Raw genomic sequence first — 115343 nt, forward strand, 5'->3', positions numbered from 1 at the left:
ACTTTGGTGTCAAACGAGACTTCCGACCTTTTTGCTTAGCCCTGTGGTCGTACTGTTCCTGTGCTAAGGCTGCGGAATAACCATTTTGGCATCGTCTTAACTCTCTTGAAATAGTAGACTTATGGACGCCAAGTTTATTTGCAATTTGGCAAGGTTTCAAACCTAATTCTAAGTAGGTTTCTATCTTTATTCGGTCGGTTATGGTAAGATGGGAGTAGCTCATAGTTTTTCCTCGGGTTCTGTTTGTGTGGTTACTTACAGTTTACACCAATGAAACGCTATGAGTTTTTTTGTTGCACTATATTTTACAATTTATCTTATAAATCTATCTCCAAAACAATCGGTCCGTGGTCCTGGCGGCTACCAGAGTCAATCATATCGGACTTGCTGATTTTATCAGCGATGCGGTTGCTGGTCAGCCAGTAGTCAATCCGCCAGCCGGTGTTGTTAATCTTGCTGGTCTTGCTGCGTTGAGCCCACCAGGAGTAAACATCAGGAATGTCGCCGTGCATGTAGCGGAAGGTATCGGTGAAGCCCTTGTCTAGCAGGTTAGTAAAGCCTTGGCGTTCTTCGTCGGTAAAGCCAGGAGAGCGCCGGTTGCTAGAGGGATTGGCTAGGTCAATTTCCTTGTGGGCAACATTGTAGTCACCACTAGCTAGGACAGGTTTTTGCTGATCTAAGCCTACTAGGTAGTCGGCATATTTTTGGTCCCATATTTGTCTTTCCTCCAAACGGCGGAGACCATCTCCAGCATTGGGGGTATAGACTTGGGTGACGAAGAACTTATCAAACTCTAGGGTAATAATTCGACCTTCGTCATCCATGGTTGAAGGAGCATCAATTTCTGGATAGGTAATGCTTGGCTCTGGCAGGTTGGACTTGTAGAGGAACATGGTGCCAGCGTAGCCTTTACGGGCCGGTTCTACTGAGGACCGCCAGGCAATTTGATAGTCTGGGAAATAGTCCTCTAGGAGGGCCAGGTGCTTTTTGGTTGGCCCCTTGGCAGAGAGTTTAGTTTCCTGAATGGCAATAATGTCGGCATCTTGGTCAACTAAGCTGGCAATAACCTGACGCGAAAGGAGGGCTCTGGCTGAATCACTAGTCAGAGCGGTGTTGAGCGAATCTATGTTCCAAGAAATAAGTTTCATAATGATATCCTTCAATTCAAATTTCTCCCATTATTATAGCAGATTAATCAGTAAGCTGTGATTCTCACGATTAGATTAGGAAAAGGAATTTTGAAAATGATCAGAAAGTTTGAAAATAGGCTTGCTAGTTGATTGATAGACTTTATCATTTTGGTTTTTTATCTGAGAGCGATTAAAACAATAGTCACAATATAAAAGATAGCGGTTAGCAGATAACCCATGCGCCAAAAGAGCTTGAAGAAACGTTTGTAGGAGAAGATCCTAATCTTCCCGGCCTTGCGCAAGATGAAGAGGCAGGTGGCGATAGCTAGCATGCACATCATCAGGAGGTACTGCGGGAAAAAATTATGGGTGAAGTAGCGCCCCGAGATATAAATGATGGCTACTGCTAAGAAGGGTAGGGAGAGGTCAGGAAATTTGATGCTAAAGCGTTTGAGATCAAAATAGCGGACCAGGGATTGGGCCAAAAAGGGGATGATAAAGAAGTAGAGAACTGCGAAAATGTATATCATAAGACTATTTTATCCTGATTAGAGAATAAAGTAAACTTATTCTGAGGAAAAAGTGAAAAATCCTTGCAAAATCAGCCTATTCCTGTATAATATTAAGGGTGTGTCTGGTACCCTAGGCATGCCTGTGGGAGGTAACTACTCTTTATAAAATAAACAGATACTTCGTTAATGCGTTTTGCTGGACTCGAGTCCTATCTGTAGCGCCTTGACTGGTCTCTCCCTTGTTTTCTCTTGAGTAAAATCTATTCTTACCGCCAAAACCACAAAGGAGGAAATTACAAATGGCTAAAAAAGTCGAAAATGTCGTAAAACTTCAAATTCCTGCTGGTAAAGCGACTCCAGCTCCACCGGTTGGACCTGCTCTTGGTCAAGCCGGAATCAACATCATGGGATTCACCAAAGAGTTTAACGCTCGTACTGCTGACCAAGCAGGTATGCTGATCCCAGTTGTTATCTCTGTGTATGAAGATAAATCATTTGATTTCATCACAAAAACTCCACCAGCTGCTGTTCTTTTGAAAAAGGCTGCCGGTGTCGACAAGGGTTCAGGTGAACCAAACAAAACTAAGGTTGCTAGCGTTACTCGTGCACAAGTACAAGAAATCGCTCAAACCAAGATGCCTGACCTGAACGCTGCAAACATTGAATCTGCTATGCGCATGATCGAAGGTACTGCTCGTTCAATGGGATTCACTGTTACTGACTAATAGGAATTCTAAGACACCCGCATTCATCGCTTGCCGGTGAAGGTGTGGAAGATGAAAGTCGATAGGACCACATTACACAAGGAGAAAGAATAACATGGCTAAAAAAAGCAAACAAATGCGTGCTGCTCTTGAGAAGGTAGATACTTCTAAAGCATACAGCGTTGAAGAAGCTGTTGCACTCGCAAAAGAAACAAACTTCGCAAAATTTGATGCAACTGTAGAAGTTGCCTACAACCTTAACATTGATGTTAAGAAGGCTGACCAACAAATCCGTGGGGCAATGGTCTTGCCAAACGGTACTGGCAAAACTCAACGAGTTCTTGTTTTCGCTCGTGGTGCTAAAGCTGAAGAAGCTAAGGCTGCTGGTGCAGACTTCGTTGGGGAAGATGACCTCGTTGCTAAAATCAACGATGGTTGGTTGGACTTCGATGTTGTTATCGCAACACCTGATATGATGGCAATCGTTGGTCGTCTTGGACGTGTCCTCGGCCCACGTAACCTTATGCCAAACCCTAAGACTGGTACAGTAACTATGGATGTTGCCAAGGCTGTTGAAGAATCTAAGGGTGGTAAAATCACTTACCGTGCTGACAAGGCTGGTAACGTGCAAGCTATCATTGGTAAAGTATCTTTTGATGCTGACAAGTTGGTAGAAAACTTCAAAGCTTTCAACGATGTTATCGCTAAGGCTAAACCAGCAACTGTTAAAGGTGCTTACATCACTAACCTTGCAATCTCAACCACTCAAGGTGTTGGTATCAAGGTAGATAGCAACTCACTTTAATCTATTAACTAAATTAGAAAAAGGATCGGCTGGGCCGGCCTTTTTTCATGTTCTCGATAAAATAGGTCCACCCCAGTTTCACTTCAGACAGCTTCCTCTATTTTCAATGGCCTTTTCGGCTTGGAAATTTATTTTTTAAACTGCTAGGAGAAAGGCTTCATTTATGATAAAATAATTAGGATGAGTTCGAATTGAAGAGGAGATAGATTGATGGTAGAACCAAAGTACAAACGTGTCTTGATTAAGCTCTCTGGTGAAGCCTTGGCGGGTGCTAAGGGAGTCGGGATTGACTTGCCAACTGTTCAAACTATAGCCAAGGAGATTGCTGAGGTTCATGAGCTGGGCGTGCAAATTGCCTTGGTTATCGGTGGTGGTAACCTCTGGCGGGGAGAGCCAGCTGCTCAGGCTGGTATGGACCGTGTTCAGGCCGACTACACCGGCATGTTGGGGACCGTCATGAATGCCTTGGTTATGGCAGACAGCCTCAAGCAGGTTGGTGTTGACACCCGGGTGCAGACAGCCATTGCCATGCAATCTGTTGCCGAGCCTTACATTCGTGGTCGGGCCCTGCGTCACCTTGAAAAGGGTCGGATTGTTATCTTTGGTGCTGGTATTGGCTCTCCTTACTTCTCAACGGACACAACAGCGGCTCTGCGGGCAGCCGAAGTTGAAGCTGATGCTATTCTCATGGCCAAGAACGGTGTCGATGGTGTCTATAATGATGACCCTCGTAAGAATGCCGATGCTGTTAAGTTTGATGAATTGACCCATGTGGAAGTTATCAAACGTGGCCTTAAGATTATGGATGCAACGGCTGCGACTATGTCTATGGATAATGATATTGACCTGGTTGTCTTCAACATGAATGAGCCTGGTAATATCAGACGGGTCGTCTTCGGTGAACCAATCGGAACAACTGTTTCAAACAAATCTTCTCACTAAAAAGAAAAGGAATTGATTATGGCAAATCCAATTATTGATAAAGCAAACGAACGTTTTAAACATTCCCACGAAGCCTTGGGACGTGAATTTTCTGCTATCCGTGCTGGCCGTGCAAATGCCAGCCTTTTGGACCGAATTGAAGTAGACTATTACGGAGCTCCAACTCCCCTTAATCAATTGGCTTCTATCACCGTTCCGGAAGCTCGAGTTCTCTTAATTTCCCCATTTGATAAAAGCTCTATCAAGGAAATTGAGCGGGCTATCAACGAGTCAGACTTAGGTATTAATCCAGCCAACGATGGTTCTGTTATTCGCTTAGTTATCCCAGCCTTGACCGAAGAAACGCGTAGGGAATTGGCTAAGGAAGTGAAAAAACTTGGAGAAAATGCCAAGGTTGCCATCCGCAATATCCGTCGGGATGCTATGGATGATGCTAAAAAGCAAGAAAAAAATAAGGAAATCACTGAAGATGAACTCAAGTCTTTGGAAAAAGATATCCAAAAAGCTACGGATGATGCTGTCAAGAAGATTGATAGCATGACCAACGAAAAAGAAAAAGAATTGCTAACCGTTTAAAAGCAAGCAGAGAGGGTCTGGGACTGGAGCGTCTCAGACCTTTCCTGTTCAATGAGGAAATCCAATGAATAATATACTAGCAAAAACCATTACAGCTATGGTGACTGACCAAAATGAGCACTATTATTTTGTGCAAAAGGATGGAGTGACCCTGGCCTTGGATAAGACGGAGGGTGACCACCAGCTGGGTCAGATGGTCCAGGGCTTTGCCTATAGCGACCTCCATCAAAAGCTTCGCCTGACCACCCTGCCAATTTCAGCTACTCGCGACAGCTATGGCTGGGGTGTAGTGACCGAGGTCCGTCGGGACCTGGGAGTCTTTCTGGATACAGGCCTTCCTGATAAGCAAGTCGTCGTTTCTCTGGACGTTCTGCCAGAGATTAAGGAGCTTTGGCCTAAGAAGGGTGATAAGCTCTACGTGTCCTTGGAGGTTGACAAGAAAGACCGTATCTGGGCCCTTCCTGCTCCAGCAGAGGTCTTTCAAAAGCTAGCTAGTCCCGCCTACGATAATATGCAAAATGAGAAGCTGCGGGCCATCGTCTACCGTCTCAAATTATCAGGTACTTTTGTCTATTTGCCTGATAATAATATGTTGGGCTTCATTCATCCCAGCGAGCGTTACACAGAACCTCGTTTAGGACAGGAGCTGGAAGCCCGTGTCATTGGTTACCGACAGGTTGACCGCACTCTCAATCTCTCGCTCAAGCCCCGTTCTTTTGAAATGTTGGAAGCTGATGCCCAGATGATTTTGACCTATTTAGAAGGCCAGGGCGGGTTTATGACCCTCAATGATAAGTCATCGCCAGCAGAAATCAAGGCTACCTTTGGTATCTCTAAGGGCCAATTCAAAAAGGCCCTAGGTGGTCTCATGAAGGCCGGCAAGATTAAGCAGGATGCCAGCGGGACATGGGGTCTCCTATGACGAAATCGCTTGAAGAAATGAGCTTGGAAGAGCTCTGGCAGCTTTTTCCGATTTTTCTGGTGGAACATAAAACGCAGTGGCAGAATTGGTATGTGTCAGAAAAAGCTGACTTGGAGAAAGTGTTAGGCCCTGACTTAATAAAAAACATTGAGCACATTGGTAGCACAGCCATTCCAAATATCTGGGCTAAGAATATAGTTGATATCTTGATAGAAGTAGCATCACCTGCGGATATGGTTCAATCTAGGAAATTGTTAGTCGCAAATGGTTGGCGGGTGATGTCAGAAGAGCCCGAGCGAATTTCTCTTAATAAGGGATACACTCAAAATGGCTTTGCGGACAAGGTCTTTCATCTGCATTTGCGTCTGATGGGGGATTGTGATGAGATTTATTTCAGGGACTATCTGCGTTTGCATCCAGATATAGCTCAGGCTTACCAGAAAATTAAGCTAAGCTTGTGGAAGGAATTTGAGCATGATCGAAATGGCTATACAGAGGCTAAGAGTGACTTTATCAAGAAATATACCAAAGAGGCCGGAAAAGGCCAGATTGATTTCTAGGGCTAGCTTGAAAACGGGATGGTGCTTGATTGAGACAGTGATTTTTGTTTTATTGTGTCCTTTTTTATAAAGTCAGATTTACAAAGAGGGAAAAGGCCCAAGGGAAAAATTTTAAAGCGGTTTGAGACCTGTTAAGTAGGCCCAGCCTTGTGAGTGCAAGGTAGGCCTTTTTTTGATAGGAAAAGATAAAAGGGTGATAAAAAATGCCTATCGCTTGATTAGTTTTAAATATTTGTTTGCCCTGTCTAAAGATGGTAAAATGAAACTATACTTAAATTGTGAGGAGTTTTTTCATGAAACTTAAAAATATTGTGAAGTTTGGAGCTGTGGCAGTAGCTTCTGTGGCCATACTAGCAGCCTGTGGTTCCAAGTCTTCTAGTAAAGAGACCGTTAACTTTGCGACGGTTGGAACTACTAATCCATTCTCTTATGAAGACAAGAGCGGTAATCTGACAGGTTATGATATTGAAGTGGCCAAGGCCGTTTTCAAGGGCTCTGATAAATACAAGGTTAATTTCAAAAAGACCGAGTGGTCTTCTGTTTTTGACGGTCTCGGTTCTAGTAAATACCAAATGGCCGGAAACAATATCTCTTATGATAAGGATCGGGCAAAACGCTACCTCTATTCTGAGCCTACCGGAACAACACCGACGGTCTTGACTGTAGGTAAAGACAGTGATATTAAGTCCTTCGATGATATTGGCGGTTACTCAACTCAAGTCGTTCAGGGGACAACAACGGCCAAGCAATTGGAGGACTATAATAAGAAGCATCCCGATAATCAGGTTAAAATCAACTATACAGAAGAAGATATTCCGCAAATCTTGCGGAGCTTGAATGATGGTAAATATGATTTCAAACTCTTTGATGCCCCAACTGTCAATGCGGTCATTAAGAGCCAAAATCTGTCAAATTTGAAGACTATTGATGTGCCTTCTGACCAAAAACCATTTATCTACTTTGTCTTCTCTAGCGACCAAAAGGATTTGCAAAAGTTTGTCAATAAACGTTTGGAAGCCTTACAGAAAGATGGTACCCTATCTAAGTTAGCTGAGAAATATCTGGGCAACAAGGATTATGTTCCTACAGCTAAGGAAATGAAAGTGCCTTCAAATAAATAAGCAAAGGAGACTGTGACAAAAGTTTTCACCTCGTTACTTTTTCAACGTCAAACACCTTGACGCAGTGGTTGATTTGTGATGAGTGGCTTGACGCTTTAACGTTTAGTCACTCACATGCCAGTGAAACGGCGGTAAAGTACTTATCCCTTTCGGGACAGGTCAAACAGTCTGGGAGACTGTTTGAGGAAACCAGACCAGTTCAACTTTGCGGGGGTGAGAAAGAAATAGTCTGGGGATAGACTATTTCTTCCCGAACCTTAAAATTGGAGAGTGAGGCAAATCGATTTCTTCGAAATCATGATTTTGGTCTCACTCCTTTTTTTGTTGGCAGTCTCCATGCTATAGTTATTAGTTATAAGTCTATACAATAATAAACAATTTGAAAGCTGTCTTTCCTTGTGGGATAATAGGCACATGATAAATTAGAAAAGAGGTTCTCTTATGAAGTGGAAAAAGATAATTGGAATTATTACAGTGGCCATTGCAGCCACCTTATTCTTGACAGCTTGTGGTTCCAAGTCAAGCAGTAAAAATGAGCTTAAGGTTGGTATCATGACCTTGGATGATACAACAAAACCTGTCTGGGACCAAGTTAAAAAGGATGCTGCTAAAAAAGGAATAACTATCAAATACGTTCAATTTACAGACTATAACCAACCTAATAAGGCCCTGTCAACAGGACAAGTTGATGTCAATGCTTTCCAGCACTATTATTTTCTTAATAACTGGAACAAGGAAAACAAGGGGAATCTAGTGGCGGTTGGAGATACGCTTATCAGCCCAATCCGCCTCTTCTCACAAACAAACTCATCTGGTAAGGCAGAATATTCGAGTGTCAAGGATCTTCCGGAGGGAGCTAAAATCGCTATCCCTAACGATGCTTCCAATGAGAGCCGTGCTCTCTTCTTGTTGCAGGCAGCTGGTTTGATTAAGCTCTCAACCAAGAATGGTGCTCTAGCAACTTTGAAGGATATTACTGAAAATTCTAAGGATATTAAAATTACAGAGGTTAGTGCTGAACAATTAGTGAGCAACTTGAAGAATAAATCTTTAGATGCTGCTGTTATCAATAATGCCTATGCCCAAGAAGGAAAGATTGATTATAAGACAACACTTTATACAGAAGCTATCGATGCGACTTCAAAGGATTGGGTCAATGTGATTGCAGCGAAGAAGAACTGGAAAAAATCTAACAAGGCTGATGCTATTAAGACTTTAGTCAAGATTTACCAATCAGATAAGATTGCAAAATTGATTAATAAGTCAACTAATGGTGTTGACAAAGCTGCTTGGAAGGGTGCTCCCAAGCTAGCGTCATCCAGTAAGTAATAAAAGACTAGATGAAGATAAGAGGAGCTGAGTCATTTGTGTTTTCAGCCCTCTTTTATTATTAGGAGGACGTCTTAATGACTAATTCAAGAGAGCAAGAACAAATTAATAAGTTTAACCACGATCAGCTGACTCAAGAATATTTTGCTATTCTAAAAGAATTAATTGCTAAAAAATCCATCTTTGCTCAAGAGATTGGTTTGGCAGAAGTGGCGGACTATCTGGGGAAAATTTTCAGTCAGGCTGGAGCTGAAGTCTTCATTGATGATAGCTATAAGGCTCCCTTTTTCATTGCCAAGTTCAAGAGTCCCAATCCCCAAGCTAAGACCATCATTTTTTATAACCATTATGATACGGTTCCAGCTGATGCAGATCAGGTTTGGACTGGAGATCCATTTAGTTTAACGACAAGAGATGGTTATATCTACGGCCGTGGTGTTGATGATGATAAGGGTCATATCATTGCACGGTTGACAGCTGTGCGTAAGTACTTGGAAGAAGAGGGAGACCTACCCCTTAATCTTACCTTTATGATAGAAGGAGCTGAAGAGTCTGCTTCAACAGATTTAGAAAAGTACTTAGAAAAGCATGCCGAAAAGCTTTTGCCAGCTGATTTTTTAATCTGGGAACAGGGAATTAAAAATGTTAAGGGGCAGTTGGAAATTACGGGTGGCAATAAGGGGATTATTACCTTTGACTTATCCGTTAAAAGTGCCAGTGTAGATATCCATTCAAAATTTGGTGGTGTGATTGAATCTGCAACCTGGTATCTCCTTAAAGCTATTAATAGTATGCGAGATGACAAGGGACGCATTCTGATTGATGATATTTACGAGCAGGTCCAAAGGCCTTCACCAAGAGAATTGGAGCTGGTTGAACAATATGCTATCGAGAACGGGGATAATTTAAGTCAGTTGTATGACTTAAAGCTACCGGTGATGCTTGAGGATAGGCGAGACTTTCTAAGGAGATACTTCTTTGAGCCTGCTTTAACTATAGAGGGAATTAGTTCCGGTTATCTGGGGCAAGGCGTCAAAACTATTATTCCTTCAACGGCTACTGCTAAGATGGAAATGCGATTGGTGCCGGGATTGACACCGCTTGATGTTATTGATAAAATTAAGCGTCATCTGCTCAGGCATGGCTTTGACCAGGTTGAGGTAATTTATACTCTCGGCGAGGAAAGTTATCGATCTGATATGTCGGCTGGACCCATTCTTCGAGTCAGTAATTTGGCCAAAGACTTGTATCCAGCAGGAATTGCCCTCTTGCCAACAGCTGCTGGGACAGGTCCTATGCAACTGATTCATCAAGCCCTGCAGGTCCCTATGGCGGCCTTCGGTCTTGGAAATGCTAATAGTCGAGATCATGCAGGCGACGAAAATATTTCAATTGCAGATTATTATACTCACATTGAATTAGTTAAGGAGTTAATAAAGTCCTATGAGTGAAGCGATTATTCAATTAGACCATATTGATATTACTTTCCACCAAAAGAAAAAGGTGATTGAGGCTGTCAAAGATGTGACTGTCCATATCAATCAAGGTGATATATACGGTATTGTTGGTTATTCTGGTGCTGGTAAATCTACCTTAGTGAGGGCTATCAATCTACTCCAAATTCCTACGGCAGGTAGGGTTAAAGTAGCTGGTGATACCTTGTTCGATAAGGAAAAGGTGACTTTAGATTCTGGTAAATTACGATATAAACGTCGAGAAATCGGCATGATTTTCCAACATTTTAACCTGATGGCTCAAAAAACGGCAAGGCAAAATATCGCCTTTGCCCTCCGCCATTCGGACCTATCAAAGGAAGCGAAGGCTAAGAAGGTTGAAGAACTCTTAGACTTGGTAGGTTTGGCTGATAGAGCCGAGAATTATCCGGCCCAGTTGTCTGGTGGTCAAAAGCAACGGGTTGCAATTGCTCGGGCTCTGGCAAATGATCCTAAGATTCTGATTTCGGATGAATCTACCTCGGCCCTCGATCCCAAGACTACTAAACAAATTCTTGCTCTCCTGCAAGATTTGAATAAGAAATTGGGCTTAACAGTCGTTATGATTACCCATGAGATGCAGATTGTTAAGGAGATCTGTAATCGTGTGGCGGTCATGCAAAACGGCTCCCTAATTGAAGAAGGCTCCACCTTGGAAATCTTCTCCAATCCTAAGCAGCCCCTAACTCAGGATTTTATTAAGACAGCAACTGGGATAGATGAGGCCTTGGTTAAAATTAACCGTCAAGAGGTGGTTGAACATTTAGGAGTAAATGATCGTCTGGTCTTACTTCGGTATGCTGGAGCAGCAACAGATGAACCTTTGTTGAATAGCTTATACAAAAATTATGAGGTTTCAGCCAATATTCTTTATGCCAATATTGAAATTTTAGAGGATACGCCTGTGGGTGAGATGGTTGTCGTCTTATCTGGTCAACAGGTTGATACTGCCTTACAAGTTATTGAAAAGGCTGAAGTTTCCGTCACAATTTTGAAGGGAGGTAGCAAATAATGGAACTAATTGAAAAGTATTTACCTAATGCTTACCAGCTTGGTTGGACTGGCGATTTGGGTTGGTGGTCTGCGATTTTAGCGACCCTCTACATGACCTTTTGGAGCTTTTTGATTGGAGGCTCTTTGGGGCTGATTGCCGGGCTCTTTCTTGTTTTGACAGGTCCTGGTGGTGTCATTGAAAATCGACTGGTTTTCTGGATTCTAGATAAAATTGTTTCCATCTTCCGTGCCATTCCATTTATTATTTTGTTGGCCATTTTGTCTGGACTAACTCTCTTGCTGGCGGGAACAACTCTGGGGGCAACAGCTGCTTTGGTACCTTTATCAGCAGCGACCTTTCCCTTCTTTGCCCGCCAAGTTCAGGTGGTCTTCTCAGAAATGGATAGAGGGGTGATTGAAGCGGGTCAGGCTAGTGGGGCGACCCTCTGGGATATCATCAAAATCTATCTCAGTGAAGGCCTTCCGGAACTTATCCGTGTTTCTACGGTTACCTTGATTTCATTGGTTGGTGAGACTGCTATGGCGGGTGCCATTGGTGCTGGTGGTTTAGGGAATGTTGCTATTGCCTATGGTTACCAACGTTTTCAAGGCGATATCACCCTAGTAGCGACTATCTTTATCCTACTCCTAATTTTCATCATTCAGTTCACAGGAGATTTCTTAACACATAAGCTCAGTCATAAATAAATTTAGAGCCGAAATCAGCTTGATTTCGGCTCTATCGTTTGCAAGGAAGGCTTGAGATAACTCTGTCGAAGCAGTGGATAATACTACTTTACTAGAGTTGGTCTGGACAAAGAAATCTGCTATAGCAGATTTTATAGTCGCTATAAGAGAGGGCATAACCAAATAGAACGACAATGCCCTTTCCCCTGGCGATACAAAAATGAACTGGCTGACCATGATGGTTCGTTTAAGGCCTTCGGGAAGGTAGACAGTCCATCTCTAGTTGCTGTAGTGTGAGATTAAGTTCTTCACTATCTAGGTTGAGCTTCTCAATCATCGCCTGTGTTGACGGAAGTTGGCTTTTGTATTAAGATGTTTTTATATATCATACTAAACGAACTGTTAGATAAAGAGGTAAAATTTTGAAACGCATACTGTTAACTTGGAATCGGACCAGTCTCTTAAAACGAATTGCCATCGGCGTTGTCATCGGTGTTATTTTGGGCTTAGTTATTCCTAAAGTTTCAATCATCGGGCTCTTAGGGAAATTATTTGTTGGGGCTCTCAAAGCTATTGCTCCGCTTTTAGTTTTTGCCCTGGTGGCCAATGCCCTATCGCAGACACGTGAAGGTCAGAAATCCAACATGACTACAGTTATTGGTCTTTACATGTTTGGGACTTTTGCAGCGGCCTTGACGGCGGTAATCTCCCACTACCTCTTTCCGATTAAATTGACCTTATCTAGTGCGGCGACGAAGGCAGCAGCTAATGTCTCACAATCACCTCAGGGAGTTGGGGATGTTTTCCAATCCCTGCTTCTTAAGATGGTCGATAATCCCATCCACGCCCTTGTAGAGGCTAATTATATTGGCGTTTTGGTCTGGGCAGTAGTTTTTGGTTTTGCCATGCGGACAGCTAGCCAACATACTAAGGAGCTATTGACGACTATTGCTGAAGTGACTTCGCAGATTGTTCGTTGGATTATTAACCTAGCTCCTTTTGGAATTCTGGGTCTGGTTTTTACAACAATCTCGGAAAATGGGATTAGTGTTCTCTCTAGATATGGAATTCTCATTCTGGTTTTAGTAGGAACCATGCTTTTTGTTGCCTTAGTCGTTAATCCTATTATTTCATTTATCATGATGCAGCGTAATCCTTATCCATTGGTTTTGCGGTGCCTGCGAGAATCTGGGATTACTGCCTTCTTTACGCGGTCATCAGCCGCAAATATTCCAGTCAATATGAAATTGTGTGCGGATTTAGGTTTGGATCCTGATACTTATTCGGTTTCGATTCCTTTAGGGTCAACCATCAACATGGCTGGGGCTGCTGTTACCATCAATGTCTTAACCCTGGCGGCCACTTCCACCTTGGGCATTCATGTCGATTTTGCGACCGCTCTGATTTTAAGTGTGGTTGCAGCTATCTCTGCCTGCGGGGCCTCTGGGGTTGCCGGTGGTTCCCTGCTATTGATACCGGTGGCTTGTAGTCTCTTTGGAATTGATAATGACACAGCCATGCAGGTGGTCGGTGCCGGTTTCATCGTCGGTGTGGTCCAAGACTCCTGTGAAACGGCCCTTAACTCCTCCACCGATGTACTCTTTACCGCTGTTGCCGAATTCTCAACCTGGGGTAAGAAGAAAGCCCTGGGGAAATAAGTATAGATTCATAATGGATACAAAGCTCTGGTCAGAAAAAGTGGTCAGGGCTTTTGGCATTTGTAGGGTCATTCCTGGCTAAAAACTTTTCCCAATAGTTAGCCCACAGTGAGTTAGCGAAGAGACTTGAGAAAGGGAAAACCGATGATGCTTTCCTTTTGAAGCTAGTGGGAGGCATAGGTGGGCCTCAGTAGGGGCTGCTGTTGCAAATTAAGATTTTCAAATCTTAATTTGCTTTGCTGACTAATCTTTTGCTTTTCCAATAGTATCAGTATAACTGGTTATAGAAAATAGCTAAGTTTATGACCTTCTTGGGTGTGCTATAATGAAAACTAATATCACTAAAAAGGAAGGCTTCTATGGCAAATAATTTATTAGTTTTACAGTCGGATTTCGGTCTCGTTGATGGAGCTGTTTCGGCCATGGTTGGGGTTGCCTTGCAGGAAGATGGTGATTTAAAAATTCATCATCTGACTCATGATATCACTCCCTATAATATTTTTGAAGGCTCCTATCGCCTCTTTCAAACTGTTGAATACTGGCCAGGGGGGACAACTTTTATCTCTGTCGTTGACCCGGGTGTCGGGTCTGACCGCAAAAGTGTGGTCGCTCTGACACAAAAAAATCAATATATTGTCACTCCTGATAATGGGACCCTGTCTTATATCAAGGAACATATTGGTATTAAGGCTGTTCGCGAAATTTCCGAGCTCAAGAATCGCCGTGAAAATACTGAACTTTCCTATACCTTTCACGGTCGAGATGTCTACGCCTATACGGGTGCTAAATTAGCTTCGGGTCACCTTGCTTTTGAGGATGTGGGTCCAGAGCTCTCGGTTGAGCGAATCATTGAACTGCCAGTAGTTGAGACATTAGTAGAGGAAAATCTGGTTCGCGGAGCGGTTGATATTTTAGATGTCAGGTTTGGTTCGCTCTGGACTTCCATCAAGAATGATGAGTTCAATGCTCTAAAACCTAAGTTTGGCGACCGCTTTGAAGTGACGATTTTCAATAACGATATGCTGGTCTATCAAAATCAGGTCACCTACGGCAAGTCCTTTGCCGATGTCCGGATTGGCCAACCGATTATTTATATTAATTCGCTCTATCGTGTCGGGTTGGCCATTAATCAAGGGTCCTTTGCCAAGGCCTACAATGTTGGTCCCCAGTGTCGGATTGAAATCAAAAAGATTTAAGTTGAGGAGGTCATTATGACAAAAAATAATTCTATTAAAACCGTTGTAGCAACTGGGATTGGTGCAGCTCTGTTCGTGATTATCGGGATGTTCATCAATATTCCCATCTTTGGCAATACCAGTATTCAATTACAATATGCCGTTCAGGCTCTCTTTTCGGTTATCTTTGGTCCAGTAGCTGGCTTTTTTATCGGCTTTATCGGCCATGCCTTAAAGGACGGAATTCAATACGGGAGTATTTCTTGGGCTTGGGTTTTAGCCAGTGGTCTGATTGGCTTAGGACTTGGCCTCTTTCGACGATTTTACGATGTCAGTAAAGGGAAATTTGCTCTTAAGGAATTGATTTACTTCAATCTGGTTCAGGTTATTACGGTTTATATCGCTTATGGTCTAATCTGTCCTCTTGGTGATCGTCTGATGTATAAACAAGCTTGGTCCTATCTCTTTGCTCAGGGCCTAATTGCAGGAACGGCTAATGTCCTAACTATTGCCGTTGGGGGTACCATTTTATTGAGTATCTACGCTAAGACCCGAGTTCAGTCAGGCAGCCTTACTAAAGATTGATTATGAAACCATTTATAGAATTTAAGGATTTTTCCTTTAAGTACGATGCCCAAAAAGAGCCAACTCTAAAGTCTCTTAATCTTAAGATTGAAAAAGGGCAGAAGGTTTTGATTATTGGGCCGTCCGGTTGTGGAAAATCGACCCTAGCCCAGATTATCAATGGAATTATTCCCAATACCTATCAGGGTGAAAGTAAGGGGAGCTTTTTGATAGATGGTCAGCCTGCTTTTGACCGGTCTATTTACGAGAAATCTCACTTGGTCAGCACAGTTTTACAGGATACTGATGGTCAATTTATTGGTTTATCAGTTGCGGAAGATTTGGCTTTTGCTCTGGAAAATGACTGCTGTCCTCGCCCAGAGATGGTTGAAACTGTTCATAAGTGGGCAGATAAACTGGATCTCTTGGAACTGCTGGACCAGCGACCGCAGGATTTATCTGGCGGTCAGAAACAGCGGGTCAGTTTGGCAGGGGTCTTGATTGATGAGAGCCCAATTTTACTGTTTGATGAGCCCTTGGCCAATTTGGATCCTAAATCTGGCCAGGACACCATCACCCTTATTGACCAGCTTCATCGGGAGACTGGTGCTACTACCTTGATTATTGAACACCGCTTGGAAGATGTTCTCTATCACCCAGTAGATAAGATTATTTTGATCAATGAGGGGCAGATACTTTTTGATGGGAGTCCCGATCAGCTTTTGGCCACAAAGCTTTTGGCTGAGAATGGAATCCGTGAGCCGCTTTACATCTCAGTTTTACGTCAGTTAGGTTTGGATTTAGCAAGTCAGTCCCACCTTTCAGATTTGTCAAGTCTGAATCTATCCCAACTGGACTTTGCTGAGCAGTTTATTAGTCAGACTCCTAAGTCTAAGGAGTCTCTCCTGAGAGTCGAGCAACTGAGTTTTGCTTATAGATTCGACCATCCTATTTTAAAAGATATTACTTTGGATTTAGCCAAGGGAGAACGCCTGGCCCTTGTCGGTAAAAATGGGGCTGGCAAGTCTACCTTGGCTAAGGCCTTGACCAAGTTTGTTGAGGCAGAAGGTCGGTTTCTCTGGCAGGGACAAGATATTTCTGGGGATTCAATCAAGGAGCGTGCTAGCCGGATTGGCTATGTCCTACAAAATCCTAACCAGATGATTAGTCAGCCCATGGTTTTTGACGAAGTTGCCAAGGGCTTGCGTCTACGAGGCTTGGAAGAAGAAGAGGTCAAGGAGAAAGTATTTGCCAGTTTAAAGACTTGCGGTCTCTATGAGTTTCGTCAGTGGCCAATTTCGGCTCTATCCTATGGTCAGAAGAAACGTGTTACCATTGCATCAATCCTCGTCTTAGAGCCAGAAATCATCCTGTTAGACGAGCCGACGGCTGGCCAAGATATGCAGCATTATACAGAATTTATGGACTTTTTAGATGAGCTTAATCAAGCGGGACAGACCATTGTCATGATTACCCACGATATGCAGTTGATGCTGGACTATTCGGATCGCTGTTTAGTAATAGCAGATGGCAAAATTTTAGCTGATAAATCTCCAATGGAAGTTTTGTCAGATCGGAACTTACTAGAGATGGCTAACTTGAAAGAAACCAGTATCTTCCAATTGGCTGAGAAAATGGGGGTAAATCCTCTAGCTTTGAGTCAATTTTACCGTCAGAAGAAGGAGGAGCTTGCTAATGACAAATAAGTTTATTGGTTACCGTCATGGTCAGGGTTTCCTCTATCAACTATCCGGTAGTAGCAAGATGATTTTCTTCATTCTGGTTTCCATTGCCGCTATGGCTACCTATGATACTCGCTTTATTTTGGCTCTTGGTCTTTGTTCTGTTATTCTCTTTCGCTGGGCTAAGATTAAGTGGGCTGATATTTCTTTTGCAATGACAGTAGTCTTTCTGATTGCCCTTTTTAATCTGCTTATGGTCTATCTCTTCTCACCTTCTTATGGAGAAGAGATTTACGGGGCTAAAACACTGTTATTTGCTGGCTGGGGGCGATTCTATATTACTAGTCAGGAAGTCTTTTATCTCTTTAATCTGATTCTCAAATACTTCTGCACAGTTCCCCTAGCTATACTCTTTTTGATGACCACCCACCCCAGCCAGTTTGCTGCCAGTCTCAATCGGATTGGCCTTCCCTATAAATTAGCCTACTCGGTTAGTCTGACCCTACGTTATATTCCTGATGTTCAGGAGGAATTTAACATGATTAAGTTGTCACAAGAGGCATGCGGTCTGGAATTATCTAAGAAAGCTAATTTGATTAGTCGAATCAAGGGGAATTTGCAGATTGTCATTCCTTTAATTTTGGGTTCTCTTGAGCGGATTGACACGATAGCAACTGCAATGGAATTGCGTCGTTTTGGCAAGTTCAAGAAACGGACCTGGTATCAGGCCCAGCCTGCAACTGCTAAAGATTGGCTGGTTCTAGCTTTAGCTCTGCTAATTTTGCTTATCAGCATTGGTTTAATTTTTTTGAATCAAGGTCGCTTTTATAATCCTTGGGCCTAGCAACAGGTTGGGCTGGCTTAATCATACTCTTGCTTGTCTGGAGTCGCCCAGCTCCTGTTGGTCTAGAAACTTAGTGGATGATAGAATCCATTGAAATTGTAAAAAAGCTCTGACCATTCTGGGTCAGAGCTCTTTGTCTGATTTATTTTAAATAATTGAGATAATCATACTTTTCAAAAGTATCTGAACTGGCGACAGCGACAATCGTTGCTTGCTCAGGAAAGATAGTGCTAGAGCTAATGTCCGTTTGTAGGCTGGCATTCTTTCTAAGTCGATAGCCAATGACATTAAGGTCGTACTTATCGCGAAGATTTAGTTTGTTCAACTCTTTTTTCTGCCAGCTGTCTGGCAGTTCGAATTCGATAATGGACACTCCTTCTTCCAAATAGAAAATATTGTGAATGCGATGTCGCATCAGAGTTGAAGCTAGGCTGCGTCCTGATTCACGTTCAGGAGAGATAACGCGATTGGCTCCGATTTCATAGAGCACTTCCTCAAAAGTTGCATTTTTAGCCTTGGCTGCGATATAGGGAACACCAAGTTTTTTACAGTGCATGATAGCCAGAACAGAACTCTCCAAATTGTTACCTGTAGCAATGATAACTTGTTGGCACTGATCAATACCGGCCTCTTTCAAGGTTTCGATATTGGTAATATCTCCAAGAATAGCTTTGCTGACAGAATCTGCAATATCTTGCACGTGGTTTGGTTTATTATCGATAGCGATAACTTCTTCCCCAAATTTGGCTAACTTTTCAGCCAGGGTAGCTCCGAAAATTCCCAGTCCCAGGACAGCGATAATTTTTTCTGACATGTTTTTCCTTTCTGTTTAACCTAGAGTTAGGTCTGTTCTTGCGTAATCAATTGTTTTCTTAGAGCGTTGCCGGAGGCTGAGTAGGACCGTTATAGGGCCAACCCGGCCAAAGAACATGAGAGCCATGATAACGATTCTACCACCGGCAGTCAGATGAGTGGTGACATCCATGGAAACTCCTACCGTCGCTAGAGCACTGCAGGCTTCAAAGAGGAGCCGAAAGGGTGAGATATTAGGTTCTAACTCTAGTAGGGCAACATAGCCAACAAGTAGGATGATGAAAAAGAAGACCAGAATGGTAAAGGTTCGTTTGACCAGCTGTGTCGGAATTATCCGATTGTAGACACTGACCCGTCTTTCTCCGAGGAATTCAGCTTTGAAGATGAGAAAGGTAATAGCAGTGACAATCAGCTTAAGCCCACCGGCTGTACCGCCAGGAGCCCCACCGATTAACATCTGAATCATAAAGATAAAGTTAGCGGAATTTCCAGCTTTGGTATAATCAATCGTAGCAAACCCAGCTGTCCGCATGGTGACGGTCTGGAAGAAGCTGACGAGGCCCTGATGGAAAATCCCCAAATTTCCAATGGTTTTGGGATTGTTGAATTCTAGAATCCAAGCGCTAAGGGTCCCAGCTATCAGGATAATAGCAGTAGTAGTGAGCACTAGGCGTGTTTGAATCGTTAAGTTCTTCTTAATTAGCCCAAACTTATGGGGACGTTCTTTAATCCAGCATTTGACGAGGTCAATGATAGCCATTAGGTTTCTAAAACCGAGGCCGCCAGAGATGATGGAGAAGGCAACGGCTAGGTTGACCGTCCAATTGAGTTTGTAGTTGATGAGACTATTGTTTCCCAGATTATCAAAGCCCGCATTACAAAAAGCTGAGACGGCTAGGAAAAGGCTGTTGAAGATGCCATTTTGCCAACCAAATCTGGGAATAAAGTCTGTCATTAGAATGAGGGCAACGATACATTCAATGGCAAAAGTAATTTTGTAAATCCTGAAGAGATAATGTTTCAAGTCGGCAATGGAATTATTGCCGATTGATGACTGCAGAATTTCTTGCTGTCTGAGTGACATTCGTCGATTGATACTGTAGTAACTGATGGAAATCAGACTGACCAGACCTAAACCACCGATTTGCATGAGGCACATGACAACGAATTGACCTAGGCCATTGTAGACAGCGCCAACAGAAAAAACCGATAGACCTGTCACACAGACCATGGATACCGTATTGAACAGGTGGTCAAAGTAACTAGTTGCTGGTGCATTGGCATAATGCATGATGGGAAGGGATAAAAGGATGCTTCCAATCAAGATGACAGAGATAAAGCTCCCGCTAATGCGCTGAGCTATGGATAGATGTTTAACAAAGGATAGCATTACTGGTGAATCTCCGATTAAAGTGGTTTCTTGTTAGGAAGCCCAGCCCGACGCGGATATTTATTTGGGGTCTCTTTTTTCTTCTCAACAATCGTGATAGTGCGTTGATCCCCATTTGGAAGCTGATAGGTCCTGTTTTCTGTGACTTTAGCGAATAAAAGCTTCAAGGCACCTTGGGCTTGGATCAATTCTTGGTCTGCAGCCGCTGCCTTGAGGGCTAAAAGTTGGCCATTAACTTTGAGAAAGGGGATTGTCAACTCAGACAGAACCTGCATTCTGGCTACGGCTCTAGCTGTAACAATATCGTAGCTGGCACGAAAGGATTTGTCTTGGCCAAAGTCCTCAGCTCGACCATGGTAGAAGTGAACGCCTGTCAGTTCCAATTCTTCCGCCAGCAGGTTAAGAAAATTAATACGTTTGTTGAGGGAATCAATGATGGTGATATCAAGCTGGGGACACAAAATTTTCATGGGAAGGCTGGGAAAACCAGCACCCGCACCGATATCTAAAAGTTTGATTGGGCTATCCGTAATGAGCCCCTGCAAGACAGGTGCAAGGGAGTCGTAGAAGTGCTTGAGGTAGACATCATTTTTATCAGTAATGGCTGTCAGATTAATCTTTTGATTCCATTCTACCAAGAGGTTGAAATAGCTTTCAAATTGGTGTTTTTGTTTGTCAGATAAATGAAAGCCCTCCTGGGCCAGTAAATCATAGAATTCTTGGGGTGTCATGTTCATTCCTCAAATTTTTAATAGCTCTATTCTATCACGTTTTTGTCTAGAGGTACAAAAAGTTTTATTTCGCTTCAGCAGTGATTATTTGCAAACTTTAGGGTGACCGTGAGGAGAGTCAGGAATATAGTTTTTGGAGGGAGAAAGTTGACCAAATAACTTGATTTAATGGGGTAAAAACCTTTGCAGACTTGACCCTCCCTACCAGTTCTGAAGTAGAAAATGTCAGGAGCTGTTATTTCTATAATCTAAGTCAGATGAGTAACTTTCAGTGATTCGGTTAATTTTCTTACCTATAAATTCTGGCTTCAGTTGCCTACGTTCATTTCACCTGCGAATTTGTAGATCTGGGAAGTCTCGTCTTCTGTGTCCGCTTTTTTTCTAATTTTCAGGTAAGGGCAAAATCGATTACCGGATGATTTTTTCTTACTTTCTGTTATAATAGAATAAACTAGAAAACTTTTTGCTTTGGGGAAGCTTGTCCTAAGCTTTTCCTAACGAATTTTTTATTGGGAGGACAATTTATGATATGGATTATTCTTGCCATTGTGGCAATCTTAGTACTTTTGATTATTGTTAGCTACAATGGTTTGGTGCGTTTGCGGATGCAAACTCAGGAGGCTTGGAGTCAAATTGATGTGCAGCTCAAGCGTCGGAATGACTTGATTCCAAACTTAATCGAGACGGTCAAGGGCTATGCTGCTTATGAAGAAAAGACTCTGACTAAGATTTCCGAGCTGCGAGCTCAAGTGGCACAAGCTAAGTCACCTGCTGAAACCATGCAGGCCAGTGATGCACTGACCAAACAGGTTTCAGGTATCTTTGCTGTGGCAGAAAACTATCCTGACTTGAAAGCCAATGCCAGCTTTGTTAAATTACAGGAAGAATTGGCTAATACTGAAAATAAGATTTCTTATTCTCGGCAACTCTACAACAGCACAACTGGGAATTACAATGCTAAATTGCAAGTTTTCCCGACTAATCTGATTGCTGGTGTCTTTAGCTTTAAACCTGTACAATTCTTGGAAACAGCTGAAAGTGAAAAGGCAGTTCCAAAGGTTGATTTTAATTTTTAAGGATCGCCTATGTTATATCAACAGATTGCTTCAAACAAGCGTCGGACCTATGTGCTCTTGCTTCTCTTTTTCACACTCCTAGGGGTGATTGGAGCGGCAGTTGGCTACCTTTGGCTGGATAGTCTACTAGGTGGTGTTGTCATTGCTCTGATTATCGGAACCATTTATGCGGTCTCTATGATTTTTCAATCAACCAATGTGGTTATGTCCATGAATAATGCTCGTGAGGTCACAGAGCAGGACTATCCAGATTACTACCACATCGTAGAAGATATGGCCATGGTTGCCCAAGTCCCTATGCCTCGGGTCTTTGTAGTTGATGATCCTTCCCTCAATGCTTTTGCGACAGGATCGTCTCCAGAAAATGCAGCAGTTGCTGCCACCTCTGGGATTTTAGCGGTTATGAATCGCGAGGAATTAGAAGGGGTTATCGGTCATGAAATCAGTCACATTCGTAACTACGACATTCGAATTTCGACTATCGCTGTTGCCTTGGCTTCTGCCATTACCTTGATTTCTAGTATCGGTGGTCGCATGATGTGGTGGGGTGGCGGTCGTAGTCGTCGGTCTAATGATCGTGATAGTGGTGGCCTAGGTGTCATTCTGCTGATTTTTTCTCTGGTGGCCCTGATTTTAGCTCCTCTAGCTGCTAGTCTGGTTCAATTGGCCATTTCTCGCCAGCGGGAATACTTGGCGGATGCCAGCTCGGTAGAGTTGACTAGAAATCCTCAAGGCCTAATCAATGCTCTCAGAAAGTTGGATCAATCGCAACCTATGCAACAGCATGTGGATGATGCTAGTGCTGCTCTTTATATCAATGATCCTCAGAAAAAAGGAGGGATGAAGGCTCTTTTCTTTACCCATCCGCCGATTGAAGACCGGATAGCTCGCCTGGAAGCAGCCTAGTGGTTGCGGCTAGACAAGCTTTTAAAAAATATAACAAAGTAGAATCGCCCCTGTTGGGCGATTTTTGTTTGATTGTAAAGAGAATGAAAACTATTTCTGTTATATTAAAAACAATCGATTCTAGAGAAATAGCGCAATTCAACCTATTTGTAAGAAGTAGGTTGCTAATTTCTCTAAAGATTAAGAAAAATAAGACGGATTGATCTTTAAAATCAGAATAACTTAACATGGAAAACTGTAGTGTCAACTGAGACTTGGCGGCTATTGTCCAAACAGACAGATGTTTAGTTTTCCTATAAGGAGATGGGATCCCGCTTTTTAACGACTAAGGAGACCTATGTTTAATATTGCAGACTTAAAAAAGAATCCGGAAGGGCTGCATTTTGACCGAGAGCTTGATATTAAAGAGCTACTCATGAGTCGGAATCCGGAAATTTTAGATATCAAAAATGTAAGGGCTAAAGGGCTTGTAGGCTATGATGAGGGACTCTTCCTGCTTAACTATGAATTGTCTTACCTTCTGACCTTGCCATCTAGTCGCTCTATGGAGCCAGTTGACCTTGCACAAGAGACCTTGGTGTCAGAGGTATTTATTGAAGCCGGTCAGGTTGAAGCTAAAAAGGAATTGGTGGATGAAGAGCTGGTTCTGGTTCTGACAGATGACTTTATTGATCTAGAAGAAAGTGTGATTGATAATATTTTACTCAATATACCGCTTCAAGTTTTGACGCAAGCAGAAGCAACTGATGCCAGCTTGCCATCTGGTGATAATTGGTCGGTTATGACGGAATCGCAGTATCAGGATTTGCAGGAGGAAAAGAAGTCAGCCAACAATCCCTTTACCAGACTCGAGGGAATGTTTGACGAGGAATAGAGAAGATTTGGACGATGCTAGGAAAAGTAGAAGGAAATTTTGCTTTTTCTGGAGAAAAATGGAGGTAATGAAATGGCAAAACGCATTCTATTGATTGAAGGCGAAAAAAGTTTATCACGTTTGGTATCCTTAAAACTACAGGAAAGGGGCTATCAAACAGTTGTCAGTCAAGATGGGAAATCAGGCTTAAAAACAGCCATGGAAAAGGATTTTGAACTGATTTTTATTGATTTAAAACTCCCAGACCAAGATGGTTTGGAACTGATGCAGGAACTCAGGGGACATAAATCTGTACCAGTTGTCCTGATGGTTGGTCGGGAAGATGTAGCAACCCTTCTCCCTAAAACTGACAACTTGGCCGATGATTATTTGATTAAGCCCTTTGCGGTGGAAGAATTACTTGATAAGGTTGATGAAACCTTTCAGCGAAAAGATTTTAAACGCCGGAAGCAATCAACCAGCCAGACAACAGCTTATCAAGATTTGATTTTGGATGAGGCTAACCGCTCAGTTATTCGCAAAGGGGAGTCCATTGCTCTGACTAAAAGAGAGTTTGCTTTGCTATCAACTCTTTTACGGCATATCAATATGGTGATGACCCGTGAGGAGTTGTTAGATTATGTCTGGAGTTATAGTGATGGGACAATTGAGACCAATGTTGTTGATGTTTACGTACGCTATCTTCGAGGTAAGATTGATATCCCTGGCCAAGAATCTTATATTCAAACCGTGCGAGGTCTGGGTTATGTGATTCGTGAGCGTTGAGATAAACAATAGGTGAGATAAACTAAAATAGAGCTAAGTGTTGGGAAAGACTAGGTTTGACGGGGAGAGTCAATCCTTTTTTTATGTCTAATACTTGATTGAAATTAAAGTCAGCGCTTTTGGTACTTTATTAGAAGTGGTGGTGAAGCTAGGCAATAAGTTTGCTAGTTTTGAATGTCAAAGAGTATAAAATATGGTAAAATAAAGTATTATCAAAATATGATAGAAGTGGGGTGTTTCTATGCGTTGCCCAAGATGTAATAATAATAAATCTAGCGTCATCGACAGTCGTCAGGCTGAAGATGGCAATACCATTCGTCGCCGCCGTGAATGTGATAACTGCGGAGCTCGTTTCACGACCTTTGAGCGAATTGAAGAAGTGCCTCTTTTGGTTGTGAAAAAGGATGGAACTAGGGAGCAGTTCTCCCGCGATAAGATTCTCAATGGGATTATTCAAAGCGCCCAAAAGAGGCCAGTATCCAGTAGCGATATTGAGAATGTTATCAGTCGGATTGAGCAAAAGATTCGCAGTGAGTATGATTCTGAAGTGTCCAGCGAAGTCATTGGTAATCTAGTCATGGATGAACTAGCGGACTTGGATGAAATTACCTATGTGCGCTTTGCCAGTGTTTATCGCTCCTTCAAGGATGTCGATGAAATCGAGAACCTGCTGCAACAGATTACCAATCGGGTTCGAAGTAAAAATAAGAAAAATAAGGTAAATGATGAAACCAATTGATGATTTTTCCTTTGTGAAGAATAATCAGGTCAGCAAGGATATGACCAATTTAATCCGAGTCTACCTGCCTATTGTTGGCAGTGATGCCGTTGTGGTCTATCAATACCTGACGAGTTTTTATGATGGGGGACAAGGTCGGCATAAGTTTGCGGAAATTCTCAACCATACCCTTTTTGACCTGCCTCGCTTTGAAGCGGCTCTGGCAGTTTTGACGGGGATGGACCTGGTCGCCTTTTATCAGGACCTCTCCAATTATGTCATTGAACTGAAAGAGCCCCTGACAGCCCAAGACTTTCTGGCTAATCCTGTCTATCGGCGGCTCTTGGAAAGCCATATTGGTGATGCTGCGGTTGCCGAGCTAGAGACGCAAGACCTCAGCCAACTCCGCAATCTTTCCAAGAAATTTTCCCAAGTCTTTTCAGATAAGGGAGAAGTTGACCTGCAGCCCTTGCAGACCAAAACCAATTTTGATTTGGACAGCTTCAAGCAGAGAATGACCCTGGATGGCCTTTATTTTGGCAATGAAAAACAGGATGTCATCGCCCTCAACAATCTCTCAGAAAGGTACCAACTAACCTGGTTCGATGTCTATCAATTGGCCAAGGAAACGTCCAGCAACCACAAGATTTTGCCCAAGCGAATTCTAGTCAAGCTCCAGCAACCCCAGGAATCGGACTCTCAAGGTTTTAGCCATGAAGAAGAGGTGATTCTTCGAGAAGCCAAGTCCTCGACACCAGAAAACTTCTTGGCTAAAGTTAAGATGGGGCTGGGAGCTGTGACCACCACCGCCAAGGAAAAGAAAATTTTAGCCGATTTGGTGGAGATGGACTTTCTTGACGAGGTCATCAATATCATGGTGGTTTATTATTTCAAACGCAATCAGTCAGCGACCCTGGGCAGAAATGCCATGATGAGTCTGGCTAATATTGTGTCTGCAAACAAGGCGACCAGTGCTGAAGCGGCCCTAAGGGTGCTCAGCCAGCATAGCCAGGCCTATAGTAAGGCTAAGAATCGAGGGGCAGGCCCAGCTAAGCAGACAAGTTCCAGTGTGCCGGACTGGAGCAATCCGGATTATAAGGAAGAAACTAGCCCAGAGGAACAGGTTAAATTAGATGAAATGAAGCGACAGATGCTTCAGCAATTAGAAAAAGGAGGTGACTAGATGGAGAGTATCGGACAAGCCCTCAATCGGACAGGTCATGCCAGTCGGGTTAACTTAGATGATTTGACTAATCAAATCATGGCGGACCAGGCGGTGGCTAATTTTATTTCAGACCATCAGCTGAGTCAGGCAGAAATCAAGCGGAGCCTACCCAAGTTTAACCAATTTTTGGTCGAACGACGCAAGTTCGAGACAGGCGATAGCAGCTATGTTGCTAAGGGTTATGAGCCTGTTTTGACCATGAACCAAGGCTATGCGGATGTTTCCTACAAGGAGACCAAGGCCCTCAAGCAGGCCCACGCTCAGAAGGCTATTCAGGATCGCATCCATGTGGTCAGCCTGCCAAAATCCTATAAAACGATCACCTTCCAGGATGTTGACCTGACGGGTTCCCGCTCGGATGTCTTTCAGTATTTGGTCAATTTTGTTGACCAATACCCTAGTCCCAATCAGAAGGGGCTCTATATCTACGGTGATATGGGGATTGGCAAGTCCTTTATGCTGGCAGCCATGGCTCATGAGCTGTCGGAGAAAAAGGCAGTTGCGACGACCATGCTCCACTATCCTAGCTTTGTCATTGATATCAAAAATGCTATCAATTCGGGAACGGTCAAGGAAGAAATTGATGCGGTTAAGTCGGTGCCGATTCTCATCCTCGATGATATTGGGGCAGAACAGACCACCTCTTGGGTTCGCGACGAAATTCTCCAGGTCATCCTCCAACATCGGATGCTAGAAGAATTGCCAACCTTCTTCACCTCTAACTATAGCCTAGAAAATTTGGAAGCTAAACTGGGCAATATCAAGGGGGCAGATGAGTCCTGGCAAGCCAAGCGAGTCATGGAAAGGGTTCGCTACTTGGCCAAGGATGTCCACCTCCAAGGTGAAAACCGTCGCTAACTAAGATGGCGAAAAGCTAAGTCCATCAGCAAGAAAGAAAGGAAAGATAGGAGGTCAGGGATGACTTCTGCAAAGGTTGTTTGGCTAATTTTAGCGATTGCTACAACACTAGTAGCTTTGATGACTCCTATTGAGGGAGAAAATCTTGCTTTAATTTTTGGTCAACGGCTTGTACGAATCGGAACACCAGTTTTATTCTATTACTTAGCTTTTCGAAAAAAGAAATAATTTGCCAGAGCCTAGCTAATAGCTAACTCTAGGGCAAGAGAAGAAGAAAGGAAATCAAATGGCCTTACCTACTGTGGCTATTGTGGGTCGCCCTAATGTGGGGAAGTCGACCCTTTTTAATCGGATTGCGGGGGAACGCATTTCCATCGTTGAAGATGTGGAGGGCGTGACCCGCGATCGAATTTATACCAAGGCAGAATGGCTCAATCGTCAGTTCTCCATTATTGATACGGGTGGTATTGACGATGTTGATGCCCCCTTCATGGAGCAAATAAAGCACCAGGCAGATATTGCCATGACTGAAGCTGACGTCATTGTCTTTGTTGTTTCTGGCAAGGAGGGCGTGACCGATGCGGATGAATATGTGGCCAAGATTCTCTATCGGACCCACAAGCCCGTCATTCTAGCGGTCAATAAGGTGGATAATCCTGAAATGCGCAATGACATCTATGATTTTTACAGCCTGGGTCTGGGTGATCCTTATCCGCTGTCCTCGGTTCACGGGATTGGCACGGGGGATATTCTGGATGCCATTGTCGAAAGTCTTCCGGCCCAAGAAGAGGATGATAATCCTAATATTATCAAGTTCAGCCTGATTGGCCGGCCCAATGTTGGGAAGTCCAGCCTCATCAATGCTATGCTGGGTGAAGAGCGTGTGATTGCCAGCCCTGTCGCAGGAACCACCAGGGATGCCATTGATACCGATTTCGTTGATGATGAAGGCCAGGAGTACACCATGATTGATACCGCAGGTATGCGGAAATCTGGTAAGGTCTATGAAAATACCGAGAAGTACTCTGTCATGCGGTCTATGCGGGCTATTGACCGCTCGGATGTAGTCCTCATGGTCATCAATGCTGAAGAAGGTATTCGTGACTACGATAAGCGAATTGCTGGCTTCGCCCACGAGGCAGGTAAGGGTATTATTATTGTCGTCAACAAGTGGGATACAATTAAAAAAGACAACCACACGACCAGCCAATGGGAAGAAGATATTCGGGATAATTTCCAATTCCTGAGTTATGCTCCTATCGTCTTTGTCTCGGCTGAGACCAAGCAGCGCTTGCACAAGCTGCCAGAGTTGATTAAACGTATCAGTCAGAGTCAGAATACAAGAATTCCTTCCAGTGTCCTCAACGATGTTATCATGGATGCCGTGGCCATCAATCCGACTCCGACCGATAAGGGCAAACGCTTGAAAATCTTTTATGCGACCCAGGTTTCGGTTAAGCCACCGACCTTTGTCGTCTTCGTCAATGAAGAAGAGCTCATGCACTTTTCTTACCTGCGTTTCTTGGAAAATCAAATCCGTGAAGCCTTCGTCTTTGAAGGCACCCCCATCCATTTGATTGCCAGAAAGCGTAAATAAAGCAAAATCCACTTCAGATTTTTTGAAGTGGATTTTTAATGGTTTACTAATTAATTTTGATGATAAGTATTATTATTTCTGAGTCTGCCTAGCACAGAGTCTATTGTTCAAATTCCTTAAACAGCTTGGTTTCTCTAAAAGGCCTGATGGGCTGGGCTTGGTCGCCCTTCTTACCCAGTGATTTTTCCAGCCATTTCATATCGTACCAGTGACCGAATTTGTAGCCGGATGCCTTGAAATGGCCGACCTCCTTGAAACCCAAATGCTTGTGGAAATTCCAGCTATTATTGGTCAGATAGTCGTCAGGTTGCTCTGTGGTAGCGATGCAGGCTAGAACAGTCAAAACTCCTTGAGCCTTGAGACAGTCTTCTAGGGCTTGATAGAGGTGTCGTCCTAGTCCTTTTCCCTGAGCTTGGGGAGCCAGGTAGATGGTGGCTTCTGCTGACCATTGATAGGCCTCCCGAGGGTGAAAGGGAGAGGCATAGGCGTAGCCTAAAATATTGCCATCCGCTTGGACCAGAAGATAGGGATAAGTCTGACTGATGCCTTGCCAACGCCGACCAAATTCGACTAGGCTAGGAACCTCATATTCAAAGCTGATGGCTGTCTTTTCCACGTAGGGCCCATAGATAGCCAAAAGGTCGTCCAGGTCACTTTCTTGAACATTTCGGATTAGGATTGTCATGTGATTATCCTCCTTTTCTTTTAGAGTATAGCACAAAAACTTGTGCATTGTGTTTCAGCTGAAAATACTAGGAGAATCTGCTATAATGATAGGATAAGTTAGTTTAGATTGGACATGGAAAAGCTATGGCAAGATTGATTCCTGGACGGGTCCGCAATGAAGGGATTACCCTGTCCAAAGCTGGAAAAATCAACATCGTATCAACAGCTGATAAGATTATCAAGGCAGAAGTGGATGGGCTAGCCATCCAGTTCTCTTTTGATGACGATCAGGTCAGCTGTTCTTGTCCCATGTTTGCCCAAAAAAACTACTGTCCTCATCTGGCGGCAATCGAATTCTACCTTAAGAACGATTCTGAGGGTAAAAAACTGGTCGAACAGCTAGAAAATGAAGAAGCTGGTCAAAAGAAGCAGGAGAAGCTACATTCCTTCGGCAGTTTATTTTTGGATGGTCTAGCGGTTAATGAAGATGATAGTCTCAGGTACCGCCTATCGGTCTCAGGTGAGCAGGATTTGTATTCGTCTGCTATCTGGTGGACCATCCACATCAATCGCCTGCCGGATGAGCGCTCTTATATCATCAGAGATATTAGGAATTTTCTGCAGGTCTTAAAGCGAGAAGAAGCCTACCAAATCGGGAAAAACTACTTCGAGCCAATTTCCTACTTGCAGTTTGATGAGGCCAGTCAGGAGTTTTTAGACTTTCTCTGGCGTCTAATTCCTGATGAAGACCTCAGCCATTTGGACTTTCTCTTGCCCAATCGCGGTCGGCATTTGAATCTCCCCAGAGGCTTCTTTGAAGAAGGAATCCAGCTCATGCAGGATCTCTACGATTTCCATCTAAGTATTAGCAATCGCGATTACAAGGAAGTTTATTTCAAGGAGCTGACTGGTGAGGATGATCTCTTTCATTTTAGGGTCCTAGTTCACCGCCAGTCTCTAGAATTAGTCATTTCGGAGAAGGCGAGTCAGGCTTACTTTGATCAGACCTTCCTGCTCTTACGTCAAACCTTCTATCATTTGACTGACAAGCAGAGAAAACTGGTCAAGGCCATCAGGGGGCTAATGATTGATCAGGACTTGAACAAGCATGTTCATTTCAATCTTGAGGACCAGGGGAAATTGGCAGCTAGCCTGCTGGACTTCGCCGAAATCGGTCAGGTTGAGGCTCCAAAATCCTTTGCGATTAGAGATTTTCGTCCGATTTTTAATCTTGATATCTCGGCCAGCAAAGAAATTCTTTTAGACCTGGTCTATGATTACGGTGGCCTTTTGGTCAAAAATAGGGAAGACTTGCAGGAGCTTCCCTTTACCAGCAACTTTAAACGTGAAGAGCGCATCAGTCATGTCTTGGCTAGCGAAGGTTTTATGGGACATTTTTCTGCCCGCCATCTGCCTGTTCATGATGAAGAGCTCTACGCTTTCTTCACTCGAACCATTCCTCATCTGGAGCGTCTGGGTCAAGTTAATCTGAGTCGGGCTTTGGATGACTTGTGGACTTATGAAAGTCCTCAAATTAAGGTGGCCAGAGAGAAGGGCTTATTGGATGTCTCTTTTGATTTTTCATCCATCTATGAAGGTGACATTAACCAGGCTTTGCAAGCCCTCTTCAAGAATGAATCATATTATATTAGTGATCGAGGCCAGCTGGTTGTTTTTGATGAGGAAACGCAGAAGGTTAGCCAGGCCCTGAAAAATCTGCGAGCCAAGTCTTTGGACAATGGTCATCTTCAACTGGGGAACCTGGCAGCCTTTCAGCTTTCTGAGTTCTTTCAAGATTCTAAACGAGTTGATTTTTCTAAGGATTTCCAGCAACTGGCCTATGATTTGAGGCACCCTGAGGCCTTTGAAGTTCCAAGTCTTTCGGTTAAGGCTAATTTACGGGATTACCAGTTGATGGGAATCAAGTGGATGTCAATGTTGGATAGCTATGGCTTTGGGGGTATTCTGGCGGATGATATGGGGTTGGGAAAGACCTTGCAGACCATTGCCTTTTTGACAATCAAGTTGACTCAGGCAACAAGGGCCCTAATCTTATCACCTTCAAGTCTGATTTACAACTGGAAGGACGAGTTTACCAAGTTTGCTCCTGGTGTGGATGTGGCGGTTTCCTATGGCCTAAAACAGGACCGATTAGATGTGATTGCTGAGGGACATCAGATCACTGTTACTTCCTATGCCTCCTTCCGTCAGGATTTCGACAACTATCAGGCTGGTCACTATGATTATTTGATTTTGGATGAAGCTCAGGTCATGAAGAACACCCAAACCAAGATTTCTCAAAACCTAAGAGATTTTGAAGTGGGTAATTGCTTTGCCCTGTCAGGGACTCCGATTGAAAATAAACTAATGGAAATCTGGTCCATATTTCAAATTGTCCTGCCTGGTTTACTGCCTAGCAAGAAAGAATTCTCAAAATTAGATGCCAAGCAGGTTACCCAGTACATTAAGCCTTTCGTTATGCGGCGAAAGAAGGAAGACGTTCTGCCGGAACTGCCTGATTTAACAGAAACTACCTACTATAATGAATTGGGTGATAAGCAAAAGGCCATCTATTTGGCCCAACTCCGGCAGATTCAGGAGAGTGTTCGCCAATCCAGTGATGCTGAGCTTAACCGCCAGAAAATCCAAATTCTATCTGGAATTACTCGTCTGCGGCAAATTTGCGATACCCCAGCCCTTTTTATGGACTATCAAGGAGCTAGTGGAAAGATTGACAGTCTGCGCCAATTGTTGAGCCAAATTCAGGAGAGTGGTCACCGAACCCTGATATTCTCACAATTTCGTGATATGTTGGATATTGCTGAAGAAGAGGTGGCTCAACTGGGCATGACCAGCTACAAAATTACAGGCTCTACTCCGGCTGAGACTAGGCAGGAGATGACTAAGGCTTTTAATAACGGCAGTAAGGATGTCTTCTTGGTGTCACTTAAAGCTGGCGGTGTTGGCCTCAATCTGACTGGAGCAGATACGGTCATTTTGATTGACCTTTGGTGGAATCCAGCTGTAGAGATGCAGGCCATCAGTCGGGCTCACCGACTAGGACAAAAGGAAAAAGTTGAAGTCTATCGTCTTATTACTAGAGGAACCATCGAAGAAAAAATCCTTGAATTGCAGGATTCCAAGAAGAATTTGGTGACAACTGTGTTGGATGGTGATGAAAGTCGCTCTAATATGACCATTGAAGAAATCAAAGAGATTTTAGGTTTGAATGGTTAATAACCTTTTGACATGCGACCTATTTAAGGTATAATAGAAATGTTAGAGCCATGCTCGAATAAATTGGGGGAAGTTAGATTTATGGCTAGAAAGAAACATCAGTTTCCGCTCGTCGGAGACGATGAGTCGGTAATAGCAGCAGCTCCTCAAATGCGGCTGTACGACAATGAAGATTTAATTAATAATATTCATGGTGATTATCACGATAAGCCTTATTTAAATCAAGAAGAAAATTCTGGCGAGGCTACTCGTGCTTATCCTAGCTCTAGTCCAACTCCTGCAAATGACATTAGAGCAGGGAAGACCTATGCGGAATTGGCAAGGGAAGAAGCACGGCAAGACTTGAAGCGCAAACGTCAATCCTTCATTGCTAAAGAGGCTAAGATTCCTAGCAAGCCAAATTTCCAACATCGTGAACAAGTGGCTCAGCCAAAGACCAAGTCAGTGGCTCCTGCTAAGCCAACTCTTTTTTTTAATGGTAAGTCAGCCCGTTCCAATGATGACTTGCCTGTCAATGAGTTGGCCCGCTTTAGTAAGAATTTACATCAAGACCGGTATATTTTGGCTGAATTGCCCAAGGTCTATAAGGAGCCAAGCAATCCGAGTCAACAAAAGGTTAAGAAAAATAACTATGACTTTTTAAAACGCAGTCAAATCTATAACCAGGATGAAATTAGGCAACAGAGAACTCATCAGCTTGCCAAAGAATTAAACCTGATGGTCGATGAGGAGTGAAAGGAAACTTCGCTGATGAAACGATTAGCGAAGTTTCCTATTGGTTAATCGTATACAGTTTAATACTTAGCTGAGCTAGGTGTGAAAACTGGACTTACCGTGAGCCCCTCGTTCTATCGCCAATTAACTGCTAAAGATTTTAATCTAGCCCCACCAAACAACTGTGTGGAGGTGAGACTAAAACAGTCAGTGGCTTGTTTTAGTCTAATATCATGAAAGTAGAAAGTGAGGGAAAATGGTGGTTACCCTATATCAATTGAGCCTCACTGCTTTCGTCCCCTCTTAATTTTAAGGAGAAACCATGTCAAAAACCTATCATTTTATCGGAATTAAAGGCTCTGGAATGAGCGCCCTAGCTCTGATGCTACATCAAATGGGCTACGAGGTTCAGGGATCAGATGTTGAGAAGTATTACTTTACGCAACGGGGCTTAGAACAAGCTGGTATCAAGATTTTACCCTTTGATGAAAAGAATATCACAGCAGATGTTGAGCTAATCGCTGGAAATGCCTTTCGTGAAGATAATAATGTAGAAGTTGCCTATGCCCTGCATAATGGTTTTTCCTTTAAACGGTACCATGAATTCTTAGGTGATTTCATGAATCAATTTATCAGTTTAGGAGTAGCCGGTTCTCATGGCAAGACCTCAACAACAGGCCTGTTGTCTCATGTTTTACGCAATATCACTGATACTTCCTTCTTGATTGGTGATGGTACAGGACGGGGTTCAAAGAACAGTCGGTACTTTGTTTTTGAAGCGGATGAATACGAACGTCACTTCATGCCCTATCATCCGGCTTATTCCATTATCACCAATGTCGACTTCGACCATCCAGATTACTTTACTTCGATTGATGACGTCTTCTCGGCCTTTGATGATTATGCCAAACAGGTGCAAAAGGGACTCTTTGTCTATGGGGAAGATTCTTACTTGCGGAAAATCACCAGTCCAGCACCGATTTATTATTATGGTTTTGAGGACAATGATGATTTCGTAGCTTACGATATTGTTCGGACCACTCACGGTTCAGACTTCAAGGTCAAACATGACGGACAAGACTTAGGGACCTTCCATGTTCCAGCCTTTGGTCGTCATAACATTCTGAATGCGACAGCTGTTATTGCTAACCTCTATGTCGCTGGTTTCAATATGGAATTGGTGGCTCAGCACCTGAGAACCTTCAATGGGGTTAAACGTCGCTTTACAGAAAAAATCGTTAACGATACCATCATCATTGACGACTTTGCCCACCATCCAACAGAAATCATTGCCACCTTGGATGCAGCCCGCCAGAAGTACCCATCCAAGGAGATTGTGGCCATTTTCCAACCGCACACCTTCACACGGACCATTGCCCTCTTAGATGAATTTGCGGAAGCTCTCAATGAGGCTGACAGCGTCTATTTGGCTCAAATTTACGGTTCTGCCCGTGAACGTGATAACGGTCAGGTTAAGGTTGAAGATTTGGCGGCAAAGATTAAAAAGCCAGCCCAGGTTGTGACTGTTGAGAATGTTTCTCCGCTTTTAGATCATGATAATGCTGTCTATGTTTTTATGGGGGCTGGGGACATCCAACTCTACGAGCGTTCCTTTGAAGAATTGGTTGCTAATCTAGCGGCCAATACGCAATAATAAAAGATAATATGAAAAACTGGGCATCCCCAGTTTTTCATTTATAGGAGGTATAATGCTGATTAGAAAAGTAAACCCCGAGGATTTCGGGGAGATTATGGATATTGAGGAAGTTAATTTCTCGGAAGAAGAGGTAGCCAGTGCAAAGGCAATGAAGGAGCGGATTGAAGTCATTCCCGACACTTTCTTGGTTGCTGAAATTGCTGGACGGATAACTGGTTACCTGGTCGGTCCTGTCACCCAGAAACGCTATCTAACTGATGATTTGTTTGAGAATGTTGTCTCCAATCCAGCAAGCGGTGGTTTTATCCAGATTCAGTCCCTATCGGTAGCACCAAAATTTGCGGGCCAAGGAATCGGTACAGCTCTCTTAGCTGCCTTAAAGGATTTGGCTCTAGCCCAGAACCGTGATGGTATTAGCCTGACCTGTCATAGTGAATTGATTCCTTATTATGAGATGAATGGTTTTAGCGATGAAGGCCCATCAGATTCTAACCACGGTGGTAGCCTCTGGAACAATATGGTCTGGGAAAATAGGTGAACTTTCCTTATCTCAAGTCAAGTGTTACGCCTTAGTGACAAACCTTGTTAAATTTGCATTTACCATTAATTTAAGATATAATGGCGACTGATAACTATGAGGAGGAGAAGCTTTGACCGATTTTAAGGATGATAAGTCAAAATCTGCTTCCGGAAGCAAAAGTTTCAAGGACCAGATTTTGAATGAATTAGAAGAAGCCAATCGCTTAAAAGGGATCCAAGATGATGGGACGGTCAAATCGATTGTAGAAAGTCTCAACACTGAAAGCAGTCGTGAGATTGATCCTGATTTTAATTGGCAAGAAGCTGCTGCCAAGCTAAAAGAGCAACAAGAGGCTGCGGCTAAATCAGCTGAACAGGAGCAAAAGCTTGCGCTCAAGGAAGCTCGGGCCATTAAAAAAATTCAAGAAGAAGAGCATATCAGGGAGCTGAACCCCTTGGGAGAGGAACTAGAAGAAACAGAGCCTCTGGAAGAAAGCAGTGCCTATGCAAGCACCGCTTCAACCCTGACTTCTGAGACTATAGCTCCGGAGATTGCGGATGTCGATCTTTCAGGCTTCACTGTTCCTATTCCTATTCAGGATATTCATTCTGCAATCCCAGAGGTCTTTAGCTCTGAAAGTCCTAAAGATGAAGGAGCGTTTGAAGAGGAGGAACTCCAGCCAAGCTCGGAAAAACATCAAGCACAGAAACAGACAAGCTCAAGCCTTGACTCTGATTCTGCATTTGCTGATGGGTCCGATTCTGATACGACTGTTGAAGCTGGACTTAACTGGAATTCAGACGATGAAGAAGATTCCGATGCTTGGGAAGAGACTTCCAAGTCCTCCCGTCGTAAGGCCAGCAAGCGTAAGCAAAAACAAAAGAAAAAGAAGCGGCTAGCCCGCCGAATTACGGGTTGGATTATTTTTCTGATTCTACTGATTATTTTAGCTGGTGGTGGATATGGTTATTATTACGTCAGCTCAAGCCTAGCTCCATTAGATACTCATTCCAACAAGTATGTATCGGTTGAGATACCTAAGGGAGCCGGTGGCAAGCAGATTGGTCAAATCCTTCAAAAGAAGGGTATCATCAAGGATGCCAATGTCTTTAATTATTACACCAAATTCAAGAACTACAGCAATCTTAAGAGTGGCTACTATAATCTAAAGGCCAGCATGTCTACTGATGAAATCATCAAGGAATTACAAGCTGGTGGGACTGCAGAGCCCACCGATCCCAACAGTGGTAAAATTGTTATCCCTGAAGGTTATACCCTTGAACAGATTGCTAAGGCCATTGAGGATAATTCAAATACCAAGGTCAAGGGAGATAAGACGCCATACAGTTCTAAGGACTTTCTCAAATTGGTGAAGAATAAGGACTTCATCAATAAGATGAAAGAGAAATATCCGAAACTTTTGGCAGATTTACCAGATTCCGATAAGGCTAAATATCAGTTGGAGGGTTATCTTTTCCCAGCGACTTATAACTATACAAAGGATACTAGTCTTGAAGATCTAGTGGATCAGATGTTAGGGACAATGGATTCCTACCTAGCTGATTACTATGATAAGATTGGTCAGTCTAAGTACAATGTCAACGAGACCTTGGCTTTAGCCTCCCTAGTTGAAAAGGAAGGTCAGACCGATGAGGATCGCAGTAAAATTGCTAGTGTCTTCTATAATCGCTTAGATGCTGATATGCCTTTGCAATCCAATATTGCAGTGCTTTACGCTCTTGGCAAGCTTGGCGATAAGACCTCTTTGAAGGAGGATGCCAACATTGATACCGATGTTGATTCACCTTATAACGATTATAAAAACAAGGGCCTCATGCCTGGCCCAGTTGATAGTCCGAGTCTGTCAGCCATTGAGGCTGTTGTGAATCCTGCTGACACCAAGTATCTCTATTTTGTTGCTGATGTAGAAACAGGGAAGGTCTATTATTCCGAAACCTATGAAGAGCATGAGAAAAATGTTGATACCTATGTCAATAAGAAGACCTCGGACAGCAGTGATAAAAACTAGCAATACCTAAATTTATCAAACTTTAAACACAAATAGGAGTCTGTGACGGAAGTTTCCAGACTCTGTTTCTGTGTTAAATTCCAAGAAAATAAAAAATAGAAAAGAGACTATCATGGCAGAAAAAACTTACCCAATGACTCAAGCAGAAAAGGACCAACTGGAACAAGAACTCGAGGACCTCAAATTGGTTCGTCGTCCAGAAGTTATCGAACGCATTAAAATTGCTCGTTCCTATGGTGACCTTTCTGAGAACTCTGAGTATGATGCTGCTAAGGATGAGCAAGCCTTTGTTGAAGGTCAAATCCAAATCATCGAAACCAAGATTCGTTATGCTGAAATTATTGACAGCGATGCCGTCGCTTCTGATGAAGTAGCTATCGGGAAAACGGTTGTTGTTCAAGAAGTCGGCACTACGGATCAAGATACCTACTCCATCGTTGGGGCAGCAGGAGCTGATGTCTTCGCTGGTAAGATTTCCAACGAAAGCCCAATTGCCCAAGCCCTGATTGGTAAAAAGGTTGGCGATACCACAACTATTGAGTCACCAGCCGGAAGCTATGACGTAGAAATCATCAGCGTCAAGAAAACAAAATAAGTAAAAAAGGACGGCTCTTTGTCAACTGTAGTGGGTTGAAGAAAAGCTAAAATCGAGAAAGGACACATTTCATCCTTTCTTTTTTGATGTTCAGAGCGATGAAAATCCGTTTTTTGAAATTTTCAAAGTTCCGAAATCCAAAGGCATTTCGTTTGATAAGGGCTCTTTGTCAACTGTAGTGGGTTGATAAAAAGTTACAACCTGGAGAGGACCAAATTGGTTCTCTCCTTTTTGATATTCAAAGCAATGAGAATTCTCATTTTAAAATTTTCAAAGTTCCGGAAGCCAAAAGCATTTCGCTTAATGACTTTGATGAGGTTATTTGTGGCCTCAAGTTTTGCGTTTGAGTAGGGAAGTTCAAGTGCATTAATGATCTTATCCTGATCCCTCAAAAAGGTCCTAAAAATGGTCTGGAAGATAGGATTCACAGAAGAAATGGACTCTGTGATCAATTCAAAGAAATAGTCAGCGTGCTTCTCTTGAAAATGAAAGAGTAAAAGCTGATAGAGTTCATAGTAATCTCTAAGATCTTGAGAGTAAGAGAGAAGTTTTTCGAGAATCTCTTTATTGGTTAAATGCGACCGAAATATTGGACGATAAAATCGTTTACTGCTCAGCGTATAGTTATCCTGTTGAATGAGTTTCCAGTAACGTTTCAGTGCTTTATATTCGTGCGATCTCCTATCAAACTGATTCATAATTTTGATGCGTACGCGATTCATTGCTCGACTGAGATGCTGGACAATATGAAAGCAATCGAGAACGATTTTAGCATTTGGAAAAAATTTTCTAGCAATATCGTAGTAGGGACTAAATATGTCCATGGTAATGACTTTCACGCGACTTCTTACCTGTCTAGAATACCGAAGGAAATGATTGCGAATAGTTGCTGAGTCCGTCCATCTAAGATAGCTAGGATCTTTCTTGTATCGTAGTCCTGTGCAATAAAGCTCATCTTTCCCTTCTTGAAGCTATATTCATCCCAACTCAAGTGTTCTGGAAGGTGGTTAAGATCAGTCTTAAATTTGAATTTATGTAACTGACGAATGACTGTCGAAGTGGAGACAGATAAACTTTCGGAGATAGCTGTCATAGGGACTTTCTCAATCAATTTTTGAGTGATTTTCTGTTTGACGATGGTTGCGATCTGGTGATTCTTCTTGACTAAGGAAGTCTCTGCGACGGCTATTTTTCCACAGTCTTTACAGCGGAAACGGCGTTTTCTCAATCGAATGAGAGTCTTGTAGCCAGCACATTCGAGGTAGGGGATTTTGGATTCTATTTGAAAGTCATATTTAGCCATTTGTCCTTGACAGTTGTGACATTTAGAGGCAGGATAATCGAGCTTAGCAATGACTTCTTTATGCGTTCCAGCATCAAGATAATCTAAGATAATAATATTTTTGTCATTCATTCCAAGTCTGTTTGTGATAACATTTAATTGTTCCATAAGATTCTTTCTAATGAGGGTTTGGTCACTTTTTCATTATAGGTCTTATGGGGCTTTTTTTCTACAAAAAATAGACTCCATAATTCCTACAGTGGTTTTACCCACTACAGAAATTATAGAGCCTTACTTATGCGGATTAAAACTCTACAATTGTCCCCTCGTTTAATTTGATTTCGTGACTTTAGTCGCTTTCACTGCACAAGTGCGAAACAAATAAACCATCCGCTTGTAACGGATGGTTATGAAGTCCTTTTATTTTTTCTTACGGTTTTGCTTACCAGCGTTGCGGTTTTTCTTCTTAGTTGAAATGGATGGAGTCGGATTGGCTGAGCCTTTTGGAGTGACATCCTTTCGAGCAGGTTTTGCTACTTTAGGAGCCTTAGGCGGGTTTTTCTTGAACTCTTCTTCAACTTGTTTTTTCAATCTTGGTTTAAGAATGTAATTGGTAATCAATTGTTGGATGATGGAGAAGATACCACCAACAAACCAGTAGAGAACGACAGCTGACGGTTGATAGAGACCGAAGAAAAGCATCATAACAGGCGTCATATACATGGTTATACCTGCTTGCTTGCGTTGTTCCTCTGGCATTTGCTTGACAGCTAGCCAAGATTGAACCAAGTAGAGGCCAGCAATGATAACCATTAAGGGAATATCACGGTGGCCGAGGTTAAACCAAAGAAAGTTCTCTTTGAGGACTCCTGGAGTATAACGGGCAGCAAAGTACGTGGCGGAGAAGAAAGGAAATTGGATAAGCAGTGGCAAACACCCCATGCCTCCTAGCATGCTGACACCATTTTCACGCTGAGCTTGCATAAGCTCGGTTTGGGCTGCCATCTTTTCCTCTTGTGTACTAGCATCCTTCATCTTTTGATTAATGGGCTCAAAGATAGGAGCAAGATAGTCTCGTTTAGCAGCTTGGTAGGCAGCACTACGGGACTGGTGCAGACCTAGTGGAAGGATTAACAGGCGGACGAGAACAGTTACTAGGACGATACCCAGACCAAAACCTAAGCCTAAATTATGGGCAAAGAAGGTAATGAGATGTCCCATTGGCTCACCCAAAAGATGCCAGACTGTTCCAGTTGGTTTACCATTTTTACCTAGGCGAACACAACCGGACAGGATAAAGAGCATTGATAGGGTGATGGCCGAGAGAAGTAGTCGTTTTAAAGTTTTATTCACATTAAATTCCTCTATTTTTAGTAATACTGTTCTATTTTACTTTTTTTTAGACAAATACTCAATAGTTCCCAGGGAGGATTTTTTACCAGATGTCTAAATCGTCCAAATATCCATCAAGAATACGACCAAGTGGCATTCCTTGGGACGGAGAAGCTAATTTTGTTAGCAGCTCTCTATCCTATATAAAAGATAGACTGATTTTGTCTGAGGCGACACGAAGATAAGACAGTCGATCTACTGCTTTATCGCAGTTGGCCAGGGACATAGAAAGCTAGGATGGTAGCTTTCGTAGTCACTCTAAATGATAATAGTAGAGTGATTTTGTCCGTGGTATTTTGTTAATTGAACACGGGCTAAAAACCTAGTGAAAAAGATGAAGTCTCCTAGATGCTTAGCTGCATCTGTGTCGCCTTCCCTATTTTCATACGGCTTTTTTAACGCCCTTTGTATCTTGTTTTAATTCGCCATGCGGAAGTCTGTGAAGTCTTCAAAGTTGGTCATGGTGACATCGACATAGGAAACCTTGGACCAGGGTGATGGGCCCTTACGGACTTCTTGGATGAACTTGGCCATCTTGGCTGGATCTTCCGATTGGGCGAGAATTTCCACAGAGCCATCATCCTTATTCCAAACCCGCCCGTAGATGCCGCCAATGTCCTTGGCAAGGGTGAAGGTTGAGTAGCGAAAGCCCACTCCCTGGACACGACCAGAGACAATCATTTTAACCTTTTTCATGAAAAATTCCTCCTTTGGACTGAGCTTGTCTTTTCCAAGATATGCTATAATTATTATATGATTATTATAACCTCAAAAGCCAATAATCTCATCAAAAAGACGAAAAAATTGCTGCAAAAGAAGCATCGCAAGGACTCCTATCTGATTGAAGGCTGGCATCTCTTTGAGGAGGCCAGTGCTAGCGGTGCCGTCTTTAAGCATATCTTCGCTTTGGAGGATTCCTCTGAGAGGTTGTCTGATCAAGAACACTTAGTTCTGGTGACACCTGAGGTACTCAAGGAATTGTCTGAGAGTCCAACTCCTCAAGGTATTGTTGCGGAGGTCCAACTGGACCAGCCCGTCCTACCTGAAATCTGGCAGGGCCCCTATCTGGTCTTGGAGGACATTCAGGACCCAGGCAATCTGGGAACTATGGTGAGGACTGCTGATGCTGCTGGTTACCAAGCAGTCTTTATTTCAGAGAAGTCTGCTGATGTTTATAATCCCAAAACCCTTCGCTCTATGCAGGGAAGTCATTTCCACCTGCCTATCTACCGTGGATCAATGATGGATTTTGTAGGTAATCTTAAGCAGGCAGGAGTCAGCATCTTAGCGACAACTTTGGCTCATGATTCAGTAGATTATCGGTCTTTAGAAAGGCCTGATAAGTTTGCCTTGATTATGGGTAATGAAGGTCAAGGGATTTCTGATGAGATGGCTCAGTCGGCCGACCGCTTGGTCCACATTAGCATGCCAGGGCAGGCTGAGAGCCTCAATGTCGCAGTCGCTGCTGGGATTATGATGTTTCAGTTTATTTAGAAAGTTCCTGCTAGGTATCAGCAAAGGAGGGGACAGTATGAAATCCTATCAAAAAGATAAAGAATTTATGGAAATTGTCGGTCATTTGATTGACAACCCCAGATTTCAACGTTTAGATGAGATTACCCATCACCATTATTCAACACGGATGAAACATTCCATCAATGTGGCCTATACTAGCTATAAGGTTGCTAAGAAATTTGGGTGGGATGCTAAGTCAACGGCCCGTGGTGGTCTCCTGCATGATTTCTTTTATTACGATTGGCGAGATACCAAGTTTAATAAAAGTCATGCTTGGGTTCATCCAAGGATTGCGGTTAAAAATGCTAGAAAATTGATTGACCTCAATAAGAAAGAAAAGGATATCATTCTCAAGCACATGTGGGGAGCAACCATTGCACCTCCTCGTTATAAAGAGTCTTATATTGTCACCTTTGTTGATAAGTATTGGGCTATTAAAGAAGGAACCTATCCCATGCGTCAACGCTTTAAAAACCGTAAGGTTTTCAAGCGTAAACAGTTGGGTTCCCACAATCATTAATTTTTGCTAAAATAGAATAACTTGAAAAAGAATTCGGAGGATACTTTAATGGATATGAATAATATGGGACAAAGTCCCATCATTACACAGGCTGATGCTGGCCTGAGTCGCTTTTTTGCTAAAATTTACAGCTTGGTCGGAATGGGAATCGGCCTGTCGGCTGTCATTGCAGCTCTCATGCTTTTTGTCTTCCCAGAAAACATGATCGCTATCATGACTGGCGGCCGTATGATTTACTTGGGGGCAATTTTTCTTGAGTTAGCTCTAGTCTTTGTGGCTTCGAGTGCAGCTCGCCGCAATACTCCTTGGGCTTTGCCTCTCTTTCTTGTTTATTCGGCCTTGAATGGTTTTACTATGAGCTTTGTCATCGCAGCCTACACTGGGGCACAAGTTGTTGGTGCTTTTGTGAGTTCGGCAGCAGTATTTTTTATTATGGCGGCTATTGGTGCAACCACTAAGAAAGATTTATCTGGTATGGCCAAGGCTTTGATTGCTGGCCTAATTGGAATTATTATTGCAGGACTTGTCAATGCTTTCTTGGGCTCAGGAATGATGTCGCTCTTGATTAGTGTTGTTACGGTTGTTATTTTCTCTGGTTTGATTGCTTATGAAAATCAGATCATTAAACGGGTTTACGGTCAAACTCGTGGTCAAGTTTCAGATGGTTGGGCAATTTCTATGGCTCTCAGTCTTTACCTAGACTTCATTAATCTTTTCTTGAGCATTTTGAATCTCTTTGGCCGTCGCAACTAAGTTAAGTAATAAAGTAAAACAGTTGGTTTCAAAATGAAGCCAGCTGTTTTTCTCTGACGCAGTAATTTAGAAATTTACTAAAGTAGTAGCTTTTAATTAGGACTAGAAGGAATGAGTCGAAAGGAGCTGGTGCCTATACCCAGCTGCCTCTTTGCTGATTGGGTGCCTTGTTTCTGCCCACTTTTGATTTTCATAGAGTATAAAAAGCACCCAACCTAGGGGTGCTTGCTATTTATTGAGCTAGACTGCTATAGTCATTTGAAGTCTTGTAGAGGACTTGATTTCTAAATTGGTCACTGCCACCTTGGTCTAAAATATCACTGTAGGCTGTCACTAGGCGGTCCTTGCTGGTATCGGATGGGTCGGCCTGACCAGTTTGAAAGTGACGGTCAGGGATACTTTGGCCCGCCCCATACATGAGGATGCCAAAGCTGGTACCATCATCGTAGGTAACACTCATGAGGGCTTCCCCTTTGCCATCTCGGCTAACGGTGATACTTCCAGTTGTACCTAGAACACTGATGCGTCCCTGAGGGGAGATAACGATAACACGTCCGCTAGCATCGCTCCACGTTCCGGCAATGCTACTGTAGTCTCCTTGGGTCAGAGCATCAAAGTTAAATGAAGAATTTGCTGCAGATTTTTCCCCTTGTTTTTGTTGGGAGTCCCCATTCTTTTTTTCCTGACTTGAAGAACTAGTGGTGGCAGAAGAGCCCTTTTGTTCCTGCTTGGAAGTTTGGCTGGATGACTTCTTGGTGCTAGACTTGGACCTAGTTGTCATGTGGGTTTTGCTGCTAGTCTTACTTGTGGTTTTATGGCTGTTAGAATGGCAGGCTGTCATTCCCAGACTAACTACTACGACTAAAATCACTGAAAATAAGCGAAAAGTCTTTTTCATAGTCTTGTCCTCCGTTTATTTTGCTACCCCTATCATACTATTTTTTGAAAAGGTTGTAAAACGTTTTCAGGTTAACTTTCAAATTAAGATTGTGGAAAAGAGGACATAAAAAAACAGCCTTGGGGCCGTCTTCGTTATTAACGGGCAATACGTCTGCGAGCCGCTTTTTTACGATTTTCTTCAATGAAAGCTGCTTTCTTTTCTTCAGGCTCAATAATTGTCTTTTTTACAGCAAAGACAGCACCTGCGACTGTAGCGGCAGTTCCAACAACACCTGTAGCAAGACCACGGGCGAAAGCATGTTTTTTAGCCATAATCATTTCTCCTTTTTTCTTATGTTATAATATATACTAGCTAAAATTTAGATTTATTTCAAGGAAAAAGATGAAAACAAAAGTAATCGTTGTGGCTGGTCCGACAGCTGTAGGTAAGACTGCATTAGGTATTAAACTAGCCCAAAAATTTGATGGAGAAATCATCAGCGGGGATAGCCAACAGGTCTATCGCAAGCTGGATATTGGGACAGCTAAAGCCAGCCCTGCCGAACAAGCTGCAGCCCACCATCATTTGATTGATGTGCGGGAGGTTTGCCAGACCTACTCGGTCTATGATTTTGTTCAAGAAGCGAAAGTTGCTATTGCCGATATTGTTAGCAGAGGCAAGCTCCCTATCATTGTTGGGGGGACAGGGCTCTATTTACAAAGCTTATTGGAAGGTTACCATTTAGGCGGTCAAGTAGATCAGGAAGCTGTGTTAGCCTATCGAAAGGAATTAGAGGCTCTGTCTGATGCTGACTTGCAGGCCAGAGCACAAGACTTGACTCAGGAGTTTGACCAGCCCAATCGCAGACGGATTATCAGAGCTCTGGAGTTAGCAAAATTTGGTAAAAATCTGATCAACCAAGAATCCGACTACCAACCCTTGCTTATCGGTCTCAACGATGGGCGCTCTCGCTTATATGACCGAATCAACAAGAGAGTTGATAGGATGTTGAATCAGGACTTGCTAGAGGAAGCTCGTTGGCTTTATGAACATTATCCAGAGAGCCAGGCGGCCAGGGCTATCGGTTACAAGGAACTTTTTCCCTATTTCAGAGGAGAAGAGGACTTGAAAACGGTTAGTGAAAAACTCAAGCAGAACACTCGACGTTTTGCCAAACGTCAGTTAACCTGGTTTAGAAATCGTATGGCTGTCGACTTTTATGAGGTTTCTGAACCCGATTTTGAACAGACCATTGAGCGTGCTGTAGAAGAATTCTTAAAGGAGGACTGAGTCGGAGAGGCTGGGTCCTTTTCTTTGCGGTGAGGGCTTCTATAGGTTTTTATGCGAAATTACTATTAATTAGCGCTAATAATTATTAATTTTGCCTTCTTTTTAGCGGAAATCCAGTCCTGCCGGCTTATTTTTTGCTTTATGGTATAATAGTAATGTTATGGAAATTTCAACTATAAAAGTAATTGCCCAAGAACTTGGGATTAAGGATTCGCAAATCCAAGCTGTTTTGGATTTAACTGCTCAGGGGAATACTATCCCTTTTATTGCTCGCTATCGTAAAGAGAAGATAGGCAATCTGGATGAGGTGGTCATCAAGGCTATTATTGATAAGGATAAGTCGCTGACAGCTTTGGCTGAACGCAAAGAGACAGTCCTGGCCAAGATTGAAGAGCAAGGGAAGTTGACTCCCGAGCTTAAGCAAGCTATCCAAGCTGCTGGTAAATTAGCTGAGGTAGAAGAGCTCTACCTACCCTACAAGGAAAAGCGTCGGACCAAGGCTACCCTTGCTCGGGAGGCTGGCTTAGCTGATTTGACACGGCTGATTTTGCAAAATGTTTCGGATTTAGAAGCTCAGGCTGCTAACTTTGTTAGTGAAGGTTTTCCAACAGCCGATAAGGCTCTAGCTGGTGCCCTTGATATTTTAATTGAGGTGCTGTCAGAAGATAATCGACTGCGCTCTTGGACCTATAATGAAATTTGGAACTACAGCCTGCTGGTTTCCAGCCTCAAGGATGCCAGTCTGGATGATAAGCAGGTCTTCCAAATCTACTACGATTTTTCGGAAAAAATCAAAGATTTTCAGGGCTATCGAGTTTTAGCCCTCAATCGTGGGGAAAAGCTGGGCGCACTCAAGGTGGGCTTTGAGCATCATATGGACAAGATTATTCGTTTCTATGAGGCTCGTTTTAAGACCAGAAATTCCTATATTGATGAGGCTATTGCTAAGGCAGCCAAAACCAAAATTATTCCAGCTATGGAGCGACGGATTCGCAGTGAGTTGACTGAGACAGCGGAAGATGGTGCTATTTCCCTCTTCTCTGAAAATCTTCGTCACCTGCTTTTGGTCTCACCCCTTAAGGGTAAGGTTGTCCTGGGCTTTGACCCGGCCTTTAGGACGGGAGCCAAATTAGCGGTGGTTGATCCAACCGGTAAGCTCTTGGCGACTCATGTTATCTACCCTGTGGCTCCTGCCAGCCAAGCCAAGATTGCCAAGAGCAAGGAAGAGTTGGCAGAGTTACTTCAGACCTATCAGGTGGAAATTATTGCTATCGGTAATGGGACAGCCAGCCGAGAGAGTGAAGCCTTTGTCGCAGAGGTACTTAAGGATTTTCCAGCAGTTTCCTATGTCATTGTCAATGAGAGCGGGGCTTCGGTCTATTCCGCTTCCCAATTGGCTCGGCAAGAGTTTCCCGATTTGACGGTTGAAAAACGCTCGGCCATCTCTATTGCCCGACGCCTGCAAGACCCTCTAGCAGAATTGGTTAAGATTGATCCCAAATCAATCGGTGTTGGTCAGTACCAGCACGATGTTAGTCAGAAGAAGCTGACGGAAAATCTGGACTTCGTTGTTGAGACGGTCGTTAACCAGGTTGGTGTTAATGTCAATACAGCCAGCCCAGCCCTCCTTTCCCATGTGGCCGGCCTCAACAAGACCATTTCTGACAATATCGTCAAATTCCGTGAGGAAAAAGGTCGTCTGACCTCTCGGGCCCAAATTAAGGAGGTTCCCCGTCTGGGGGACAAGGCCTTTGAGCAGGCTGCTGGCTTCTTGCGGATTCCTAACGGAGACAATATCCTTGATAATACAGGGGTCCACCCTGAGTCCTATCCGACTGTCCAAGAGCTCTTTAGTCGCTTGGAAATCAGCGATTTAGACCAGACCGCCAAGGAAAAATTGGCTAGCCTTGATGCCAGTCAAATGGCTTCTGACTTGAAAATTGGTCAAGAGACCCTTAAGGACATTATTGCTGACCTGCTTAAGCCAGGTCGTGACCTGCGAGATGATTTTGAGTCACCTAGTCTTCGCCAAGATATTTTGGAACTCAAGGACTTACAAATTGGTCAAAAATTGGAAGGAACTGTCCGCAATGTGGTTGACTTTGGTGCCTTTGTTGATGTCGGTGTTCACGAGGACGGACTCATTCATATCTCAGAGATGTCCAAGAACTTTGTCAAACACCCGAGTCAGGTAGTTTCCGTTGGGGACATCGTGACGGTATGGGTTTCCAAGGTTGACCTAAACCGAGAAAAACTCAATCTATCTCTGGTGGCTCCAAGTGAATCTAACTGATTATGTCAGACAAGTCTCACTAGAAGATTTTGGACTAGTTTTCAAGCATGAGGCCTTTTGGAATCAGCGACTGCGGACGACAGGTGGCCGTTTCTTTCCCAAAGATGGGCACTTAGACTTTAACCCCAAAATGTATGAGGCTGTAGACGAGTTGACCTTTAGAAAAATCGTTCGCCACGAACTCTGTCATTATCACCTCTATGATGCAGGCAAGGGCTATAAGCATGGAGATGCAGACTTCAAGCGACTGTTAGCAAGGGTGGATGGCCTGCGCTATGCCCCCAAACTTAAGGAACAAGCCCCTCGCTACTACTATCAGTGCCAGTCTTGCGGTCAGATCTATCCCAGAAAACGACGGATGAACACTAGTAAGTTTCGCTGTGGCAAGTGTCGAGAGAAATTGGTATTGTTGGAGGAGAGAGAATTTTAGCACTTGTCAAACTCTATCTCTTAAATCAGTCCTAGGGCTGATTTTATTTTGGGCTGGCTCCTGTATAATAGATATGTAAGATGAGAGATGCTCTGAAATAGAACAGGAATTTCAGTCATCCAGTCTTAGGAAGTGAGGAAACCAAGATGAGTGTTTTGTATAAGAAAAGACAGGGTCGATTTTTGGCTGGGGTTCTAGCTGGACTGGCTGATAAGTTCGGTTGGGATCTTACATTAGCTCGCATTCTTTATGGTATTTTTACTTACTTTTCATTTGGTTTTGGTGTCTTTCTCTACGTCCTCTTAGCTGTCTTGCTTCCCTACAAGGAAGATGAAGAACGTGATAAATACGGCACTGGGTCACGTCGTCGCAAGGATGCTGAAGTCATTGATGATGACAAGTGGTTCTGGTGAATCTCATTTTTGCCTTGGCATGCTTAAGCTAGGGCTTTTTTGTGGTATAATGTTAGCATCAAATAGAAACGAGAAAGACTTATGGCAGTTACTGTTGATATGCTGGCTAAGAAGATAAAATTAGAGCCAGTTTATACCAGGCCAGAGCTTTTGGACAAGGAAATCACGACTTCTGATATTTCCCGTCCAGGGCTGGAGTTGGCTGGTTACTTTGACTATTATTCGCCTGAGCGGGTGCAATTGATGGGGATGAAGGAGTGGTCCTATATGATGACCATGACTCCCCACAACCGTTACTCAGTGCTCAAGGCCATGTTCAAGTCGGAAACGCCGGCCTTGATTGTAGCGCGGGACTTGGAAATCCCTGAGGAAATGATTCGGGCGGCCAAAGAAGGCGATACTCCAATCTTTCAGGCCCACCAAGCAACCTCTAGTGTTTCTGGTGAAATCTCCTGGTACCTCAATTCTTGTCTGGCTGAACGGACCAGTGTTCATGGTGTTTTAATTGACATTTACGGTATGGGCGTACTGATTCAGGGAGACTCTGGTATCGGTAAGAGTGAAACAGGTCTGGAACTGGTCAAGCGGGGTCACCGTCTGGTTGCGGATGACCGCGTAGACATCTATGCTAAGGACGAAGAAACCCTCTGGGGAGAACCAGCTGAGATTCTGCGCCACCTGCTAGAAATTCGTGGGGTTGGTATTATTGATGTTATGAGCCTGTACGGAGCGAGCGCCGTTCGGAACTCCTCTCAGGTTCAATTGTCCATTTATCTGGAAAATTTTGGACAGGGCAAGGAATTTGACCGTCTGGGGAATGGCAATGAAGAAATCGAATTGCAAGGGGTTAAGATTCCTCGGATTCGGATTCCTGTTAAGACTGGTCGAAATGTTTCTGTTGTTATCGAAGCGGCGGCTATGAACCATCGGGCTAAGCAGATGGGCTTTGATGCGACCCAGACCTTTGAGGATCGTCTGACCAATCTGATTACAGAAAATGGAGCGAACTGATGGCAGCTATTAATCCAATAGCCTTGCAATTGGGTCCCTTAGAGATTCACTGGTATGCCATCTGTATCGTGACAGGGATGGCTCTGGCCGTTTGGTTGGCCATGCGGGAAGCTCCTCGTAAGAGCATGACTTCAGATGATGTCATTGATTTTATTTTAATTGCGTTTCCGGTCTCCATTTTAGGGGCACGTCTCTATTATGTTGCCTTTGAATGGGACTATTATCGTGACCATCTGAATGAACTCCTCGCAACTTGGCATGGTGGTATCGCCATCTATGGTGCCCTCTTGGCTGGGGCCCTAGTCCTCCTGATTTTTTCTTACCGACGAAAAGTCAATGCCTATGATTTTTTGGATATCGCAGCACCAGGCGTGATGCTGGCCCAGAGTTTTGGCCGTTGGGGAAATTTTATCAATCAGGAAGCTTATGGTAAGGCGATCACTCATTTGGATTATTTACCCAAATTTATTCGGAACCAGATGTATATTGAAGGCAGCTATCGAGTGCCGACTTTCTTGTATGAATCTTTCTGGAATCTCTTGGGCTTTGCCCTCATTATGAGTTTGCGACATCGTCCAGGTCTTCTGAAGCGAGGGGAAGTGGCCTGGTTTTACCTCGTCTGGTATGGTTGCGGTCGCTTTGTTATTGAAGGAATGCGGACAGATAGCCTGATGCTGGCTGGCCTGCGGGTATCCCAATGCTTATCTATAATCTTAGTCATCTTAGGCATAGCCATGACCTATTACGGTCGCACCAAGGGAAAGCAACCCTCTTATCAACAAAAATAGAGTTAGAATAGTAGGAGTAAAAAATGGTAGGATATGCAATGTTAATTATCGCCTTGGCTTTTGTTGCCTTGGTTGTCTATTTGGCCATCGTCTTGCACAAGGTGGCGGGAACAGTTGACGAAACCAAACGGTCCTTGGCAGTCTTGACGGCAGATGTGGATGTTACTCTTCATCAGACCAACGATCTGATTGCCAAGGCCAATGTTTTGGTGGATGATATCAATGGCAAGGTAGCGACAATTGATCCACTCTTTGATGCAGTTGCAGATTTGTCCCTCAGTGTATCGGACCTTAATGATCAAGCGCGGATTCTAGGTAAGAAAGCTACAAGCGTCGGTTCTAGTGCTGCTAAGGCCGGAACGGCCGCAACGGCCTTACGTTTTGCCAGCAAGTTATTTAAGAGTAAAAAGAAAGAGGAAGCATAATGGGAAAATTTTTAAAGACCTTAGTATCTAGTGCCGCCGTTGGAGCGGCAGTTGGCTATTTCTTAACTACCAAGAAGGGCCGAGAGCTCAAGGAAAAGGCAGTCGATTTTGCTAACGACTATAAGGAAAATCCTGAAGCATACAATCAGGCTGCAAAAGAAAAGGCCAACCAATACAAGGATTTGGCTGTCCACACCTTCAATGATTATAAGGAAAAATTTGAGACTGGTGAATTGACTAAGGAAGACGTTCTTGATGTGGCCAAGGAAAAGGCCACGCAAGCCTCTGAATTTGCCAACGACCAGGTCCTAGCCTTCCGCGATAAGATTGCCAAGGCCAAGGCAGACTCGGCTGCAGAAACCAAGGCCGAGGTTGATGATATTGTCATTGATTATCCTGATACTGAAACGGCTGAAAATTAATGAAAGTTAAAGGGGGAGTAAGTTAGTGGCTCCGCCTTTTTTTACATAGTTTATCTTCAAATATAAATAAAATGAGAGAAGTATAAATATTTCGATTTTTATTGATTTAGTTAAAATTTCTGATCGCTAATGAAAAGGCTTTCATCTTATATTAAACTTAAATTGTTGGAATTATGTCAACTAAAGGAGGACAATTTGATGAAAAAATCTATAAAAATTGCCATTCTTATTTTCACTAGTCTCTTGTTTTTAGGAGCTTGTGATCATAAGCTTACAGATCAGAAAAAGAATAACCAGGACAATATGTCTACAAGCCAGCTGATAAAGAAGGCTAAGACAGCAAATAAGAAGGTAGAGACTGTTCATTTTGATATGAGTCTGACTATCAATTCTTTTGGAAAGAAAAAGAGTCAGAAAATGAAGGCCAACCTTGACTATGGCGACCAGGCTGATGAAATTGAGAGAGCTAGCGGTGAAATTACGACCAGGCAAGATGGATTAAATAGTTACCAAGAGTTCATATTCCCTGAAACAGGTGCCTATTTCAGAAATGAAGAAAATGCTGCTTGGGGCTATAAAGATCTGAGCACTTACAATATTGATCCAGATTATTTTGATTTTTTAGATATCGTTTACTCCATGAAAGATGATCTCAAAGTTAAGGTGGAGAGCGATGCTTATACCTTAGTTCTTAAAAGCCAAAATGTTGATTTGCTTTCACTCTTCAAGGAGGAATTAAACCTCTCTCTGACAGGTTACAGTCAGTCAAGTATGAAGAAAACCTTTGAAGTTAGCTTTGATAAGGATAATTTTCGCTTGAAGGCCTTCAAGCTTAAAATGATTAGCAAGTCACGAGGGAGCCGACTATCCTTTGAGGTCGATTCTAAGTACTCTAAATGGAATAAGATTAGTGAGTCCAAGTTTGATGCACCCGATGATATTAGTGAGACTAACAGTACCTCAACCACCAGCGACAGTAGTGATAGTCAAGAATTTTCTAATGTCAGCTAAATGTGAAGTGATTTTGAACTTGCTAGGAATTAGGAGTTGATTTTTTCTATCAGTCGGATGACTACTTGGTAATTTTGAATGATTTTGTTTCAGGGCGAAAATATGGGCTTGGAGTAAGGTTTGAGAACACAAAAATAGAGGTTCACGAAAAAATGAACCTCTATTTTTAGGTTTGGCTACTTCTCTTGTTAGCCCGGTTGAGACACTGAATTATTTTTTCTTCATCGAAAGGACGAAGGTTGAAATGGTTGATGTAATAGCGATTCCTAGCAGGACTGCCAGGCTGAAGGCTATTAGGGTCCCCAATCCCATGGTTAGAAAAAGGAAGGTCAAAAGGACGGAAGAGATGCAGAAGAGTGCGATACGTGCGAAAAATAGAAGTTCTCGCAATTTAGCACTCTGATTATCGACTTGGTAAAATTCTTGATATTTGGGTTGATTTTGATTGGTTTGATTTTGTGATTCCTGATTATTATAATAATCGAAATCATCTTGGCGTTGGGCTGCCATAGTGTTCTCCTTTCCACTGGAGTAGTGGGGTAAACTTTGTTACTTAGGTAACATTCTATCATAAATTATTAAAATTGTCATAGGAATTTAGTAAAAAGGATTTTGATTAAGTTTGTTTTAACAGGGAAAAATGAGAATCTTAGTATGGTTTCCTTAAATAGTCTCAGTTTTTCATTAAAAATTTGATATAATAATAATGTTATGGATAAAATTATTATTACTGCAACGGCAGAAAGTATAGAGCAGGTTCAAGACCTATTAAAAATAGGAGTTGATCGGATTTATGTGGGCGATAAGGCCTTTGGTCTCCGTCTACCTAAGACATTTTCAGATAAGGATTTAAAGAAGATTGCCCAGCTGGTTCATGAAGCGGGCAAGGAATTAACAGTAGCTGTAAATGCCCTCATGCACCAAGGGATGATGGATGCTCTACCTGAATATCTTGATTTCTTAGAAGACATCGGGGCTGATTATATCACGGTTGGTGATGCTGGAGTTATCTATATCTGCCAACGCGACAAGCGTCCATTCAAGCTGATTTATGATGCCTCGGTTATGGTGACCTCCAGTCGTCAGGTCAATTTCTGGGGTAAGACGGCAGGTGTTTCGGAGGCTGTCCTCGCCAGAGAAATTCCTTCGGCAGAACTATTCAAGATGTCGGAGAACCTTGAAATTCCTGCAGAAATCTTGGTCTATGGAGCTAGTGTCATTCACCACTCCAAGCGCCCCCTCCTGCAAAACTATTATAATTTCACCCATATTGATGATGAAAAGACGCGACAAAGGGACCTCTTCCTGGCCGAGCCCAGCGATAAGGATTCCCACTATTCCATCTATGAGGATAACCACGGAACCCATATCTTTGCCAATAATGATATTGATTTGATGACCAAGCTGTCTGAACTGGTTGAGCACGGTTATACTCATTGGAAGCTGGACGGTATCTATTGTCCAGGCGGTAATTTTACTAAGATTGTTGAAAAATTCATCAAGGCAAGGGAACTGATTGAGGCTGGCCAGTGGACCAACGACCGGGCTTTCCTCTTTGATGAAGAAATCCGCAAGTTGCATCCTGTCAATCGGGATTTGGATACTGGTTTCTATGACTTTGACCCAGACTTAGTTAAATAGGAGGTTGATATGTTTTACGCTTATTTACGTTGGTTAGTTTCTTTCCTAGTTTGGGTGGTCAATGGAAATGCCCACTACCATAATCGGGAAAATCTTTTGGACCCCAAGGAAAATTATATCTTGGTGGCTCCTCACCGAACCTGGTGGGATCCTATTTACCTGGCTTTTGCGACCAAGCCAAAACAGTTTATCTTTATGGCTAAAAAGGAGCTCTTTAACAATCGAATCTTCGGTTGGTGGATTCGCATGTGCGGTTCCTTCCCAATCGATCGGGATAATCCGGGTCAGGAAGCCATCAAGTACCCTGTTAAGATGTTAAAGAAGAGCCAACGTTCCCTGATTATGTTTCCAAGTGGCAGTCGTCATTCGTCGGATGTCAAGGGTGGTGTTGCTGTCATCGCCAAGATGGCCAAGGTTAAAATTCAGCCAGTCGTTTATGGTGGTCCTCGCTCTTTCTCAGGCCTGCTCAAGGGAGAACGCATTGATATGAACTTTGGTCCGGCCATTGATGTATCGGACATCAAGCATCTCAATGATGAGGGAATTGAAACAATTGCCAAGCGAGTCCACGACTCTTTTGACCAGTTGGACCAGCAAAATGAGACCTACAACAATCATAAGAAGCTCAATCCGCTGACCTATATTTATCGGATTCCCCTAGGGCTAATTGCTTTAATCCTAGTCCTTTTGACAATGGCTTTCAGCTATGTGGCTAGCTTCGTCTGGACCCCAGAAAAGCACCTCAAATAAGAGTTATCTGGTCTTTCGAGTTGGATTCCTTGGTTCCACAAAAATTTAGAATAAATTGACGATAAAGTTGAAGATTTTTTCAACTTTATTTTTTTATTTGCGGATAAAAGGGTGAGGAATCTTATGAAAGCAGAAGATAGTTATCTATTAGCAGTTATCGTTTTATTAGTGCTGATGGTCCTTTTGACTAAAATCTAGCAGGAGAAGCCTATGATTGAAGACTGGATTGAAAAAATCAAAGAAAATAAGCTGGTGGTGGGACTAGTTTTAGCTATAGTGGTTCTTGCTGGAGCCTTGTTCTTGAATCTAGCTAATGGAAATGGGAGATCAGCGAAAAGTCAGGCCAATTTTCCTTCAATGGCTAGTACGAGCCAGACCAGTCAAGGCAGTACTTCGTCAGCCTCAAGCTCGGAAAAATCAGGAGTCATCGTCGTTGATGTCAAGGGAGCCGTCAAAAAAGAGGGAGTTTATGAATTACCGGCAGGTAGTCGGGTGACGGATGCTATTGAGAAGGCTGGCGGTTTCACCGATAAGGCCAACAAAAAGTCGGTTAATTTGGCTCAAAAATTGGAAGACCAGGCAGTTGTTTACGTGGCTGCCCAAGGAGAGGATGTTGAGGAGGTAACAGGCCCTGGCTCATCGTCTGGGGGAATCAGTGATTCAAATCGTAGTAGCCATGCCAAGGTTAATCTCAATACTGCCAGTAAGGAAGAGCTGCAAACCATTTCAGGTATTGGTGAGAAGCGGGCTCAAGATATTATTGACTACCGGGAGGAGCATGGCGGGTTCAAGTCTGTTGAGGAGCTGAAAAATATTTCTGGTATCGGTGACAAGACCTACGAAAAAATCGCACCCGAGGTGACCGTATGAGCAAATACTTTCCTATCAGGCCAATCTACTTGGCTTTTTTGCTGGTCTTGCTGGCTTATTTCATCTATTCAGGCTACTGCTTGGTCGGCGTCCTCTTGGCCTTCACTCTCTGTCAACTTTGGCGGCATTACAACTTAAAAAAAGTTGGCCAGGTTCTGCTGGTTCTCTTGTCCTTTGGATTAGCCTTTTGGACCTATCAATATCGGGTCAATCAGGCTTATAAGTCTGCTCCCAGTCAAGTACAGGAGCTGGAGATGATTCCAGATACTATCTCTACTAATGGTGACCAGCTCAGCTTTCGTGCTAAGAGTCAGGGGCGGACTTATCAGGTTTTCTATCGCTTGAAATCACCTGAGGAAAAGCGATTCTATCAAAATGTAAAGGATAAACTTGACCTGCAGGTTTCAGCCAAGCTAACTCAACCCCAGGCTCTGCGGAATTTTCATGGCTTTAACTATCGAGCCTATCTCAAGCATGAGGGTATTTATCGACTGGTGACTGTCGATAAAATTCAAGGCTGGATACCGGCCAAGCGACTGACCTTCTTTGACCGTCTGCATGTCCTGAGACGGCGGGCTCTAGTAACTTGTCAACAGAAGTTTCCCAGTCCCATGAACCACTACATGACGGGGCTTCTCTTTGGTTATCTGGATAAGGATTTTGACCAGATGGGCGATATTTATACCAGTCTGGGGATTATCCACCTTTTTGCCTTGTCTGGTATGCAGGTTGATTTCTTTATCGGCCTTTATCGAAAATTCCTCTTACGACTTGGCCTGAGAAGGGATTGGGTGGATATTTTACAAGTGCCTTTTTCAGTTTTCTATGCTGGGATGACCGGTTATGCTCCCTCGGTTCTAAGAAGCCTGCTTCAGTCTTTCTGGGGCAATCTGGAACTAAAGCGATTGGATAATCTGGCCTTTAGCATCTTTTGTATGTTTTTGCTGAGACCCAACTTCCTGCTGACCACTGGAGGCCTGCTTAGTTTTGCCTATGCCTTTATTTTGGCGGTGCTTGATTTCCAAAACTTGAGCAGGGTTAAGGCAGGCCTAGCCCAGGGTGCCAGTTTGTCTTTGGGTGCCTTCCCTCTGCTGGCCTATTTATTTGGCGTTTTTCAGCCTCTATCGCTTGTCTTGACCCTGGCCTTTTCCCTAGTTTTCGATTATCTGATGCTCCCCTTTTTGACTTTGGCCTTCATAGTCAGCCCGCTAATTAGACTGACCTGGGTCAATCCTCTCTTCAGCCTGCTGGAGCAAATTGTCATCTGGACTCATGATATTGTTGGCCGGCCTCCCGTTACTGGTAGTCCAAGTTTGGCTATTCTTACTCTCATGCTAATCTTATTAGCCTTTCTCCATGATTATTGGCAGGTCAAAAAGATTCGTCCTTGGCTAATTCTGCTCTTCGTTTTACTAGCCTGTTTGGTCAAACATCCTTTGACCAATGAGGTGACCATGATTGATGTCGGTCAAGGAGATAGTATTTTCCTGCGCGATAGCTGGGGCAAGACTATTCTAATTGATACTGGTGGACGGGTAACTTTTGGGCAGAAGGAGGCCTGGCAAAAGAGCAATTCAGATAGCAATGCGGACAAGACCGTCATTCCCTACCTTAAAAGTCGGGGTGTGGGGAAAATTGACCAGCTGGTTCTGACCCATACCGATACAGACCATATTGGCGATTTGGAAGCTGTTGCCAAGAATTTTCAAATTGGCCAGGTACTGGTCAGCAAGGGTAGTCTGACAAGACCAGCTTTTGTCAAGCGTCTCAAGGCTCTGAAGCTGAAGGTGAGGACAGTTCAAGTAGGCGATGGTTTAACAATTATGGGTAGTAGGCTTCATGTCCTCTATCCCAAGAGTCTGGGCAAAGGTGACAATAATGATTCCTTAGTTCTCTATGGGAATCTGCTCAATAAGACTTTTCTCTTTACTGGCGATCAAGAAAAAGAAGGAGAGGAAGATCTGATGAAAATCTATCCCAATCTCCATGTCCAGATTCTCAAAGCCGGTCACCATGGTTCCAAAGGTTCGTCTACCCCAGATTTTCTCAAGCAAATCAGCCCAGAAGTCGCCCTTATTTCGGCGGGTCAAAATAATCGCTATGGTCACCCCAACAAGGAGACATTGGAGCGATTTAAGAAACAGAAAATGAGAGTTTACCGGACTGATCAACAAGGGGCAATTTCTTATCGTGGCTTCTGGGATTGGCACCTAGAAACGGTTCGGTAAGGTGGAAAATTTAGTTAGAATGGACTCATTTTCCTGCCCCAACCTAGGCTTTATCCTGCTTGCTGTGGTTCCCTATTAAGTTTGTATTTCAGCTTGAATTATGCTATTCTAGTAGACACCAAATTTATTTAGGAGATTGCTCATGTTTACAGCTTATGCAAATTTTTGGAAACACTATATTGACTTTAAAGGACGAACCAAGCGCTCAGAATTTTGGTGGCCTTTCCTTTTTAACAATCTGATTCGCCTTGGATTTTATCTGGTAGTTTTTATCAATTTAATTATTCCTTTTAACCAAGAAATCAAACTAATGCAGGATAGTGCTCTTTCGACCGAAGGCCTGTCTATCTGGTCAGAGATTTCACCTGTCATGGTGACCGTTATTATTCTCTGGGGAATTTTTGAATTGGCTATCTTGGTACCAAGTTTAGCAATCGGTGTTCGTCGTTTTCGTGATGCGGCCTTCCATTGGTCCTTTATCTTTATGTATGGGGCTGCCCTTGTATTGACAGCGATTCCTATGCCGGTTTTCCTCAATATTATCGTTTTAGTTCTATCAGCTGGTTTGACAATTGCCAGCATCGTTCTTTGGGCCTTTCCAAGTCGGGAAAAGAAGCCTAAACCAGTCAAGGCACCGGCTCAATTTGTAACTCCACAAGGACAAGTAGTCTTCCAAGGCCAAGCTAATCCCTTTACACAACAGGGACAACCTGTTAATCCGCAAGTGCCACAGGCACCATTTGCTCAAGAAGCTCAAACACCTAACCAAGCTCGACCTGTGTCCTCACAAGGTCAAGTCCCTAATTATGCTGGGCCAGTTGCCCCACAAGCCCCACAGGGTCAAGTTCCTAATCCAGCCCAACCCGTGACTCCCCAAGCAGGCATGGGTCAAGTTCCAAATCAAGCCCAGCCGGTAGCGCCACAAGCAGGAGTTGGGCAGTTTCCAAATCAAGCTCAGCCGGTAGCGCCACAGACAGGGGTGGGCCAAGCGCCATATCCTAATTTGGACCAAAGTCAAGGTGCTAATGGAACTATGCCTCAGCAAGGGGGTAATCCCATGAATCAGGCTCAACCGCAAGCGTCTCAACAGGCACCAGGTCAACCTGTTCAAAATCCTAATAACTACAATAATCCTCAACAATAAAGGGGCCAAAATGTTTAAAGCTTACCTCAATTACTGGAAGCAATACGTAGATTTTGGTGGCAGAAGTACCCGTCCAGATTACTGGTGGGTATTTCTTATTAACACCATCTTTACAATCATTTTTCAAGTTGCTCTTGTTGTTGTCCTTATCCGATTTGCGATAGCACTTGGCAATGATAACCACCGGATGGCTTCTGCTTGGCTAAAGTTTGGAGGAATTTACTATTCTAGTATTCGTGAAAGCTCCCCATTCCACGCCCAGCTATTGGCTGTTTCTGACTTTGTTTTCCATTATTCAAAAGGTGTCCTAACACTCTTTTGGTTGGGAATGATATGGAAATTAGCAAACCTTCTACCGCGTTATGCTCTTTTGGTTCGTCGCTTACGTGATTCTGGCCTGCATTGGTCTTGGTTCTTTGCTCGCTTAGTTCCAGGCCTGCTAGTATTATTGGCCAGTATCTTAACTTTCGAGCCCGTCTTTATCAGTCACTCCATGCGGATATTGGATTCCAGCTTGATTTTCTTTTGCATCAGTTACGTCCTTTTACTGTTTGCTAAGCTATTTGTCTTTATCATTTCCCTAAGGGCGAGTAAGAATCCTAGTCAACCGTTTTTTAATTGACAAATCTGCTAATAATCGTCCCATATTCAAGGAATTTGAATAAGACTTTTATCAATTAGAAGAATAAAGGAGTCCTTTTGTCAACATTTTCAGATAGTTTTATTGCTGCCAATATGAGAAAATTCCCTCCAGAAACTCTACCAAGCATTCGTCAACGGCTTGAAGGGTTGGACGATAGGCAGATTAATGACATTGTTGGAATGCCCCTCAAAGATCCAACGATAGCCCTGCTCTTTTCTATTTTTCTTGGGGCCTATGGCGTTGATCGCTTTTATCTAGGCCAAGCCGGTCTGGGGGTAGGCAAACTTTTAGTAACCATTTTTACCCTTGGTCTTGGCGGTTTTATTTGGCATATTGTTGATGGGTTTCTAATCATGGGAGCGACACGAGAGGAAAACTTGAAAACCTTAAACCATGTTTTCCACGCGCTAACTAACCAAGCGGGAGTGGTCTTTGATTCAGCCTGGTATTAGTTGGCAAACACTGAATTAGACTAGTCGGTCAACTAACTGATTCAGCGAATCTAGGTTCGGCTGGGGTGGATGCGGCTAGTGGATCTGAAGCAAACTAAAATAGGGCTTTTTAATAATTAAGAGCATAATGTACCAGCAGTTTGGAGTATTCTCCTGACTGCTTTTTTTCTTGCCTCCAAAGCAAGGAAGGCCTAATGGGGCATCTCGTTAGATTTATACTCTTCAAAAATCAAAAGATAGGTCGGTAAAGCAAAGCTAAGATTTAGAAAATCTTAATTTGCAGTGGTTGTCGTTATTACGGTCTACCTGTGACTGTTCACTAGCTTTAAAAGGAAAGCATCGTCGGCTTTCCTTTTATTAGAGTGCCTACGGAAGTTGTTAATTATTTTCCTAGCTAACTCCAACCAGACAGTAAAATCGACTATCTGGTTTTCGTGTCCCTTCGTTAATCCACTCAGCTGTACGTAAAAATTGTCTGCAGTTTTTTGTGACGCCTCACAAAGTTGATTAATTTTAGCTACTTTATGAGTCAAGTGAGGAAACTAAGCAATTGCTATGCGGACTGTTAGATGACCGCCTCCTTAGAGGCTGATGTCTTTTTGATTTTCATTGACGATTAAGACTGAGCCCTTAGCCTTTTATGATATAATAAAGCCATGATTGCAATTGAAGAAGTTGATGCTTTAAGCAAGGAAAAGCTCCCCTTGATTACCTTGGTGACGGGGGCCGATTCAGGCCAGTACAGCCAACTCAAGCAGCTCTTTTTAGAGCGGGTTGGCTTTGATTCCAGCGATTTGACCTATTCTTATTTTGATTTCTCTGAAAATGATTTTGCTGAGGCCCAGATGGATTTGGAGAGCCTGCCCTTTTTCTCAGACGAGAAGGTAGTGATTTTTGATAATCTTTTGGACCTGACAACGGCCAAGAAGTCTTATTTAGACGATAAGGAGGCCAAGAGCTTAGAAGCCTATCTGACCAATCCGGTGGAGACGACTCGGTTGGTTATCTTTGCTCCTGGCAAATTAGATGGCAAACGCCGACTGGTTAAGTTAGTCAAAAGAGAAGCGAAGATCTTTGAAGCCAGTCAACTCAAGGAAGCTGAGTTGCGGACCCATTTTCAAAAGTTGGCTCACCAGGAGGGCCTTGTCTTTAGCAAAGGGGTCTTTGACCAGCTCCTGATTAAGTCTAATTTTGATTTTAGTGAAATTCAGAAAAATCTAGCCTTTCTCAAGGCCTATAAGGCTGATGGCCAGATTCAACAGACTGATATTGACCAGGCTATCCCCAAAACCCTCCAGGATAATATCTTTGATTTGACCCAGTACATTTTGCAGGGGAAAATTGACCAAGCGTGTGATTTAGTTCGAGATTTACGCTTGCAGGGTGAGGACGAGATTAAATTGATTGCCATTATGCTAGGAAAGTTTCGTCTCTTTACTCAGGTGAAAATTTTGGCTCAGGCTGGTAAGAATGAGTCGGCTATGGTGACCCAGCTCTCAGAGCTTCTAGGCCGAAAAATTAATCCTTATCAGGTCAAATTTGCTCTCAGAGATAGTCGGCCTCTCACATTATCCTTTTTAAAGGAAGCCATGGCAACTCTAATTAGCACTGATTATCAGATTAAGCAGGGGAAATTGGACAAGGCCTATCTCTTTGATTTGGCCCTTTTGAAGATTGCCAGTGCCAAGCAGAGGGGAGTTTAAGTCTTTGATTCAGAAGCAAGATTTCATATTGAAGTAGTGATAGGGGTAAATTGTCAGGTTAATACAAGGAATTCAGAGCTTCTGCTAAAGTTGAAAATGCAAATGAAGGTTAGTTTATTGCAAAGGTCGGTTTTACATAAATAATTGTTAAAAACGGCAGATTGGCACAAGGGAGAAAATATGAGAGTCAAAAAAATTGGGATTGTCAGCCTATCTAGTGGTGTTATGGGGGAAAATTTTGTTAAGCATGAACTTGATATAGGCTTGGAAAGATTAAAACAGTTTGGTGTTGAAGTTGATTTTTACCGCATGCTCTTAAGGGACTTGAGTTTATAAAAAATCATCCCGAATCCAGAGCTCAAGACTTATTAGCAGCCTTTATGGATGATTCGATTGATATGATTTTGTGTGCTATCGGTGGTGAGGATACTTATAGATTGTTACCCTATCTATTTGAAAATGATGCTCTTCAAAAGGTGGCTAAGCAGAAAATCTTTTTAGGCTTCTCTGACACAACCATGAACCATTTTATGTTGCATAAAGTCGGCCTTGAGACCTTTTATGGACAGGCATTTTTACCGGATATCTGTGAGCTTTCTAGTGAAATGCTACCTTATACTCGGCAATATTTTGAAGAATTATTGACAAGAGGAGAAATAAAAGAAATACAGCCAAGTCAGGTCTGGTATCAGGAAAGAGAAGATTTTAGTGAAAATGCTATTGGCAAAGAGATGACAAGCTATCCAAATACTGGCTTTGAGTTATTAAAAGGGCAACCCATTTTTAAGGGAAAGATTTTGGGTGGTTGTTTGGATTCAATGTATGATATTTTTGATAATTCCAGATTTTCGGATACGGTTTCCTTATGTGCCAAATATGATCTCTTTCCGAAATTAGATGATTGGAAAGGGAAAATTCTCCTTTTAGAAACCAGCGAAGAAAGGCCAACTCCTCTATTATTTAGAAAAATGGTTGGGGCATTGAAAGATTACGGCATATTTGATGTGGTGACAGGAGTTTTGGTTGGTAAACCGCAAGATGAAATTTATTATGGTGACTACAAGTCAATTCTCTTGGAAGAGCTTGGGGATAAAAATTTATCCCTTGTCTATAATGTGAATATTGGACATGCAACGCCAAGATGCATTATTCCTTTTGGTGTTGAAGCAGAAGTAAATGTTGAAAAACAAGTTATCGCCTTTAATAATTAGAGAAACTAAGTCTTATTAATCGGGAAGTCTTAGCAAGGTTGATTAGTAATCAAAACCACTATTGGTTTTAAACTTGGACACTGAAAAATTTAGCCTGATTAACTCTTAATCAAAATCCTTGAAAACCCTATCATTTTCTTTTACAATATAAATATTTAGGGAGACTTCTCCCTTTAAGTCTCTTGCCCTATTGTAGGAGCAAGCTCCATTAACAGAAAAGAGGTAACCTTTATGGCGATTACATTACCAGATCTTCCTTATGCTTATGATGCTTTGGAACCATATATTGATGCTGAAACTATGACTCTCCACCATGACAAGCACCATGCGACTTATGTGGCTAATGCTAATGCGGCTTTGGAAAAGCACCCTGAAATTGGGGAAGACCTAGAAGCCCTCTTAGCAGATGTGGAAAAAATTCCAGCAGACATCCGCCAAGCCTTGATTAACAATGGTGGTGGCCATCTCAACCACGCCCTTTTCTGGGAACTTTTGTCGCCAGAAAAGACTCAAATCACCAAAGAAGTGGCAGAAGCCATTGATGGAGCTTTCGGGTCCTTCGATGCCTTCAAGGAAGCTTTCACTAAAGCTGCAACTGGTCGCTTCGGTTCGGGCTGGGCTTGGTTGGTTGTCAATGCGGACGGCCAACTTGAAGTCACTTCAACAGCCAACCAGGATACACCAATCATGGAAGGTAAGAAGCCAATCTTGGCCTTGGATGTTTGGGAACATGCCTACTATCTCAGCTATCGCAATGTTCGCCCTAACTATATCAAAGCTTTTTTTGAAATTATTAACTGGAACAAGGTGGCAGAACTTTACGCTGCTGCAGTGAAATAAGCTGAGTTTATAGGAAGTCACATTAAGCCATTCTCTATGGAGAGCTTGGCTTTTTAACTTGGCTTGAAGGTTGATGACTTTCCAATAAAAGTGGCAAACAATCTGGAAAAAATATCAGACAGAGCTTGCAAAAAATCAATTTTTCCTTAGAATAGTAGTGAGGAGAATTTATGTCGAAAAGAATTACTGCCGTTTTAGCGATTATCCTTGCCATTGTCCTAGGTATTCTAGGCAGTTTTTATTTGCAGCAAGGTCAAAAGGAGAGTCAGAATCAAAAGAGTCACCAGACCGATAGCTTAAAGAAGGCAAAAAAGAGTCCCAAGGAATTGGTAACGCCAAGAAATAAGTCAGCTGAAGAAAAACAGGCAGTCATGGAGGCGGATAGCGAACGGATGAACTCGCTGGGGCTTTACTATGATTATGCCAATATGAGCTTAAATGATACAATCAATGCCTTTCTAGCTGAGCAAGGGATTGACCAGTCTCAGGTGGCTTTTTCCTATAAGAATACCCGAACCAATGAAACTTTCTCCATGAATGATGCAGAATTGATGACGGCTGGCTCAACCTACAAACTCCCGCTTAATATGTTGGTGGTTGATGGAGTTGCTGAGGGTAAGTTCAACTATGAACAAAAAGTTGATATCACTAATTTGGATTTCGAGTACGAGGGGGAGCATGATGCCTATGTCAATAACTACGGTGGTAGCATGACCATTCCCCAAATGCAGTACGGGTCCTTGGTGGTTTCAGAGAATACCCCCGCCTATGGCCTGGCCAGTCTTTTAGGTGGGATGGAGAATGCCTATAGCCAATATATTCGCTATGGTAAGTCAAAGAATCCCGATGTGCCCGCCTTCCAGTACGAGGGCAACAAAACAACCAGCTCTTACTATATTCAGGTTCTAGACTACTTGTTTAAACATCAGGATAAGTATAAGGATTTGCTAGAATATATTGGTGAGTCTTTCCCAGACGAATATTATAAGACCTACCTGCCTGATGACCTGACCATCTATCAAAAACCCGGTTATGTGCGTGAGGCCCTTAATGTTGATGCCATTGTTATGGAAGACAGTCCTTATCTGATTTCAATTTATACCCGCTATTTGGGTGGTTCAACTGAAAGTAGTTCAGAAATAAATGGTACTGGTTATAATCAGTTGGCCATGCTGACTTATGTCATCAATGAGTGGCATCGAGTCAATATGAATTAACTCTGTTTCATCGTAGACTGGGGAAGTTTCACTTCCACCGGACCTCCAGTCTGAATCAAATTTTGCTCCAACGGTAGTTGAGGAAAATTAGGTGGCTATACTTGTTCAAGAGAAAAGGTGAGAGGCATAGGGTCACCGCTCCTTAGCGGGACTTGTAGCTAGTCTATTTAAGAATAGATAGACTGGTATTGCCCTCACGACACGGCATTGAACAAGTCGATAATACTTGTTCAAGAAAGCTAGTGAGGGGCATAAAGTTCCCGCCTCCTAGCGGAACATGTAGTCAGTCTGGATAGGAATTAATAGACTGACTTTGCCCCTCAGAGATTTTTTCAACTTGGCCAAAATTGTGCTATAATAGAAACAATTTTGAAATTCCAATGGTAATAAATACGAACTAGCTTAAGCCCAGCCTTGATTCGGGTTTTAGGTCAATTATCTATAGCTTAGAAGAAATACCTAGTTTTAATGGCTGAGAAAAAGGAGAAATTATGCCGACATCATACCGTGACAGTCAAATAGACGATATCAAGAATAGAATGTATACCTTCCTAACCGTGGTGCGGAACTGGACTTTATTTTTCTTGCTTCTCTTTGTGGCCTCTCTGATCTATTGGTTTTTGAATCCCAAAAATATCATGGGCCCAGCCTTTAGTTTGGTCAGCCTCCTGCCCTTGCTTGGTTTGGCTGTCCAATACGTGCGGGAGAATAACATTTATCGTCGCGATGCCCTGAAAATTTTGACTGAGGACTTGGACCTAGATAAGTATGAGGAAGTTTTGGAGTATGAATCCCAAGCCTCACTTAAGACTAATTGGGATCGGATTATTATTCGGCAAGCTGAGTTGGCCTTCCTCCGTGGAAAATTTGAAAAATCTGCTGAATTTATTGAAATGGTCAATCCTCTGAAAGTTCAGTTGTCAGCTAAGGAAAGAACACCTCTACTCTTGACCTATTACTTGGTCGATTTTGCTGATAAGCTTTTTAAAGACAAGGACTATGACTTAGAAGCAAGCCTATCAGCCGCCAATGACTTGGTGGTGCAAAATGCTACCGAGACCGTTCAAAAGGCCTACACTCAAGCTATGCTTCCTCTTATTGAGAAGGTAATTGGTCGGCAAGAAGCCCTCGGATATCTTGAAGAAATCCAAGCTAGCAATAAACTTGAAGAGGTCTTGCGTGACTACTTCCTAGCCGAAAATGCACGCTTGGCTGGCGATAAAGATTCAGCCAAGAAGCTCTTTAAGCAAGTATCGCAGGCAGAAAGCTCCCTCTTTGTGGTAGAAAAAGCCAAAGCCAGTCTGAAGAAAATCAAATAAGTTAAGGAAATGAGCAAATAGAATGCTCCATTTCCTACAAGTCTGGAAAAAGGTCCTAGCCTCATAACTTTTTCAACATCAGACGGTTTGACGCAGTGGTTGATTGGAAGTCCTTATCCCTTGCTATGCAAGTGATAGCGGTCATCCTAATCAACTGTGCGGGGGTGGGACGGCAAAATCGATTTCGTCGAAATCACGATTTTTGTCCCACTCCCTAAACTTCTCATTAAGCCCGATAATTGAGCATTATCGGCTTCTATTATCGGGCTGTCAACTAAAAAAGGATCCAGATGGGTCTTTTTTGTGTCCTTGGGAACCGTTGCCCCCTAAGTTCGATTGCAACTATCAGGCGGCACATTTATAAAACTGAACTTGCTGAATTCTGTTATCAATCAAAATAAAATTCCTAGAGATTTTAGTTTCTCTAGGAATTTTATTGTCGGTCTTTCGACTTATTTGACAAACATGGCATCACCAAAGCTAAAGAAACGGTAGTGTTCTTCAACGGCGTGTTTGTAGGCTTCGAGGACGAATTCGCGTCCGGCAAAGGCGGAGACCAGCATAACCAGAGTTGATTTTGGCAGGTGGAAGTTGGTTGAGAAGGCATCAACAATCTTAAACTGGTAACCTGGCTTGATAAAGATATTGGTCCAGCCAGAATCGGCCTGAATTTGGCCATCAAATTTATTACCAATAGTTTCCAGAGTTCGGATAGAGGTAGTGCCAACTGCGACAATGCGGCCGCCTGCAGCCTTGACCTGACGTAGGGTTTCGGCAGCTTCCTCGGAGAATTGGTAGAACTCGGAGTGCATCTCGTGGTCTTCAATCCTGTCAACAGATACTGGTCGGAAGGTTCCTAAACCAACATGGAGGGTCAGGTAGATCAGCTTAACTCCCTTGGCTTCAATTTTCTCGAGGAGCTCTTGGGTGAAGTGGAGCCCAGCCGTTGGAGCGGCAGCAGAGCCGTTTTCCTTGGCATAGACCGTCTGGTAGCGTTCCTGGTCCTCCAACTTCTCATGAATATAGGGTGGTAGGGGCATTTCACCTAGGCTTTCAAGCACTTCAAGGAAAATCCCCTCATAGTGAAATTCGACAATTCGTCCACCGTGGTCTAACTCTTCAAGAATAGTTGCGGTTAAGCGACCATCGCCAAAGCTAACCTCAGTTCCGACATGCAGGCGTTTAGCCGGTTTTGCCAGCACTTCCCATTGGTCACCTTGGGTATTTTTCAAAAGAAGAAATTCGACATGGCCATGGGTCTCTGGCTTCTCGCCGTGCAGTCTAGCCGGCAGCACCCGGGTGTTGTTCATGACCAAGGCATCGCCGGGGTTGAGCTCATCAAGAATGTGGTCGAAGTGGGTATCCAGCATGGTGTGCTTTTTGTGGTCAATGACTAGGAGTTTGGAGCTGTCTCGCTTTTCCAAGGGAGTTTGGGCAATCAGCTCTTCAGGTAAATGAAAATCAAAATCTTGTGTATTCACGGTTTATCCTTCTAAAATTCTTTTAATCCTGACCTATTATATCACAAATGGCTTGACAAAAATTGGTCTATACCATACAATGAAGGTGGATAATCGGTATAGACCAAAAGGAGGTTGTTCACATGAAAGTCATCAGGGTTAAGAATCAGACTCAAGGGGCAGATGTTGCACTAGGGATTTTACGAGATAAGCTGGCACAGGGGGACAAAACCCTGGGACTTGCGACGGGAAGCTCACCTGAGGCCTTCTATCAGGCTATTGTCAAGAGTGACCTTGATTTATCGCAGGTGACCTCAATCAATCTGGACGAGTATGTTGGTCTCCCCAAGGAAAGTCCCCAATCCTACCATTACTTTATGGAAGAGCACCTTTTTAAGTACAAGCCCATGAAGGCCCACTTCTTGCCGGATGGTCAAGCAGCTGATTTGCTGCAAGCAGCCAAGGATTACGACCACTTGATTGAGCAGTATGGTCTTGATTTGCAGATTTTAGGCATAGGTCGCAATGGTCATATTGGCTTTAATGAGCCGGGAACGGACTTTTCTAGTCTAACCCATGTCGTTGATTTAACGCCCAGCACCATTGAGGCCAACAGTCGCTTCTTTGACAAGCAGGAGGAAGTGCCAACCCAGGCCCTATCTATGGGGATTGCCTCAATTATGTCAGCCAAGTCCATCATCCTTTTTGCCTATGGAAGTGAGAAGGCTAAGGCTATCTCTGGTATGGTTCAAGGCCCTGTCAGCCCAAGCTTGCCGGCCAGCGTCCTGCAAAACCACCCAGATGTCACCGTCATTGTTGATGAGGCAGCGGCTAGTTTGTTGAAGTGATTACTGGGAGATCGAGCTAGCTAGTTTATCGTAAATTTTCATTACATACTCTGGGGAGAAATAATTTACTTTTTTATCCCTATCCTCACCGATATTGTTGCGGTCCTCTAGCAAAAGGATTATAATGTATTGTTCCTAGGAATAGCACTAGGAACAGTAAGCATTTTCCTCCTAAATGAGGTCCTCCTCCAATAATTTCTAAATGGGCCTCTCCTCTAAACCGATAATGCTGTGTGATACATAATTTAATTTCCTTTGATATCCTCACAATTTCCTCCGTGAGGGTTCTCCAAAAAAATAACGAAAAGACTAGGATCATGTTCTGGTCTTTTTGTATATCAAGATGTGATTTTATACTCTTTGAAATTCAAAATTAGCAATTTACTATCTCAATACGATTACATCTGGAAAATGAGCATAAATCATTAACTGATGGGGGAATTCTAAAAGCGATACTTTCGCCAAAGTGGTATTCTTAGCAACAAATGAGGTTGTTGCTAAGAACGGATTTTTCGAGACTTGGGCTCGAAAAATAGCAATGAAACTCCGTCAGGAGCTTGCTTGCGTCCGCACTTTTTAAGAAAGTATCAAAAATGCTAACTTTGATTTTAATTGGGTATTAATTGCCTAGAGACTGGAATACCATTATCAGAGAACTTGTAAGATGGTTCTCTTTTTTTGTAGCTAGGAAGGAAGGGCATTTACACCATCCATGAGTATGCTATACTGACTGGCGAGGAATTATTATGAAAGTAAGTATTAAAGAAAATCCCTCTTGCCAAGAATTGAAGGTCTCTGTGACCTATGGTCAGAAGACTGACTTAGTTGAGAGGGTACTCAATTTTTTAGAAACGGTAGATAAGCAATTGCCTTGTTTTCAGGGGAAAAAGGTCTATCAGGTCAATGTTTCAGATATTTACTATATTGAAAGTGTTGATAAGAAGGCCTTTGTTTATCTTAGACAAGAGGTTTATCAGACAGATTTGCGGCTCTATCAACTGGCTGAGGAACTTGCCAGAAATGGTTTTGTGCAGATTAGTAAATCCTGCATTCTCAATATCAATGTTTTGGACAGTATTCGCTCAATTTTTAACAGCCGGATGGAAGCAAAGTTGACCAATGGCGAGAAGCTTATTATCAACCGCAGTTACCTAAAGGCTGTCAAAGAGGCCCTGAAAGGAGAGGGATGATGAAAAAACTAGTCACCAATATCTTTGCGACAACGGGGATTTCTCTCCTACTGACTGCCCTAGTCGCTCTCTTTTTGCGAGCACCTTTTCTTTATCTGGTCTCAATTTTTCAGATATTACTTACGAATATTCTCATTCATGTGCTTGTCAATCTAGTGAGAAAATTTGAACTGCCAACCATTCTTCGGGTTGGCTTGGAATTGTTACTTTGTGAAGGTCTTGTCTTTCTGCTTGCTTTAATTTTTCATTGGAACCAGATGGGAAGCTTATTTTTGATTGGGCTGATGACTTACCTGCTTTCTCAAGCCCTAGACTTATTGTCATTTAGGCGAGAAGCTAAGGAAATTAATCAGCTAATTCAAAAGCGACAAGGCCATTAAAATTTTGGAGGAAGCCTATGGTTAAAGGTTTGAGGTCTAGACTTTGGTTCATAATTTTCCTTGTCTACGGTCTTTCTTATGTCTGTCGTATTTTTGAGTATCTGGTTTTACGGACCGACCAGACTTTCTGGGGTGAAGCCTTTATTCATAAAGTAATCGGCCTGGTAATTCTTTTTGGGATAGCTAAAACTTGTAGCTTCAGCTTACAGGACTTGGGCTTTTCTAGAAGGGGATTTTGGAAAAGCTTCTCTCAAGGTTTGTTTTTGGGAATTTTGACCTTCCTTCTGGCATATGCCGTTGAAGTGAGTCTCTTAATTAGTCAAGGAAAATTTGAGAGTCTAGAAATCTATGTCTCTTCTTTTGCAGTGGACAAAAATGTTGGGCGAGAGACGAGCCTGATTTTCTTTCTGATTTGCATAATAGGTAATATTATCAATGTTTTGATGGAAGAAGGTACTTTTCGTGGCCTCTTTCAAAAGGTACTGGAGGGAGCTTACTCTTTTATTTGGGCAGGAATCTTATCGTCATTTCTCTTTGGCCTTTGGCATTTAATGGGACCTTTGAGGAATTATCTTGATGGGGAAATGACTAGCGGAGGTTTTGTCCTCTATAGTCTGATGATGGTAGGAACCTCATTTCTTATTGGTTTTAAATTTGTCCTTATGACTAGGTTGACAGGAAGTCTCTATATGGCTATGGCCAACCATTATTTCAATGATTTTATTGTCAATATTTTGCATGTTCAATCTCAGACAGGAACTGATCAGTTGATGTTTGTCAGAATTAGTATTGCACAGGGCATTTCTTTTATGTTGGTTCTTTTCTGGTATTTGATGAAGAAAAGAGATAGTCGGTAAAAATTATAAAGGAGACAAAATGAAAATATTAGTAGTCGGCTTAGGCGTTATTGGGACTAGCTATGGTTACCTCTTTCAAAAGGCAGGACATGAGGTCCAGCACCTCCTGCGTGAGGACAGTCCCAAGCGATCACTGACTAGTTTGTCGGTTCAGGTCTTGGATGGCCGACAAGATAAGCAAGGACGAGCTTTCAAGGATACTTATCAAATTAAGCCTTGTAACCAAAAAGACTATGATTTTATCTTTGTTAGTGTTGCTAAGGGTCAGGTCGGGGATGTTATTGACGACCTTGACCGTCTGGCTATCACAGGAAGCTTGATTTTAGCCTGTGGGATCTGGCAAACAAGGGCTGAGTTGGATCAAGACTTGGGTAATCACGATTATATTTTGGGCTATCCAGTTGCAGGTGGGAATTTGATTGAAAATTGCCTGACCTTCTGCCTTTTTGATCATTTTATGCTGGAATCTGAAGAAAAATCTAAGCTTTCAAATTATCAGCAATTGGTTCAAGTCTTTGATGACTGTCAGATTAAACTAGAAGTGCCTGATGATATGCTGGAATGGATTTGGTTACACATGGCCATCAATGCCGGTGTTATTGCAGTAGTGGCTAGTTCTGCTAGAACGGGTGAGGGTAAGGCGATAGCAGAAAATTTGATGGATTCGAGGAAGCTGCTGGCTCAGGCTGTCAGATGTATTCGAGAAACACTAACCATAGCAGAAGCTAAGGGAGTGAATCTGAAAAATTACGGCAAGGAGATATGGATTTATCGTATGCCCATCTGCTTATCCTCTCGCTTGATGAAGAGGCTATTTGCCAAGAACCTCTTGAGTCGCAAGATTATGTCCCTGCACAGCAATCTGCCTGATCTCCTTTTTATCTGTCAAAAATTCTTTGACCTGGGGAAAAAAAAGGAGATTCCTGCCCCAAACTTTAATCAAGCCTATCTTACCTTCTGGGATAAGCTGAAATATCTGGAAAATGAAGAACTCTGAACTATTTTTGTTCAGAGTTTTTGTGCTTTTTAATTTCGATGCCCAAGCCAATCAGCCAGAGCAGGACAAAGGCAAAATTTTCTAGGCTACCGACTAGGTTGCCAGTAGCCGAAGGTTGGGCCAGCCAGCCCATTAGGTGATTGCTGGCAAAGCCAAGCCCGCCAATCATGACAGAACTAGCACAGACTTTTGTGAAGAAGTAGTCCCTTTTATAAAGGCAAGCAATAAAGATGGGAATGACAGCTAGATTCCAAAAGGCAATCTCTCTTTGCCAGTCAGGCGCCAGACCAAAGGCCGACTGGGAGCCCAGCAGGTCAGGTCGGAAGAATTGTAAAAAGCTGGCTCCCAGCATGGCCAAAATCATGAGGATAAAATTGAACCGCAATAATTTATTCATGGGAATTCCTTTCAATAAGTTAAGGGAATAGGCTATTAAAATACCTCTATTCCCTACGGCAATCACTATGGTGGTTTGCCTCAACTTCTCACTAAGTTGGATAAGCGACCATTATCGGGTCACTTATCCAACTGTCGCAAACGATACCACGGAGCAAAGCCCCCTTCTTGTCCATACAAGAGCCAGCTAACGGTAATCACTAGTCTGATTGCCTAGCTCCCTGGCTAACTTCGACCAGCCAGTATTTTCAACTGTCCGGTTTTCGTGTCGCCAAGCCGTCAAACAACTCACAGAATTTTAGGGGAATCAACGAAGGTGCTTGCACCTAGGTGATTTCATCTAAATTCACAGAGTTGTAGGCGTGTTCAATTCTTTAAAGAGGTTGTCAACGAGGCAGTTAATCATAGTTTTGCTGGCCGACTCATAGTGGTGGCCATAATCACTAGCGTGGCTGGCACTCGATAAGATGATTTCAATTATCACTAGCAGGTCATCAACTGGGACCTTGGTGTCCAAGTTCAGGTCTCCTAGCAGTTTTTGGATGGCCAGTCTATCCTCTTTTAGCAGGTTATCTCGAAATTCCTTGGGGAGGCGACCAACCATCTTTTCAAATTCTGGTTCAGATAAATTTTCTAACCAAGGGTGGGCCTGGACTTCTTTGAGGATGATCAAGAGAATTTTCTTGAGCTTGTCTTTCTCAGAAGTGTCTTTTGCTTCAGCTATTTTTCGAGCCTGCTTGATAAGCCTTTCTTGCTCTTGATTGATAACATCAACAAAAAGCATTTCTTTGCTAGGATAAAAGTGGTAGAAGGAGCCTTTAGCAATTGTAGCTTCTTGGGCCAGACTGTCAATGGTGATTTTGCTGGGATTCCCTGTCCTCATTTTTTCCTCAAAGATAGCAATGAGTCTTTGGCGAATTTGTTTTTGTTCTGGAATTGAAAATTTTTTGCCCATGAGATCCTCTCAGAAAATTTTATGACTAAAATCAAATAAATGGTCATAACTATTTTAAAATAGCCCGAGAAAAATGTCAAGCCGACGGGAATCCTCTCAAACCAGCTTCAAAAGCCAAGGGGGATTTGTTATAATGACAGTAGGAAAGGTGAGGCGATAGGCATGGCAGTTGATATTGAGCACTATAAGGATTTGGCCCAGCAAAAGCAGAAGGAGCACCGTAAGTTTTTGGCGGGTTTGAAGAAAAAAGCTCCCAAGAATTTGGACAAGATTGCCCAAGAGATTCACACTGAGGTTTTTCAGGAAATTGATTGCACACAATGTGCCAACTGTTGCAAAAGTCTGGGGCCCCTTTTTACGGAGGCCGATATTCAAAGGATTTCCAAGGCCTTCCGCATGAAGCTCTCAGTCTTTGAGGATACTTATCTGCGAGTCGATGAGGATGGTGACAAGGTCTTCCAATCCATGCCCTGTCCTTTCTTGGGTGAGGATAATCTCTGTTCCATCTATGGGATGCGGCCTAAGGCCTGTCGAGAATTTCCCCATACCGACCGCAAGAAAATTTATCAGATCAATCACCTAACCATCCAAAATACCCTAATCTGCCCAGCGGCCTACCTCTTTGTAGAAAAACTCAAGAAGCGACTAGACTAGGGACAAAGCAGGGATGAAGGTCGTATTTGACAAAAATTGTTATTAATCCTATAATGACATTATTAAGATTTGGTTCATTAGAACACCAAAGCCCGTAGGTATCGTTACTACCTGCGGGCTTTTATCTGCTTTAAATTATTGGGTCAATATTAAGGTCAGGGATGATTCGGGTAAGAAATTGTCTAGTGCGGTCCTCTTTAGGGTGAGTGAAAAATTGTTCTGGTTTTCCCTCTTCAATTACATGACCACTTTCCATAAAAATAACATGGTTGGCAACATTCCTAGCAAAGGTCATTAGTTGGGTTATGGGGATAGTTTAGAAACATGAGTTTGGTCTGTTCGAGATTTTCTGAGGTAAAATCATCAAGATTAGGTAGATAATTATTTTCTTCTTTTAAATCCATAGAAATAGATTTTCCCCCAGCCATATGGATACCCGTCTGGTAACCAAAAAACGAAGGGTTAGGAGTTAATACAGCCTCTCCAGGATTAACCAGAGCCATGGGGAGAGCCGTTAATGCAGAAAGTGAGCCTGAAAAGATTGTAATTTCATCCATCGTTAGAGAGGCACCATATTCTTGTTGGTAAAAAGAGATGATGGCCTTCTTTAAACTATCCTTGCCTCCGTATGGGGGATAGCCGTGATTAATTGGATTAAGAGCAGCTTTTTCGAATGCCTTAAGAATACTTGGAAATGTTGGTAAATCTGGGTTTCCCCGTTCTAAGTTAATAACATTATGACCGGCCGTGGTCAATTTTTTAATAGCCTCTTGTTGAGAGGCTAGAAAGTGACCATCAGAACTACCCATTCGTTCAGAAGCTTTGATTTTCATCTTAAATCTCCAATTTTTCTAGAGCAGAAAGAATCTCTTGACTATTGATATTGGGGAAAATAGTCTGTACCCTGATATTATCGGGTTGAGCTATATAATTGGCCATATCTTCCAAATATTGACTGTCAAGATAGATATCCTTAATTGTCAAGGGGAGTCCAATCCTTTGGTGATAATCTTCTAGTTCCTTTAGTAGTTCTACTTGATTCCCCTCAAGATGTAACTGAAAAAGGTTGCCTAGTGCTACAACTTCGCCATGTGTCTTTTTCTTACCAGTTTGATACTTCATATAGGCATTGTAAAAGGCATGAGCTAATACACTTCGTCCATCTAAGTTTGCTAAACCATCAACGGATGCTGCAATGAGAAAAATGGTGTCCAAAAAATTGATTAGCTGAGTTCTATCTAATTCCCTATAATCACCGACTTTGAGTATCTCGTCACGACAGATATCCAAGTATTGTCGTGAAATTGCTGCAGTTACTAAATCTAACTTGTCATCGGTTAGTCGTAAGCGAATTTCGTAAAATTTGGCCAGCGTATCGCCAATTCCGGACAAGACATAGGGTTCTGGTGCATTTTGCAATAACTTAGGCTCTAGTAAAACCATAGTAACAGCTTGACTTTGTCGATGGGCACCAATCATTTCGTGTCCCTGCTCGGAGTAGAGAATACTCTTTGTCGTGAGGGCGGCACAATTGGACGGTAAAGTCGGTATGTTGATGAGTGCGATACGAAGGTTATCGGCAACAACTTTAGCAGTATCCATAAGCTGTCCACCACCAAAGGCCAAAATGAGGTCATAACCTTTTAAAAGTCCTGTCAGTCTCTTAATTTCTTTCTTTGTAGCATTGCCAGAAAAAAGAGATAGGGGATAGTTGTCTAAGAAATTGTCTGGCAGGTAGTCTGGGATGATTTCTCGCACGGTAGTGTCCGTTAAAACTACAGGATTTTGATAGCCATGCTGCTTGATGATTTCTGGTAATTTTTTCAAAATTCCCACTTGGTTAATATATTCAGCAGGACTTAGTCGTATTAAATGCTCTGTCATCTAATCCACCAAACTTTCTGGGAAAGGGTCATCAACAAAACGTACTGCTTGGAAGTTTCCTTTTAAAAGGCTGTCCAATTGTAGGAGTGATGCAGCTATCCCTGCCTCACCATCATAGTAGCCGATACCGATCGTTATATTATCAGGTACCTTTCTCTCAAATGCTTGCTCCCAAAAGACTTTACCATTTGCTTTTTTCGCACGCTCCACTAGAATATTGCCGGTATCTTCAGCTAGCCTGAGATATTTTTCTTCTTGGGTTATAAGATAAGCTCCAATGAACAATTGCAAAATTCCAGCAGTTCCACAGTAGTAATTATTAACTTGCCAGTATCCCTCAGATCTTTCATAGGGAGCATTGACTAGACTTAAACCATCAACAGATTGTTTGAAATTTTCAAGATATTATTTATTTTTCGTTGTTAGGTAGGCTTGGTAGAAATAACGGGCCACCCCAACAGGTCCACCACAGTAGCCAACATAACAAATATGTTCATCATCATCAGGAAGGTAGTGGGGGAGAAGGAGTTTTTCTTTGTCAATGGAGTAATGCTTGTAAAAGTCATCTATGCCATTAGCTCCCTCTAAAAATCGTCTTTCACCAGTGTGTTCCCATAATTTTAGTAGGGTATATGCTACCCCGCCAGGACCGAGAGGAAAACCAGTATTAAACTTGCCGTGGGGACCTCCAACGTAATCTAAATTTAAGCCAACATAGTAGATCTGCCCCTCAGAATCTACTTGTCTTTTGCTGAGAATGTAATCCCCAAATCGAACAAGAACTGATTTGGCTTGAGTAATTTCATATTTATCAGCCAATTTTAGTAAGAGTAATGCTGTTCCTGAATCAGCAACGATTCCGATTTGTTCAGACCAAGCACCGGTTTCTTGACTGTCTAAAACTATTTTATTAAGAATGGTTTTTACGGCATTAAAGAAACGACTATCATCTGATTTATCATAGAGCTCATCTAAGATAAAGGCTAAACCTCCAAGACCTGTTGTTCTAGCATATTTTGAAAAGGCCTTATCAAGGTGATCATCTTGGTCCAATCGATTAAGGATATGGAATCCTGCTTTGATGGCTTTCTCATAATAAATGTTATCACCAGTTGATTCGTATAAGTCTAGGAAAAATTTGATGATACCGCTACTGCCAGCATAGAGTGAAATTGAGTCATAGTATCGCCATTCTCCCTTGAATGCCTGAGAAATGTCCCAATAAATCCCACCGTTTTCTTGAATTTCAAGTTCCTCTAAATAATTTGCTGCTTCTAAAGCTGTTCTCAAGTAAATAGATTCTGGCATAACCCCTCCTTAGTAGAAGTTAACCTTTTCTTCTATAAATTCTTGTATAAGGGAATAAACATAAATGATAAGTACGTAAAGAATCCCCACTGCAAAGTAAACCTCAAAGTATCTAAAATTTGTTGAAGCTATCAATTTACCTTGACCAAACATTTCGGTAACCCCAATTGAGAAAGCCAAGGAGGTCTCTTTAAGAAGAGCCGTAAAATTATTTCCTAGGGTTGGTATCATTGTCCGAATAGCCTGGGGAATAATGATTCTGCGATAAACTTGACTGGTTTTCAAACCGATAGCAAGGCCAGCTTCCAGTTGACCTCTTGGGACAGCATCTAGTGCAGAACGGTAAACCTCGACTGTATAAGCTTCTTGTTTCAAAGCGAGGCAGATAGTAGCAATAACCGTTGCTGACCAATTATGACCAAGTCCTAAGAGTTGCGGTAAGCCAAAATAGATAACAAACAGGATAACAATAGTTGGGAAGCCCCGAAAAATCAATAGATAGAGGCCAATCAACCATTTCAAATATGAAATTCTAGATAAATAAGTTAAAAAGCCACCAAGAATGAGAGCTAATGCCATGGCAATTAATAGCCATCAAAAGTGTAACCGGAATATAGGCTGCAATTTGTGGAAAAATTTCTATTATATATTTGATATCCATGCCTTAGCTCCTTTAGTCTTAGTTAGTTTTCTTTGTAACGTCTTCGTTGAAATATTTTTGGGATAATTTCGTTAATGTTCCGTCTTTTTGCAATTCCTGCAAAGCCTTGTTAAATTTCTTCTGTAGGTCTTTTCCGTTATCAGTTTTAGCAAATGGATAGGCAGCTTTATTCCAACCAATATTTTCATTTATAATTCGCAAATCAAGATGTTGCTTTTTAATAGTTTCTTGTAGAAATTGTCTTTGATTGAGGACCCCATCTACTTTACCAGCAGCGGCATCTGTAAATACGGCAGACCGATCATCATAGGTTTTGATTTTAATATCAGGGTTATAATCTTTTAATAAGTTGATGTTGCTAGAACCTAAAGTAGCAGAGACAGTTTTTCCATTTAGGTCAGAAACAGAATGGTAATCTGAATTTTTTTGACAGCGATTTGGGCTGCATAATAAGCTACTGTGTTCGAAAAATCATATTTTTTCTGACATTCAGGCAAAATAGTAACAGCATTGGCAACGGTATCAATTTGTCCAGAATCAACAGCTGTTAGTAAACCTGGCACATCGCCAATTGTTTTCCACTTGATTTTATATCCCAATTTTTTAGCAACAGCCTTGGTAACATCAACATCAAAACCTGTTAACTTTTTATTTTTATCATAGTAGGTATTGGGGTAGGTTTGACCGGTGGTCCCAACCGTAAGGGTTTTAGAACTTGAACTGTTTTCATTATTTGAGGAAGATGAGTTTCCTTTTAACCCCAAATATCCTCCAACAACTAATGCAATAACAATAATTAAACCAATGCCTAATCTCACATTTTTCTTCATGGCTTAGCTCCTTTCACATGTTGGCCCCATATTAACAATTAGTATTTGTTTTGACTCATTCATTTTCTTTATATCTTCATAGTAATTTTTTATCAACTGTCTGGAAAGCTTTAGTTAAAGGCTTTGGATTGGGTTATCATATTTTTAAATCAGCCAATAGAATTTTTCTATCATCTCTATTGATTATCAGAAATGGACTTGTTTGCCCTAACTTTCCTTCCCTTTCCCGAACAAATAGGTGAATCAATACTGAATGGAGGGTTGGCTATGTTGTTGGCTAGGGATAAGGAGGGCAGGTTAGTATCACTCTTGGAGGGCCTGCCTGAGGGTGGTCGAGGTCCTTTTTTCTGTCCAGGTTGTGGCGGGCAGGTGCGGTTGAAGAAGGGAAAAATCAAGCGGCCTTACTTTGCTCATCTGGCCTTGGCTGATTGTCAATTTTTCTGGGAGAATGAAGGTCAGGAGCACTTGGGCTTGAAGGCTGCTCTCTATCGCTCGCTCAAGCCGGTCTGTCAGGTTAGGGTGGAAGTGGTCCTGCCTGAACTCCAGCAGGTAGCAGATCTCCTTGTTAAGGATAAGTTGGCTCTGGAAGTTCAATGCTCATCCCTGTCTAAGGAGCGATTGCAGGAGCGAACCCAGGCCTATCATTCCCATGGTTTTCAGGTGCGTTGGCTCCTGGGCAAGAAACTCTGGCTGGGCAAATCCTTGACAGCCTTGCAAAAGGGTTTTCTCTATTTTTCTGCTAATATGGGCTTTCATCTCTGGGAGTTGGACTTGGAGAGGGGCTGTTTACGTCTCAAATATCTAATTTATGAGGATTGGCACGGGCGTGTTCACTACTTGGTCAAGGAGTGTCCCTTTTCTGGTGATTGCTTGGCCTTTCTAAGGCAACCCTATGTCAAGCAGCCTCTTGCTTCTTATCAGGTGAAGATGGACCAGCAGCTACTCACTTACATCCAGCGTCAGCTTTATGCTAGGAATCCCAAGTGGCTCCAGCGTCAGGCCCAAGCCTATGAGCAGGGGGACAATCTTTTGGCTAGGTCTTTGGCCGACTATTATCCGCAGCTTCGGCCGCCACAGGGGCCCTTTAGCCAAATCAATCGAGATCTGATGCCTTTTGTGGATGAGTTTCTGGCCTACTATCGGCTTTCTGGGCCTCAGGGGGTACAGGTCCTCTATCCACCGGCTTTTTATGATAAAATAAAGGAAAAATCAAGGAGGAACTTGCTGAGGGGGCTTGACCCCCAGTAGTAAGCAGAGACAATGACAGATAACCGTGCACTTATTGATGAGAAGTACAAGTGGGATTTGAGCAGTATTTTTGCCAGCGACCAGGACTGGGAGGCCCAATATCAGGGCCTAGCAGATGCTATCGAGCAGGCCCAAGACCTGTCAGGCCACTTGGCCCAGTCAGCCCAAGACTTATTAAGAGTTACCCAGACTTATTTAAACCTGGCTCGTTGCCTGGAGAAGGTCTTTGTTTATGCTTCCATGAAAAATGACCAGGACACGACAGTAGCCACTTATCAGGAGTTGGCAGCTAAGGCGACAAGTCTGTCAGCTAAGTACAGTCAGGCCTTTGCCTTTTTTGAGCCAGAAGTATTGGCCTTGGGAGAAGGGAAGTTTGCTGAATTTTTGCAGGAGGAATCAGAATTAGGTCTCTACCGGCATTTCTTTGGGCAAATCTTCTCCCAACAGGCCCATGTCCTAAATCAAGAAAAAGAAGAGCTCTTAGCTCAGGCTCAGGAGGTTCTTGAGGCGGGGGCGGAAACCTATGAGATTCTGGACAATGCGGACATCAGTTTTCCAAGCGTCCTTGATGAGGAAGGTCAAGAAGTTGACTTGAGCCATGGTAATTTTATCACCCTGATGGAATCCAAGGACAGGCGGGTTCGGCAGGCTGCCTATGAAGCCTATTACAGTACCTACCAGCAGTTTCAGCATACCTATGCTAAGACCCTGGCCACGACTGTCAAGCAGCATAATTTTTCGGCCAAGGTTCGCCACTATGACTCTGCTCGTCAGGCAGCTATGGAGGCCAATCATATCCCAGAAGGGGTCTATGACATCCTCCTAAGTACGGTCCACAAGTATTTGCCTCTCTTGCGAGGCTACATGAGCTTGCGGCAGGAAATTTTGGGCTTGGATGATTTGAAAATGTATGATGTCTACACGCCCCTGTCAAAACTGGATATGACCTACACTTACGAGGATGCCAAAGGCAAGGCTCTAGAAGTCTTGTCGGTCTTTGGCCTTGATTACCAGGCACGAGTAGAAGAGGCCCTGTCCCAGGGCTGGATTGATGTTGCAGCCAATAAGGGCAAACGCTCGGGAGCATATTCGGGTGGCTCCTATGATACCAAGGCTTTTATCCTGCTCAACTGGCAGGATACCCTGGACAATCTCTACACCCTGGTCCATGAGATGGGCCACAGTATGCATTCGACCTTTACCCGAGAAAATCAGCCCTATGTCTACGGAGATTATTCTATCTTCTTGGCTGAGATTGCTTCGACGACCAATGAAAATATCATGACCGAGACCCTGCTTAAGGAAGCCAAGGACGACAAGGAACGCTTTGCCCTGCTCAATTATTATCTGGACAGTTTCAAGGGGACGGTTTTTCGTCAGACACAGTTTGCGGAATTTGAGCAAGCTATTCATGAAGCTGATGCTAAGGGTCAGGTCTTGACCAGTCAGTACCTCAATGAGCTTTATGCTGACCTCAACCAGGCCTACTATGGTCTGCCCAAGGAAGACAATCCTCAAATTCAGTACGAGTGGGCTCGGATTCCCCATTTTTACTATAATTTTTATGTCTATCAATATGCGACGGGATTTGCAGCAGCCAGTTATCTGGCTGAGAAAATTGTCCATGGTAATCAGGCCGACAAGGCCCGCTATTTGGATTATCTCAAAGCAGGTAGTTCGGCCTATCCCTTAGAAGTCATCGCCAAGGCTGGGGTTGATATGACTCAAGCCGACTACTTAGAGGGGGCCTTTCAAGTCTTTGCTAAACGCCTGGAAGAATTGGAAAGCCTAGTTAAACAGGGAGTGCATAGGGAGTAAACAGGGCGACTCAAGCGTTTCAGAAAGAAGCACTCCTAGTAACAGTAGAGAGCAAGGTGAATTTATCTGGCTCTTTTTAGTTTAGATGAGGGATCTCCCCTCAGCTCTTAAAACGTTTACATGCCTTGGTGCCTGATTTTTAGGGGAATTCGTGCTATAATGAAAAGGTTGAAATATTATAGAAGTAATCGAGGAAAACATGACTAAACTTAGAGAAGATATTCGTAATGTCGCTATCATTGCCCACGTTGACCATGGTAAAACTACCCTTGTTGATGAGCTTTTGAAGCAGTCTCATACTATTGACGAGCGTAAAGAGTTAGATGAGCGGGCTATGGATTCCAATGATTTGGAAAAGGAACGTGGTATCACTATCTTAGCTAAAAATACCGCAGTTGCCTACAATGGAACTCGTATCAACATCATGGACACCCCAGGGCACGCCGACTTTGGTGGTGAAGTTGAGCGGATCATGAAGATGGTTGACGGGGTTGTCTTGGTTGTAGATGCCTACGAAGGAACCATGCCCCAAACCCGTTTTGTTTTGAAAAAGGCTTTGGAACAAAACCTGATCCCAATTGTGGTTGTTAACAAGATTGATAAGCCAGCAGCTCGTCCAGCAGAAGTTGTTGATGAGGTCTTAGAACTCTTTATTGAGTTGGGGGCTGATGATGATCAATTGGACTTCCCAGTTGTTTACGCATCTGCCATCAACGGAACCTCATCTTTGTCAGATAATCCAGCTGACCAAGAGCACACCATGGCACCGGTCTTTGATACCATCGTTGATCACATCCCAGCTCCAGTTGACAATTCAGATGAGCCTTTGCAATTCCAAGTCTCACTTTTGGACTACAACGACTTCGTAGGTCGGATTGGTATCGGTCGTGTTTTCCGCGGTAAAATCAAGGTTGGCGACCAAGTTACCCTGTCTAAGTTGGATGGAACGACTAAAAACTTCCGTGTCACCAAGCTCTTTGGTTTCTTCGGTCTTGAACGTCGAGAAATTGACGAAGCTAAGGCTGGTGATTTGATTGCTGTTTCTGGTATGGAAGATATCTTTGTCGGGGAAACCATCACACCGACTGATGCAGTTGAACCTCTGCCGATTCTCCACATTGATGAACCAACCCTGCAAATGACCTTCTTGGCCAACAATTCCCCATTTGCTGGTCGTGAAGGAAAATGGGTAACCTCCCGGAAGGTTGAAGAACGTCTCTTGTCTGAATTGCAGACAGATGTATCCCTTCGGGTTGATCCAACAGATTCTCCTGATAAGTGGATTGTTTCTGGTCGTGGGGAATTGCATTTGTCCATCCTGATTGAAACCATGCGTCGTGAAGGCTATGAATTGCAAGTATCCCGTCCAGAAGTTATCATCAAGGAAATTGACGGTGTCAAGTGTGAACCATTCGAACGGGTACAAATTGATACCCCAGAAGAATATCAAGGTTCCATCATCCAATCCCTTTCTGAACGTAAGGGGGACATGTTGGACATGCAGATGGTTGGTAATGGTCAAACTCGTCTGGTCTTCCTGATTCCAGCCCGTGGTCTCATTGGTTACTCAACCGAATTCCTTTCCATGACCCGTGGTTACGGTATCATGAACCATACCTTTGACCAATACTTGCCAGTTGTTCCTGGTGAAATCTCTGGTCGTCACCGTGGCGCTTTGGTTTCCATTGATAATGGTAAGGCCACCACTTACTCAATCATGCGGATTGAAGAACGCGGTACCATCTTTGTTAACCCAGGTACCGAAGTTTACGAAGGAATGATTGTTGGGGAAAATGCCCGTGATAATGACCTGGGGGTTAATATTACGACGGCTAAGCAAATGACCAATGTCCGTTCAGCAACCAAGGACCAAACAGCGGTTATCAAGACCCCTCGTATCTTGACTTTGGAAGAATCTCTGGAATTCCTCAACGACGATGAATACATGGAAGTAACGCCAGAGTCTATCCGCTTGCGGAAGCAAATTCTTAACAAGGCAGCCCGTGACAAGGCCAACAAGAAGAAAAAAGCTGCGGCAGCTGAATAAGCAATATGAAGAAGCTGATAGGCCAATCTTTGGTCTTTAGCTTCGGCTTAGTCTGATTGGCCAGCTCAAGTAGGTTTGGCTTGCCTAGATTGGTCAGCTTTGCTGGTCTAACCTTGCTAGCTTGGCATTTCTGGCCTAGTTAGCTTCGGCTAATTGAGCTTATCTGGGTTAGCAGGCCTAGCATGTCTTTAGGTTAATTGAGCTTATCTGAGCTAGCAGGCTTAGCTTGTCTGGCCTAGGCCAATTTTGCTTGCCCAGTCTGGCTGGCCTTCGAGGTCAAGCTGCTAGGTTCAGCAGATTTTTTCAGGACTGCATAGGAGGTTCAAGCAATGTTTTATTTATTTGTTGCAATCTTGATTGCCATCTATTATTTCTTTGCGGCTCCTAAGACCGTAAAAAATACCATGAATATGATTTCGACCATGGGGATTATTGCGGTTCTGATTGTTATGTCTGTCCTTGGTTTTGTTAAATTGATTCAATCGCCACCGGAAGTCTTCGTAGCTCTGGCCATGGTCGGCCTAGCCTATTTTAGCCTGCGGGATGTCGTCGGCCTCTCAAGTCGGCCCAATAAGCACCGCAAACTTCTGGTTGGTTTTAAAGATTATATCGTCAATCATTTTAGATCATAAGAAGAGAAGCCGACTGGCTTCTTTTTTAGAGCTCTAAATTTAAGACTTAGTTTGGGACCTAGAAATCTCTTCTAGTAGATTTTATTCCCGCTTTGAAGGGAAAAGCTGGTCGACCTTGTCTGCTATGGCATAGCAATAGCTTGTTCGATTTTGCCAGCCCCTTTGCACTAGTGGAGGAGAAAGCCAGTTCACTTTGGAGGCTGGTATTTAGCTCCAAGTGCATTAGCACTTAGGGGTCACCTCACCCTAATGCTAGGCTTGAAAAAGAGGCTGATTAAGGGTAAAATAAAGAGAACTATACTAGTTAGAAGTGGACTTATTATGAAAGCAATTAAAGACTTTGAAAACAAGAAGGTGCTGGTTTTAGGGCTGGCTCGTTCAGGCGAGGCTGCGGCTCGTCTTTTATCAAAATTGGGAGCCATTGTGACTGTCAATGATGGCAAGCCTTTTGAGGAAAATCCTTCGGCTCAGGCTCTCTTGGAAGAAGGTATCAAGGTCATCTGTGGCTACCATCCCCTGGAGCTACTGGATGAAGATTTTGCAGTCATGATTAAGAACCCGGGGATTCGCTATGATAATCCCATGGTGGAAAAGGCCTTGAGAAAGGGAATTCCTGTCTATACCGAGGTTGAATTGGCCTACCGGATTTCTGAAAGCCCCATTATTGGGATTACGGGTTCCAATGGGAAAACAACAACAACAACCATGATTGCGGATGTCTTAAATGCCGGCGGCCAGTCTGCTCTCTTGTCTGGGAATATTGGTTTTCCTGCCTCAGAAGTAGCTATGATGGCGACCGACAAGGATACCCTAGTTATGGAGTTATCTTCCTTCCAATTGATGGGGGTTGATCGCTTTCATCCACACATGGCGGTTATCACCAATCTGATGCCTACCCATATTGACTACCATGGGACTTTTGAAGAATATGTGGCAGCTAAATGGCATCTGCAAGACCGGATGACGTCTGAGGATTATTTGGTTCTCAATTTCAACCAAGAGCTGGCCAAGGAGCTAGCTTCGAAAACGCAGGCGACGGTTGTCCCATTTTCAACCCAGGAAGAAGTAGATGGAGCCTATCTCAAGGATGACTACCTCTATTTCAAGGGCGAGCCAGTCATGGCCGCTGACGCTATCGGTGTTCCTGGCAGTCACAATGTTGAAAATGCCCTAGCTACCATTGCTATCGCCAAACTTTCTGGCCTGGCTAATGAGGTGATTTCCCAAACTTTGGCAAGTTTTGGTGGCGTCAAGCATCGTCTGCAATCTTTGGGCCAAGTCAAGGGTGTGGCCTTCTACAATGATTCCAAATCAACCAATATTCTAGCAACACAAAAAGCCTTATCTGGCTTTGATAATAGCAAGGTTATTCTCATTGCTGGTGGTTTGGACCGGGGCAATGAATTTGATGAGCTGGTGCCAGATATTAAGGGCCTCAAGAAGATGGTCATTCTGGGTCAATCGGCTCCTCGGGTTAAGCGGGCAGCAGACAAGGCCGGTGTTCCTTACCTGGATGCCAAGGATGTCAAGGATGCGGCTCGAATTGCCTTTGCTGAAGCTACTCCTGGAGATGTCGTTCTCCTCAGCCCGGCTAATGCTTCTTGGGATATGTATAAGAGCTTTGAAGTGCGGGGCGATGACTTTATCGCCGCCTTTGAGGACCTAAAGGGAGAATAAGCATGGCTAAAAAAATCGTTTTTACCGGTGGAGGAACCGTCGGTCATGTTACCCTTAATCTCATTCTTATTCCTAAGTTTTTAAAGGATGGCTGGGAGGTCCACTATATTGGTGACAAGCATGGGATTGAGCATGGGGAGTTGGCCAAGTCAGGTCTGGATGTCAAGTTCCATAGTATTGCGACAGGGAAATTACGACGTTACTTTTCTTTCCAGAATATGTTGGACATCTTCAAGGTTGCTTGGGGTGTCCTGCAATCTTTGGCAATCATTGCCAAAATCAGACCCCAGGCCCTCTTTTCTAAGGGAGGCTTTGTCTCGGTTCCTCCTGTTGTAGCGGCTAAAGTGCTCCGAGTGCTGGTCTTCATTCACGAATCAGACCTATCCATGGGTCTGGCCAATCGGATTGCCTACAAGTTTGCGACCAAGATGTTCACCACTTTTGACCAGGGGCAGGGTTTGACCAAGGCCCAGCATGTGGGAGCTATCACCAAGGTCACTAAAGCAGCTGACCAAGGAGCCCCTGAGCCTGAGGAAATCAAGGCCATCAAGGAAGCCTTTGATCCTAATTTACAGACTCTCCTCTTTATCGGGGGGTCTGCTGGAGCCAGGGTCTTCAATGACTTTATCAGCAATAATCCAGATTTGACCAAGACCTATAATGTCATCAACATCTCAGGCGATAAGGGCCTCAATGGTCTGAGCCAGAATCTCTATCGGGTCGATTATGTGACCGATCTCTACCAACCCTTGATGGATTTGGCGGATGTCGTTGTCACCCGTGGGGGTTCCAATACCATCTTTGAGCTCTTAGCCATGCAGAAGCTCCATATTATCGTGCCTCTGGGTAAAGAGGCTAGTCGGGGAGACCAGTTGGAGAATGCTGCCTACTTTGAAAAAAAAGGCTATGCACCCCAGCTTCTGGAACCTGATTTGACCTTAGAAAATCTGGAAGCCAAACTGCAAGAGGTCCTGGCTGATAAGGATGCCTATCTGTCAGCCATGGCAGGGACAACAGAGCTCAAATCACCCCAAGAGTTCTATCAACTGTTAAGCTCTGCCATTTCCCAAAAGAAATAAAATAAGGCTCACCATTCGTTTTGTCTAAAAGGAGAAAATCTTGGCCAAAAATTCAAAAGATGAAAAAAATCAAAAGCAAGAGCAAGCTCCTCTGACCGAGTGGCAGAAACGCAATCTTGACTTTTTAAAGCAGAAAGAAAAAGAGAAAAAGGAGCAGGAGAAGCTTAAAAAAGAATTGGCAGATAAGAAGCGAGCCCGACTCCTTGCCAAGTCGTCTGAGGAGGACGAGTCTGAGGATGAAAAGTCCCCGAAAAAGAAGAAGTCCAAGTCAGGCAAGGCCAGCTCCAAAAAGAAAAGCCGACTGGGCAAAAAGGCTTCTGTTAAGCCTCTCCCCAAGAAGAAAAAAACCAAGCCCAAGTCAACCAAGTTTAAACGCCGGATGACTAGTGTTCTGGTTCCTGCCCTACTGGGAGTTCTCTTGGCCCTCTATCTCCTGACGCCCTTGAGTAAGATCAAGCATGTTACCGTAGATGGGGTCAATCGGACGACCAGTCAGTCCGTATTAAAGGCTTCTGGTCTCAAGGATAGTGACTATACTTTAGCGACTATTTTTAACCGTTCCCGCCTGGCCAATGCGGTTGCCAAGAATGATATCTGGGTTAAGTCCGCTAGTGTCGATTATAGCTTTCCCTTTACCTTCTCAATTAAGGTCAAAGAATACAGTATTGTTGCCTATGCCCAGACCGACCAGGGATACGTACCTATTCTAGAGAGTGGGACTCGCCTTGATAGTGTTGAGGCCACGGATTTTCCTGACAAATTCACCACCATCAATCTTAAGAATGGTAAGTATCTGTCCAGTCTTATTAAAAAGTTGACCAAGATGGACAAGTCCTTGATTTCAGAAATTAAGGTGATTACTTTAGCTGATTCTAAGACGACACCTGATTTGCTCAACTTGGAGATGCAAGATGGCAATACGGTCCGCGTGCCCCTGTCCCAGATTGATAAGAAGCTTCCTTACTATGATAAGATTAAGGGCAGTCTCAAGGATAACAAGATTGTCGATATGGAAGTGGGGATTTTTGCGACCAGCGATAATGGGCAAAGCACCGACGATAGTTCTGAGGCTTCTTCTACAGAGGATTCATCCCAATCTAGCGATCAGAACCAGGATAACCAAAGTCAAGACTCCAACCAAGGCCAGGACCAAAATACCAGCGATAATTCTTCTCAGACAGAAAGTTCCGACCAAGCTAATAACGATCAAGCAGCCGACTCCCAGTGAGTTAGCTGTTTTTTCATTGGGATCGTTTAAAAAGAGTGAACATTTGTTCTAGAGGCTGAGACTTGGTTTGTTCAGGTCATTTGTTGCTGCTTTTCCTCTCAAAAAAACTCTCCGACTGTTGGTCGAAGAGTTCTCTGAATTTTCCTTCATCTATGACTAAGCGATGAAATGGCCAAAGACAGGAACCACTAAATCAACAACGAGACCGATAACGACAACTGAGATGGCTGCCATAGCTCCTTGAAGGTCACCTAATTCAAGAGCAAAGGCTGCTCCAACAGTATGACCTGAAGTTCCTAGACCAAGTCCGACCCCAATATCACTCCTGTTCAGGCGGAAGATCTTAACTAATTTTCTGCCGAGGGCGTAAATGATAACAGCGTTGAGAATACAAGCCATGGCTGTAATAGCTGTATTACCACCAATGGCATGGGCAATCGGAAGAGCGATGGCAGTAGTGGCAGCCTGTGGGAGCATAGAAGCAGTACCAGCAGTACTTAAGCCAAATAGCTTGGAGATGGCCATGATAGCTAAAACGGAAACAACCATACCTGCCACTAGACTACTGATAATTTCTCGCCAGTACTTTTTAACCACATCGTTCTTTTTATAGAGGGGAATGGCAAAAGCAATTGTCGCTGGATTTAAGAACCAGAAAATTAAGTCACCACCAGGTTTATAGGCCTGAGTATAAAACGTTTTAATATCTGTACCCAATCCCTTAGCCATTAGATAAAGGACAATAATACCAAGGACCATTGCGAAGAAGAGAGGTTGGAGCAGAAAGAAGCCCTTAGTTTTCTTAAAGAGATAGCTTCCAAGAGTATAAAGGATTAGAGAGAAACAGATTCCAAAGATGGGTGATTTAAGTAGTTCCATTTGCTTTTCCTAGCCTTTCTTAATCAATTTTTCGACATGGTGAAATTTGAGTTTTTTACCAAGAGATTTTGTATTGTTATTTGCAAAAGATAAAATAATTGAAGTTACATAGGTTACAACGATTAGCATGAGGATGGTGGAGAGGCAGATAACGGTGACCAGCTGAAGTCCTTCGGCTTTCATGATATTGAGATTGGCTGCTAAAGAAATTCCCGAAGGAACAAACATGAAACCAATCATGCTAATGAGCAGAGAAGCTAACGAATCAACCCACTCTAACTTAATCAAGTGACTACAAAGGAGAACGTACATTAAGATTAGACCGATGACGGTAGATGGTATGGGGAGTGACTTAGGCAGTAAGTCAGAGATTAATTGTGAGACAAGCAAGATGCCTGCATAAATTGACATCTGAATGAAAATAGGAGCGGATTTCTTTTCGGTTGTTTCTTGATTATCTTTCATGATTCTTTTACTCCTTCATTTATTTGACAAGTTTATTCTAACGTATTTTTTAGGAAGCGGTTTCATAATGACCTCGGTTGCAAAAAAAGGAAGCTGAAAAGCAAATTTCAACTTCTGAAAAGCAAAGATAATTTTTAAAGGAAGATTATAAGGTTAGATGGGCATTTAGCTCTTTGAGATAAGAGCGGCCAACTGGAAATTTTTCTCCGTTTGTCATAACCAAGAGCAGGGTATGGTTGAACCAGGGCTGAACTTCATGAATCATTTCGAGATTGACGACAGTATTTCGATGAATTTGTAGGAAATTACTAGCCCTTACCCGTGTTTTAAACCAATTAAGAGTCTTTTTGACTTGATAACTCTTCTTCTCGGTGCTGACACTGAGGAGCCCGTCTTCAATATTGGCAGAGACAATTTCCTTAACCTTGAGGACAATACTGCGATCAGCTAGGGCTAGACTTAGGAGGTCAAGACTCTTTTTATCGCCTTTGTCGCTGGGGTTAGCCTGCTCCTGAGTCAGTTGGTGAATTCTTTGTACTTTTGCCAAGCTTTGATCAATTCTTTCTTGCTCAAAGGGCTTTAAAATATAATCTGCTGCATTGGCTTCGAAAGCCTTGACGGCATAGTTGTCGTAAGCAGTCGCAAAAACTAGGAAAGGCGGATGGGCTAACTTCTTGAGACGCTTATCCAAACTGAAGCCATTTTCCTCACTGAGGGAAATATCGAGAAAAAGCAGGTCGATGGGTTGGCGGAAAAGAATTTTTTCGGCTCCGTCTATATCCTCTGCCTGAAAGATTTCAGGATTTGATACCACTTGACTATGCTCAATTAAATAGGCCAACTCTTGCCGAGCAAGTACTTCATCATCAAGAATCAAAATTTTCATGTTCGGACTCTCCTATCTGTTGAGGGATTAAATACCAGACCGTCGTGCCATTGTCATCGCAATCAAAATGCAAATGACTAATGCTGCCATAGAGTAAATTAAGGCGGTTATTAAGATTAACAAGGGCAGTACCACTTCCTGTACTTTCAGAAACGATTTCTTGGCCCAATTTATCAATAATTTGGGGTGAAATTCCTTGACCGTTATCGCTGACAGAAACTCTATAGACGTCGTTTTCTTGCTTAACCTGGATGCAGATTTTATTATCTTTTTTTCGATCTTTAAAGGCATGCCGAACTGCATTCTCAACTAACACTTGTAGGCCAAAGGGAGGCAGCTTTATTTTTTCGGAAACGGAAATTTGATAATCCAACTGATATTTATCGGGAAAGCGAAGTTTTTCGAGATTCATATAAGCATCGACATGAGATTTTTCTTGTTCTAGGGTGACTTCCCTTTCCTGCCCGCCCTGCAGACTGGTCCTAAAGAAAGTGCTGAGTTGCATGAGGGCATAACGCGCCTTGTCGGCATTGATTCGGAGAAGGGCGCTAATGGTGTTGATAGCATTGAAGAAGAAGTGGGGATTGATTTGTGCCTGCAGGGCCTTGATTTCAGCCATATTGGCTAATTTATTTTGTTCCTCAGCGATACCAATGGCCAGCTGGCCGGAGAATATCTGGGCCAGACCAATGGCTAAATTTTCTTCAACTTCGGTCATTTTTTTATCGCCCGCAAAATACATTTTCAGGGCTCCGATAGTTTGGTCGTTAATCTTTAGGGGAACAACAACAGCCGAATTGAGTAGACAGCCCGGTTCAGGACAGGATATGGCCAGCCGATCTAAGGCTACTTGGGGCCGCCCCGTTTGAATTACATTCTTGGATAAGTCAGTTTTAACGGGTTGTCCGGAAATGTGGTGATCCTGCCCCACCCCAATGTGGGCAAGGACGTTAGCGTGGTCTGTCAGGCCAACAGCATCAAAATTGGTATGCTGCTTGATGATATCACAAACCTTGGCAGCCGAAAACTGATTCAAGCCCTGCCGCAAATAAGGTAGGGTCTCCCTGGTTAAGTCCAAGACATCCCGTGTTTGGACAGCTTTTAGTTGACTTTCGTTAGACAGGTAGGTCTTGAGAATGGTTAAAAAGATGGTTGACCCCAGGCTATTGAGGAGCATCATTGGGATAATAATCAATTTGACCAAATCCCAACCAGAAAAGTAACCGACAAAAATCATTTGAATGGACTCAGCAATGAGGCTAATCAGAATAATTTTTGAGGTTGAAGGTTAGAGTTTGATGCCCTTGAAGTAGTCTCCTAAGCGACCGCTGACATAACCAACAAGGGCGGAGCTGAAAATATAAAAGAGACCGGAAAAATTTCCTTGGAAGAAGCGGTGGATCCCGCCGATAATCCCAACAATTGTCCCAACGAGCGGACCACCGACCAAGCTGGCTGTGGTGATAACTAGGGTTCTGGTATTTGCCAAGGAATCCGAATGAGAAATCGTGGTTAAAATAGGGTGCTCAATTAAACTTTTATCCCCTCTGATTTCGATTCCGGTCAAGTTGGAAATGATTACAAAAATACCAAAAATGATAATCAAGGCTAGCTTCTCACGCTTAGAGCGTTCGACAATCAGTTGACGAAAATAGCCATTGTTAACTAACAGGAAGGCTAAAATCATGATAATTCCTAGTCTTTGAAAGAGTAAAATCATTAACATTTGGAGCCCTCCATGCTTGCTTGGTAAAATTGTAAAGGCTTGCAGACCTCGTCTAATATTCTAATGGTTGAGCTTTTTATTTTCAAGTCTCACTCGGAAAGACGCTATCGAAAAAGCTTAATAAATCTTGCTATCGTGAGGCAGAACAGATCTCAAAAAAATTTCTTTTGACTCTAAAAAAGTATCGAACTTGGTAGCAATCGTTAGTATCTTGATTTAACTTTAGCAAGAGCTTATTTAGCCTTTTTCAGAGGGAAAACCGTCATTAAATTACGATTAAGAGAACTTTACAAGATGAGAGAAAACATGCTAGAATAAGCGTATTGCAATGAATAAGTGACTTCTAGAAATTCCTAAAAAACTTCTCTCTACTGGAGAAGCATGGGAAAATCTAGATGTCCTTTATGGAAAAAGTTAAGGAGACTACTTAATATGGCAACCAAAGAAGAATGGGTGAGAGCTTTCGAAACTGCGACGGGTCGCAAGCCAACTGCAGCTGAATATAGCCATGCTATGGAGAATGGATTTGACCTTTCTGCGTTTGCAAACGTTCAAAATTCTGCTTCAGTTCCCCAGCAAGCACCGGTTCAAGCTGTCACTCCTGAGCTGAACAATAATCGTGATAACTGGATGAAATTGTTTGAGTCACTTGCTGGCCGTAAGCCCACAGGTGATGAATTTATGAAAGGAAAGGCTGCAAATTTTGATACAGAGCAAATTGCTTCTATTCTCAATCCTGAATCCTCAGCATCTCAGCAACCTAGTCAAATTCAGACTAATTCAATCGCTAGCCAGTCGGGTCCGTCAGCAAGTGCACCGTTTCAGCCTGCTTCATCAGGTCAAGAAACTATTCAACACCAGCAACCTCAAGCTAATTCGAGTCAAAATTTAGCTAGTCCAGCCTTAACTGGTGCCAATACGCAACAAGCTCAAACATCACAACCAGCAAATGCTGACCAGGCTGATTTTCAAAATACTGGTAACTTCCAGCAAGCTGGTTCCAAAAAAGACAGGCCTAGCCAGATATTGACTAGTAGTCCAGCCAAATCAGGAAAAGTTTTAAACTTGATTTTACCAATCATTTCCATGGTATTGTCAGTTGTCTTCGTGACTTTAGCCTTTTTCCTTTGGGCTCCTCTCTTCTTAGGCCTGTCCTTCCTAGGCCTAATTTGTGCCGGTATCCTGCTGATTTTGAATGTGAACGGCAAGAAAGTCTTATCAATGGTCGCGACAGCTGTAGCTCTTCTGGCGGTTATCTTCAGCAATGTAGCCCTTTTTACGGCGTGGTCTGAAAAATCAGCTAGTAATCAAACAGCTGCAAATAACAAGAAAAAGTCTAAAGTCAGAGATGATAGTACCGATGTTAAAGACTACATCAAGAAGGGCTATAAATTTGACTGGAGTCAAAGTGAATTCAAGAAGCTGAAAGCCAAATCGGATATGGTTTCAGATGTTATTGAAAAACACGGTAAAGCCTCTGACGCTCAAATTTCTGGTGACCGTTTGACCCTAGTTTACCAAGATAGCAAGACTGGTAGCAATAATAGTGTTACTTTGAGCTTTGAAAAGCAATACAATGGAAAGTTTGTTCTCTCTGGTGGTCATGCTAATTTTAACGCTAATGATATTGACACCTCAAGTGATTACAAGTCTGACTGGAAGAGAAGTGATTATGATGCATTGAAAGCGGGCAATAGTGATACTGGTGACGGAGGTACCAAGTGGAGTGATATCAAGAGTAAGCATTCAACGCCAAGCTCAGCCTATTACACTTTATCCTTCTATGGTGATGAGGACATTAGTTATGAACTAGCAGTAACTTATGCTGACTATGATACCGATGCCTCCCATATTACTTATGTAGGCTTACACTTCAAATCGAGTGATGAAGGAAAAACTTATAGGCTTGCTTCTAAGTACAGTAATTAAGATGATTCTAAGGAGGAGGGGCAGTCTGCTCCTCTTTTCTAGCTTTGCTGGGGATACATCCTGACTACGACAAACGCATGAAAGCTTTTTTAAGAGAGAACAATGCTTTTTCTGTAATTCGACATTCGGATTTCTCAACAAGAAATTAAAACTTTTGATGTTTTGCTGTAGAAAATATCAAGATGGTGCGAAACACATCTGTATCATTGTTCGGAAATCTCTGTCTTAAACGTACGTTGTGATATTCCTGAAGACCTGAGTTGCTTTCGCCCTCATTTTTGCTATAATGAAGGAGTTGTAAAGGGCAAGACTCTGGGCCAGACTCTGATAATTTGCTCTGCAAGATGAATAGGAAAAGATTGGAAGACAATGACTTTACAAGACGAGATAAAAAAACGGCGGACCTTTGCCATCATCTCCCACCCGGATGCTGGTAAAACAACAATTACAGAGCAGTTGCTCTACTTCGGGGGTGAAATTCGCGAAGCTGGAACTGTCAAAGGGAAAAAGACCGGGACTTTTGCCAAATCCGACTGGATGGATATTGAAAAGCAAAGGGGAATTTCGGTAACTTCCTCAGTTATGCAGTTTGATTATGCTGGAAAACGGGTCAATATCCTTGATACCCCAGGGCATGAGGACTTCTCAGAAGATACCTACCGGACCCTGATGGCGGTCGATGCAGCCGTTATGGTTGTCGATTCTGCCAAGGGGATTGAGGCTCAGACTAAGAAACTCTTTGAGATCGTCAAGCATCGTGGTATTCCGGTCTTTACCTTTATCAATAAGTTGGACCGGGATGGGCGAGAACCACTGGATCTTTTGGAAGAGTTGGAAGAAGTTCTGGGTATCGCTTCTTATCCTATGAACTGGCCAATTGGGATGGGGCGTGCCTTTGAAGGGCTCTATGATATTCACAATCAACGGCTGGAGCTCTACAAGGGTCAAGAGCGTTTTGCCGAGATTGCTGAAGGGGACAGCCTCTTTGCCAGCAATCCTTTCTATGAACAGGCCAAGGAAGACATTGAACTTTTGACCGAGGCGGGCAATGAATTTTCGCAAGAAGCTATTTTGGCAGGTCAGCTGACCCCAGTCTTCTTCGGCTCTGCCCTGACCAACTTTGGAGTGCAGACCTTCCTAGATAGCTTCTTGGAATTTGCCCCAGAGCCTCATGGGTATAAGACTACCCAAGGCCAAGAAATTGATCCCCTAGATAAGGACTTCTCAGGCTTTGTCTTTAAGATTCAGGCTAATATGGACCCCCGTCACCGAGACCGCATTGCCTTTGTTCGGATTGTTTCCGGCGAGTTCCAGCGGGGCATGTCGGTCAATCTGACGAGGACTGGTAAGGGAGCCAAGCTCTCCAATGTCACCCAGTTTATGGCGGAATCTCGCAAGAATGTTGAAAATGCTGTTGCTGGCGACATCATCGGGGTCTATGACACCGGCACCTATCAGGTTGGCGATACCCTGACTGTCGGTAAGAATAAATTTGAATTTGAACCCCTGCCAACCTTTACGCCTGAGCTCTTTATGAAGGTAGCTGCCAAGAATGTTATGAAGCAAAAATCCTTCCACAAGGGTATTGAGCAACTGGTTCAAGAAGGGGCTATTCAGCTCTATACCAACTACCAAACTGGCGAATACATGCTGGGGGCCGTTGGTCAGCTGCAATTTGAAGTTTTCAAACACCGGATGGAAGGTGAGTACAATGCGGAAGTGGTCATGACCCCTATGGGATCTAAGACCGTCCGCTGGATTAAGCCGGAGGACCTAGATGAACGCATGTCCTCCAGTCGAAACATCCTGGCCAAGGACCGCTTTGACCAGCCCGTCTTTCTCTTTGAAAACGACTTTGCTCTCCGTTGGTTTGCGGATAAATATCCTGATGTAGAGTTGGAAGAGAAGATGTAACGGAGGAAGTCTCTCTAAGTTCTTACGAACTTGACAGACTACAACAAGCACGATAGGTGCTTATTTACCTCCCTTACTAACTGCACACTTACGGTATTATCGACCGTAAGTGTTCCGTGTCGTGATTGGGTAAAGAAAAGCTCTTGAAATCTCACGGCAAGCACTATGGTGCCTTACCTAATCCCCTCACTAACTCCAAAAGGACGACGATAAGGGTCGTCCTTTTCTCGTGTCGTGGCAGACAAGCTAATTAATGAGTTTCAATACGGTATACGGTAGTCGCTATGGCGAACTGACTACGCCTCTCACTAATTCAAAAAGGAAAGCATTATCGGCTTTTCTTTTTTCATGTCGTAAGACTTTCAGTCCACTTTAGTTCTGAAGAATTTGGCGGCGAAAGCCAATCGCTATGGTGAATTGACCAACTCGCTCACTAACTAACTCAAAAAGGACAAGGTAATCGGATGTACCTTTTATTTAAGTTATTTAGAGAAAAATCAAAATAGTTCTTGCCTTTTTCTTTGAGAAGATATATAATCTATTTAGAAATAAGGCTAAATAGAGAGGAGGTCATCTATGAGCTACGCTGATACATTTAAGGCCCTATCCAATCCTGTCCGGCGGGAGATTCTCAATCTTTTGAAAAAGAGGCGTCTGTCGGCAGGTGAAATCACTTCCCATTTTGATGTGACAGGGGCCACGATTTCTAACCATCTCAAGGTCTTGCGGGAAGCGGATTTGATCGTCGAGACCAAGGAGAAGAATTTTATCTACTATGACCTCAATGCTTCCGTTTTGGAAGAGGTCATGGTCTGGTTGGCCGATTTGCGACAGTCAGATAATTGAACTGACAATGTTCAATTACCTGACTTAGTAAGAAGTTTAAGGCAAGCCACCATAGTGGTTATCTTAGGAAATGAAGAAGATCTCTTCCCATTTTCTTAACTGATTGAAAGGAGTTCATCATGAAAGTTAATAAAAAATTACTGGCTCTAAGTAGCAGTATTATCCTCTTGCCAGTCCTATTTGGTCTTTATGCTTGGCAAGACCTACCAAATCGGATGGCCACCCACTTTGGTCCGACAGGTCAAGCCGATAGTTGGGCATCCAAGCCTTTTGTTATCCTCTTTATACCCTTGTTTTTGCTGGGTCTCCATCTTTTCGGTATTTTTGTAACCAATCGAGATCCCAAATCGCAAATGACCAGCCTCAAGATAAGATACTTGGTCTATGCTATTGTGCCTTTCATGTCTAGTTTTTTCACAATCTATATGTACCGGAAAAATCTTGGATATGCTATTAATACGCCTTTGTTTGTCGGACTGGCTTTTGGTTTCTTCTTTATCGTAATCGGCAATTATTTGCCAAAGATTCGCCAAAATTATACTGTTGGCCTCCGTTTTCCTTGGAATATAAATGATGAGGGAGCTTGGAATCATACCCATCGCCTAGCTGGCTTCCTCTGGGTTCTAGGTGGTTTGATTATCATCGTTGATGGCTTTATCGATTTTGCTTTTGTTTGGGTTTTCTTTGGCAGTGTTATTCTAATGGTTCTTCTGCCGATAATTAATTCCTATCTCTATTATCGTAAGCATAGATGAGAACTCTGAGCAGAAACCTGCTTGGAGTTTTTTTAGGAAAATTCTTCTTTGTGTTAGCGGTTTTATTAACCTTTACCTAATAAATAAGGGAAACCTTCAGCGACGATTATTACAACTCGTTATAAATCAGAATTTTTGTAAGAACTTTGAAAATATGTAAAAAATCACTTAAACTCCTCTTAAAAATTGTTTAGCTTAGTAAAATATGCTAGAATGACAAGGATTACAAGGAGGAATGATATATGTCACTGGAAAAACATCACCGTTACAGTCTTCGTAAACTAAAATTTGGTTTAGCTTCTGTTGCAGTTGCAGCCTTTTTGACTGGGACAGCAGGCTTGGTTCAAGCTGATGAAACATCTAGTCAGGATCAAGATAACCAGACTGATCAAAATGTAAGTTCAAACCAGAACGTCAGCCAAGAAACAACAAATCAGGCTGATTTGAACCAGACAGCAGTTGCAGCCGATGAGACCGCTGACCCTAAAACCGATGAAGCAACGACACAATCAGGGACTAAAAATAGTGAAACTCAGTCGTCTGAGTCGTCTGAGTCGTCTGAAGTTGCAGAGGCCGAAAATCAAACAACTCAATCAGAGTCTGCTACAAGAACTTTTAGTTTGGAAGAGAAGGATTTTTCAACAGCTACCTCAGAAGCCAGTCAGCTCGAAACCAAGGACCTTAGAGCAGATGCTGCGACAACTCACTACAAAAATACTTTCGTTGATGATGGTCAGGGGAATTGGTACTATTTAGATAGTAATGGGAATAATGTTACTGGCAGCCAAACGATTCAAGGGAAAGAACTCTATTTTGCTCAAGATGGTAAGCAAGTTAAAGGCCAAGAAGTAACAATCAATGGCAAGGTCTACTATTATGACCAAGATTCCGGTGAAAAGTGGGTTAATCGTTTCCGTATGGGCAAAGACGATCAAACTTGGTTCTATTATGGTAGTGATGGAGCACGGGTTGCTGGTGCTCAAGAAATCAATGGACAAAATCTCTACTTTGATCCTGATACTGGCAAACAAGCCAAGGGAGTTTTTGCGACTGACAGTGATGGTAAGCACCATTATTATGATAAAAACAGTGGTGCCCAAGTGGAAGATCGATTTGTCCAAGTTTCTGGTAAGTGGTACTATCTAGACTCAGATGGTGCCCCTGTAACAGGGGAGCAAGAGATTAATGGTCAAGAGCTTTACTTCAATGAGGATGGCAGTCAGGTCAAGGGTGATTTTGCTGAATTTGATGGAGCTAATCATTACTATGAGGCTGATTCGGGTGATTTAGTAAAGGATACAACACGTGTTATTAATGGAGTTACCTACCAGTTTGATGATGATGGTGTAGCTGTCACTCTTGATAAGGTCGAAACGGTTAAGTCCAGTATTGTCATTAGCAGCTATGAATTTGGACCGTCTGTTTCTAAGATTATTTTGCAATTTGACAAAAAAGTAACACCTTCGGTCATCCATAGTGGGGCTAGTGTTACAACTGCTGGGGTAGCCCGTAAGATTCTTAATTCCTATGTTTCAGATGCTTCCGGCCATGTTGTTTATTTTGACAGTAGCAATTATGTTACTTTAGAACTTGATGTTCCTTATGATGCTGATGATAGTAGCAAGAATGCTTCACCATTTACCTTTGACCTTGCTACTTACCGTAACCAATGGGTTAGTAGCTACCCTGTTAAGGTAGAAAATCTCCAGGTTCAAGCTGATGGCACTAATTGTCATCAAGTCATCGATTCTGAGCAAGATGCTATTAATAATCGGATTCTACCAGATACGGACCGCTTCTCAGAACGGGGAACTCTCGGTCAATATCAGTACGCTGCTTATAGCCCAACCAATGCTACAGCTGGTGAAAAGAACCCATTGATTATCTGGCTTCATGGTATTGGAGAAGTCGGTATGGATATTGATATTCCCCTTCTAGCTAGTGGTGTTGTTAAGTTGACAGAGGATTCTGTCCAAAATCATTTCACGTCAACAGGTTCAGGGGCTCAGAAAGGTGCTTACGTTCTGACCCTACAAAGTCCAACAGCATGGACTAAGACGGATGCTAGCAAGTTGATGGCAGCTATCCGTTCCTATGTTGCTGCCCATCCTGATATTGACAGCAGTAGGATTTACCTTTCTGGTGTTTCCAACGGTGGCGGAATGACCCTGGCTATGGGTGTGGCTTATCCAAACTATTTCGCTGCTTTAGTGCCAATCGCAGCTCCTTATGATACTTATCTCAGCAATAATAATGAGACCATTGATGCGACAAGTCTCAGTGCCCTCAAGAATCAGCCAATGTGGATGATTTCGACACATGCCGATACAACTTTAAATGTTGATAATAATGTTTTGCCTTTCTACAAGGATCTGTTACAAGCTGGTAGCCAAAATAAATGGCTGTCCTACTTTGAAACCAACGTTGGCGAATTTGGCAACCATCCTACCTATAATGGCCACTGGTCTTGGGTTTATTTCCTCAATGACGAAGTTACGGGAGTACAAAATACCGAGAATGCTAAGACCTGGTCTGGCTTGTCGGGAATGGTTGCTACTAACGCTACCCATGGAGGTGATTCTCAAGCGGTCTATAAGGGCAAAAACTATGGCAATATCTTTGACTGGCTCAATGCCCAAAATAAAAAAACTCGTTAAGACTGGTTAAGCTTGATAAATCAAAACGACCTTTATTTGTGAAAGGTCGTTTTTCTAATGCTCAAAAAATTTATCAGTCTTTAGCGAATTCGATGTTTAAAAGTCTGATGACTCGGTCAAGGTAGCTGTTGTGATTTTTCATCCCCTTTTTTTCATCCTGAAACTCAATAAGTTTATCGGTAATAATGCCATTGACTGGAGACTGAAGGAAGCGAGTCAGGAGCGTGTCATCATTAATAGTCCAGACATAGAGGTCTTTTTTTTGCTGATAGGCGGACAGGGCGACAACCTCATTATAGGAGAATTCCTCGATAGCGTAGAAATCAACCTTGTGAGCAGAGAAAGGACCAAATTGCAGGGAAACTAGATAGCCGGTGTCGGCTTGGGGAAGTTTTCTTTCAATCTCCTCAATCACAGGCAGTTTCATGGACATAATTTTATTCCCCTGGACAGCCTTTAGTTCCTTGAGTTTCTTGATAAATAAATCAACATAGTTGCTGGGTTCATGGCCGTAAGGCTTTAATTCGATAGCAATCTTCTGATGACAGGCCTGGGCGGCCTTCATAAATTCATCCAAGGAAGCGATATGATCACTATAACCATTTTGCCTGGTTTTGAGTTTAGTCACTTGGGCTAGTGTTAAATCTGAAACATTCTTATCTATCCCAGTCAGCCGTTTGAGATTATTGTCATGACTGACTACAAACTGATGGTCTTTAGTCATGACGACATCCATCTCGGAATAATCGGCCCCAGCCTTGTGAGCAGCCTGCATAGCTGTAATGGAATTTTCCACACCGTGATTAACATCTCCCCGATGGGCAATCATCAGAGCATTGGGATTGGTTTGGAGGAGATAAAGAGAGAGTCCGTTAGAAATCAGCCAGGCTAGGAGTGTCATCGGCAGAAGGAGGCGGATCCATTTTGGGAAAACCCAAGATTTGTCATATTTTGATTGATAGGGCAGGTCTTTTTGAAATTTTTCCAGGCTCAAAAGATGACTGGTTAGAACAATCATTAAAATGAATTTGAGACCGACGATGAAAACAAAATTGACCGCTCGCATCAGGCTATAGAGGGCAGTCTCTAGCAGGAGATTATTACCAGAATAATCTAGCCAACCGAAAACAAGAATCGTCCCACTGTAGATAATTAGGAGAAGGAGGCTGGCTAGGAGACTGTAGAAGCCAAAGATAGCTAAAACCTTGAGTTGTCGCCCCTTGGTCAGTTTCCAGGATTCTCTTAAAATCTGACTTGGTTTGCGGTTACTGATGGTGTAGAGGGGCAGAAAATAAACGAAGCGAAGATTGAGGTAGGCTACTACGATAAGGCTGACTAAGTAGATTAACTTACCAGAATTAGATTTCATTAGTTCTCCTGAGATGAAATCAGGAATTTTAAAGTTAGCCAATAAACTTGATTTTAGGCCATAGTTGGCTAAGGGAATCATCAAAAATAGGTAAAAGAGAAAGACCAGCAGTTGGGGGCCGCAGAGCCCCCTTAATTTTTGTGGAAGCCCCTCGATGATTTGGCGGATAGAAAGAGGCTGGTAGGTCTTAGCTATGGTAATGGTTAGAATGGCAAATTCTAGGTAGATGACTCCAACCAAAATTAGTAGATAGAGCAAGAAAAAAATCAGGGCCAGGGGGTGGCTTGCGATGGCTGACCAGGTATTTGGCGTCAGACTGATAATGCCAGCAAAACCGACAACCCGATTAAAGACAAAAGACAGCAACCCCTTAGCCAGGTAGGCCAGAAAGACCTGCAAAATCAGGGCAGTCAGCAGGTAGGTCCAAAAATTTTTCCGCAAATTTTGCCAAGATTCTCGCAAGAGACTTCTAAAAGATAGTGACATGGTGCTTTCCTTCCTATGTAATCATTAGTGCTATTGTAGCATAAAGTGGATAGGAAACCGAGTGGCGATAGGTAAGAGGAATTTAGTTTCTCATGTAAAGGGCAAGAATCCAATTGGCGGGCTAATTAGCCTATTTCATTTTTTATACTGAGTTAAAATCAAAACGAACAATTTGATACTTTCTCCTTTGTGGTACTTAAGGGCTCGGTATCTTTGTCAGGAGTTTTCTTGCGTCCGCACTTTAAAAGGACCACGTTTGTGATCCTTAGCAGCCAAATATGGTCATGGACTTGAGCAGCTCCGTTTGGAACTGCTTTTTTTTGTAGGCTTGGTAATCGGGACTCTTTCGGACCAAATTGTAGCGTTTGGAGAGATTCCAAGTACCACTGGGATTAAGCTCTGGGTGGTTGGAGACAAAGTTGATGGTCAAATCCCATTCTCTGATATAGCCCAAGGGATGGGAATGGTAGGTGACCCCCTCAATGGTTTGGTCGCCGTAGGAGCGATGGGCGTGACCAAAGATCACATCCCTGACACCATAGTTAACAAAGATTTGGTGAAATTTTTGGCTGCCCAGAAAGGCGTTGAAGGGGGCAAATTTGGGATGGGTCATGGTGAAGTCTTGATGAGGAACAAAGTGCATGGCCACAATGAGTCTGCTGGTATCCAGGTGCTGGAGCAGGTCTTCCAATCTAGCTAGAACCTTTTGCGTGGTAGCAGGGTCAGACTCCTGACGGTTGAGACGGCGGTCAAACCAGAAGGTTTTCTTGAGACGCAGAATCTTGTCTGTCGGCTCCCGACTAAAGGAATAGTCATACCAGCCATGAAAGGCTAGGAGCTGGCGACTCCCTAGATTGTAGACCTGAAAATCCAGCTGGTCGATCTCACTATCGTTTAAGTCCAGCATATCGTGATTGCCCAGATTGTAGGTGACCTCGAGCGATTTTCTCAGCTCTTCAATAAAGGGCAGGGAGATGTCCTTGTGGTGGTTGGAAATATCACCGGCCAGATGGAGATGGGTGACTCCAGTTTCCTGAAGAATGGTAAGCAGGGTCTCTTTTTCAAAGTCGCTGAATTGATTGAGGTCGATGTGGAGGTCGCTTATAATTGCAAGTTTTGTCATAGCTCTATTCTAGCAGAAAATCTGGTGCAGCGGGGCTTAATAAACTTATAATGGTTGCCCCTTGAAAGCCTCCCCTTTTTGCATTATGATAGACTTATGGATATTAAGGCAGAGATTCAAAAATTAGCCAAAAATCTTGGCATTTCGAAAATCGGTTTTACCACGGCCGAGGATTTTGCTTATTTGGAAAGATCCCTGAGGGCTTCAGTTGAAGAGGGTAGAAATTCTGGTTTTGAGCATAAAAATATTGAGGAGCGGATTGACCCTAAGCTTAGTCTGGCATCGGCCAAGACCATCATTTCGATTGCGGTGGCCTATCCTCGGCAATTGCCGACCCAGCCACCCAAGACCCAATACAAGCGAGGGAAAATTACTCCAAACTCCTGGGGTCTAGACTACCACCATGTCCTTAATGACAAGCTCAATCGCCTAGCCCGAGGAATTGAGGAGCTCTGTGCTGAATTTCCTTTGGAGCACAAGGCCATGGTGGACACCGGTGCCCTGATTGATACGGCAGTAGCCAAACGGGCGGGGATTGGCTTTATCGGCAAGAACGGTCTCGTTATCTCCAAGGAATACGGTTCCTATATGTTTCTGGGCGAGCTGATTACCAATCTGGAGATTGAACCTGACAGTCCAGTTGATTATGGTTGTGGCGACTGTCGCCGTTGTCTGGATGCCTGTCCCACCTCCTGTTTGCTGGGCAATGGTTCTATGGATGCCAAACGCTGCCTGTCCTTCCAAACTCAGGACAAGGGCATGATGGCCATGGAATTTCGGAAGAAAATTAAGACGGTCATCTACGGCTGTGACATCTGTCAAATCTGCTGTCCCTACAATAAAGGGATTCAGAATCCTCTGGCAACTCCGATTGATCCTGATTTGGCTTGGCCTGAGCTTTTGCCTTTTTTAGAATTATCCAACAGCGATTTCAAGAAGAAATTTGGCGAAATTGCTGGTTCTTGGCGGGGCAAGAATATTCTCCAACGCAATGCCATTATTGCCCTAGCCAATGCCCATGATAAAAATGCCATCGTCAAGCTGATGGAAATTATCGACAGAAATAACAATCCCATTCACACAGCGACAGCTATTTGGGCTCTGGGAGAAATTGTCAAGAAACCAGACCAAGCCATCAAGGACTATATGCAGGATTTGGATCCTCAGGAAGACGCAGCCCGACAAGAGTGGCAACTGGTTTGTGACAAATGGCAAATTTAAGGGCTTTATGATAAAATAAAAGAACTCTGGCGGGCTCTATCCAAAGAGTCAGGCCTAAAACCAAAGATTGGAGAGAATATATGGAAGTGGCTGAAATCCGCCAAAAAATAGTAGAAAATCAAGAGAAGTTGACTAGCTTCAGGAGGTCTCTTTGACCTCGATCGTCTGGAGGAGGACATTGCCCTCCTGGAAAATAAGATGACCGAGCCGGATTTTTGGGATGATAATATTGCTGCCCAAAAGACCTCTCAGGAACTCAATGAGCTCAAGCAGACCTATGACACCTTCAATCAGATGGAAGAACTCTCAGAAGAGTCTGAACTCTATCTGGAAATGCTGGAGGAAGACGACAGCGTTCAAGCAGACCTAGAAGAGACTCTGGCCAAGCTGGACAAGATGATGACCAGCTATGAGATGACCTTACTCCTATCTGAGCCCTATGACAATAACAATGCCATCTTGGAAATTCATCCCGGATCTGGTGGTACCGAGGCCCAAGACTGGGGCGATATGCTTTTGCGGATGTATCAACGCTACGGTAACGCCAAGGGCTTCAAGGTTGAAGTTCTGGATTATCAGGCGGGAGACGAAGCTGGCGTCAAGTCGGTCACCCTCTCTTTTGAGGGACCCCACGCCTATGGTCTTCTAAAGTCAGAAATGGGCGTCCACCGTTTGGTGCGGATTTCACCCTTTGATTCCGCTAAGCGTCGTCATACTTCCTTTACCTCGGTTGAGGTTATGCCTGAATTGGATGATAGCATTGAGGTTGATATTCGCGATGATGACCTTAAAATGGATACCTTCCGCTCGGGTGGTGCCGGCGGCCAAAATGTCAATAAGGTTTCGACCGGTGTCCGCCTGACACACATCCCAACAGGAATTGTTGTAGCATCAACGGTTGACCGGACCCAATATGGTAACCGTGACCGAGCCATGAAGATGTTGCAGGCTAAGCTTTACCAATTGGAGCAGGAGAAGAAGGCAGAGGAAGTTTCAGCCCTCAAGGGTGATAAGAAAGAAATTACCTGGGGCTCACAAATTCGCTCCTATGTCTTTACCCCCTACACCATGGTCAAGGACCACCGGACAGGCTATGAAGTCGCCCAAGTCGATAAGGTTATGGACGGCGATATTGACGGCTTTATTGATGCCTACCTCAAATGGCGATTGGAGGAATAAAAAGGTCCAGTGGACCTTTTTATCCCGAGCCTAGAAATTGGAAAGCGAAGTAGGTCCAGTGGACCTTGAATCCTGCGACGTGGAGCAAGTAAACTTGATAATAGCTTACTTGTGAAGTTAGTAAGGAAGACAGGAAGTTTGCCGATAGCAACTTCCGTGTGTCTTCCTTGAACCAAGAAACAGGAAAGCCAGGCTAAAACCATTGTATCTTGTTAATTGCGACGTTTCTGTATGGTCGGTCGACAATACCGACCGACAGAAACTAGTAAGTGAGCTAGAGATTTTCCTTAGAAAATCTCGTAGTTGAACAAGTGCTTTAGCACTTAATGAAACTGCTCAATTGAATACGCCCTAAAGGCTGTGTAAAAAAGACCAATCACCTAGAAAATCAGGATTTTCTGTCGATTGCCTAGATTACATTACCTTTTACGGGCTTTATATCTTTATTTCGAAAGGAAACTAAATGGCACTTATTGAACTAAATCGGGTCTCAAAGAAGTACTCCCATGGTTCGACTGCCCTGCGTGATATTACCCTAGATGTCAGGAATGGCGAATTCGTCTACATTGTCGGGCCGTCAGGGGCAGGGAAATCGACCCTTATTCGTATGCTCTACCGTGAAGAAGAAGCCAGCCGAGGCTCTATCAAGGTAGGACAGTTCCGTCTCAACAAGATTAAGAAACGGCAGATTCCCATTCTGCGTCGTTCAATCGGCGTTGTCTTCCAGGACTATAAATTGCTCAACCATAAGACGGTTTATGAGAATGTTGCTTTTGCCATGGAAGTTATTGGCGAAAGACCTCGTTATATTAAAAAACGAGTTAAGGAAGTCCTCAGTCTAGTTGGACTCAAGCATAAGGAACGCTCCTTCCCTAACCAATTATCTGGAGGGGAACAGCAGAGGGTCGCTATTGCTCGAGCCTTGGTCAACAATCCAAAAGTCTTGATTGCTGATGAACCAACAGGCAATCTGGACCCAGAGATTTCCGAAGAAATTATGCAGCTTCTGGAGCGCATCAACGAAAGCGGAACGACTGTTTTGATGGCGACCCACAACAGCAGCCTTGTTAATACCCACAAGCATCGGGTCCTAGCTATTGAGGATGGCCGTTTGGTCCGTGACGAAGAGGAAGGAGAGTACGGTTACGATGATTAGAAACTTTTTCCGTCACTTAAAAGAATCCTTTGTCAGCCTCAAACGCCAAGGCTGGATGACCTTTGCAGCGGTTTCGTCAGTCACGATTACCCTGACCTTGGTAGGGATTTTCGTCGCTGTGCTCCTTAATGTCAATAAATTAGGGGATGATTTGGAGCATAATCTGACCATCAATGTCTATTTGGAAACCAATTCCATTGACCCTTATGAGAATAAGTCAGATGGCAGTCACAACGACACCTACCACAATGTCTGGAATCAAATTCAAGAGGTTGATGGAGTCCAATCACTCAAATTCTCCAGCAAGAAGGACCAATTGGCCGATTTGCAAAAGCAATACGGTAATGCCTGGTCTTATGATGAAAGTTCCAACCCACTCTTTGATGCTTACATTGTCAAGGTCCAGTCTGCTAAGGAAATGAAGGCTATTACCAAAAAAATCAAATCTATTGATGGGGTTAATGATGCCAATTATGGCGGGGTTGATACCGACCGCCTGACTACCATCGTTGGTAAAATCCGGACCTGGGGTCTGGCAGGAACTGTGCTACTGATTCTGGTAGCGATCTTCCTGATTTCTAATACCATTCGGGTTACCATTATGTCTCGTAAGGATGATATTATTATCATGCGCTTAGTTGGGGCTAAAAATTCCTATATCAGAACCCCTTTCTTCTTTGAAGGGGCCTGGGTGGGTATCTTAGGAGCCATCCTGCCATCCTTGATTGTCTATTATCTCTACAATATGGCTTGGACCCGCATCAATCCTAACCTTGCTGCAGAAAATCTGGGCCTTTACCCAATTAATCCCTATCTTTACTACTTGATTGGAGGGCTCTTCATTGTCGGAATTGTCATTGGTTCCATCGGTTCCATGATTTCTATCCGCAGATATCTGAAGGCCTGATTGAGACAGTCTAATAAGAACTAAAGTTCTTATTAGAACTACGGCAGGCACTATTGGTGCCTTGCCTATCTCCCTCACTAACTTCAAAAGGGAAGCAACATCGGCTTCCCTTTTTGCGTGTCGTGATTGATAAAGTTGAACTGAGACATTAAAATGTCAGTTCAACTACGGTTCTTGCTAACTCTGAAAAGGCAGTAAAATCGACTGCCTTTTCTTTGTGTTATCATTGAAGAAGTTCTGGTTGGGACAAAGAATCGTTGATTTCAAAGTTTTAAGAGTTCCGATTAAATATGGATGTTTTCTCAGTACTCTAGTGCTATCTGATGCCTCGTCCAGTCCTTATTAGGCGCTTGTGCAGTTAGTAAAAAAGCTTGATATATCAAGTTTTCTATCTAAAATTGATATTGTTCTGTGGCCAAATTTATAGTACAATAGATGAGTATTCTAAAAGAAAGCTGAATAGAACCAATGTTTATTTGAACTACCCCTGTGATTGATGGCTGTTTCTGCCATTTTTCGTATTAGTTCAAAGAAGCTTGGGTCTTGGGCTTAAATTGATAAGGAGAATTACATGAACAAACAGGATTGGATTGAATATTTTGAGGCCATCAATGGTCGAACCCCTTCGGATGCAGAAATTGCTCAAGCGCTTGCGACGGGTGACTTTGCAGCTGACGATGTTGCGGACGCTCCGGAACCAGACCAAGCAGCTCCAGTTCAAGCTGCGCCTCAGGAACCTGCAGCTCAAGTAGCACCGGATCCTACACAGGCGCAAGCTGTAAATCCGCAAGTAGCTGGAGTTCAACAAGCGGCTGAGCAAGTCACATCAGGTGCGCAAGAAGTGGCTGGACAAGTTGCCGGTGCTCCAGAAGCCGCCCCTCAAGCAAATCAATTTGCTCAAGCTCAAGCAAATCCGCAATTTGCCCAAGCAGGTCAAACTGTTCAACCTCAGCAACAGGTTTACTACCAACAAGGTCCTGACGGACAGGTTCAAGCTGTTATGGCTCCGGCACCTAAGCAGCCCAATCCACAAGCAGAAGCTTTCAAAAAGGGCTTTACAGGTTATTTCTCTTGGTTTGGCAAGGCTTTTGTCAACCCGCAAGCTAAGGCAGAAGAAGGACATCCTATCTTTGGTTTGATAACTATTGGATTGGCTTCTTGGTTTGTAGCTTGGGGCTTGGTAAACTTTTTCCGTAGATTGTTGATGGCCTACTCGTTTCCATCTTACCGAAGTGGGACTTTTAAGGATACTTATCATCAGTCTGTTTCAAGTCACTTTGGTGTTTTGAAGACCTTCTTAATTCTTCTAATCTTCTTCGTTTTCTATACCGTTTTAACGGCAGTTCCGGTTTTTTTCAATAAGGATAAGGACAAGGGATTCTTTACCAAGGTCGGTCAATATTTCTCATATACACCAATTATTCTGGTGCTTAACTTACTGATCTTTGTTGTTACTTGGTTTATTCCTGGTAAAATCACAAAAAAGGCTGCCACTATTTTCTATGAATATGGTGTAGATAAAGACTTGCGACCTCTGAATGTTTTGACTCAACTTGGTCAAAAAGGTAATTACTCAAACGCCTTTGATTCAGTGCATATTGTTGCGGTAATTATGATGACCCTTTTCGTGATTGGTTTTGCCATGATTCTCTTATCGCTTGTTAAGAATCTTGACTTTAATCTTGGTAAAATCAATAGTTTCTACGTAACCTTGGCTGTTACCTTACTCTTTGCTCTACTTATGATTGGTCTTAACAAGACAGTTTCTGCAAGCTTCCGTTCGGGCTTTGACTCAATTCATGATGTCTTCCATAATGGAAATAGCAGTAACGACTATGACGATTATGACAGTGACTATGATGACTAAAAAATAGAATAGGAAAACTATGGCTACGAAAGAAAGATGGACAGAATTATTTGAAGATGTTGTCGGTCGTAAGCCTAGCCCGCAAGAATTCATGGCGGGGAAGGAAACTGACTTTTCACCTAAGGAGATTCGTCGCATTGCTGGTATTGAGAAGGATGGTGGGGCCGTTGCAAGTGCTCAAGAAGTCACTCAGGCTGGTGATGATGCAAAAGAAGAGTTTATCAATGATAATGTAGCTAATCAGGAGTTCTCTGCTAGCGGTTTAGGAAGTGATTTGACCCATCCCAAGGATTTGTCTGAGGATGATTTCGACCAGTCCAGACAGGATGCCTGGATTTCAGCTTTTGAAAAATACGTTGGCCGCCAGCCGCGGCCGGAAGAATTCTTAGTCGGTAAAGCAGCCAGTTTTGATTTGACCAGTGTTAATCAGTTCTTGAATTCAACTCCCAAGCCAGTTAAACCTCGGATGGCCCGTTGGAAAAAATTTGCCATTGCTTTTGCCAGCCTGCTGGCGATTGGCTTGATTAGTGCTATTATCTACGGTAGTCACTACTATTCAAGAGAAGTTGTTGCTGAACGCTATTTACAAGTAGCAGGTAAAGATTTCAATAAGCAACTGGAATACGAAGTTTGGTCCGATAATAAAAAGCCTATTTCCAATGCTGATTTGAAATATACTAATAAGTCTAAGGTCTTGTCAAACACCAATAAGTCTGATTTGATGAAAGATGGAAATATGGTTCAGGTTGGCCGAGAATACTTGGTCTTTCCTAAGTGGAAGGTAGCTGTCAAGCCAGCCAAGGCTGAAATTTCTACCAATACCAAGGATTTGAAGATTTCAATCAATGATGTTGACTTTAAGACCTCTGATAGTGATAAGTACAGCACGACCTTGGAACGTCTCTATCCTGGGACTTATGATTTCGTGGCTTCTGGTAAGGTTAATGGCCAAAGTCTCGAAGTCAGCTCAGAAAAGAAGTTTCCTCTAGATACATCAGCTTCTTCTAGCAGTTCTAAGGAGTCTCAGAAGGTCACACTCAATGTGAAGTACCTCAGTTTCACCCTAAATAGTAATTTGACGGATGGGGATGTCTATGTCGGTAGTAAGAAGATTGGCACCATGAAAAACGGCCAATACTCGGCTTCCAAGTTGGCGGTGACTGACAGTGCTTCGGTCTATGTTCAGAAGAAATTTAGCGATGGAACCAGTGTCAAATCAGAAACGACTTCCATTGAGGATATTAGTGATGGTGATAGTCTAAATTTGGACGCTGATGGTATCTTGGATCGCGATACGGCTGATGACTTGATTACAGCAGCCTACGGCAAGATGCAGACCTATGCGGTGGACAATACGACCCCAGATAATTTGACTGATGTTTTCCAGGGTGGGTCGGACAATGGCATGTATAAAGATCTTAAGGACATGATTGATACCAATACCATCAATGCTAAAAATCGTAAAGCTGATAGTGTCACCTTTAACGATGTTGATGTAACTAGTGTCACTCAAACCAGTGCCAAGTCTTATACAGTCAATTTTAACGTAGTTTGTGATTTCTACTATGCTTATGATTCCGATCATAAATCATCGGGTGATATCAAGGATAAGGTTTCATGGTCTGCTAAGGTTGATTATCAAGGCAGTAAGTCCAAGTCAAGCTCTAGCGATGATTATGATGATACCTATTCTAGCTATTCGGATTACATTATCACAGGAAAAAACGGTGAGTCGCAGAATATCAGTCGAGAGGATACCGTAAAATAAGGTGAGGTGGAATAGGACAGAAATTGCCGTAGCGAAGTCATCAACTTACCTCATTCCTTATTTTAAGGAAGATTGACGACAATCATTGAGGTGGCCTTCTCTATTTCTCTTACTTTACTTGGCTAGCCCAGCATTATCGCCTGGTCAGGCTTCGTGTCGCAAGAAAAAGTAGTCTATTTCCAGACTATTTTTTTCTACCTCCATACGGTTGATATTGATTTGGTTAAAAGTCTTGGAGACTGTTTAACCTATCCCTTGAAAGACAAGGACTTTCCCGTCGCTTTGCTGGCTGTCTTGCATTAAAAGTTAACACAAGATGAAGATAAAACTATTGCTCTTATAGTTTTGTCGTAGTAAATGAGCTGGCTAGAGAAACACCATGGTGTTTGCCGTTAGTCATCGGCTACTTTTAGCAGCTAGGTGACTTCTACAGCACCATTGCCTACGGCGTTAAAAGAAATTAAACCGATAAAAGATGAGCCTGGGGACTATTGTCCCAGACTCATTTTTCGTGTTATAATGAGATTACGAAATTTTTTAGTTAGTCTAAATTTATCTGAAATAGGCTAGTAGGAAAGAGGAAGTCAGTGAAGTATGCTTTAGGAATTGATCTTGGAACTACAAATTCGGTAATGGCTATTGTAAAAAATTCAGACCAAAAGCCGGAAATTATTCCTATGGGGGCTAATGATCAGTCCCTTTTACAATCGGCCCTGTATTTTTCAGATATCAATGGGAAATCTCGAGTCTTTTTTGGGTCATCAGCGGTTAATCGCGGTCTTAATTCAGGGATTATTGACTATTTTAAACAGGATTTTAAGCGGGATATTGCCCGTGATGTTGAAAGTGAAGCTCCTAATCATGTCAGGGTTAATTCCATCATCCTGTCAGCCTTGATTCTTAACGAATTTAAGAAGCGAGCAGATATTGTTTCTATGGAATTGGGGGTGTCCCCTATTCATGATGCCGTCATTACAGTTCCTGCTTACTTTACTTCTGAGCAAAGACGTGCTACCAAGAACGCCGGTCGCTTAGCTGGTCTCAATATTTTACGGATTATTAATGAACCAACCGCTGCTGCAATTTCCTACGCTCATGAGAAGGGCATTAGTGGCAAGGTTCTGGTCTATGATTTGGGAGGCGGAACTTTCGATGTCACTGTCATGGACGTTGATAATCACCACTATAATATATTGGCAACGGATGGGAACCACCGCCTCGGTGGCATTGATTTTGATAAACGATTGGTCAAATTTATTGAGTCTAAACTTGAGGAACAAGGGCTTAATATGACCATGCTGTCTGCCAAGGAAAAATTGCAATTACGTTATCAGGCGGAAAAAATTAAAATTGCTCTCTCGGTTGATGAAGTCGCCTTTTATGAAACCTATACAGATCAAGGTGCCTTCGGCGTGGAAATCACTCGTGAGGAATTCCGCCAACAGATTGCTGACCTGCTCAAAGATACCATGATTAAGGTTCAATCAACTATGTCGGCAGCCAAAATTAGTTGGGACGAATTGGATCATATTCTTTTAGTCGGTGGTTCGACTAGAATGCCTCTTGTTCGAGAAGCGATTGAAGCAATGTCTGGACAACACCCTACCTATAGCATTAATCCAGATACTATTGTTGCCGAAGGTGCTAGCATTATTGCTAATCTTATTGCCAATGATGCCGTAAGCTTTGAAGAAGAACAGGACGGCCAATCGACAGCGACCCAGTCGGGTAAGGTGGTGATTAGAGATATTACTTCCCAGGGGCTGGGTATGCTCTTGAAGAAATCTCCTCAAAAAGAGTATCCTTTTGTTGGTGATTTCTTTAATAAGGTAGTCGTTGCTCGAAATACGCCAATTCCTACTCTTAAGAACTATGATATTTATGCGGTTGCCGATGGTCAGGACACCTTTCGAGTGCGTATTACCGAAGGAAATTACGAAAATCCCCTTAGTGTTAAGCCTATTTTAGAAATTCGGGAACAGCTGGCTGTTCCTCGTCGCAAGGATGAAAAAATTGCTCAAATCCGCTTTGCCTTTGATACAGAGCAGATGGTTCATATCGGTGTCTTTGACGGTTTAACTGGTCAAATGATTAATCGTTACCGAATAAATACTGAAGTTGATAGCGAAAGCTATTTTGTCGAAGATGACCTGTCCGACCTGAAGGTAGTTTATGATAAATTTGTCCAATGATTGATTTTTATCGAGGAATTGATAGGGAAACTGGTTTGTCCATCCCTTATTTAGCAGAATTAACTCGGAAGGTTAGTCCGAGACGGTCTGCGAACGCTAATTACCGCTCAGTTGAGCAGTTGGTTGAGGAACTAGGGAGTCGTGAGGCTCTAAACCGTTCTCGACCGGATGATGCACAATTACTGGAAGCCTTAGAAAAGGCCAAAAGATGCTTTTTAAATGAGGATAGTAAGAATAATTATGACCAACGGCTTGCTCAGGTCATAGCTAAGGCAGAACGAGCCAAACTAGCCGGTCAGGAAAAAACACGGCAGGCAGAGGTCCAGTTTCCTTCCCTTGATGATTGGGACTGGGAGGAAGAAGAGGAGCCGGTCGAGAATTCAGCATCCAGTAAGATTTGGCTCAGCTGGCTTTTGACAGCAGTATTGGGCTGGCTTTTAGCTCTTACTTTCCTTTATTTCCAATGGCCCTTGACCGTCCTTGCTATTTTACTTGCGATTATTGTCTGCTTGCGTCTTTTGTTAGATGATTGAGGAATGTTATGAATCAGCAACACCAAATTACCTTCAAACATATTTGTTTTAAATACAAGGGAAATCAAGACCTACTTTTTCATGACTTGGATGTTAACCTGAAAACGGGCGAACTTGTCGGTATTCTGGGTTCTTCTGGAAGTGGTAAGACAACTTTGACAGAAATTCTTTTGGAACAGCTCAAGCCGACCTGTCAGGAATTCCAGATTCTGGAAGACGGTCGTTCGCAAAAGCCAGGAAAAAATTACTGGAGTTATGTTCCCCAGCAGAATCTTTTGCGGGATTACCTCAAGGTAAAAGAGATTTTCAAGGTATATGCCGATGGTAATTTGAAAAACCATCCCAAGGCTGAGCGCAAATCGCTTCCGCTAGAAATTGCTAGGGATCTGGGATTGAGTGAGTTTTGGAATAAGAAAATTTCCGAATTAAGTGGGGGACAAAAAAGGCGGGTCAGTATCGGTATTGAATTGCTGAGTGATTCCCCTTATTTTGTTTTGGATGAACCTTCCAGCGGATTGGATGCTCTCAGTGACCGCAACCTTTTGCGGACCTTGAAAATCCTTGCTCAGACAGCCAACAAGGCCATTGTAGTCATCACCCACAATACTGAAAATTTAGCAATCTTTGATAAATTGATTTTTTTGTCTAAGGGCCTACCAAAATTTGTTGGGACCTTTAAAGATTTGCTGAAAGAATTTCAAACGACCGATGAATACGAAATCAGTAAGTACTTGGACTTGAGCTTGGCAGAAGTTTATCAGGAAGTACAGACTTCAGGTCGGATTTACAGGATTTAGGAGGTCTCATGGCAGCAGCTTTACGTTT

At 43.0% G+C, this 115343-nt stretch carries 107 protein-coding genes and 7 pseudogenes (1 of these 114 running past the window's edge); 85 read left to right on the plus strand and 29 right to left on the minus strand.

The genetic code is table 11. The annotated features are described in order from the left end of the window. The 3 genes from BS63_RS01000000110725 to BS63_RS0100015 all read right to left on the minus strand — a co-directional run. On the minus strand, positions 1–223 hold a 223-nt coding region (locus BS63_RS01000000110725; RefSeq protein WP_032798520.1), incomplete at its 3' end, for a helix-turn-helix domain-containing protein. A 94-nt stretch (positions 224–317) separates the two neighbouring features. Further along, positions 318–1148, minus strand: a complete 831-nt coding sequence (locus tag BS63_RS0100010; RefSeq protein ID WP_002961859.1) for an exodeoxyribonuclease III — start codon at positions 1146–1148, stop codon at positions 318–320. Positions 1149–1306: 158 nt separating this feature from the next. Further along, positions 1307–1660 carry a DUF3397 domain-containing protein gene (locus tag BS63_RS0100015; RefSeq protein ID WP_002961857.1) on the minus strand — a complete coding sequence of 118 codons (354 nt, stop codon included), beginning with the start codon at positions 1658–1660 and terminating at the stop codon, positions 1307–1309. Between the two features lie 281 nt (positions 1661–1941). On the opposite strand from BS63_RS0100015, the gene rplK reads away from it, so the two are divergent. The 16 genes from rplK (at position 1942) to BS63_RS0100095 (ending at position 17697) form a co-directional block, all read left to right on the plus strand. Continuing rightward, a complete protein-coding gene (gene rplK, locus BS63_RS0100020; RefSeq protein ID WP_002961855.1) occupies positions 1942–2367 on the plus strand; it encodes a 50S ribosomal protein L11 in 426 nt (141 codons plus the stop codon). A 94-nt stretch (positions 2368–2461) separates the two neighbouring features. Further along, on the plus strand, positions 2462–3151 hold the full coding sequence (gene rplA / locus BS63_RS0100025; RefSeq protein ID WP_002961854.1) for a 50S ribosomal protein L1: 690 nt from the start codon (positions 2462–2464) through the stop codon (positions 3149–3151). Between the two features lie 210 nt (positions 3152–3361). Continuing rightward, the gene (pyrH, locus tag BS63_RS0100030; protein WP_003001144.1) at positions 3362–4093 is read left to right on the plus strand and encodes a UMP kinase; all 732 of its coding nucleotides are present in this window, start codon (positions 3362–3364) and stop codon (positions 4091–4093) included. Between the two features lie 18 nt (positions 4094–4111). After that, positions 4112–4669 (plus strand): ribosome recycling factor, encoded by a 558-nt coding sequence (gene frr / locus BS63_RS0100035; RefSeq protein WP_002961851.1) that lies wholly within the window; start codon positions 4112–4114, stop codon positions 4667–4669. Between the two features lie 64 nt (positions 4670–4733). Beyond that, positions 4734–5591, plus strand: a complete 858-nt coding sequence (locus BS63_RS0100040) for a CvfB family protein (RefSeq protein ID WP_002961848.1) — start codon at positions 4734–4736, stop codon at positions 5589–5591. Then, a complete protein-coding gene (locus BS63_RS0100045; RefSeq protein WP_028798367.1) occupies positions 5588–6151 on the plus strand; it encodes a GrpB family protein in 564 nt (187 codons plus the stop codon). Before BS63_RS0100040 ends, BS63_RS0100045 begins: the two co-directional genes overlap by 4 nt. 293 nt (positions 6152–6444) lie before the next feature. Further along, complete coding sequence (locus BS63_RS0100050) at positions 6445–7272, plus strand: amino acid ABC transporter substrate-binding protein (RefSeq protein ID WP_002961845.1); 828 nt, start codon at positions 6445–6447, stop codon at positions 7270–7272. 441 nt (positions 7273–7713) lie between these two features. Further along, the gene (locus BS63_RS0100055; RefSeq protein WP_002959057.1) at positions 7714–8601 is read left to right on the plus strand and encodes a MetQ/NlpA family ABC transporter substrate-binding protein; all 888 of its coding nucleotides are present in this window, start codon (positions 7714–7716) and stop codon (positions 8599–8601) included. A gap of 77 nt (positions 8602–8678) precedes the next feature. Then, a complete protein-coding gene (locus tag BS63_RS0100060) occupies positions 8679–10052 on the plus strand; it encodes a M20/M25/M40 family metallo-hydrolase (RefSeq protein WP_002959058.1) in 1374 nt (457 codons plus the stop codon). Beyond that, complete coding sequence (locus BS63_RS0100065; RefSeq protein WP_002959060.1) at positions 10045–11106, plus strand: methionine ABC transporter ATP-binding protein; 1062 nt, start codon at positions 10045–10047, stop codon at positions 11104–11106. Before BS63_RS0100060 ends, BS63_RS0100065 begins: the two co-directional genes overlap by 8 nt. Next, a complete protein-coding gene (locus tag BS63_RS0100070) occupies positions 11106–11795 on the plus strand; it encodes a methionine ABC transporter permease (protein WP_002959062.1) in 690 nt (229 codons plus the stop codon). Before BS63_RS0100065 ends, BS63_RS0100070 begins: the two co-directional genes overlap by 1 nt. Before the next feature lie 401 nt (positions 11796–12196). Then, a complete protein-coding gene (sstT, locus tag BS63_RS0100075; protein ID WP_019768660.1) occupies positions 12197–13432 on the plus strand; it encodes a serine/threonine transporter SstT in 1236 nt (411 codons plus the stop codon). Positions 13433–13791: 359 nt separating this feature from the next. Beyond that, positions 13792–14628 carry an SAM hydrolase/SAM-dependent halogenase family protein gene (locus tag BS63_RS0100080; protein ID WP_002959068.1) on the plus strand — a complete coding sequence of 279 codons (837 nt, stop codon included), beginning with the start codon at positions 13792–13794 and terminating at the stop codon, positions 14626–14628. A gap of 15 nt (positions 14629–14643) precedes the next feature. After that, positions 14644–15192, plus strand: coding sequence for an ECF-type riboflavin transporter substrate-binding protein (locus BS63_RS0100085; protein ID WP_002959070.1), 549 nt, complete (start codon positions 14644–14646; stop codon positions 15190–15192). Between the two features lie 2 nt (positions 15193–15194). Next, on the plus strand, positions 15195–16877 hold the full coding sequence (locus BS63_RS0100090; RefSeq protein ID WP_019777599.1) for an ABC transporter ATP-binding protein: 1683 nt from the start codon (positions 15195–15197) through the stop codon (positions 16875–16877). Next, a complete protein-coding gene (locus BS63_RS0100095) occupies positions 16867–17697 on the plus strand; it encodes an energy-coupling factor transporter transmembrane component T family protein (protein WP_019771707.1) in 831 nt (276 codons plus the stop codon). The genes BS63_RS0100090 and BS63_RS0100095 overlap by 11 nt, the downstream gene beginning before the upstream one ends. Before the next feature lie 142 nt (positions 17698–17839). Here the strand turns inward: BS63_RS0100095 and BS63_RS0100100 are convergent, their stop codons facing one another. From BS63_RS0100100 to rsmG, 3 genes are read right to left on the minus strand one after another with little or no spacing between them, the layout of a single operon-like run. Further along, on the minus strand, positions 17840–18511 hold the full coding sequence (locus BS63_RS0100100) for a potassium channel family protein (RefSeq protein WP_002959080.1): 672 nt from the start codon (positions 18509–18511) through the stop codon (positions 17840–17842). A 15-nt stretch (positions 18512–18526) separates the two neighbouring features. Further along, complete coding sequence (locus BS63_RS0100105) at positions 18527–19900, minus strand: TrkH family potassium uptake protein (RefSeq protein WP_002959081.1); 1374 nt, start codon at positions 19898–19900, stop codon at positions 18527–18529. Positions 19901–19917: 17 nt separating this feature from the next. Further along, positions 19918–20631: a 16S rRNA (guanine(527)-N(7))-methyltransferase RsmG gene (rsmG, locus tag BS63_RS0100110; protein ID WP_002959084.1), complete on the minus strand. Its 714-nt coding sequence runs from the start codon at positions 20629–20631 to the stop codon at positions 19918–19920. A gap of 524 nt (positions 20632–21155) precedes the next feature. Here rsmG and BS63_RS0100115 point away from each other — a divergent pair. From BS63_RS0100115 to der, 10 genes are all read left to right on the plus strand, one after another. Continuing rightward, a complete protein-coding gene (locus BS63_RS0100115; RefSeq protein WP_002959085.1) occupies positions 21156–21707 on the plus strand; it encodes a LemA family protein in 552 nt (183 codons plus the stop codon). A gap of 9 nt (positions 21708–21716) precedes the next feature. Beyond that, a complete protein-coding gene (htpX, locus tag BS63_RS0100120) occupies positions 21717–22613 on the plus strand; it encodes a zinc metalloprotease HtpX (protein ID WP_002959086.1) in 897 nt (298 codons plus the stop codon). Continuing rightward, entirely contained in the window at positions 22613–22816 is a 204-nt protein-coding gene (locus tag BS63_RS0100125) for a hypothetical protein (protein ID WP_002959087.1), read from the plus strand. The genes htpX and BS63_RS0100125 overlap by 1 nt, the downstream gene beginning before the upstream one ends. 134 nt (positions 22817–22950) lie before the next feature. Continuing rightward, positions 22951–23487, plus strand: a complete 537-nt coding sequence (locus tag BS63_RS0100130; protein ID WP_002959088.1) for a YceD family protein — start codon at positions 22951–22953, stop codon at positions 23485–23487. A gap of 72 nt (positions 23488–23559) precedes the next feature. After that, positions 23560–24252 (plus strand): response regulator transcription factor, encoded by a 693-nt coding sequence (locus BS63_RS0100135; protein WP_002959089.1) that lies wholly within the window; start codon positions 23560–23562, stop codon positions 24250–24252. A gap of 241 nt (positions 24253–24493) precedes the next feature. Then, positions 24494–24991, plus strand: a complete 498-nt coding sequence (gene nrdR / locus BS63_RS0100140; protein ID WP_002959090.1) for a transcriptional regulator NrdR — start codon at positions 24494–24496, stop codon at positions 24989–24991. Then, positions 24978–26153, plus strand: coding sequence for a helicase DnaB (locus BS63_RS0100145; RefSeq protein WP_019770943.1), 1176 nt, complete (start codon positions 24978–24980; stop codon positions 26151–26153). The genes nrdR and BS63_RS0100145 overlap by 14 nt, the downstream gene beginning before the upstream one ends. Continuing rightward, on the plus strand, positions 26154–27053 hold the full coding sequence (dnaI, locus tag BS63_RS0100150) for a primosomal protein DnaI (RefSeq protein WP_002959092.1): 900 nt from the start codon (positions 26154–26156) through the stop codon (positions 27051–27053). Between the two features lie 60 nt (positions 27054–27113). Beyond that, on the plus strand, positions 27114–27281 hold the full coding sequence (locus BS63_RS1000000112090; protein WP_019768668.1) for a hypothetical protein: 168 nt from the start codon (positions 27114–27116) through the stop codon (positions 27279–27281). A 58-nt stretch (positions 27282–27339) separates the two neighbouring features. Continuing rightward, positions 27340–28650: a ribosome biogenesis GTPase Der gene (gene der, locus BS63_RS0100160; protein WP_002959093.1), complete on the plus strand. Its 1311-nt coding sequence runs from the start codon at positions 27340–27342 to the stop codon at positions 28648–28650. A gap of 100 nt (positions 28651–28750) precedes the next feature. Here the strand turns inward: der and BS63_RS0100165 are convergent, their stop codons facing one another. Beyond that, the gene (locus tag BS63_RS0100165; protein ID WP_002959094.1) at positions 28751–29335 is read right to left on the minus strand and encodes a GNAT family N-acetyltransferase; all 585 of its coding nucleotides are present in this window, start codon (positions 29333–29335) and stop codon (positions 28751–28753) included. Between the two features lie 125 nt (positions 29336–29460). Here BS63_RS0100165 and BS63_RS0100170 point away from each other — a divergent pair, with 125 nt between their 5' ends. From BS63_RS0100170 to greA, 6 genes are all read left to right on the plus strand, one after another. Beyond that, a complete protein-coding gene (locus tag BS63_RS0100170) occupies positions 29461–32553 on the plus strand; it encodes a pilus expression-regulating Snf2 family helicase (RefSeq protein ID WP_002959095.1) in 3093 nt (1030 codons plus the stop codon). A gap of 81 nt (positions 32554–32634) precedes the next feature. Further along, complete coding sequence (gene zapJ / locus BS63_RS0100175) at positions 32635–33288, plus strand: divisome accessory protein ZapJ (RefSeq protein WP_002959096.1); 654 nt, start codon at positions 32635–32637, stop codon at positions 33286–33288. A gap of 301 nt (positions 33289–33589) precedes the next feature. Next, on the plus strand, positions 33590–34921 hold the full coding sequence (gene murC, locus BS63_RS0100180) for a UDP-N-acetylmuramate--L-alanine ligase (protein ID WP_002959097.1): 1332 nt from the start codon (positions 33590–33592) through the stop codon (positions 34919–34921). A gap of 55 nt (positions 34922–34976) precedes the next feature. Then, positions 34977–35462 carry a GNAT family N-acetyltransferase gene (locus BS63_RS0100185; protein WP_002959100.1) on the plus strand — a complete coding sequence of 162 codons (486 nt, stop codon included), beginning with the start codon at positions 34977–34979 and terminating at the stop codon, positions 35460–35462. 112 nt (positions 35463–35574) lie between these two features. Next, positions 35575–37473 carry an endolytic transglycosylase MltG gene (gene mltG / locus BS63_RS0100190; RefSeq protein WP_002959102.1) on the plus strand — a complete coding sequence of 633 codons (1899 nt, stop codon included), beginning with the start codon at positions 35575–35577 and terminating at the stop codon, positions 37471–37473. Between the two features lie 112 nt (positions 37474–37585). Next, on the plus strand, positions 37586–38068 hold the full coding sequence (greA, locus tag BS63_RS0100195) for a transcription elongation factor GreA (protein ID WP_002959104.1): 483 nt from the start codon (positions 37586–37588) through the stop codon (positions 38066–38068). A 194-nt stretch (positions 38069–38262) separates the two neighbouring features. Here the strand turns inward: greA and BS63_RS1000000111210 are convergent. From BS63_RS1000000111210 to BS63_RS0100210, 3 genes are all read right to left on the minus strand, one after another. Further along, a protein-coding gene (locus tag BS63_RS1000000111210) for an ISL3 family transposase (protein ID WP_155265805.1) occupies positions 38263–39518 on the minus strand; the annotation gives its coding sequence in 2 pieces (ribosomal slippage) (positions 38263–38957 and positions 38957–39518; 1257 coding nt in all). 252 nt (positions 39519–39770) lie between these two features. Next, entirely contained in the window at positions 39771–40703 is a 933-nt protein-coding gene (yidC, locus tag BS63_RS0100205) for a membrane protein insertase YidC (RefSeq protein ID WP_002962383.1), read from the minus strand. 456 nt (positions 40704–41159) lie between these two features. Then, positions 41160–41438, minus strand: a complete 279-nt coding sequence (locus tag BS63_RS0100210) for an acylphosphatase (protein WP_019769919.1) — start codon at positions 41436–41438, stop codon at positions 41160–41162. Positions 41439–41495: 57 nt separating this feature from the next. On the opposite strand from BS63_RS0100210, the gene BS63_RS0100215 reads away from it, so the two are divergent. The 3 genes from BS63_RS0100215 to BS63_RS0100225 are packed head-to-tail and all read left to right on the plus strand — an operon-like array spanning position 41496 to position 43530. Then, positions 41496–42236 carry a TrmH family RNA methyltransferase gene (locus BS63_RS0100215; RefSeq protein WP_002962385.1) on the plus strand — a complete coding sequence of 247 codons (741 nt, stop codon included), beginning with the start codon at positions 41496–41498 and terminating at the stop codon, positions 42234–42236. Between the two features lie 37 nt (positions 42237–42273). Beyond that, complete coding sequence (locus tag BS63_RS0100220) at positions 42274–42777, plus strand: HD domain-containing protein (RefSeq protein WP_002962386.1); 504 nt, start codon at positions 42274–42276, stop codon at positions 42775–42777. A 48-nt stretch (positions 42778–42825) separates the two neighbouring features. Further along, complete coding sequence (locus tag BS63_RS0100225; protein ID WP_019770123.1) at positions 42826–43530, plus strand: Bax inhibitor-1/YccA family protein; 705 nt, start codon at positions 42826–42828, stop codon at positions 43528–43530. A gap of 232 nt (positions 43531–43762) precedes the next feature. On the opposite strand, the gene BS63_RS0100230 is transcribed toward BS63_RS0100225, so the two are convergent. Both BS63_RS0100230 and BS63_RS1000000111545 read right to left on the minus strand, forming a co-directional pair. Next, on the minus strand, positions 43763–44428 hold the full coding sequence (locus BS63_RS0100230) for a DUF6287 domain-containing protein (protein ID WP_002962391.1): 666 nt from the start codon (positions 44426–44428) through the stop codon (positions 43763–43765). 137 nt (positions 44429–44565) lie between these two features. Next, entirely contained in the window at positions 44566–44742 is a 177-nt protein-coding gene (locus tag BS63_RS1000000111545) for a DUF3042 family protein (protein ID WP_002962393.1), read from the minus strand. 70 nt (positions 44743–44812) lie between these two features. Between BS63_RS1000000111545 and miaA the strand changes: the two genes are divergently transcribed. The 9 genes from miaA to BS63_RS0100280 all read left to right on the plus strand — a co-directional run bounded on the left by miaA (position 44813) and on the right by BS63_RS0100280 (position 52493). Next, entirely contained in the window at positions 44813–45700 is an 888-nt protein-coding gene (gene miaA / locus BS63_RS0100240; RefSeq protein ID WP_002962394.1) for a tRNA (adenosine(37)-N6)-dimethylallyltransferase MiaA, read from the plus strand. A gap of 160 nt (positions 45701–45860) precedes the next feature. Beyond that, entirely contained in the window at positions 45861–47993 is a 2133-nt protein-coding gene (locus tag BS63_RS0100245) for a Tex family protein (RefSeq protein ID WP_002962395.1), read from the plus strand. Further along, the gene (locus BS63_RS0100250) at positions 47980–48423 is read left to right on the plus strand and encodes a SprT family protein (RefSeq protein ID WP_002962396.1); all 444 of its coding nucleotides are present in this window, start codon (positions 47980–47982) and stop codon (positions 48421–48423) included. The genes BS63_RS0100245 and BS63_RS0100250 overlap by 14 nt, the downstream gene beginning before the upstream one ends. 146 nt (positions 48424–48569) lie before the next feature. Beyond that, complete coding sequence (locus tag BS63_RS0100255; protein ID WP_002962397.1) at positions 48570–48836, plus strand: PspC domain-containing protein; 267 nt, start codon at positions 48570–48572, stop codon at positions 48834–48836. A gap of 81 nt (positions 48837–48917) precedes the next feature. Further along, positions 48918–49847, plus strand: coding sequence for an HPr(Ser) kinase/phosphatase (gene hprK / locus BS63_RS0100260; protein WP_002962398.1), 930 nt, complete (start codon positions 48918–48920; stop codon positions 49845–49847). Then, entirely contained in the window at positions 49847–50635 is a 789-nt protein-coding gene (gene lgt / locus BS63_RS0100265) for a prolipoprotein diacylglyceryl transferase (RefSeq protein ID WP_002962399.1), read from the plus strand. The genes hprK and lgt overlap by 1 nt, the downstream gene beginning before the upstream one ends. Positions 50636–50658: 23 nt before the next feature. After that, positions 50659–51060, plus strand: a complete 402-nt coding sequence (locus BS63_RS0100270) for a DUF948 domain-containing protein (protein WP_019772313.1) — start codon at positions 50659–50661, stop codon at positions 51058–51060. Then, on the plus strand, positions 51060–51482 hold the full coding sequence (locus tag BS63_RS0100275; protein ID WP_002962402.1) for a YtxH domain-containing protein: 423 nt from the start codon (positions 51060–51062) through the stop codon (positions 51480–51482). Before BS63_RS0100270 ends, BS63_RS0100275 begins: the two co-directional genes overlap by 1 nt. Positions 51483–51680: 198 nt before the next feature. Continuing rightward, entirely contained in the window at positions 51681–52493 is an 813-nt protein-coding gene (locus tag BS63_RS0100280; protein ID WP_019771382.1) for a DUF6612 family protein, read from the plus strand. 210 nt (positions 52494–52703) lie between these two features. On the opposite strand, the gene BS63_RS0100285 is transcribed toward BS63_RS0100280, so the two are convergent. Beyond that, positions 52704–53003 (minus strand): DUF3270 domain-containing protein, encoded by a 300-nt coding sequence (locus tag BS63_RS0100285; RefSeq protein ID WP_019770143.1) that lies wholly within the window; start codon positions 53001–53003, stop codon positions 52704–52706. Between the two features lie 201 nt (positions 53004–53204). On the opposite strand from BS63_RS0100285, the gene BS63_RS0100290 reads away from it, so the two are divergent. The 12 genes and pseudogenes from BS63_RS0100290 to BS63_RS0100345 all read left to right on the plus strand — a co-directional run bounded on the left by BS63_RS0100290 (position 53205) and on the right by BS63_RS0100345 (position 66511). Further along, positions 53205–54134 (plus strand): peptidase U32 family protein, encoded by a 930-nt coding sequence (locus BS63_RS0100290; RefSeq protein WP_002962408.1) that lies wholly within the window; start codon positions 53205–53207, stop codon positions 54132–54134. Between the two features lie 9 nt (positions 54135–54143). Next, positions 54144–54884, plus strand: coding sequence for a lysophospholipid acyltransferase family protein (locus BS63_RS0100295; protein WP_002962409.1), 741 nt, complete (start codon positions 54144–54146; stop codon positions 54882–54884). Between the two features lie 210 nt (positions 54885–55094). Next, entirely contained in the window at positions 55095–55754 is a 660-nt protein-coding gene (locus BS63_RS0100300) for a helix-hairpin-helix domain-containing protein (RefSeq protein ID WP_002962411.1), read from the plus strand. Then, positions 55751–57982, plus strand: coding sequence for a DNA internalization-related competence protein ComEC/Rec2 (locus BS63_RS0100305; protein ID WP_019786964.1), 2232 nt, complete (start codon positions 55751–55753; stop codon positions 57980–57982). The genes BS63_RS0100300 and BS63_RS0100305 overlap by 4 nt, the downstream gene beginning before the upstream one ends. 142 nt (positions 57983–58124) lie before the next feature. Next, a complete protein-coding gene (locus BS63_RS0100310; RefSeq protein WP_002962417.1) occupies positions 58125–59126 on the plus strand; it encodes a DUF805 domain-containing protein in 1002 nt (333 codons plus the stop codon). Positions 59127–59136: 10 nt separating this feature from the next. Further along, entirely contained in the window at positions 59137–59748 is a 612-nt protein-coding gene (locus BS63_RS0100315; RefSeq protein WP_002962420.1) for a DUF805 domain-containing protein, read from the plus strand. Positions 59749–59825: 77 nt separating this feature from the next. Then, a complete protein-coding gene (locus BS63_RS0100320) occupies positions 59826–60221 on the plus strand; it encodes a TM2 domain-containing protein (RefSeq protein ID WP_002962421.1) in 396 nt (131 codons plus the stop codon). A 656-nt stretch (positions 60222–60877) separates the two neighbouring features. After that, entirely contained in the window at positions 60878–61924 is a 1047-nt protein-coding gene (gene holA, locus BS63_RS0100325) for a DNA polymerase III subunit delta (RefSeq protein ID WP_002962422.1), read from the plus strand. Between the two features lie 180 nt (positions 61925–62104). Next, positions 62105–63135 (plus strand): annotated as a pseudogene (locus tag BS63_RS1000000111215) (S66 family peptidase). A 231-nt stretch (positions 63136–63366) separates the two neighbouring features. Then, positions 63367–63975 (plus strand): superoxide dismutase SodA, encoded by a 609-nt coding sequence (gene sodA, locus BS63_RS0100335; protein WP_002962423.1) that lies wholly within the window; start codon positions 63367–63369, stop codon positions 63973–63975. 170 nt (positions 63976–64145) lie between these two features. Continuing rightward, entirely contained in the window at positions 64146–65192 is a 1047-nt protein-coding gene (locus BS63_RS0100340; RefSeq protein WP_002962424.1) for a serine hydrolase, read from the plus strand. 491 nt (positions 65193–65683) lie between these two features. Next, positions 65684–66511 carry a hypothetical protein gene (locus tag BS63_RS0100345; RefSeq protein ID WP_021674172.1) on the plus strand — a complete coding sequence of 276 codons (828 nt, stop codon included), beginning with the start codon at positions 65684–65686 and terminating at the stop codon, positions 66509–66511. 452 nt (positions 66512–66963) lie between these two features. On the opposite strand, the gene queA is transcribed toward BS63_RS0100345, so the two are convergent. Continuing rightward, entirely contained in the window at positions 66964–67992 is a 1029-nt protein-coding gene (gene queA, locus BS63_RS0100350; RefSeq protein ID WP_002963415.1) for a tRNA preQ1(34) S-adenosylmethionine ribosyltransferase-isomerase QueA, read from the minus strand. Between the two features lie 122 nt (positions 67993–68114). Here queA and nagB point away from each other — a divergent pair, with 122 nt between their 5' ends. From nagB to BS63_RS0100375, 5 genes are all read left to right on the plus strand, one after another. Next, positions 68115–68819 carry a glucosamine-6-phosphate deaminase gene (nagB, locus tag BS63_RS0100355; protein ID WP_002963414.1) on the plus strand — a complete coding sequence of 235 codons (705 nt, stop codon included), beginning with the start codon at positions 68115–68117 and terminating at the stop codon, positions 68817–68819. Positions 68820–69565: 746 nt separating this feature from the next. After that, the gene (locus BS63_RS0100360; RefSeq protein WP_002960125.1) at positions 69566–70009 is read left to right on the plus strand and encodes a LytTR family DNA-binding domain-containing protein; all 444 of its coding nucleotides are present in this window, start codon (positions 69566–69568) and stop codon (positions 70007–70009) included. Beyond that, positions 70009–70389: a hypothetical protein gene (locus BS63_RS0100365; RefSeq protein ID WP_002960128.1), complete on the plus strand. Its 381-nt coding sequence runs from the start codon at positions 70009–70011 to the stop codon at positions 70387–70389. Before BS63_RS0100360 ends, BS63_RS0100365 begins: the two co-directional genes overlap by 1 nt. 17 nt (positions 70390–70406) lie before the next feature. Further along, entirely contained in the window at positions 70407–71246 is an 840-nt protein-coding gene (locus BS63_RS0100370) for a CPBP family intramembrane glutamic endopeptidase (RefSeq protein ID WP_002960130.1), read from the plus strand. Between the two features lie 19 nt (positions 71247–71265). Continuing rightward, on the plus strand, positions 71266–72243 hold the full coding sequence (locus BS63_RS0100375) for a ketopantoate reductase family protein (protein WP_002960133.1): 978 nt from the start codon (positions 71266–71268) through the stop codon (positions 72241–72243). A gap of 1 nt (position 72244) precedes the next feature. Here the strand turns inward: BS63_RS0100375 and BS63_RS0100380 are convergent, their stop codons facing one another. Both BS63_RS0100380 and BS63_RS0100385 read right to left on the minus strand, forming a co-directional pair. Continuing rightward, the gene (locus BS63_RS0100380) at positions 72245–72640 is read right to left on the minus strand and encodes a hypothetical protein (protein ID WP_002960135.1); all 396 of its coding nucleotides are present in this window, start codon (positions 72638–72640) and stop codon (positions 72245–72247) included. 345 nt (positions 72641–72985) lie between these two features. Next, on the minus strand, positions 72986–73594 hold the full coding sequence (locus BS63_RS0100385; protein ID WP_002959474.1) for a TetR/AcrR family transcriptional regulator: 609 nt from the start codon (positions 73592–73594) through the stop codon (positions 72986–72988). Between the two features lie 162 nt (positions 73595–73756). Between BS63_RS0100385 and BS63_RS0100390 the strand changes: the two genes are divergently transcribed. After that, positions 73757–74248 (plus strand): YkgJ family cysteine cluster protein, encoded by a 492-nt coding sequence (locus BS63_RS0100390; protein WP_019769210.1) that lies wholly within the window; start codon positions 73757–73759, stop codon positions 74246–74248. A 130-nt stretch (positions 74249–74378) separates the two neighbouring features. On the opposite strand, the pseudogene BS63_RS1000000112450 reads toward BS63_RS0100390, so the two are convergent. The 7 genes and pseudogenes from BS63_RS1000000112450 to BS63_RS1000000111560 form a co-directional block, all read right to left on the minus strand. After that, positions 74379–74552: pseudogene (locus BS63_RS1000000112450) on the minus strand (amino acid ABC transporter ATP-binding protein); the annotation flags it as partial. Next, positions 74530–75081, minus strand: a complete 552-nt coding sequence (locus BS63_RS0100395) for an aminotransferase class I/II-fold pyridoxal phosphate-dependent enzyme (RefSeq protein ID WP_002959470.1) — start codon at positions 75079–75081, stop codon at positions 74530–74532. The gene BS63_RS0100395 and the pseudogene BS63_RS1000000112450, both read right to left, overlap by 23 nt. 1 nt (position 75082) lies before the next feature. After that, a complete protein-coding gene (locus tag BS63_RS0100400; RefSeq protein WP_002959469.1) occupies positions 75083–76132 on the minus strand; it encodes an iron-containing alcohol dehydrogenase family protein in 1050 nt (349 codons plus the stop codon). Beyond that, complete coding sequence (locus tag BS63_RS1000000112395; RefSeq protein WP_021674166.1) at positions 76133–76423, minus strand: glycoside hydrolase family protein; 291 nt, start codon at positions 76421–76423, stop codon at positions 76133–76135. Positions 76424–76537: 114 nt separating this feature from the next. Beyond that, on the minus strand, positions 76538–77440 hold the full coding sequence (locus BS63_RS0100410) for a lanthionine synthetase LanC family protein (RefSeq protein WP_028798368.1): 903 nt from the start codon (positions 77438–77440) through the stop codon (positions 76538–76540). Positions 77441–77449: 9 nt separating this feature from the next. Beyond that, positions 77450–78101: pseudogene (locus BS63_RS1000000111220) on the minus strand (amino acid ABC transporter permease). 18 nt (positions 78102–78119) lie between these two features. Then, positions 78120–78931, minus strand: a pseudogene (locus BS63_RS1000000111560) (transporter substrate-binding domain-containing protein). Positions 78932–79198: 267 nt separating this feature from the next. Here BS63_RS1000000111560 and BS63_RS0100430 point away from each other — a divergent pair. From BS63_RS0100430 to BS63_RS0100460, 7 genes are all read left to right on the plus strand, one after another. Beyond that, entirely contained in the window at positions 79199–80179 is a 981-nt protein-coding gene (locus BS63_RS0100430) for a competence protein CoiA (protein WP_002959465.1), read from the plus strand. Between the two features lie 12 nt (positions 80180–80191). Beyond that, positions 80192–81997, plus strand: a complete 1806-nt coding sequence (pepF, locus tag BS63_RS0100435) for an oligoendopeptidase F (RefSeq protein WP_002959464.1) — start codon at positions 80192–80194, stop codon at positions 81995–81997. A gap of 199 nt (positions 81998–82196) precedes the next feature. Beyond that, on the plus strand, positions 82197–84044 hold the full coding sequence (gene typA, locus BS63_RS0100440) for a translational GTPase TypA (RefSeq protein ID WP_019770960.1): 1848 nt from the start codon (positions 82197–82199) through the stop codon (positions 84042–84044). A 329-nt stretch (positions 84045–84373) separates the two neighbouring features. Next, entirely contained in the window at positions 84374–84676 is a 303-nt protein-coding gene (locus BS63_RS0100445) for a DUF3165 family protein (RefSeq protein WP_002959460.1), read from the plus strand. A 321-nt stretch (positions 84677–84997) separates the two neighbouring features. Next, a complete protein-coding gene (gene murD / locus BS63_RS0100450; RefSeq protein ID WP_002959459.1) occupies positions 84998–86353 on the plus strand; it encodes a UDP-N-acetylmuramoyl-L-alanine--D-glutamate ligase in 1356 nt (451 codons plus the stop codon). A gap of 2 nt (positions 86354–86355) precedes the next feature. Further along, complete coding sequence (locus tag BS63_RS0100455; protein WP_002959458.1) at positions 86356–87432, plus strand: UDP-N-acetylglucosamine--N-acetylmuramyl-(pentapeptide) pyrophosphoryl-undecaprenol N-acetylglucosamine transferase; 1077 nt, start codon at positions 86356–86358, stop codon at positions 87430–87432. Positions 87433–87472: 40 nt separating this feature from the next. Further along, the gene (locus tag BS63_RS0100460) at positions 87473–88660 is read left to right on the plus strand and encodes a cell division protein FtsQ/DivIB (RefSeq protein ID WP_002959457.1); all 1188 of its coding nucleotides are present in this window, start codon (positions 87473–87475) and stop codon (positions 88658–88660) included. 156 nt (positions 88661–88816) lie between these two features. Here BS63_RS0100460 and lrgB read toward each other — a convergent pair whose 3' ends face one another. From lrgB to BS63_RS1000000111225, 4 genes and pseudogenes are all read right to left on the minus strand, one after another. Then, a complete protein-coding gene (gene lrgB, locus BS63_RS0100465) occupies positions 88817–89539 on the minus strand; it encodes an antiholin-like protein LrgB (RefSeq protein WP_019781883.1) in 723 nt (240 codons plus the stop codon). A gap of 9 nt (positions 89540–89548) precedes the next feature. Continuing rightward, positions 89549–90004: a CidA/LrgA family protein gene (locus BS63_RS0100470; protein ID WP_002959454.1), complete on the minus strand. Its 456-nt coding sequence runs from the start codon at positions 90002–90004 to the stop codon at positions 89549–89551. A gap of 145 nt (positions 90005–90149) precedes the next feature. Beyond that, positions 90150–90890 carry a LytTR family transcriptional regulator DNA-binding domain-containing protein gene (locus BS63_RS0100475; protein WP_002959453.1) on the minus strand — a complete coding sequence of 247 codons (741 nt, stop codon included), beginning with the start codon at positions 90888–90890 and terminating at the stop codon, positions 90150–90152. Then, a pseudogene (locus BS63_RS1000000111225) lies at positions 90871–92616 on the minus strand (LytS/YhcK type 5TM receptor domain-containing protein). Before BS63_RS1000000111225 ends, BS63_RS0100475 begins: the two are co-directional and overlap by 20 nt. A gap of 432 nt (positions 92617–93048) precedes the next feature. Between BS63_RS1000000111225 and BS63_RS0100485 the strand changes: the two are divergent. The 6 genes and pseudogenes from BS63_RS0100485 to BS63_RS0100505 all read left to right on the plus strand — a co-directional run. Next, positions 93049–94545 (plus strand): hypothetical protein, encoded by a 1497-nt coding sequence (locus BS63_RS0100485; RefSeq protein ID WP_019768954.1) that lies wholly within the window; start codon positions 93049–93051, stop codon positions 94543–94545. 369 nt (positions 94546–94914) lie between these two features. Next, on the plus strand, positions 94915–96459 hold the full coding sequence (locus BS63_RS0100490) for a peptide chain release factor 3 (RefSeq protein WP_028798369.1): 1545 nt from the start codon (positions 94915–94917) through the stop codon (positions 96457–96459). A 576-nt stretch (positions 96460–97035) separates the two neighbouring features. Continuing rightward, on the plus strand, positions 97036–97305 hold the full coding sequence (locus BS63_RS0100495; RefSeq protein ID WP_002959445.1) for an autorepressor SdpR family transcription factor: 270 nt from the start codon (positions 97036–97038) through the stop codon (positions 97303–97305). 119 nt (positions 97306–97424) lie between these two features. Further along, positions 97425–98060 carry an SdpI family protein gene (locus BS63_RS0100500; RefSeq protein WP_002959444.1) on the plus strand — a complete coding sequence of 212 codons (636 nt, stop codon included), beginning with the start codon at positions 97425–97427 and terminating at the stop codon, positions 98058–98060. 242 nt (positions 98061–98302) lie between these two features. Further along, positions 98303–98368, plus strand: a pseudogene (locus BS63_RS1000000112455) (YSIRK-type signal peptide-containing protein); the annotation flags it as partial. A 396-nt stretch (positions 98369–98764) separates the two neighbouring features. Continuing rightward, positions 98765–100717, plus strand: a pseudogene (locus tag BS63_RS0100505) (prolyl oligopeptidase family serine peptidase); the annotation flags it as partial. 73 nt (positions 100718–100790) lie between these two features. Here BS63_RS0100505 and BS63_RS0100510 read toward each other — a convergent pair. Next, positions 100791–102572 carry a glycerophosphoryl diester phosphodiesterase membrane domain-containing protein gene (locus BS63_RS0100510; RefSeq protein ID WP_002959442.1) on the minus strand — a complete coding sequence of 594 codons (1782 nt, stop codon included), beginning with the start codon at positions 102570–102572 and terminating at the stop codon, positions 100791–100793. A gap of 265 nt (positions 102573–102837) precedes the next feature. Further along, on the minus strand, positions 102838–103695 hold the full coding sequence (locus BS63_RS0100515) for a metallophosphoesterase (RefSeq protein ID WP_002959441.1): 858 nt from the start codon (positions 103693–103695) through the stop codon (positions 102838–102840). A 96-nt stretch (positions 103696–103791) separates the two neighbouring features. Here BS63_RS0100515 and queG point away from each other — a divergent pair, with 96 nt between their 5' ends. The 10 genes from queG to BS63_RS0100570 all read left to right on the plus strand — a co-directional run. Continuing rightward, on the plus strand, positions 103792–104916 hold the full coding sequence (queG, locus tag BS63_RS0100520) for a tRNA epoxyqueuosine(34) reductase QueG (RefSeq protein WP_002959440.1): 1125 nt from the start codon (positions 103792–103794) through the stop codon (positions 104914–104916). Between the two features lie 80 nt (positions 104917–104996). After that, positions 104997–106095, plus strand: a protein-coding gene (prfB, locus tag BS63_RS0100525) for a peptide chain release factor 2 (RefSeq protein ID WP_100206272.1) whose coding sequence is annotated in 2 segments (ribosomal slippage) — positions 104997–105068 and positions 105070–106095 — 1098 coding nt in all. Because the reading frame shifts where the segments join, the coding sequence is not laid out codon by codon here. Between the two features lie 463 nt (positions 106096–106558). Next, positions 106559–107251: a cell division ATP-binding protein FtsE gene (gene ftsE, locus BS63_RS0100530; RefSeq protein ID WP_002963001.1), complete on the plus strand. Its 693-nt coding sequence runs from the start codon at positions 106559–106561 to the stop codon at positions 107249–107251. Continuing rightward, a complete protein-coding gene (ftsX, locus tag BS63_RS0100535) occupies positions 107244–108158 on the plus strand; it encodes a permease-like cell division protein FtsX (RefSeq protein ID WP_002963000.1) in 915 nt (304 codons plus the stop codon). Before ftsE ends, ftsX begins: the two co-directional genes overlap by 8 nt. Before the next feature lie 571 nt (positions 108159–108729). Next, positions 108730–110025 (plus strand): hypothetical protein, encoded by a 1296-nt coding sequence (locus BS63_RS0100540; RefSeq protein ID WP_002962998.1) that lies wholly within the window; start codon positions 108730–108732, stop codon positions 110023–110025. Between the two features lie 19 nt (positions 110026–110044). Next, on the plus strand, positions 110045–111793 hold the full coding sequence (locus BS63_RS0100545) for a zinc ribbon domain-containing protein (protein WP_002962996.1): 1749 nt from the start codon (positions 110045–110047) through the stop codon (positions 111791–111793). Positions 111794–112380: 587 nt separating this feature from the next. Continuing rightward, on the plus strand, positions 112381–113985 hold the full coding sequence (locus tag BS63_RS0100555; RefSeq protein ID WP_002962994.1) for an Hsp70 family protein: 1605 nt from the start codon (positions 112381–112383) through the stop codon (positions 113983–113985). Further along, positions 113982–114518, plus strand: a complete 537-nt coding sequence (locus BS63_RS0100560; protein ID WP_002962991.1) for a hypothetical protein — start codon at positions 113982–113984, stop codon at positions 114516–114518. The genes BS63_RS0100555 and BS63_RS0100560 overlap by 4 nt, the downstream gene beginning before the upstream one ends. 8 nt (positions 114519–114526) lie before the next feature. Continuing rightward, complete coding sequence (locus BS63_RS0100565) at positions 114527–115315, plus strand: ATP-binding cassette domain-containing protein (RefSeq protein WP_002962989.1); 789 nt, start codon at positions 114527–114529, stop codon at positions 115313–115315. A gap of 8 nt (positions 115316–115323) precedes the next feature. After that, a protein-coding gene (locus BS63_RS0100570; protein ID WP_002962988.1) for an ABC transporter permease crosses the window boundary here: on the plus strand, positions 115324–115343 show its 5' end (the start). 799 nt of this gene lie beyond the right edge of the window; the window shows 20 of its 819 coding nt (coding positions 1–20); it begins with the start codon at positions 115324–115326; the stop codon falls past the right edge of the window.

Source organism: Streptococcus sobrinus DSM 20742 = ATCC 33478 (assembly GCF_000686605.1).
In the GTDB taxonomy this organism is placed as follows: domain Bacteria; phylum Bacillota; class Bacilli; order Lactobacillales; family Streptococcaceae; genus Streptococcus; species Streptococcus sobrinus.

What these genes read in the sequence shown, in the direction of transcription:
- BS63_RS0100010 (WP_002961859.1), bottom strand. Translation starts at nt 1,148, where the DNA reads ATGAAACTTATTTCTTGGAACATAGATTCGCTCAACACCGCTCTGACT.
- BS63_RS0100015 (WP_002961857.1), bottom strand. Translation starts at nt 1,660, where the DNA reads ATGATATACATTTTCGCAGTTCTCTACTTCTTTATCATCCCCTTTTTG.
- rplK (WP_002961855.1), top strand. Translation starts at nt 1,942, where the DNA reads ATGGCTAAAAAAGTCGAAAATGTCGTAAAACTTCAAATTCCTGCTGGT.
- rplA (WP_002961854.1), top strand. Translation starts at nt 2,462, where the DNA reads ATGGCTAAAAAAAGCAAACAAATGCGTGCTGCTCTTGAGAAGGTAGAT.
- pyrH (WP_003001144.1), top strand. Translation starts at nt 3,362, where the DNA reads ATGGTAGAACCAAAGTACAAACGTGTCTTGATTAAGCTCTCTGGTGAA.
- frr (WP_002961851.1), top strand. Translation starts at nt 4,112, where the DNA reads ATGGCAAATCCAATTATTGATAAAGCAAACGAACGTTTTAAACATTCC.
- BS63_RS0100040 (WP_002961848.1), top strand. Translation starts at nt 4,734, where the DNA reads ATGAATAATATACTAGCAAAAACCATTACAGCTATGGTGACTGACCAA.
- BS63_RS0100045 (WP_028798367.1), top strand. Translation starts at nt 5,588, where the DNA reads ATGACGAAATCGCTTGAAGAAATGAGCTTGGAAGAGCTCTGGCAGCTT.
- BS63_RS0100050 (WP_002961845.1), top strand. Translation starts at nt 6,445, where the DNA reads ATGAAACTTAAAAATATTGTGAAGTTTGGAGCTGTGGCAGTAGCTTCT.
- BS63_RS0100055 (WP_002959057.1), top strand. Translation starts at nt 7,714, where the DNA reads ATGAAGTGGAAAAAGATAATTGGAATTATTACAGTGGCCATTGCAGCC.
- BS63_RS0100060 (WP_002959058.1), top strand. Translation starts at nt 8,679, where the DNA reads ATGACTAATTCAAGAGAGCAAGAACAAATTAATAAGTTTAACCACGAT.
- BS63_RS0100065 (WP_002959060.1), top strand. Translation starts at nt 10,045, where the DNA reads ATGAGTGAAGCGATTATTCAATTAGACCATATTGATATTACTTTCCAC.
- BS63_RS0100070 (WP_002959062.1), top strand. Translation starts at nt 11,106, where the DNA reads ATGGAACTAATTGAAAAGTATTTACCTAATGCTTACCAGCTTGGTTGG.
- BS63_RS0100080 (WP_002959068.1), top strand. Translation starts at nt 13,792, where the DNA reads ATGGCAAATAATTTATTAGTTTTACAGTCGGATTTCGGTCTCGTTGAT.
- BS63_RS0100085 (WP_002959070.1), top strand. Translation starts at nt 14,644, where the DNA reads ATGACAAAAAATAATTCTATTAAAACCGTTGTAGCAACTGGGATTGGT.
- BS63_RS0100090 (WP_019777599.1), top strand. Translation starts at nt 15,195, where the DNA reads ATGAAACCATTTATAGAATTTAAGGATTTTTCCTTTAAGTACGATGCC.
- BS63_RS0100095 (WP_019771707.1), top strand. Translation starts at nt 16,867, where the DNA reads ATGACAAATAAGTTTATTGGTTACCGTCATGGTCAGGGTTTCCTCTAT.
- BS63_RS0100100 (WP_002959080.1), bottom strand. Translation starts at nt 18,511, where the DNA reads ATGTCAGAAAAAATTATCGCTGTCCTGGGACTGGGAATTTTCGGAGCT.
- BS63_RS0100105 (WP_002959081.1), bottom strand. Translation starts at nt 19,900, where the DNA reads ATGCTATCCTTTGTTAAACATCTATCCATAGCTCAGCGCATTAGCGGG.
- rsmG (WP_002959084.1), bottom strand. Translation starts at nt 20,631, where the DNA reads ATGACACCCCAAGAATTCTATGATTTACTGGCCCAGGAGGGCTTTCAT.
- BS63_RS0100115 (WP_002959085.1), top strand. Translation starts at nt 21,156, where the DNA reads ATGATATGGATTATTCTTGCCATTGTGGCAATCTTAGTACTTTTGATT.
- htpX (WP_002959086.1), top strand. Translation starts at nt 21,717, where the DNA reads ATGTTATATCAACAGATTGCTTCAAACAAGCGTCGGACCTATGTGCTC.
- BS63_RS0100130 (WP_002959088.1), top strand. Translation starts at nt 22,951, where the DNA reads ATGTTTAATATTGCAGACTTAAAAAAGAATCCGGAAGGGCTGCATTTT.
- BS63_RS0100135 (WP_002959089.1), top strand. Translation starts at nt 23,560, where the DNA reads ATGGCAAAACGCATTCTATTGATTGAAGGCGAAAAAAGTTTATCACGT.
- nrdR (WP_002959090.1), top strand. Translation starts at nt 24,494, where the DNA reads ATGCGTTGCCCAAGATGTAATAATAATAAATCTAGCGTCATCGACAGT.
- BS63_RS0100145 (WP_019770943.1), top strand. Translation starts at nt 24,978, where the DNA reads ATGAAACCAATTGATGATTTTTCCTTTGTGAAGAATAATCAGGTCAGC.
- dnaI (WP_002959092.1), top strand. Translation starts at nt 26,154, where the DNA reads ATGGAGAGTATCGGACAAGCCCTCAATCGGACAGGTCATGCCAGTCGG.
- BS63_RS1000000112090 (WP_019768668.1), top strand. Translation starts at nt 27,114, where the DNA reads ATGACTTCTGCAAAGGTTGTTTGGCTAATTTTAGCGATTGCTACAACA.
- der (WP_002959093.1), top strand. Translation starts at nt 27,340, where the DNA reads ATGGCCTTACCTACTGTGGCTATTGTGGGTCGCCCTAATGTGGGGAAG.
- BS63_RS0100165 (WP_002959094.1), bottom strand. Translation starts at nt 29,335, where the DNA reads ATGACAATCCTAATCCGAAATGTTCAAGAAAGTGACCTGGACGACCTT.
- BS63_RS0100170 (WP_002959095.1), top strand. Translation starts at nt 29,461, where the DNA reads ATGGCAAGATTGATTCCTGGACGGGTCCGCAATGAAGGGATTACCCTG.
- zapJ (WP_002959096.1), top strand. Translation starts at nt 32,635, where the DNA reads ATGGCTAGAAAGAAACATCAGTTTCCGCTCGTCGGAGACGATGAGTCG.
- murC (WP_002959097.1), top strand. Translation starts at nt 33,590, where the DNA reads ATGTCAAAAACCTATCATTTTATCGGAATTAAAGGCTCTGGAATGAGC.
- BS63_RS0100185 (WP_002959100.1), top strand. Translation starts at nt 34,977, where the DNA reads ATGCTGATTAGAAAAGTAAACCCCGAGGATTTCGGGGAGATTATGGAT.
- greA (WP_002959104.1), top strand. Translation starts at nt 37,586, where the DNA reads ATGGCAGAAAAAACTTACCCAATGACTCAAGCAGAAAAGGACCAACTG.
- BS63_RS0100210 (WP_019769919.1), bottom strand. Translation starts at nt 41,438, where the DNA reads ATGAAAAAGGTTAAAATGATTGTCTCTGGTCGTGTCCAGGGAGTGGGC.
- BS63_RS0100215 (WP_002962385.1), top strand. Translation starts at nt 41,496, where the DNA reads ATGATTATTATAACCTCAAAAGCCAATAATCTCATCAAAAAGACGAAA.
- BS63_RS0100220 (WP_002962386.1), top strand. Translation starts at nt 42,274, where the DNA reads ATGAAATCCTATCAAAAAGATAAAGAATTTATGGAAATTGTCGGTCAT.
- BS63_RS0100225 (WP_019770123.1), top strand. Translation starts at nt 42,826, where the DNA reads ATGGATATGAATAATATGGGACAAAGTCCCATCATTACACAGGCTGAT.
- BS63_RS0100230 (WP_002962391.1), bottom strand. Translation starts at nt 44,428, where the DNA reads ATGAAAAAGACTTTTCGCTTATTTTCAGTGATTTTAGTCGTAGTAGTT.
- BS63_RS1000000111545 (WP_002962393.1), bottom strand. Translation starts at nt 44,742, where the DNA reads ATGGCTAAAAAACATGCTTTCGCCCGTGGTCTTGCTACAGGTGTTGTT.
- miaA (WP_002962394.1), top strand. Translation starts at nt 44,813, where the DNA reads ATGAAAACAAAAGTAATCGTTGTGGCTGGTCCGACAGCTGTAGGTAAG.
- BS63_RS0100245 (WP_002962395.1), top strand. Translation starts at nt 45,861, where the DNA reads ATGGAAATTTCAACTATAAAAGTAATTGCCCAAGAACTTGGGATTAAG.
- BS63_RS0100255 (WP_002962397.1), top strand. Translation starts at nt 48,570, where the DNA reads ATGAGTGTTTTGTATAAGAAAAGACAGGGTCGATTTTTGGCTGGGGTT.
- hprK (WP_002962398.1), top strand. Translation starts at nt 48,918, where the DNA reads ATGGCAGTTACTGTTGATATGCTGGCTAAGAAGATAAAATTAGAGCCA.
- lgt (WP_002962399.1), top strand. Translation starts at nt 49,847, where the DNA reads ATGGCAGCTATTAATCCAATAGCCTTGCAATTGGGTCCCTTAGAGATT.
- BS63_RS0100270 (WP_019772313.1), top strand. Translation starts at nt 50,659, where the DNA reads ATGGTAGGATATGCAATGTTAATTATCGCCTTGGCTTTTGTTGCCTTG.
- BS63_RS0100275 (WP_002962402.1), top strand. Translation starts at nt 51,060, where the DNA reads ATGGGAAAATTTTTAAAGACCTTAGTATCTAGTGCCGCCGTTGGAGCG.
- BS63_RS0100280 (WP_019771382.1), top strand. Translation starts at nt 51,681, where the DNA reads ATGAAAAAATCTATAAAAATTGCCATTCTTATTTTCACTAGTCTCTTG.
- BS63_RS0100285 (WP_019770143.1), bottom strand. Translation starts at nt 53,003, where the DNA reads ATGGCAGCCCAACGCCAAGATGATTTCGATTATTATAATAATCAGGAA.
- BS63_RS0100290 (WP_002962408.1), top strand. Translation starts at nt 53,205, where the DNA reads ATGGATAAAATTATTATTACTGCAACGGCAGAAAGTATAGAGCAGGTT.
- BS63_RS0100295 (WP_002962409.1), top strand. Translation starts at nt 54,144, where the DNA reads ATGTTTTACGCTTATTTACGTTGGTTAGTTTCTTTCCTAGTTTGGGTG.
- BS63_RS0100300 (WP_002962411.1), top strand. Translation starts at nt 55,095, where the DNA reads ATGATTGAAGACTGGATTGAAAAAATCAAAGAAAATAAGCTGGTGGTG.
- BS63_RS0100305 (WP_019786964.1), top strand. Translation starts at nt 55,751, where the DNA reads ATGAGCAAATACTTTCCTATCAGGCCAATCTACTTGGCTTTTTTGCTG.
- BS63_RS0100310 (WP_002962417.1), top strand. Translation starts at nt 58,125, where the DNA reads ATGTTTACAGCTTATGCAAATTTTTGGAAACACTATATTGACTTTAAA.
- BS63_RS0100315 (WP_002962420.1), top strand. Translation starts at nt 59,137, where the DNA reads ATGTTTAAAGCTTACCTCAATTACTGGAAGCAATACGTAGATTTTGGT.
- holA (WP_002962422.1), top strand. Translation starts at nt 60,878, where the DNA reads ATGATTGCAATTGAAGAAGTTGATGCTTTAAGCAAGGAAAAGCTCCCC.
- sodA (WP_002962423.1), top strand. Translation starts at nt 63,367, where the DNA reads ATGGCGATTACATTACCAGATCTTCCTTATGCTTATGATGCTTTGGAA.
- BS63_RS0100340 (WP_002962424.1), top strand. Translation starts at nt 64,146, where the DNA reads ATGTCGAAAAGAATTACTGCCGTTTTAGCGATTATCCTTGCCATTGTC.
- BS63_RS0100345 (WP_021674172.1), top strand. Translation starts at nt 65,684, where the DNA reads ATGCCGACATCATACCGTGACAGTCAAATAGACGATATCAAGAATAGA.
- nagB (WP_002963414.1), top strand. Translation starts at nt 68,115, where the DNA reads ATGAAAGTCATCAGGGTTAAGAATCAGACTCAAGGGGCAGATGTTGCA.
- BS63_RS0100360 (WP_002960125.1), top strand. Translation starts at nt 69,566, where the DNA reads ATGAAAGTAAGTATTAAAGAAAATCCCTCTTGCCAAGAATTGAAGGTC.
- BS63_RS0100365 (WP_002960128.1), top strand. Translation starts at nt 70,009, where the DNA reads ATGAAAAAACTAGTCACCAATATCTTTGCGACAACGGGGATTTCTCTC.
- BS63_RS0100370 (WP_002960130.1), top strand. Translation starts at nt 70,407, where the DNA reads ATGGTTAAAGGTTTGAGGTCTAGACTTTGGTTCATAATTTTCCTTGTC.
- BS63_RS0100375 (WP_002960133.1), top strand. Translation starts at nt 71,266, where the DNA reads ATGAAAATATTAGTAGTCGGCTTAGGCGTTATTGGGACTAGCTATGGT.
- BS63_RS0100380 (WP_002960135.1), bottom strand. Translation starts at nt 72,640, where the DNA reads ATGAATAAATTATTGCGGTTCAATTTTATCCTCATGATTTTGGCCATG.
- BS63_RS0100385 (WP_002959474.1), bottom strand. Translation starts at nt 73,594, where the DNA reads ATGGGCAAAAAATTTTCAATTCCAGAACAAAAACAAATTCGCCAAAGA.
- BS63_RS0100390 (WP_019769210.1), top strand. Translation starts at nt 73,757, where the DNA reads ATGGCAGTTGATATTGAGCACTATAAGGATTTGGCCCAGCAAAAGCAG.
- BS63_RS0100395 (WP_002959470.1), bottom strand. Translation starts at nt 75,081, where the DNA reads ATGAAAATCAAAGCTTCTGAACGAATGGGTAGTTCTGATGGTCACTTT.
- BS63_RS0100400 (WP_002959469.1), bottom strand. Translation starts at nt 76,132, where the DNA reads ATGACAGAGCATTTAATACGACTAAGTCCTGCTGAATATATTAACCAA.
- BS63_RS0100410 (WP_028798368.1), bottom strand. Translation starts at nt 77,440, where the DNA reads ATGCCAGAATCTATTTACTTGAGAACAGCTTTAGAAGCAGCAAATTAT.
- BS63_RS0100430 (WP_002959465.1), top strand. Translation starts at nt 79,199, where the DNA reads ATGTTGTTGGCTAGGGATAAGGAGGGCAGGTTAGTATCACTCTTGGAG.
- pepF (WP_002959464.1), top strand. Translation starts at nt 80,192, where the DNA reads ATGACAGATAACCGTGCACTTATTGATGAGAAGTACAAGTGGGATTTG.
- typA (WP_019770960.1), top strand. Translation starts at nt 82,197, where the DNA reads ATGACTAAACTTAGAGAAGATATTCGTAATGTCGCTATCATTGCCCAC.
- BS63_RS0100445 (WP_002959460.1), top strand. Translation starts at nt 84,374, where the DNA reads ATGTTTTATTTATTTGTTGCAATCTTGATTGCCATCTATTATTTCTTT.
- murD (WP_002959459.1), top strand. Translation starts at nt 84,998, where the DNA reads ATGAAAGCAATTAAAGACTTTGAAAACAAGAAGGTGCTGGTTTTAGGG.
- BS63_RS0100455 (WP_002959458.1), top strand. Translation starts at nt 86,356, where the DNA reads ATGGCTAAAAAAATCGTTTTTACCGGTGGAGGAACCGTCGGTCATGTT.
- lrgB (WP_019781883.1), bottom strand. Translation starts at nt 89,539, where the DNA reads ATGGAACTACTTAAATCACCCATCTTTGGAATCTGTTTCTCTCTAATC.
- BS63_RS0100470 (WP_002959454.1), bottom strand. Translation starts at nt 90,004, where the DNA reads ATGAAAGATAATCAAGAAACAACCGAAAAGAAATCCGCTCCTATTTTC.
- BS63_RS0100475 (WP_002959453.1), bottom strand. Translation starts at nt 90,890, where the DNA reads ATGAAAATTTTGATTCTTGATGATGAAGTACTTGCTCGGCAAGAGTTG.
- BS63_RS0100485 (WP_019768954.1), top strand. Translation starts at nt 93,049, where the DNA reads ATGGCAACCAAAGAAGAATGGGTGAGAGCTTTCGAAACTGCGACGGGT.
- BS63_RS0100490 (WP_028798369.1), top strand. Translation starts at nt 94,915, where the DNA reads ATGACTTTACAAGACGAGATAAAAAAACGGCGGACCTTTGCCATCATC.
- BS63_RS0100495 (WP_002959445.1), top strand. Translation starts at nt 97,036, where the DNA reads ATGAGCTACGCTGATACATTTAAGGCCCTATCCAATCCTGTCCGGCGG.
- BS63_RS0100500 (WP_002959444.1), top strand. Translation starts at nt 97,425, where the DNA reads ATGAAAGTTAATAAAAAATTACTGGCTCTAAGTAGCAGTATTATCCTC.
- BS63_RS0100510 (WP_002959442.1), bottom strand. Translation starts at nt 102,572, where the DNA reads ATGTCACTATCTTTTAGAAGTCTCTTGCGAGAATCTTGGCAAAATTTG.
- BS63_RS0100515 (WP_002959441.1), bottom strand. Translation starts at nt 103,695, where the DNA reads ATGACAAAACTTGCAATTATAAGCGACCTCCACATCGACCTCAATCAA.
- queG (WP_002959440.1), top strand. Translation starts at nt 103,792, where the DNA reads ATGGATATTAAGGCAGAGATTCAAAAATTAGCCAAAAATCTTGGCATT.
- ftsE (WP_002963001.1), top strand. Translation starts at nt 106,559, where the DNA reads ATGGCACTTATTGAACTAAATCGGGTCTCAAAGAAGTACTCCCATGGT.
- ftsX (WP_002963000.1), top strand. Translation starts at nt 107,244, where the DNA reads ATGATTAGAAACTTTTTCCGTCACTTAAAAGAATCCTTTGTCAGCCTC.
- BS63_RS0100540 (WP_002962998.1), top strand. Translation starts at nt 108,730, where the DNA reads ATGAACAAACAGGATTGGATTGAATATTTTGAGGCCATCAATGGTCGA.
- BS63_RS0100545 (WP_002962996.1), top strand. Translation starts at nt 110,045, where the DNA reads ATGGCTACGAAAGAAAGATGGACAGAATTATTTGAAGATGTTGTCGGT.
- BS63_RS0100560 (WP_002962991.1), top strand. Translation starts at nt 113,982, where the DNA reads ATGATTGATTTTTATCGAGGAATTGATAGGGAAACTGGTTTGTCCATC.
- BS63_RS0100565 (WP_002962989.1), top strand. Translation starts at nt 114,527, where the DNA reads ATGAATCAGCAACACCAAATTACCTTCAAACATATTTGTTTTAAATAC.